120 protein-coding genes, 7 pseudogenes and 1 other annotated feature (2 of these 128 running past the window's edge) are annotated in these 115,343 nt (G+C 39.0%); of the genes and pseudogenes, 95 read left to right on the forward strand and 32 right to left on the reverse strand.

Annotated elements, in window-relative coordinates:
- Positions 1 to 174 carry the final stretch of a methyl-accepting chemotaxis protein gene (locus tag H7992_RS12145; protein WP_187047718.1) on the forward strand. It extends 1,530 nt beyond the left edge of the window, so 174 of the gene's 1,704 nt are visible here — the last part of the coding sequence; its start codon lies off the left edge, out of view; its stop codon occupies positions 172 to 174.
- 140 nt (positions 175 to 314) lie between these two features.
- Here H7992_RS12145 and H7992_RS12150 read toward each other — a convergent pair whose 3' ends face one another.
- Positions 315 to 1,262 (reverse strand): urea transporter, encoded by a 948-nt coding sequence (locus H7992_RS12150; protein WP_187047719.1) that lies wholly within the window; start codon positions 1,260 to 1,262, stop codon positions 315 to 317.
- A 216-nt stretch (positions 1,263 to 1,478) separates the two neighbouring features.
- Between H7992_RS12150 and H7992_RS12155 the strand changes: the two genes are divergently transcribed.
- The 3 genes from H7992_RS12155 (at position 1,479) to H7992_RS12165 (ending at position 4,090) form a co-directional block, all read left to right on the forward strand.
- The gene (locus H7992_RS12155; RefSeq protein ID WP_187047720.1) at positions 1,479 to 2,339 is read left to right on the forward strand and encodes a transporter substrate-binding domain-containing protein; all 861 of its coding nucleotides are present in this window, start codon (positions 1,479 to 1,481) and stop codon (positions 2,337 to 2,339) included.
- A 20-nt stretch (positions 2,340 to 2,359) separates the two neighbouring features.
- Complete coding sequence (locus tag H7992_RS12160) at positions 2,360 to 3,034, forward strand: amino acid ABC transporter permease (protein ID WP_067209019.1); 675 nt, start codon at positions 2,360 to 2,362, stop codon at positions 3,032 to 3,034.
- Positions 3,035 to 3,121: 87 nt separating this feature from the next.
- Positions 3,122 to 4,090, forward strand: a complete 969-nt coding sequence (locus H7992_RS12165; protein ID WP_187047721.1) for a proline dehydrogenase family protein — start codon at positions 3,122 to 3,124, stop codon at positions 4,088 to 4,090.
- A gap of 190 nt (positions 4,091 to 4,280) precedes the next feature.
- Here H7992_RS12165 and H7992_RS12170 read toward each other — a convergent pair whose 3' ends face one another.
- From H7992_RS12170 to H7992_RS12180, 3 genes are all read right to left on the reverse strand, one after another.
- Positions 4,281 to 5,297: a DUF1646 family protein gene (locus H7992_RS12170; protein WP_187047722.1), complete on the reverse strand. Its 1,017-nt coding sequence runs from the start codon at positions 5,295 to 5,297 to the stop codon at positions 4,281 to 4,283.
- 921 nt (positions 5,298 to 6,218) lie between these two features.
- The gene (locus tag H7992_RS12175) at positions 6,219 to 6,548 is read right to left on the reverse strand and encodes a hypothetical protein (RefSeq protein ID WP_067209027.1); all 330 of its coding nucleotides are present in this window, start codon (positions 6,546 to 6,548) and stop codon (positions 6,219 to 6,221) included.
- Positions 6,549 to 6,753: 205 nt separating this feature from the next.
- A complete protein-coding gene (locus tag H7992_RS12180; RefSeq protein ID WP_067209029.1) occupies positions 6,754 to 8,244 on the reverse strand; it encodes a peptide MFS transporter in 1,491 nt (496 codons plus the stop codon).
- A 307-nt stretch (positions 8,245 to 8,551) separates the two neighbouring features.
- On the opposite strand from H7992_RS12180, the pseudogene H7992_RS12185 reads away from it, so the two are divergent.
- Positions 8,552 to 8,677, forward strand: a pseudogene (locus tag H7992_RS12185) (DUF1259 domain-containing protein); the annotation flags it as partial.
- A gap of 71 nt (positions 8,678 to 8,748) precedes the next feature.
- Positions 8,749 to 8,988 (forward strand): hypothetical protein, encoded by a 240-nt coding sequence (locus H7992_RS12190; RefSeq protein ID WP_067209032.1) that lies wholly within the window; start codon positions 8,749 to 8,751, stop codon positions 8,986 to 8,988.
- Positions 8,989 to 9,040: 52 nt separating this feature from the next.
- Here H7992_RS12190 and H7992_RS12195 read toward each other — a convergent pair whose 3' ends face one another.
- Complete coding sequence (locus tag H7992_RS12195) at positions 9,041 to 10,123, reverse strand: CdaR family transcriptional regulator (RefSeq protein ID WP_187047724.1); 1,083 nt, start codon at positions 10,121 to 10,123, stop codon at positions 9,041 to 9,043.
- 126 nt (positions 10,124 to 10,249) lie between these two features.
- Here H7992_RS12195 and H7992_RS12200 point away from each other — a divergent pair, with 126 nt between their 5' ends.
- From H7992_RS12200 to H7992_RS12210, 3 genes and pseudogenes are all read left to right on the forward strand, one after another.
- Positions 10,250 to 11,395, forward strand: coding sequence for a glycerate kinase (locus H7992_RS12200; RefSeq protein WP_187047725.1), 1,146 nt, complete (start codon positions 10,250 to 10,252; stop codon positions 11,393 to 11,395).
- Between the two features lie 2 nt (positions 11,396 to 11,397).
- Positions 11,398 to 12,743: pseudogene (locus tag H7992_RS12205) on the forward strand (GntP family permease).
- Positions 12,744 to 12,915: 172 nt separating this feature from the next.
- The gene (locus tag H7992_RS12210) at positions 12,916 to 14,508 is read left to right on the forward strand and encodes a long-chain-fatty-acid--CoA ligase (RefSeq protein WP_187047726.1); all 1,593 of its coding nucleotides are present in this window, start codon (positions 12,916 to 12,918) and stop codon (positions 14,506 to 14,508) included.
- Between the two features lie 59 nt (positions 14,509 to 14,567).
- On the opposite strand, the gene H7992_RS12215 is transcribed toward H7992_RS12210, so the two are convergent.
- From H7992_RS12215 to H7992_RS12230, 4 genes are read right to left on the reverse strand one after another with little or no spacing between them, the layout of a single operon-like run.
- On the reverse strand, positions 14,568 to 15,422 hold the full coding sequence (locus H7992_RS12215) for an ABC transporter permease (RefSeq protein WP_187047727.1): 855 nt from the start codon (positions 15,420 to 15,422) through the stop codon (positions 14,568 to 14,570).
- Positions 15,406 to 16,335 carry an ABC transporter ATP-binding protein gene (locus H7992_RS12220; protein WP_067209047.1) on the reverse strand — a complete coding sequence of 310 codons (930 nt, stop codon included), beginning with the start codon at positions 16,333 to 16,335 and terminating at the stop codon, positions 15,406 to 15,408. The genes H7992_RS12215 and H7992_RS12220 overlap by 17 nt, the downstream gene beginning before the upstream one ends.
- Positions 16,328 to 16,747, reverse strand: a complete 420-nt coding sequence (locus tag H7992_RS12225; RefSeq protein WP_187047728.1) for a hypothetical protein — start codon at positions 16,745 to 16,747, stop codon at positions 16,328 to 16,330. Before H7992_RS12225 ends, H7992_RS12220 begins: the two co-directional genes overlap by 8 nt.
- A 13-nt stretch (positions 16,748 to 16,760) precedes the next feature.
- The gene (locus H7992_RS12230; protein ID WP_187047729.1) at positions 16,761 to 17,204 is read right to left on the reverse strand and encodes a LytTR family DNA-binding domain-containing protein; all 444 of its coding nucleotides are present in this window, start codon (positions 17,202 to 17,204) and stop codon (positions 16,761 to 16,763) included.
- A 184-nt stretch (positions 17,205 to 17,388) separates the two neighbouring features.
- Between H7992_RS12230 and H7992_RS12235 the strand changes: the two genes are divergently transcribed.
- The 7 genes from H7992_RS12235 (at position 17,389) to H7992_RS12265 (ending at position 24,433) form a co-directional block, all read left to right on the forward strand.
- The gene (locus tag H7992_RS12235) at positions 17,389 to 19,269 is read left to right on the forward strand and encodes an ABC-F family ATP-binding cassette domain-containing protein (protein ID WP_187047730.1); all 1,881 of its coding nucleotides are present in this window, start codon (positions 17,389 to 17,391) and stop codon (positions 19,267 to 19,269) included.
- An 18-nt stretch (positions 19,270 to 19,287) separates the two neighbouring features.
- Positions 19,288 to 20,418 (forward strand): conserved virulence factor C family protein, encoded by a 1,131-nt coding sequence (locus tag H7992_RS12240; RefSeq protein ID WP_067209062.1) that lies wholly within the window; start codon positions 19,288 to 19,290, stop codon positions 20,416 to 20,418.
- 179 nt (positions 20,419 to 20,597) lie between these two features.
- Positions 20,598 to 21,023 (forward strand): hypothetical protein, encoded by a 426-nt coding sequence (locus H7992_RS12245; RefSeq protein ID WP_187047731.1) that lies wholly within the window; start codon positions 20,598 to 20,600, stop codon positions 21,021 to 21,023.
- 161 nt (positions 21,024 to 21,184) lie between these two features.
- Positions 21,185 to 22,384: a Bcr/CflA family multidrug efflux MFS transporter gene (locus tag H7992_RS12250; RefSeq protein WP_067209068.1), complete on the forward strand. Its 1,200-nt coding sequence runs from the start codon at positions 21,185 to 21,187 to the stop codon at positions 22,382 to 22,384.
- Between the two features lie 126 nt (positions 22,385 to 22,510).
- Complete coding sequence (locus H7992_RS12255; RefSeq protein WP_067209070.1) at positions 22,511 to 22,951, forward strand: hypothetical protein; 441 nt, start codon at positions 22,511 to 22,513, stop codon at positions 22,949 to 22,951.
- Positions 22,952 to 23,268: 317 nt separating this feature from the next.
- A complete protein-coding gene (locus H7992_RS12260) occupies positions 23,269 to 24,078 on the forward strand; it encodes an N-acetylmuramoyl-L-alanine amidase family protein (RefSeq protein ID WP_067209073.1) in 810 nt (269 codons plus the stop codon).
- A 145-nt stretch (positions 24,079 to 24,223) separates the two neighbouring features.
- On the forward strand, positions 24,224 to 24,433 hold the full coding sequence (locus H7992_RS12265; protein ID WP_067209075.1) for a helix-hairpin-helix domain-containing protein: 210 nt from the start codon (positions 24,224 to 24,226) through the stop codon (positions 24,431 to 24,433).
- Between the two features lie 82 nt (positions 24,434 to 24,515).
- On the opposite strand, the gene H7992_RS12270 is transcribed toward H7992_RS12265, so the two are convergent.
- Positions 24,516 to 25,772, reverse strand: a complete 1,257-nt coding sequence (locus tag H7992_RS12270; RefSeq protein WP_067209078.1) for a TolB domain-containing protein — start codon at positions 25,770 to 25,772, stop codon at positions 24,516 to 24,518.
- Between the two features lie 237 nt (positions 25,773 to 26,009).
- Here H7992_RS12270 and H7992_RS12275 point away from each other — a divergent pair, with 237 nt between their 5' ends.
- The 3 genes from H7992_RS12275 to H7992_RS12285 all read left to right on the forward strand — a co-directional run bounded on the left by H7992_RS12275 (position 26,010) and on the right by H7992_RS12285 (position 28,090).
- Positions 26,010 to 26,444 (forward strand): BrxA/BrxB family bacilliredoxin, encoded by a 435-nt coding sequence (locus H7992_RS12275; protein WP_067209080.1) that lies wholly within the window; start codon positions 26,010 to 26,012, stop codon positions 26,442 to 26,444.
- Positions 26,444 to 27,223: a class I SAM-dependent methyltransferase gene (locus H7992_RS12280; RefSeq protein WP_067209082.1), complete on the forward strand. Its 780-nt coding sequence runs from the start codon at positions 26,444 to 26,446 to the stop codon at positions 27,221 to 27,223. Before H7992_RS12275 ends, H7992_RS12280 begins: the two co-directional genes overlap by 1 nt.
- Positions 27,224 to 27,490: 267 nt before the next feature.
- On the forward strand, positions 27,491 to 28,090 hold the full coding sequence (locus tag H7992_RS12285) for a YpjP family protein (RefSeq protein WP_067209085.1): 600 nt from the start codon (positions 27,491 to 27,493) through the stop codon (positions 28,088 to 28,090).
- 142 nt (positions 28,091 to 28,232) lie between these two features.
- Here the strand turns inward: H7992_RS12285 and H7992_RS12290 are convergent, their stop codons facing one another.
- Positions 28,233 to 28,487: a tyrosine-type recombinase/integrase gene (locus tag H7992_RS12290; protein WP_067209088.1), complete on the reverse strand. Its 255-nt coding sequence runs from the start codon at positions 28,485 to 28,487 to the stop codon at positions 28,233 to 28,235.
- Positions 28,488 to 28,804: 317 nt separating this feature from the next.
- Between H7992_RS12290 and H7992_RS12295 the strand changes: the two genes are divergently transcribed.
- Positions 28,805 to 28,954 carry a hypothetical protein gene (locus H7992_RS12295; RefSeq protein WP_156476014.1) on the forward strand — a complete coding sequence of 50 codons (150 nt, stop codon included), beginning with the start codon at positions 28,805 to 28,807 and terminating at the stop codon, positions 28,952 to 28,954.
- Between the two features lie 250 nt (positions 28,955 to 29,204).
- Here H7992_RS12295 and H7992_RS12300 read toward each other — a convergent pair whose 3' ends face one another.
- The 3 genes from H7992_RS12300 to H7992_RS12310 all read right to left on the reverse strand — a co-directional run bounded on the left by H7992_RS12300 (position 29,205) and on the right by H7992_RS12310 (position 30,637).
- A complete protein-coding gene (locus tag H7992_RS12300; protein WP_067209091.1) occupies positions 29,205 to 29,564 on the reverse strand; it encodes an MmcQ/YjbR family DNA-binding protein in 360 nt (119 codons plus the stop codon).
- Between the two features lie 297 nt (positions 29,565 to 29,861).
- On the reverse strand, positions 29,862 to 30,287 hold the full coding sequence (locus tag H7992_RS12305; RefSeq protein WP_187047732.1) for a ferritin family protein: 426 nt from the start codon (positions 30,285 to 30,287) through the stop codon (positions 29,862 to 29,864).
- 116 nt (positions 30,288 to 30,403) lie between these two features.
- Positions 30,404 to 30,637, reverse strand: coding sequence for a hypothetical protein (locus H7992_RS12310; RefSeq protein WP_067209100.1), 234 nt, complete (start codon positions 30,635 to 30,637; stop codon positions 30,404 to 30,406).
- A 142-nt stretch (positions 30,638 to 30,779) separates the two neighbouring features.
- Between H7992_RS12310 and H7992_RS12315 the strand changes: the two genes are divergently transcribed.
- Positions 30,780 to 31,019 (forward strand): hypothetical protein, encoded by a 240-nt coding sequence (locus H7992_RS12315; RefSeq protein ID WP_067209103.1) that lies wholly within the window; start codon positions 30,780 to 30,782, stop codon positions 31,017 to 31,019.
- Between the two features lies 1 nt (position 31,020).
- Here H7992_RS12315 and H7992_RS12320 read toward each other — a convergent pair whose 3' ends face one another.
- Positions 31,021 to 31,191 carry an aspartyl-phosphate phosphatase Spo0E family protein gene (locus H7992_RS12320; protein WP_187047733.1) on the reverse strand — a complete coding sequence of 57 codons (171 nt, stop codon included), beginning with the start codon at positions 31,189 to 31,191 and terminating at the stop codon, positions 31,021 to 31,023.
- Between the two features lie 204 nt (positions 31,192 to 31,395).
- On the opposite strand from H7992_RS12320, the gene H7992_RS12325 reads away from it, so the two are divergent.
- From H7992_RS12325 to H7992_RS12360, 8 genes are all read left to right on the forward strand, one after another.
- Positions 31,396 to 31,683 carry a hypothetical protein gene (locus H7992_RS12325; protein WP_067209106.1) on the forward strand — a complete coding sequence of 96 codons (288 nt, stop codon included), beginning with the start codon at positions 31,396 to 31,398 and terminating at the stop codon, positions 31,681 to 31,683.
- A 170-nt stretch (positions 31,684 to 31,853) separates the two neighbouring features.
- Positions 31,854 to 32,432, forward strand: coding sequence for a DNA-3-methyladenine glycosylase I (locus H7992_RS12330; RefSeq protein ID WP_187047734.1), 579 nt, complete (start codon positions 31,854 to 31,856; stop codon positions 32,430 to 32,432).
- A gap of 200 nt (positions 32,433 to 32,632) precedes the next feature.
- On the forward strand, positions 32,633 to 33,343 hold the full coding sequence (locus H7992_RS12335; RefSeq protein WP_222618016.1) for a terminase small subunit: 711 nt from the start codon (positions 32,633 to 32,635) through the stop codon (positions 33,341 to 33,343).
- Positions 33,344 to 33,474: 131 nt separating this feature from the next.
- A complete protein-coding gene (locus H7992_RS12340) occupies positions 33,475 to 34,155 on the forward strand; it encodes a DUF6710 family protein (protein WP_187047735.1) in 681 nt (226 codons plus the stop codon).
- Between the two features lie 59 nt (positions 34,156 to 34,214).
- Positions 34,215 to 34,427, forward strand: coding sequence for a hypothetical protein (locus tag H7992_RS12345; protein ID WP_187047736.1), 213 nt, complete (start codon positions 34,215 to 34,217; stop codon positions 34,425 to 34,427).
- A gap of 320 nt (positions 34,428 to 34,747) precedes the next feature.
- The gene (locus H7992_RS12350; protein WP_187047737.1) at positions 34,748 to 34,993 is read left to right on the forward strand and encodes a hypothetical protein; all 246 of its coding nucleotides are present in this window, start codon (positions 34,748 to 34,750) and stop codon (positions 34,991 to 34,993) included.
- 113 nt (positions 34,994 to 35,106) lie between these two features.
- Positions 35,107 to 35,595 carry a hypothetical protein gene (locus H7992_RS12355; protein WP_187047738.1) on the forward strand — a complete coding sequence of 163 codons (489 nt, stop codon included), beginning with the start codon at positions 35,107 to 35,109 and terminating at the stop codon, positions 35,593 to 35,595.
- A gap of 463 nt (positions 35,596 to 36,058) precedes the next feature.
- Positions 36,059 to 37,069 (forward strand): DUF418 domain-containing protein, encoded by a 1,011-nt coding sequence (locus H7992_RS12360; RefSeq protein ID WP_187047739.1) that lies wholly within the window; start codon positions 36,059 to 36,061, stop codon positions 37,067 to 37,069.
- A 207-nt stretch (positions 37,070 to 37,276) separates the two neighbouring features.
- Here the strand turns inward: H7992_RS12360 and H7992_RS12365 are convergent, their stop codons facing one another.
- Both H7992_RS12365 and H7992_RS12370 read right to left on the reverse strand, forming a co-directional pair.
- Complete coding sequence (locus H7992_RS12365; RefSeq protein WP_255428417.1) at positions 37,277 to 37,420, reverse strand: hypothetical protein; 144 nt, start codon at positions 37,418 to 37,420, stop codon at positions 37,277 to 37,279.
- 214 nt (positions 37,421 to 37,634) lie between these two features.
- The gene (locus H7992_RS12370; RefSeq protein WP_187044798.1) at positions 37,635 to 37,892 is read right to left on the reverse strand and encodes a DUF3949 domain-containing protein; all 258 of its coding nucleotides are present in this window, start codon (positions 37,890 to 37,892) and stop codon (positions 37,635 to 37,637) included.
- A 163-nt stretch (positions 37,893 to 38,055) separates the two neighbouring features.
- Here H7992_RS12370 and H7992_RS12375 point away from each other — a divergent pair, with 163 nt between their 5' ends.
- Positions 38,056 to 38,496: a BrxA/BrxB family bacilliredoxin gene (locus H7992_RS12375; RefSeq protein ID WP_067209130.1), complete on the forward strand. Its 441-nt coding sequence runs from the start codon at positions 38,056 to 38,058 to the stop codon at positions 38,494 to 38,496.
- Positions 38,497 to 38,594: 98 nt separating this feature from the next.
- On the opposite strand, the gene prli42 is transcribed toward H7992_RS12375, so the two are convergent.
- On the reverse strand, positions 38,595 to 38,690 hold the full coding sequence (gene prli42 / locus H7992_RS12380; protein WP_156476017.1) for a stressosome-associated protein Prli42: 96 nt from the start codon (positions 38,688 to 38,690) through the stop codon (positions 38,595 to 38,597).
- 111 nt (positions 38,691 to 38,801) lie between these two features.
- Here prli42 and mce point away from each other — a divergent pair, with 111 nt between their 5' ends.
- The 6 genes from mce to rnz all read left to right on the forward strand — a co-directional run bounded on the left by mce (position 38,802) and on the right by rnz (position 44,771).
- Entirely contained in the window at positions 38,802 to 39,212 is a 411-nt protein-coding gene (mce, locus tag H7992_RS12385; RefSeq protein WP_187044799.1) for a methylmalonyl-CoA epimerase, read from the forward strand.
- A 4-nt stretch (positions 39,213 to 39,216) separates the two neighbouring features.
- Entirely contained in the window at positions 39,217 to 40,764 is a 1,548-nt protein-coding gene (locus H7992_RS12390; RefSeq protein ID WP_187044800.1) for an acyl-CoA carboxylase subunit beta, read from the forward strand.
- A 17-nt stretch (positions 40,765 to 40,781) separates the two neighbouring features.
- A complete protein-coding gene (locus H7992_RS12395) occupies positions 40,782 to 41,903 on the forward strand; it encodes a M20/M25/M40 family metallo-hydrolase (protein WP_187044801.1) in 1,122 nt (373 codons plus the stop codon).
- Positions 41,904 to 41,917: 14 nt separating this feature from the next.
- Positions 41,918 to 42,394, forward strand: coding sequence for a chemotaxis protein CheW (locus H7992_RS12400; RefSeq protein ID WP_067209139.1), 477 nt, complete (start codon positions 41,918 to 41,920; stop codon positions 42,392 to 42,394).
- A 237-nt stretch (positions 42,395 to 42,631) separates the two neighbouring features.
- Positions 42,632 to 43,816, forward strand: coding sequence for a DNA polymerase IV (locus tag H7992_RS12405; protein ID WP_187044802.1), 1,185 nt, complete (start codon positions 42,632 to 42,634; stop codon positions 43,814 to 43,816).
- Between the two features lie 16 nt (positions 43,817 to 43,832).
- Positions 43,833 to 44,771, forward strand: a complete 939-nt coding sequence (rnz, locus tag H7992_RS12410; RefSeq protein ID WP_187044803.1) for a ribonuclease Z — start codon at positions 43,833 to 43,835, stop codon at positions 44,769 to 44,771.
- A gap of 139 nt (positions 44,772 to 44,910) precedes the next feature.
- Here rnz and H7992_RS12415 read toward each other — a convergent pair whose 3' ends face one another.
- Complete coding sequence (locus H7992_RS12415; protein WP_187044804.1) at positions 44,911 to 45,387, reverse strand: YbaK/EbsC family protein; 477 nt, start codon at positions 45,385 to 45,387, stop codon at positions 44,911 to 44,913.
- Between the two features lie 351 nt (positions 45,388 to 45,738).
- Complete coding sequence (namA, locus tag H7992_RS12420) at positions 45,739 to 46,758, reverse strand: NADPH dehydrogenase NamA (protein WP_187044805.1); 1,020 nt, start codon at positions 46,756 to 46,758, stop codon at positions 45,739 to 45,741.
- 443 nt (positions 46,759 to 47,201) lie between these two features.
- On the opposite strand from namA, the gene H7992_RS12425 reads away from it, so the two are divergent.
- The 16 genes and pseudogenes from H7992_RS12425 (at position 47,202) to H7992_RS12500 (ending at position 62,540) form a co-directional block, all read left to right on the forward strand.
- Entirely contained in the window at positions 47,202 to 48,236 is a 1,035-nt protein-coding gene (locus H7992_RS12425; protein WP_187044806.1) for a serine hydrolase domain-containing protein, read from the forward strand.
- 54 nt (positions 48,237 to 48,290) lie between these two features.
- A complete protein-coding gene (locus tag H7992_RS12430; RefSeq protein ID WP_187047881.1) occupies positions 48,291 to 48,851 on the forward strand; it encodes a GNAT family N-acetyltransferase in 561 nt (186 codons plus the stop codon).
- A 123-nt stretch (positions 48,852 to 48,974) separates the two neighbouring features.
- A complete protein-coding gene (locus H7992_RS12435) occupies positions 48,975 to 49,463 on the forward strand; it encodes a hypothetical protein (protein ID WP_067209151.1) in 489 nt (162 codons plus the stop codon).
- A 278-nt stretch (positions 49,464 to 49,741) separates the two neighbouring features.
- Positions 49,742 to 50,010, forward strand: a binding site (T-box leader).
- 51 nt (positions 50,011 to 50,061) lie between these two features.
- Positions 50,062 to 51,693: pseudogene (gene metG, locus H7992_RS12440) on the forward strand (methionine--tRNA ligase).
- Between the two features lie 231 nt (positions 51,694 to 51,924).
- Positions 51,925 to 53,229: a serine hydrolase domain-containing protein gene (locus H7992_RS12445; RefSeq protein WP_255428418.1), complete on the forward strand. Its 1,305-nt coding sequence runs from the start codon at positions 51,925 to 51,927 to the stop codon at positions 53,227 to 53,229.
- A 250-nt stretch (positions 53,230 to 53,479) separates the two neighbouring features.
- Positions 53,480 to 53,797, forward strand: coding sequence for a GNAT family N-acetyltransferase (locus tag H7992_RS12450; RefSeq protein WP_255428419.1), 318 nt, complete (start codon positions 53,480 to 53,482; stop codon positions 53,795 to 53,797).
- A gap of 351 nt (positions 53,798 to 54,148) precedes the next feature.
- Positions 54,149 to 54,808, forward strand: a complete 660-nt coding sequence (locus tag H7992_RS12455) for a GntR family transcriptional regulator (protein ID WP_187044807.1) — start codon at positions 54,149 to 54,151, stop codon at positions 54,806 to 54,808.
- Between the two features lie 88 nt (positions 54,809 to 54,896).
- Positions 54,897 to 56,195, forward strand: a complete 1,299-nt coding sequence (locus H7992_RS12460) for an MFS transporter (protein WP_187044808.1) — start codon at positions 54,897 to 54,899, stop codon at positions 56,193 to 56,195.
- 55 nt (positions 56,196 to 56,250) lie between these two features.
- Positions 56,251 to 57,036 carry a carbon-nitrogen family hydrolase gene (locus H7992_RS12465; protein ID WP_187044809.1) on the forward strand — a complete coding sequence of 262 codons (786 nt, stop codon included), beginning with the start codon at positions 56,251 to 56,253 and terminating at the stop codon, positions 57,034 to 57,036.
- A 23-nt stretch (positions 57,037 to 57,059) separates the two neighbouring features.
- The gene (locus H7992_RS12470) at positions 57,060 to 57,749 is read left to right on the forward strand and encodes a DUF2848 family protein (RefSeq protein WP_255428420.1); all 690 of its coding nucleotides are present in this window, start codon (positions 57,060 to 57,062) and stop codon (positions 57,747 to 57,749) included.
- A 387-nt stretch (positions 57,750 to 58,136) separates the two neighbouring features.
- Entirely contained in the window at positions 58,137 to 58,763 is a 627-nt protein-coding gene (locus H7992_RS12475; RefSeq protein ID WP_187044810.1) for a class I SAM-dependent methyltransferase, read from the forward strand.
- A gap of 248 nt (positions 58,764 to 59,011) precedes the next feature.
- Positions 59,012 to 59,947 carry an aminoglycoside phosphotransferase family protein gene (locus H7992_RS12480; RefSeq protein WP_187044811.1) on the forward strand — a complete coding sequence of 312 codons (936 nt, stop codon included), beginning with the start codon at positions 59,012 to 59,014 and terminating at the stop codon, positions 59,945 to 59,947.
- Positions 59,948 to 60,088: 141 nt separating this feature from the next.
- The gene (locus H7992_RS12485) at positions 60,089 to 60,370 is read left to right on the forward strand and encodes a hypothetical protein (RefSeq protein WP_187044812.1); all 282 of its coding nucleotides are present in this window, start codon (positions 60,089 to 60,091) and stop codon (positions 60,368 to 60,370) included.
- A gap of 51 nt (positions 60,371 to 60,421) precedes the next feature.
- Positions 60,422 to 61,243, forward strand: coding sequence for an aminoglycoside adenylyltransferase domain-containing protein (locus tag H7992_RS12490; protein WP_187044813.1), 822 nt, complete (start codon positions 60,422 to 60,424; stop codon positions 61,241 to 61,243).
- A gap of 52 nt (positions 61,244 to 61,295) precedes the next feature.
- Entirely contained in the window at positions 61,296 to 62,069 is a 774-nt protein-coding gene (locus H7992_RS12495; protein WP_187044814.1) for a Cof-type HAD-IIB family hydrolase, read from the forward strand.
- A 9-nt stretch (positions 62,070 to 62,078) separates the two neighbouring features.
- Positions 62,079 to 62,540 carry a DinB family protein gene (locus H7992_RS12500; protein WP_255428692.1) on the forward strand — a complete coding sequence of 154 codons (462 nt, stop codon included), beginning with the start codon at positions 62,079 to 62,081 and terminating at the stop codon, positions 62,538 to 62,540.
- Between the two features lie 110 nt (positions 62,541 to 62,650).
- Here H7992_RS12500 and ccsB read toward each other — a convergent pair whose 3' ends face one another.
- Complete coding sequence (ccsB, locus tag H7992_RS12505) at positions 62,651 to 63,850, reverse strand: c-type cytochrome biogenesis protein CcsB (protein WP_187044816.1); 1,200 nt, start codon at positions 63,848 to 63,850, stop codon at positions 62,651 to 62,653.
- A 532-nt stretch (positions 63,851 to 64,382) separates the two neighbouring features.
- Here ccsB and H7992_RS12510 point away from each other — a divergent pair.
- From H7992_RS12510 to H7992_RS12580, 15 genes and pseudogenes are all read left to right on the forward strand, one after another.
- Positions 64,383 to 64,559, forward strand: coding sequence for a cation transporter (locus H7992_RS12510; RefSeq protein WP_082786565.1), 177 nt, complete (start codon positions 64,383 to 64,385; stop codon positions 64,557 to 64,559).
- 206 nt (positions 64,560 to 64,765) lie between these two features.
- On the forward strand, positions 64,766 to 65,674 hold the full coding sequence (locus H7992_RS12515) for a cation diffusion facilitator family transporter (RefSeq protein WP_187044817.1): 909 nt from the start codon (positions 64,766 to 64,768) through the stop codon (positions 65,672 to 65,674).
- Positions 65,675 to 65,787: 113 nt separating this feature from the next.
- Positions 65,788 to 66,003, forward strand: a complete 216-nt coding sequence (locus H7992_RS12520; protein WP_255428421.1) for a hypothetical protein — start codon at positions 65,788 to 65,790, stop codon at positions 66,001 to 66,003.
- Positions 66,004 to 66,047: 44 nt separating this feature from the next.
- Positions 66,048 to 66,335, forward strand: coding sequence for a metal-sensitive transcriptional regulator (locus H7992_RS12525; protein WP_067209184.1), 288 nt, complete (start codon positions 66,048 to 66,050; stop codon positions 66,333 to 66,335).
- A gap of 75 nt (positions 66,336 to 66,410) precedes the next feature.
- Positions 66,411 to 66,611 carry a copper chaperone CopZ gene (gene copZ, locus H7992_RS12530; RefSeq protein WP_082786566.1) on the forward strand — a complete coding sequence of 67 codons (201 nt, stop codon included), beginning with the start codon at positions 66,411 to 66,413 and terminating at the stop codon, positions 66,609 to 66,611.
- Positions 66,612 to 66,730: 119 nt separating this feature from the next.
- Entirely contained in the window at positions 66,731 to 69,142 is a 2,412-nt protein-coding gene (locus H7992_RS12535; RefSeq protein WP_067209187.1) for a heavy metal translocating P-type ATPase, read from the forward strand.
- Between the two features lie 263 nt (positions 69,143 to 69,405).
- Complete coding sequence (locus H7992_RS12540) at positions 69,406 to 70,437, forward strand: S66 family peptidase (RefSeq protein WP_067209189.1); 1,032 nt, start codon at positions 69,406 to 69,408, stop codon at positions 70,435 to 70,437.
- A gap of 316 nt (positions 70,438 to 70,753) precedes the next feature.
- Positions 70,754 to 71,410: an HAD family hydrolase gene (locus H7992_RS12545; RefSeq protein WP_187047884.1), complete on the forward strand. Its 657-nt coding sequence runs from the start codon at positions 70,754 to 70,756 to the stop codon at positions 71,408 to 71,410.
- On the forward strand, positions 71,400 to 72,017 hold the full coding sequence (locus tag H7992_RS12550; protein ID WP_067209191.1) for an NUDIX hydrolase: 618 nt from the start codon (positions 71,400 to 71,402) through the stop codon (positions 72,015 to 72,017). Before H7992_RS12545 ends, H7992_RS12550 begins: the two co-directional genes overlap by 11 nt.
- Positions 72,018 to 72,372: 355 nt before the next feature.
- Positions 72,373 to 72,882, forward strand: a pseudogene (locus tag H7992_RS12555) (GrpB family protein).
- A 50-nt stretch (positions 72,883 to 72,932) separates the two neighbouring features.
- Positions 72,933 to 73,376: a hypothetical protein gene (locus H7992_RS12560; RefSeq protein ID WP_067209197.1), complete on the forward strand. Its 444-nt coding sequence runs from the start codon at positions 72,933 to 72,935 to the stop codon at positions 73,374 to 73,376.
- Positions 73,377 to 73,557: 181 nt separating this feature from the next.
- Positions 73,558 to 74,103: a GNAT family N-acetyltransferase gene (locus H7992_RS12565; RefSeq protein WP_187047885.1), complete on the forward strand. Its 546-nt coding sequence runs from the start codon at positions 73,558 to 73,560 to the stop codon at positions 74,101 to 74,103.
- A gap of 180 nt (positions 74,104 to 74,283) precedes the next feature.
- Positions 74,284 to 74,817, forward strand: a pseudogene (locus tag H7992_RS12570) (sigma-70 family RNA polymerase sigma factor).
- Positions 74,818 to 74,820: 3 nt separating this feature from the next.
- Entirely contained in the window at positions 74,821 to 75,228 is a 408-nt protein-coding gene (locus tag H7992_RS12575) for a PadR family transcriptional regulator (protein WP_187044818.1), read from the forward strand.
- A gap of 7 nt (positions 75,229 to 75,235) precedes the next feature.
- Positions 75,236 to 76,519 (forward strand): FtsW/RodA/SpoVE family cell cycle protein, encoded by a 1,284-nt coding sequence (locus H7992_RS12580; protein WP_187044819.1) that lies wholly within the window; start codon positions 75,236 to 75,238, stop codon positions 76,517 to 76,519.
- A gap of 137 nt (positions 76,520 to 76,656) precedes the next feature.
- On the opposite strand, the gene proC is transcribed toward H7992_RS12580, so the two are convergent.
- The 3 genes from proC to H7992_RS12595 all read right to left on the reverse strand — a co-directional run bounded on the left by proC (position 76,657) and on the right by H7992_RS12595 (position 80,131).
- The gene (proC, locus tag H7992_RS12585) at positions 76,657 to 77,466 is read right to left on the reverse strand and encodes a pyrroline-5-carboxylate reductase (RefSeq protein ID WP_067209208.1); all 810 of its coding nucleotides are present in this window, start codon (positions 77,464 to 77,466) and stop codon (positions 76,657 to 76,659) included.
- A gap of 375 nt (positions 77,467 to 77,841) precedes the next feature.
- Complete coding sequence (locus H7992_RS12590; protein WP_067209211.1) at positions 77,842 to 78,963, reverse strand: Lar family restriction alleviation protein; 1,122 nt, start codon at positions 78,961 to 78,963, stop codon at positions 77,842 to 77,844.
- 19 nt (positions 78,964 to 78,982) lie between these two features.
- Positions 78,983 to 80,131 carry an SPFH domain-containing protein gene (locus H7992_RS12595; RefSeq protein WP_187044820.1) on the reverse strand — a complete coding sequence of 383 codons (1,149 nt, stop codon included), beginning with the start codon at positions 80,129 to 80,131 and terminating at the stop codon, positions 78,983 to 78,985.
- Positions 80,132 to 80,304: 173 nt separating this feature from the next.
- Here H7992_RS12595 and H7992_RS12600 point away from each other — a divergent pair, with 173 nt between their 5' ends.
- The 9 genes and pseudogenes from H7992_RS12600 to H7992_RS12635 all read left to right on the forward strand — a co-directional run bounded on the left by H7992_RS12600 (position 80,305) and on the right by H7992_RS12635 (position 89,746).
- On the forward strand, positions 80,305 to 81,249 hold the full coding sequence (locus H7992_RS12600) for an MBL fold metallo-hydrolase (protein WP_067209216.1): 945 nt from the start codon (positions 80,305 to 80,307) through the stop codon (positions 81,247 to 81,249).
- Entirely contained in the window at positions 81,236 to 81,988 is a 753-nt protein-coding gene (locus H7992_RS12605; RefSeq protein WP_187044821.1) for an SDR family NAD(P)-dependent oxidoreductase, read from the forward strand. Before H7992_RS12600 ends, H7992_RS12605 begins: the two co-directional genes overlap by 14 nt.
- 54 nt (positions 81,989 to 82,042) lie before the next feature.
- Positions 82,043 to 82,271 (forward strand): annotated as a pseudogene (locus tag H7992_RS24715) (recombinase family protein); the annotation flags it as partial.
- Between the two features lie 158 nt (positions 82,272 to 82,429).
- Complete coding sequence (locus H7992_RS12610) at positions 82,430 to 82,756, forward strand: ArsR/SmtB family transcription factor (RefSeq protein WP_067209217.1); 327 nt, start codon at positions 82,430 to 82,432, stop codon at positions 82,754 to 82,756.
- On the forward strand, positions 82,753 to 83,169 hold the full coding sequence (locus tag H7992_RS12615; RefSeq protein WP_067209220.1) for an SRPBCC family protein: 417 nt from the start codon (positions 82,753 to 82,755) through the stop codon (positions 83,167 to 83,169). The genes H7992_RS12610 and H7992_RS12615 overlap by 4 nt, the downstream gene beginning before the upstream one ends.
- A gap of 210 nt (positions 83,170 to 83,379) precedes the next feature.
- Positions 83,380 to 86,541, forward strand: a complete 3,162-nt coding sequence (locus H7992_RS12620; protein ID WP_187044822.1) for an ATP-binding cassette domain-containing protein — start codon at positions 83,380 to 83,382, stop codon at positions 86,539 to 86,541.
- 408 nt (positions 86,542 to 86,949) lie between these two features.
- Positions 86,950 to 87,681, forward strand: coding sequence for a helix-turn-helix transcriptional regulator (locus H7992_RS12625; protein WP_187044823.1), 732 nt, complete (start codon positions 86,950 to 86,952; stop codon positions 87,679 to 87,681).
- Between the two features lie 113 nt (positions 87,682 to 87,794).
- Positions 87,795 to 89,144 (forward strand): 3-phosphoshikimate 1-carboxyvinyltransferase, encoded by a 1,350-nt coding sequence (aroA, locus tag H7992_RS12630; RefSeq protein WP_187044824.1) that lies wholly within the window; start codon positions 87,795 to 87,797, stop codon positions 89,142 to 89,144.
- A gap of 110 nt (positions 89,145 to 89,254) precedes the next feature.
- Positions 89,255 to 89,746 (forward strand): VOC family protein, encoded by a 492-nt coding sequence (locus H7992_RS12635; protein ID WP_187044825.1) that lies wholly within the window; start codon positions 89,255 to 89,257, stop codon positions 89,744 to 89,746.
- Positions 89,747 to 89,860: 114 nt separating this feature from the next.
- Here the strand turns inward: H7992_RS12635 and H7992_RS24720 are convergent.
- Positions 89,861 to 90,040, reverse strand: a pseudogene (locus tag H7992_RS24720) (cysteine hydrolase); the annotation flags it as partial.
- A gap of 42 nt (positions 90,041 to 90,082) precedes the next feature.
- On the opposite strand from H7992_RS24720, the gene H7992_RS12640 reads away from it, so the two are divergent.
- Genes H7992_RS12640 through H7992_RS24725 form a run of 3 tightly spaced genes read left to right on the forward strand, consistent with a single transcriptional unit; the run spans position 90,083 to position 92,301 of the window.
- Positions 90,083 to 91,135, forward strand: a complete 1,053-nt coding sequence (locus H7992_RS12640) for a DUF1835 domain-containing protein (protein WP_255428422.1) — start codon at positions 90,083 to 90,085, stop codon at positions 91,133 to 91,135.
- Positions 91,125 to 92,117 (forward strand): zinc-dependent alcohol dehydrogenase family protein, encoded by a 993-nt coding sequence (locus H7992_RS12645; protein ID WP_187044827.1) that lies wholly within the window; start codon positions 91,125 to 91,127, stop codon positions 92,115 to 92,117. The genes H7992_RS12640 and H7992_RS12645 overlap by 11 nt, the downstream gene beginning before the upstream one ends.
- Positions 92,118 to 92,172: 55 nt before the next feature.
- On the forward strand, positions 92,173 to 92,301 hold the full coding sequence (locus H7992_RS24725) for a hypothetical protein (RefSeq protein ID WP_255428423.1): 129 nt from the start codon (positions 92,173 to 92,175) through the stop codon (positions 92,299 to 92,301).
- A gap of 80 nt (positions 92,302 to 92,381) precedes the next feature.
- Here H7992_RS24725 and H7992_RS12650 read toward each other — a convergent pair whose 3' ends face one another.
- Positions 92,382 to 93,455 carry a tyrosine-type recombinase/integrase gene (locus H7992_RS12650; RefSeq protein WP_255428424.1) on the reverse strand — a complete coding sequence of 358 codons (1,074 nt, stop codon included), beginning with the start codon at positions 93,453 to 93,455 and terminating at the stop codon, positions 92,382 to 92,384.
- A 654-nt stretch (positions 93,456 to 94,109) separates the two neighbouring features.
- Here H7992_RS12650 and H7992_RS12655 point away from each other — a divergent pair.
- The 3 genes from H7992_RS12655 (at position 94,110) to H7992_RS12665 (ending at position 96,423) form a co-directional block, all read left to right on the forward strand.
- On the forward strand, positions 94,110 to 95,093 hold the full coding sequence (locus H7992_RS12655; protein WP_187044828.1) for a helix-turn-helix domain-containing protein: 984 nt from the start codon (positions 94,110 to 94,112) through the stop codon (positions 95,091 to 95,093).
- Positions 95,094 to 95,386: 293 nt separating this feature from the next.
- Complete coding sequence (locus H7992_RS12660) at positions 95,387 to 95,824, forward strand: GNAT family N-acetyltransferase (RefSeq protein WP_187044829.1); 438 nt, start codon at positions 95,387 to 95,389, stop codon at positions 95,822 to 95,824.
- A gap of 116 nt (positions 95,825 to 95,940) precedes the next feature.
- Positions 95,941 to 96,423: a methylated-DNA--[protein]-cysteine S-methyltransferase gene (locus H7992_RS12665; protein WP_067209264.1), complete on the forward strand. Its 483-nt coding sequence runs from the start codon at positions 95,941 to 95,943 to the stop codon at positions 96,421 to 96,423.
- 394 nt (positions 96,424 to 96,817) lie between these two features.
- On the opposite strand, the gene H7992_RS12670 is transcribed toward H7992_RS12665, so the two are convergent.
- Complete coding sequence (locus tag H7992_RS12670) at positions 96,818 to 97,267, reverse strand: DUF4362 domain-containing protein (RefSeq protein ID WP_187044830.1); 450 nt, start codon at positions 97,265 to 97,267, stop codon at positions 96,818 to 96,820.
- A 189-nt stretch (positions 97,268 to 97,456) separates the two neighbouring features.
- Here H7992_RS12670 and H7992_RS12675 point away from each other — a divergent pair, with 189 nt between their 5' ends.
- The 5 genes from H7992_RS12675 to H7992_RS12695 all read left to right on the forward strand — a co-directional run bounded on the left by H7992_RS12675 (position 97,457) and on the right by H7992_RS12695 (position 102,867).
- On the forward strand, positions 97,457 to 99,211 hold the full coding sequence (locus tag H7992_RS12675; RefSeq protein ID WP_187044831.1) for an ABC transporter transmembrane domain-containing protein: 1,755 nt from the start codon (positions 97,457 to 97,459) through the stop codon (positions 99,209 to 99,211).
- A complete protein-coding gene (locus H7992_RS12680) occupies positions 99,211 to 100,998 on the forward strand; it encodes an ABC transporter ATP-binding protein (protein WP_067209270.1) in 1,788 nt (595 codons plus the stop codon). The genes H7992_RS12675 and H7992_RS12680 overlap by 1 nt, the downstream gene beginning before the upstream one ends.
- 308 nt (positions 100,999 to 101,306) lie before the next feature.
- Positions 101,307 to 102,017, forward strand: a complete 711-nt coding sequence (locus tag H7992_RS12685) for a cytochrome c biogenesis CcdA family protein (protein WP_067209272.1) — start codon at positions 101,307 to 101,309, stop codon at positions 102,015 to 102,017.
- Positions 102,018 to 102,037: 20 nt separating this feature from the next.
- On the forward strand, positions 102,038 to 102,346 hold the full coding sequence (locus tag H7992_RS12690; RefSeq protein ID WP_187044832.1) for a thioredoxin family protein: 309 nt from the start codon (positions 102,038 to 102,040) through the stop codon (positions 102,344 to 102,346).
- Positions 102,343 to 102,867 carry a CcdC family protein gene (locus H7992_RS12695; RefSeq protein ID WP_187044833.1) on the forward strand — a complete coding sequence of 175 codons (525 nt, stop codon included), beginning with the start codon at positions 102,343 to 102,345 and terminating at the stop codon, positions 102,865 to 102,867. Before H7992_RS12690 ends, H7992_RS12695 begins: the two co-directional genes overlap by 4 nt.
- 104 nt (positions 102,868 to 102,971) lie before the next feature.
- On the opposite strand, the gene H7992_RS12700 is transcribed toward H7992_RS12695, so the two are convergent.
- Positions 102,972 to 103,379 (reverse strand): DUF2621 domain-containing protein, encoded by a 408-nt coding sequence (locus H7992_RS12700; RefSeq protein ID WP_156476164.1) that lies wholly within the window; start codon positions 103,377 to 103,379, stop codon positions 102,972 to 102,974.
- 503 nt (positions 103,380 to 103,882) lie between these two features.
- Between H7992_RS12700 and H7992_RS12705 the strand changes: the two genes are divergently transcribed.
- The gene (locus H7992_RS12705; RefSeq protein WP_187044834.1) at positions 103,883 to 104,476 is read left to right on the forward strand and encodes an SCO family protein; all 594 of its coding nucleotides are present in this window, start codon (positions 103,883 to 103,885) and stop codon (positions 104,474 to 104,476) included.
- 38 nt (positions 104,477 to 104,514) lie between these two features.
- Positions 104,515 to 105,189, forward strand: coding sequence for a lytic transglycosylase domain-containing protein (locus tag H7992_RS12710; protein WP_067209284.1), 675 nt, complete (start codon positions 104,515 to 104,517; stop codon positions 105,187 to 105,189).
- 154 nt (positions 105,190 to 105,343) lie between these two features.
- Here H7992_RS12710 and H7992_RS12715 read toward each other — a convergent pair whose 3' ends face one another.
- Positions 105,344 to 105,598 (reverse strand): GlsB/YeaQ/YmgE family stress response membrane protein, encoded by a 255-nt coding sequence (locus tag H7992_RS12715; RefSeq protein WP_067209287.1) that lies wholly within the window; start codon positions 105,596 to 105,598, stop codon positions 105,344 to 105,346.
- A 112-nt stretch (positions 105,599 to 105,710) separates the two neighbouring features.
- The gene (locus H7992_RS12720; protein WP_187044835.1) at positions 105,711 to 106,256 is read right to left on the reverse strand and encodes a cysteine hydrolase family protein; all 546 of its coding nucleotides are present in this window, start codon (positions 106,254 to 106,256) and stop codon (positions 105,711 to 105,713) included.
- A gap of 180 nt (positions 106,257 to 106,436) precedes the next feature.
- Here H7992_RS12720 and H7992_RS25075 point away from each other — a divergent pair, with 180 nt between their 5' ends.
- From H7992_RS25075 to H7992_RS12740, 4 genes are all read left to right on the forward strand, one after another.
- Positions 106,437 to 106,601, forward strand: a complete 165-nt coding sequence (locus H7992_RS25075; protein ID WP_354313179.1) for a D-arabinono-1,4-lactone oxidase — start codon at positions 106,437 to 106,439, stop codon at positions 106,599 to 106,601.
- Between the two features lie 354 nt (positions 106,602 to 106,955).
- Positions 106,956 to 109,670, forward strand: a complete 2,715-nt coding sequence (acnA, locus tag H7992_RS12730; protein ID WP_067209291.1) for an aconitate hydratase AcnA — start codon at positions 106,956 to 106,958, stop codon at positions 109,668 to 109,670.
- Positions 109,671 to 109,778: 108 nt separating this feature from the next.
- Positions 109,779 to 110,204, forward strand: coding sequence for an acyl-CoA thioesterase (locus H7992_RS12735; RefSeq protein ID WP_067209295.1), 426 nt, complete (start codon positions 109,779 to 109,781; stop codon positions 110,202 to 110,204).
- The gene (locus tag H7992_RS12740; protein WP_187044836.1) at positions 110,204 to 110,506 is read left to right on the forward strand and encodes a hypothetical protein; all 303 of its coding nucleotides are present in this window, start codon (positions 110,204 to 110,206) and stop codon (positions 110,504 to 110,506) included. The genes H7992_RS12735 and H7992_RS12740 overlap by 1 nt, the downstream gene beginning before the upstream one ends.
- Before the next feature lie 110 nt (positions 110,507 to 110,616).
- Here H7992_RS12740 and H7992_RS12745 read toward each other — a convergent pair whose 3' ends face one another.
- Together H7992_RS12745 and plsY are read right to left on the reverse strand one after the other, a co-directional pair.
- Positions 110,617 to 110,910 carry a HesB/YadR/YfhF family protein gene (locus H7992_RS12745; protein WP_067213944.1) on the reverse strand — a complete coding sequence of 98 codons (294 nt, stop codon included), beginning with the start codon at positions 110,908 to 110,910 and terminating at the stop codon, positions 110,617 to 110,619.
- 37 nt (positions 110,911 to 110,947) lie between these two features.
- Complete coding sequence (gene plsY / locus H7992_RS12750; RefSeq protein WP_067209301.1) at positions 110,948 to 111,550, reverse strand: glycerol-3-phosphate 1-O-acyltransferase PlsY; 603 nt, start codon at positions 111,548 to 111,550, stop codon at positions 110,948 to 110,950.
- 300 nt (positions 111,551 to 111,850) lie between these two features.
- On the opposite strand from plsY, the gene parE reads away from it, so the two are divergent.
- Together parE and parC are read left to right on the forward strand one after the other, a co-directional pair.
- Positions 111,851 to 113,827 carry a DNA topoisomerase IV subunit B gene (gene parE, locus H7992_RS12755; protein WP_067209303.1) on the forward strand — a complete coding sequence of 659 codons (1,977 nt, stop codon included), beginning with the start codon at positions 111,851 to 111,853 and terminating at the stop codon, positions 113,825 to 113,827.
- Positions 113,824 to 115,343 carry the 5' portion of a DNA topoisomerase IV subunit A gene (gene parC, locus H7992_RS12760; RefSeq protein ID WP_187044837.1) on the forward strand. The gene runs 910 nt beyond the window's last position, so the window shows 1,520 of its 2,430 coding nt (coding positions 1–1,520); it begins with the start codon at positions 113,824 to 113,826; its stop codon lies off the right edge, out of view. The genes parE and parC overlap by 4 nt, the downstream gene beginning before the upstream one ends.

A 115,343-nucleotide genomic window follows, 5' to 3' on the forward strand; every position in this document is an offset into this window, starting at 1 on the left:
CTCATCAATGACTTGACGCAATCGATTCATTCAATTGAAGATATGTCTAACAATATCTCGGCTGCAACAGAGCAGACATCAGCTTCAATTGAAGAAGTTGCAACACGTTCTACTGAAATGAGTCATATGGCACAAGATCTGGAGAAACTTGTCGGGCAGTTCAGATTGGAATAATTAAGAAAAGCGAAAGCGCCTGGAGCTAGACACTATTCTAAGTCAAAAAACTAATATTTTCTTATTCTTATTAAAAAAAGACCCGCAAAAAGCTAATTGCTTTTGCGGGTCTTTACACATTTTAATTATGTATTTTCTTGCTACTTTTCTGTGATTTGTGGCTCAAATATGGGTATCGTTCTCCTCATCGCTAAAAATAGCCATGTACTAATGATAAAGGGAGATGTTAATACGGGAAGCCCTTTCGGATAAAGAATTAAATCCATACCTGCTGCAATTGGGACTGTCATTGCAGCTGCAAATATACCCATTAGGGGGAAATTACTTTTTTCATCGAACATTAGACCCACGGCAATCATTGCTAACACGGCATTATAATTATAGAGACCTAAATCTAGCAATTCAACATCGACCCCTAGCGAGTATGCAGTTAGCCAAGACACAAATGTCCCAATAATCGCATAGACACCAAATCTCCATCCAGCCACGAAGAGAGCAATTAGAATAAGCGAACCTGCCCATAGAGAGTCAATAATGAATACTTCACCTACACCTTTTATTAAACCGAGAAAGAAATTGGGTTTACCTTCAACTGGAAGATTCCAGTTAGCAGGAGATGATGTGACAAATGACGGGTTTACATGCATTACGCTAAAACGATATGCCGCAAAAAGGCTAACCCATGTTACAAAAAGAAATGGAAAAGTGAGCAAGGGAATATTCCACTTGGCTAAAAACTTCGATAAGATAGCCATAAGCAAAGCAGCTGCTATTGCAGCAAATAGTGCAATAACCCAGTTCCAATCATTTTGTAAAAATAACATTACCGCGATACCGGAAAGGATGGCGTTAAATCCATATATTCCATGGCTAACTGCAATTTGGTATCCTCCACAATATTTTCCCGTCACCGTACCAATCATGGAAGACAGTAGTGCCATTAATCCAAGAAGGGGAGAGTGTAGCATTATCCCTAAAAGAATTAACCCTCCTAAGATTGCATTGTCGATTAACATTACTTGAGAAAACCCTTTAAGTGAAATACGTATCAGGTCTTTAATGCTATCCAACTTGAAAGATCCCCACATTTGGGAACATCTCCTTTTACTTTGAATATAAAACTAATTGTTTATGAATATACCATAATCCCATCACTATTTTTCATTTTTCTCTAATAACCCCCCAATTCTAAACTATCTGTATTCCTAATTTAGAATCATAAGGGTTACATCTTAACTAAGAATGTATTATAATTTTCAGTGGACAATTATTTGTAAAATACTATTTTCAAAAGGAGAATCTCGATGACAAAAGAAAAACATCTTAGTAAAATCTTCCTGTCTTTATTACTATTTTCAATGATGGTTGTTTTAGCTGCTTGTGGTGCTAGTGGCGATACAAATAAGGAGAGTGGTTCTAAAACTTCCACTTGGGAGAACATTCAAGAAAAAGGTGAAATTGTTGTCGCAACGTCAGGAACTCTTTATCCAGCATCATACCATGACGGCGAAAGCAAGGAACTAACGGGGTACGAAGTTGAAATAATGAACGAGCTAGGAAAGCGTCTGAAGCTGGAGATCAAATACGTTGAAATGGGTCTAGACGGAATGCTTACTTCTTTGAATAGTGGGCAAGCTGATCTAGCAGTGAATGATATTGAAATCACACCCGAACGGGAAGAGAAATTCACTTTTTCTGAGCCTTATAAGTATTCATTCGGTACTGCTATCGTACGGAAATCGGATCATTCAGGTATTGAGTCTCTTGAAGATTTGAAAGGAAAAAAAGCGGCTGGGGCTGCAACTTCCGTTTATATGCAAGTTGGACGCGACCACGGTGCTGAAGAGGTGATTTATGATAACGTCACAAATGATGTGTATTTGCGTGATGTTTCTATAGGCCGTACGGATGTCATCTTGAATGATTACTACTTACAAAAATTGGCACTTGCTGCATTTCCGGAGTTTGAAATCATGATCCATCCGGATATCAAATATCATCCGAATGTCCAAGCAATCATCATGAAAAAAGACAATGATGAACTACTAAAGCAAGTGAACTCCGTACTTGTCGAAATGCACGCGGATGGAACAATTTCTGAATTGTCGAAGCAATTCTTTGGTGGGGAAGATGTATCAGTTGAACAAGACTATGATTTTGAATAATCGAAAAGGCGGCTTGTAATGTGAGTGGAATTGAATGGCAACACATTTTCGATTTGCAGCTTGCCATCGAGTCATTTCCGTATATTTTGCAGGGGGTTGGTTACACCATACTCATTTCCTTTGGGGGCATGGTGTGCGGGCTGATATTGGGCTTCTTCCTGGCGCTAGGCAGAACGTCTAAATTAGTACTATTTAGGTGGCCAGCACGTATCTTCATATCCTATATGCGGGGTACACCGATGCTTGTATTCCTATTTTTACTCTATTTTGGTTTGCCTAATATCGGAATTCAATTTTCAGCTGTCACTGCCGCTTTAATAGGCTTCAGCCTTCACTCTTCAGCTTATATGGCTGAGATTATCCGATCGTCGCTTAACTCAATTGATAAGGGACAATGGGAAGCTGCCACTGCATTAGGGATGTCCTATTGGCAATCATTGCTTTTTGTAATTTTACCACAAGCAACACGAATCGCAATTCCGCCATTGTCTAATGTTCTACTAGATTTGATCAAAGCATCTTCATTGGCTGCGATGATTACTGTGCCCGATCTGTTTCAACGCGCAAAAATCGTTGGGGGCAGGGAATTCGACTATATGACGGTTTATATTTTGGTAGGTCTAATCTATTGGGGCATTTGCTTACTTGTCGAAGTGTGGCAAAATTATCTAGAAAAAAGTTCTTTGAACAACTAATGATTCTGTAACCAGTTATCATTTCAGCAAAAGCACGGTCGTGTGATATAATTAAAAAATAAAAAACAATATTGAGGAGCATATAACATGTTAAAAGACTTCTTTATCGGATTGTCCCAAAACCAGCTTTTGAATAGCGCGGCAAAAAAATACGGCTTAAAAATGGGAGCACAAAATGTTGTAGCAGGAACTAATGTAGCTGAAACTATCCAAAGTATTAAAGAACTGAATGCACATGGGATTTCTTGTACGGTAGATAACCTTGGGGAATTCGTCTTTGAAAAAGAGGAAGCATTAGCTGCGAAAAAACAAATTTTGGAAGTCATCGAAGCTATTCACGAACACGGGGTCGATGCTCATATTTCTCTAAAACCATCTCAATTAGGTTTAGATATAGATATTGATTTCTGTTTGGGAAATCTAAAAGAAATTGCAGCTAAAGCAAAAAGTTATGAAATTTTCATTAACTTTGATATGGAAGATCATGCTCGTTTGCAACCATCATTTGATCTCCTTGATGAGTTGTCTAAGGACTATGACAATATCGGAACGGTAATTCAAGCTTATTTCTTCCGCGCGGTAGAAGATATTCAAAATTACAAAAATTTCCGTTTGCGTATTGTAAAAGGTGCTTATAAAGAGACTGAAGAATATGCTTATCAAGATAAAAAAGAAATCGATGAAAACTATATTCAATTGATCGAATGGCATTTGTTAAATGGTAAATTCACGTCAATTGCAACACATGATCATCATGTCATTAATCATGTAAAACAATTTGTTAAAGAAAATGACATCCCGAATGATAAATTCGAGTTCCAAATGCTATACGGTTTTAGAAAGGACATGCAATTGCAATTGGCTAGCGAAGGGTATAATTTCTGTACATACGTTCCTTTTGGGAATGACTGGTACGGCTATTTCATGCGTCGCCTTGCTGAAAGACCACAAAACTTGAATCTTGTTGTTAAACAAGTGTTCAATAAGAAAACAAATACAATTCTTGGCTTGGCTGTCGGAGCTTTCGCTCTTGGAAGAGTTACCAAGAAGAAATAAGTATAAAAAACAAAAGCGCAAGTGCAAGTGCAAGTGCAAGTGCAAGTGCAAGTGCCTGTTCGGAGGCTTAGGAGTCTGGACGTGAAATCTCTATGTGGTAACTTATCCATAGTACGAGTTTTTAAAATATCCTAAGAAACGGAAAAGGATGTAAAATGGGGAACCCCTCAATTTACATCCTTTTTTCAATTCATCCGACAGTCACGATCACTATGAAATAAATAACCATTGCAATCAAGCCAATCGGAACACCAAAACGAGCCCACTCACTGCTTTTAATATTAAGTTTTCCGGCAGCTATGATATTTGGGATGTTTCCGGGTATTAACATACCTCCGCTGATTAACAGTCCAAGTAAAAGGGCTTTAATTGTCGAATCATTCATAACAGGGCTGATTTCTGCTGCAGCTAATGTAGCATTATCAAGCACTGCTGAAATCATGTTAATCCAATATAATACAAGAGGGTTTAAATCTAATAGGTATCTTTCGATAAATGGTTCAAAACTTGCACCAAGCAGTGTAAGGGCCATTACGAACAGATATACTTTAATCCCACGAATAATAATATCCATATACGATTCGGTTCCTTGATTAACTTTTAAACTGTTCAACTTGTTTGAAGGCTTGATTATGATTGCGGCCAGTATTCCAAAAGCAATGACGCCTGGAATGATATCAGGACCGATTAATCGTAGTAAATAGAAAAAGTCTGCATCCAATTTGCTTGTTGCGATTGTTGATAGAGGTTCCCCGATTGGTGTAAGAACAGCACCAAGCCCAATTGAATAACAAGCAATGATGACAAGACGGATTTCTGATTTACGGTCAAGGCGCAAAACGCCTACTATTGCGACCAGGACAATTGCTGCAATAATTGCTGTAATGACACTAGAAAGGATTCCTAAAACGATAACGATAAGTGCTAAGAATAAGCGAAATGGAATTGCTTTGCTCATGCCTCGTATACTTTTTTCGAAAGGTTTTTGTAACCAGCGGAATACTAATCCAGCGATAATAACGGCTAGGGTTATATGTATCGGATCCTCCAGGGCTTTAACGATCAAAGTTGAGTCAAGTACTTGACTGACAAGGACCGCGGAAATCCCCATAATGAATAAAAACACTTCTAAGTTCCGTTCAACTATTTTTACAGTGAACGGCAAAAATAAAACTAGTATTAAAATAATAGACAAGCCAACAATCATAATTATCCTCCTTTTCATTCTAATCTAAAAATAGGGTCAAATTCATCTTATCATTGAAATAGTAATAGAAAAACAATTTATTATAAAAATGAATTCAACAGGATAATTAATTTCTTCTATTCTGAAATTAAAAAAGTATGATTGAGTTGAGATTCCAAATTCTCTATTTGAATGAAGCAAAAAAACAGAAGAAATCGTACTTTTTCAGAAGTTAAATAAACAAAAAAACCACCTAGATTCACTAAGTGGTTTAATTTCTCGCTAAATCTAAAAAAAAATTTGTGTATAGTGCAAAAGATATGTTGAAATTAAGAACCCATTGAATTATCTAGGGGGAGGTGATGCCTACTTTCCTTCGTTAGGCGACTTCGCTCTCTATTTGTTCAATATAAATAAGTACTTTTTTATTCCTTCGAATGTTTCGCCCTTAACAGTTCAAATAGTAGGGGCGAAGTTATCGCTATTTTGTCGCTTGAATTTTTATCAGTCGTAATAGATGCTTGAAACGTAACAGGTTCTTAAAAGTTAAGGTCTTAATCAAGAAACTCGAAATATAATAATTCACCTTTTGTCACATTAGAGTTATCAGCATTCAAAAAGTCTTGTATATTGATTGTTCTGCGTTGAAAAGACTGCGATTTGTTATTTACTAAGCTATTTAGTTGTTTTGTCCGCCTCAAGGGAATTCATTACGCTTGTGACCGTGGTTTTGTAATTCATATGGAGAATAGAGGGACATGGTAGAATCGGTGGTTATTGCGAACTGGCGATGATTTAATCTTAATCAGTACAATTTGTTATCATAATCATAATATTGGAAAGTAGATGACGAATAATTTAGTGAAGCTTGTAAACGAATTAAAAACTGATATTTTCAAGTGAGTTTGAATCTTGCGATTTTACTCCACTCAATTTGCGTATTTAATTTTCTTTTGTATCGTCTTCCTTTTCTAAGCGTTTAACAATTATCTCCAAAAACTTATTAAGTTTCTCAATATCAGTACTCTGCGAGTTATTCTGTACTTGATCATTTTTTAATTCGTCAATTTGATTCTGTAATTTATCAAGTTCTTGTTGCTGTTGGATGTCAGAAATCCTACTTTCTTCGATTGAAATAGCGGCCCCTAGGGTTTGTAGGGCATCCCCTAAGGTAGAAATTGCTGAACCCCATAATGAAATTTTAGCACCAGTATCCGTTGAACTATCGTTATTTTGTAATCCCGTATTGAATACTGAGTCGCTTCTTCTCAAAGTTATCACTCCTTGACCATATTAACTAACGTATTATTTCATTCTATTAGATACTATATGTTCATCCAATAGAACGGGGAACTTACTGTAAACTATCCTATGTTTAGTTTACTCGAGGTTGTTAAATGCAAGATTTAAGACTTATGTTGAAACAAAACAAGCAGCCCTGTAAACTCACAGGGCTGCTTGTTTTGTTTCAATTGTATTAGCGTACGCCTTTCATAAATCGTTGGATAACCGGCGACATTGCGAATAAGAGGAAACTTAATAGAATCGCTGTTCCACCGATGATTCCAAAATACATCATTTCAGTTTCAGGTTTATATAATTTAACGATCTGTGCGTTAAGCGCTTGTGCAGCAGCATTCGATAGGAACCACAGACTCATCGTCTGCGCAGAGAACGCTACCGGCGCCAGTTTAGTCGTAGCTGACAATCCTACCGGAGATAAGCACAGTTCCCCTAAGACGACGACAAAGATGCTTAGGATGAGCCATAGTGGGTTCACGAGAGCATCTGTCCCACCTAAATAGCCGGGCACTAAAATAATGATGAATGATAAACCGGCAAACAGAAGACCTAACGAGAACTTCTGCGGAATATTCGGTTGCCGATCACCAAGTTTCATCCATAGCCATGCAAAGACAGGAGCCATTGTAATGATAAACAATGGGTTAAATGATTGGAAAAAGGCTGGTGAAATTTGATAGCCAAAAATATTAAGGTTTGTTCGTGTATCTGCATAAACTGCAAGAATTGTTGAACCTTGCTCGGCAATTGCCCAAAATACGACAGCTGATAAGAAGAGCGGGATGAACGCAATTATTCGGGACCGTTCCACATCATTTGTTTTTGGACTCCTATACATAACAATAAAATAAACCGTTGGGATAAGGAAGCCGAGAATACCGACAATTATAATGAATGATTCAAAAGTCAGCCAACCTCGAGGGATGGCAATTGCAACAAGAATCCCAATCACTACAGCCGCAATTGCGAAAATTGAGAATACTTTTCTTTTCTCGGACGGTTGTAATGGATTCGCTACTTGTGTACCCGCTAAGCCGAGACTTTTCTTTTTTGTCAAAACGAACATTAATAAACCGAAAAACATTCCAATAGCAGCAACACCGAATCCTAGATGGAAACTTGTTTTCATTAAACTACCAACGATAAGTGGTGAGATGAATGCACCTAAGTTAATACCCATATAGAAGATGCTGAATCCTGAATCACGACGGTTGTCGTTTTCAGGGTAAATATCACCAACTACACTGGAGACGTTTGGTTTTAGTAACCCTGTACCAATTACGATAAGAATCATCGAAACGAAGAACAGTGAAATGTTACCGGGAATTGCAAGCGCGATATGACCAAGCATAATGAATATTCCACCATAAAAAATTGCTTTTGAGGTACCGAATACCCGGTCAGCTAACCAGCCGCCAATAATACCTGACATGTAGACCAGCGAACCATAGATTGACACGATGGACAAGGCGATAGTTTTATCTAATCCAAGTCCGCCATTTGATACTTCGTAGTACATATAGTACACGAGTATTGCTCTCATACCATAATACGAGAACCGTTCCCAGAATTCCGTGAAGAATAATGTGAACAAACCTTTCGGGTGCCCGAAGAAGCCTTTTTGCGGAACACTCTCCACGATCTGTTTCTTAGTTAGCTGTGACATGATGATGCCTCCTTCATATTTCACTATAATACAATTAAACGTTTTCAATTGTCAAAAATAATTATTGGAAACGCTGTTATTTCAATTAACGTTTATATTACAACGTTTCGATATAGTGATAATTTTCTAAATCTAATAAATAGATATTTTATGATAATAAATTAATTATATAGTAAAAGTCTGGGAGATTAATACACATGTATCCATGTCACTTTTCATAGATTGTAGGAGATGTAGATGCTAAATTCGATGAATATCCTTAAAAGGTGCAGCTCAAAGTGTGCAATGCACGTCAGTTGTCATAGTATTCATGCACTCTATTTCCCGGCAAAGGCTGATTGTTAGTTCATTACATAACCATTGGCTCTATATGCAACCAACAATTCTGTACATTCACATCCAATCCGTTGAACCTCCACTGGATTTCACATGAAAATTTACGTATTCATTTACTTTATTGAGCAGTTATCCGATTGTAGACTAATTATTCGAGGAGGAGAAACGTTGGAAATCTATGATGTCGTTTTAATTCCGCTAATCATCGGAATCGTGGAATTATTGAAGATGTATGGGATGCCAAGGCGGCTACTGCCGTTCATATCACTACTCTTCGGTGTTGTAGGGGGCATTATTTATATTTATCCAGAAGACATTAAGGCAGGTATACTTGTGGGTTTGATGATGGGCTTATCCGCAAGTGGGTTGTATGCGGGAGGGAGAACGGTAATCGAGAAAACTGAATAGAGAAAATGTGGAAAACCCCTTAGGCAATGGATAGCTTAAGGGGGATCGATACCTATTTTTCATCTAGTAAAAGAGCGATTTTCAATAAAACTGCATCATGAAAGAGTGTTGGGTTATAGCCGCTTATTTCTTCTATTTTTCGAAGCCGGTACGTTAATGTGTGGCGGTGAACTTCTAAGGTTGCAGCAGCTATAGTGTTGTTCTGATTACAAGAAAAATAGATGGAGAGTGAACGTTTCATTTGTTCATTCAATCCCTTTAACACTCTACTTGAAAATCTGAACGTCTCACTCGATGAGGCGTTTTTTTTCAGTAGGGCCAATAACCCGACATCCTCAAAGTATATGAGATGTTGTGTTGGTTGTGCAAATTGCAATGCATTTTTGGCGGTAGTATAGGAGTAGCGAATTTCATCTAAAGAATTGACGGGATAGCCAACGCCAATTCTGACAAGGGAGTCTTTCTGCAAAGTAAGTAGTAAAATAGAAAGTTTTCTCTTCAAAGTAGTTTCAGTCATTCCGCTAATTAAAATGAATACCTCATTCAATTGTGAATGTCCAATGAGAACAGAGTTTTTTTCAAATTGATCCTCCAATTTTTCAATGATTCTTTGAGAGGAAGGTAGGAAGCTCTTAAATTCGATTAAAAGTGTTGTGTATGGATTTATTGTGCTAAATCCCAAAAGAGAAAGTCTCTCCTTAACAATCAACGAAAGCGGCTCACCGCTAATTAACTCTTCAAAAATCAGTTCTTTCATCTTCCGTTTCCATTCCGCCCGCGAGGTAATGAGTGACTGGTGAACCATCATTTCAGTTGTTAATTGTACAAGTGTTGCGATTTCTCGGAGATCTGCAGGATTACCGGTTATTCCAATGACACCAACTAATTGTTGCTGAAAATGAATCGGCATATTGACGCCTGGTTTTGTGCCATGCCAATTTACCATGTTTTCTTCTGTAATCCATAATATTTCCTTCGTTTTTGCGACGTATGCTGCACCTTCATGTATTTTGTTGATGCGCTGTTCTTCACCTGAAGCCAAAATCATTCCATTCGTATCCATGACATTCAAATTACGGTTTAACCGGACCATCGTTTGTTCAACAATTTCATCTGCAAGTTGCTTTGTCAGCATTATTCTATCCCCCATGTATAACTTTTCCGGAAATATTACGGGTAATTCTATACAATTAGCATAACGTATTATCTGAATAGCTCAACTATACTATTAGTAAGCGCTTTAGTTAAGGGGGAAGTATTTTTGAAAGTAGTTGTGGCACCAGATTCATTTAAAGGTAGTTTAACGGCCGTTGAAGCAGCTGAAGCGATGGTGGCAGGCATTTATGATGCTGACCCCTCTATCGAGACAGTTATGCTTCCTGCAGCTGATGGCGGGGAAGGAACGATGAGCAGTTTGGTTGGCGCTACGGGGGGAGAAATCGTATCCGTCGTCGTACAAGATCCGCTTGGCCGAGAAGTCGGGGCGGCTTATGGCGTTCTTGGAGATAGGAAAACGTCTGTCATTGAAATCGCGGAAGCATCTGGATTGATGCTGTTGCACGAAGAGGAAAGAAATCCACTTGTTACATCGACTTATGGCACGGGCGAATTAATTGTTCATGCACTTGACGCGGGCTTACGCAATTTTATTATTGGGCTTGGGGGAAGTGCGACAAACGACGGTGGTGTAGGAATGTTACAGGCACTTGGAATGCGTTTTCTGGGTGGAAACGGAGTGGAATTGTCAAGGGGGGGAGGTTCACTTGGTAACCTTCAAGCAATCGATATGCATGATTTTGATAAACGAATTTCAGAAAGCACTTTCCTAATTGCGTGTGATGTCAGTAACCCATTTGTCGGGCCAACTGGTGCTTCCGCTGTTTTCGGTCCACAAAAAGGGGCTTGTCCTGCGATGGTAAATAGACTTGACGAAAACTTGATGAGGTTAGCCCATGTAATTGAACAACTAACCGGCATTTCTCTTCACGGGAAAAAAGGAGCAGGTGCGGCAGGGGGAGCCGGAGGTGCTTTTCAAGCTTTTTTTCCTGGGGAAATGGAACAGGGTATCGACGTTGTGTTGAATGCGATTTCATTCGACAAACAAATTACTGACGCAGATTTAATTATTACAGGTGAAGGCAAAACTGATAGTCAGACATTATCGGGTAAAACACCATTTGGAGTTGCGAAAGTGGCCTATAAAGAGGGAAAGCCAATCATTCTTATTTCAGGTGTGATAGATCAAGAGAGCCGGGATCTATTGGCGCCCATATTCAACGAATTACATGCGATTACAGACGGAACGGTTTCATCACAAGAGTCGATTGCGCATCCAAGTCATTATTTAAGAGCGAAAACAAAGTTGGTAATGGAGAATTATTTAACTAACTATACAAAAGGGGTGTAGAGATGTTATTTGCAGTTATTGCACTTAGTGTTGTGCTCGTTGTTGTGTTGACAGCTGTTTTTAAAGTTCATCCGTTTTTATCTTTACTGCTCGGCGCATTTTTCGTCGGTATTGCTTCAGGCATGCCGTTGCTCACAGTAGTGGAAAATGTCAATGAAGGATTCGGCGGATTAATGAAATCGATTGGATTGTCATTGTCGCGGGGACTATTATTGGAGTCATTCTAGAAAAGTCGGGTGCGGCATATAGAATGGCGGAAGTCGTTTTACGAGTAATCGGTGAAAAGCGCCCTCAGTTGGCAATGTCAATCATCGGTTATATCGTATCAATCCCTGTTTTTTGTGATTCTGGCTTCATTATATTAGCAAGTTTGAAAAAGGCATTGGCGAAACGTTCAAAAGTGGCGATTGCATCCATGTCAGTTGCACTTGCAACCGGATTGTATGCGACACACACGTTAGTTCCGCCAACACCGGGACCAATTGCTGCAGCTGGTAATATCGGCGCGGAAAATTATCTAGGGACTATTATTTTAATTGGACTTTTCGTTGCGATTCCAGCAGTTATTGTTGGTTATTTCTGGGCAGTAAAAGTAGCCTCAAAAATCGAAGTACCGGAAGATACTGAGGAAGGCGGACTGAATTACGAAGAGATTGTTGAATCGTTCGGGAAAATGCCTTCCACGTTCAAAGCATTCTTGCCAATTGTACTGCCAATAGTATTGATTGGAATCGGTTCTGTGGCAGCACTTACTGGCGAAGACACTGCTTTTATCAACTTCCTACGATTTTTAGGAGCACCATCCGTCGCGCTTCTATTCGGTGTGCTGGCATCGTTTTTGTTACTTCCTAAATTTAATGAGGAAACGCTTTCAGGTTGGATTGGCGATGCATTGAAGGAAGCTGCTCCTATTCTTCTTATTACTGGGGCAGGAGGAGCATTCGGGAAAGTTATTTCAAATTCAGGTATTGCAGACCTTATCGCAAACATGAATATGGAGGCGTTAGCGGGTGGTGCTCTGTTCCTCCTTATTCCATTTATTATCGCAGCCGCATTGAAAACAGCCCAAGGATCTTCGACTGCTTCACTTGTCATCACCTCAACATTAATAGCACCACTATTGCCTTCAATGGGAATTGAAGGAGCGATTCCACTTGCGCTTGTAGTAATGGCGATTGGTGCCGGAGCAATGACTGTTAGCCATGTGAATGACAGCTTCTTCTGGGTTGTTACACAATTTAGTGGCATGACAGTGACGGATGCGTATAAGGCACAAACGATGGCAACGCTGTTACAAGGCGTAACAACAATTATAGTTACGATGCTACTTTGGACCGTTCTAGTGTAAAGCATGAGATAAGGAAGTCTGATCTGTTAGTGAGCTTTCTAGCTAACAGATCAGACTTTTTCCATTCTATTAATAAATCATATCCATATTAATTACTCACTAAGTTGCACAATTGCTAATGACAGAAAATTCAAGGTGTTATATACTATATCAAAATGGTGAGGTGATCTATATGAATATGCCACTAGTATTACCGCAATTTCTCGATCGAGCAGTTGCTTTGTATGGAGAAAAGGATGCGGTACATTGTGAAGAACGTGTTTTTACATACCGACAACTGAATAATAGAGTAAACCAACTTTCTAGAGGGCTACGCGAGTTAGGGATTGGAAAAGAGGACAGGGTCGCTTATTTAGCAGGGAATTCTCTTGAAATGTTGGAAGGGTTTTATGGCGTTTTTCAAATTGGTGCAGTAATGGTTCCGCTCAATATTCGTTTAAAGCCGGAAGATTACGTATTCATCTTAAATCATAGTGAAGCCAAAGTTCTTTTTGTCGACCAAGATCTCTATGGCTTAATTAAACCAGTGATCGATCAATTTGAAACGGTAAAGCATATTATTGTTCACTACAAAGATCAAGAAACACTAGAAACGGGCTATGACGACTGGCTTGCTACTTACTCATCTGATGCATTTGACCGTGCAGAACTGGATGAAAATGATGTCTGTAGCTTACTGTATACGAGTGGAACAACGGGAGATCCAAAAGGGGTCATGTTGACGCATCGTAATAATTATCTACATGCGCTTAGTACGATGCATCATTTGAGGGTCACTGACTCGGACGTCTATTTGCACGTTCTTCCAATGTTCCATGTCAATGGCTGGGGCTCTCCTTTTTACTACACGGCAAATGGGGCTACACATATATGTTCAAGAAAATCGACGCCTGAATCCATATTTAAAGCACTTCAAGAACATAAAGTATCCATCTTGCATATGGCACCAACCGTATTAAATGCGTTGCTGCTGTATCATGAACAGCATCATCCGGTCATCAATCAAGACATTCGCGTGGTGATTGCAGGATCTGCACCACCTCCTGCCTTCATCGTCAGGGTCGAAGAAGAGCTGGGTTGGGAGTTCATCCAAGTATATGGTATGACGGAATCCTCTCCGCTTAGCCTCATTTCAACGATCCACTCGCATTTGACCGGGTTGTCAAAAAATGAACAGACTGAATTGAAAGCGAAGGCTGGATTCTCGATGATTGGTAGCGATGTTAGGATTGTCGATGAAAATGGAGTGGAAGTTGCCCATGACGGGAAACAAGTCGGGGAAGTGGCAGTGCGGAGTCATGGTGTTATGAAAGGCTATTGGAAAAACGATCATGCAACGGAACAAGCGTTGCAAAATGGCCGGCTTTTAACAGGGGACATGGGGACTATTGATGAAAATGGTTATATCAACATCGTAGACCGAAAGAAAGATGTCATCATTAGTGGCGGAGAGAATATATCATCGATTGAAGTAGAAGGTGTCCTATACGAACACCCTGCGGTACTGGAAGCTGCTGTCATTGCGGTTCCACATGAGAAGTGGGGAGAGACACCTCACGCATATATTGTATTACGCGAGCATAGAAACGCAACCGAACAGGAAATTATTGCTTTCTGCAAAGAAAAGTTAGCCCATTTCAAAGTAGTTACAGGCATAACTTTCGTCAATGAACTTCCAAAAACAGCATCTGGCAAAATTCAAAAAGTCCAAATTCGCGATGCTTACTGGGAAGCGCAAGGAATAACGGGACGTTTGGTGAATTAATGAATGACATAAAAGCTTGCACGTGCATTGAGGAACACCCTCTATGTGCACGTGTAAGCTTATTTATTTTTCCTTCGCATAACAAGTAACGATAGTCCGAAAAAAAGCAATGTTGTACCACAGAGATACATAATACTAAATAACTGGGTAGTTTTTTTACCATTGATGTCGTATAACATGCCCATATCAATTTCGAATGCTTGCTTCATGGCAACTGGCGCGGTAGAGAAGGCCTCTAGAAGGGGTGCCTCCATTATTAATTGCCGAAACAGTGCGGCTGAATGGGAAACCGGGAACAGCTTGACAACTGATTGGATGTAATCAGGCAGTCCACCAATCGGAATATAGATGCCAGCTAAAAAACCAAGAAGTGTTCCGATAACCGTGCTTGCTGCGGCAAATGCATTTGACGTTTTGAAAAAGGAAACCAACAGAAGCACCATTGATCCGCTAGCTAATACGGATAAGATAATTACACCGCTTGCCGCCATCATTTTACCGAACGACGGCACCACTTCTCCGGAAACGAAGAGAAATAGATTTGAAACAAGAAGCGTAATTATACACATGATAAAACCTATAACCAATGCGCTGATGATATAGCCACCCACCAACTTTGTTCTTGAAATAGGGGAAGAGTAAAAATCCATGTATGTTTTATTTGCGCGATCTTCTACCAGGATGCCAAATGAGCCGAGTGTCGTTGTCATAGAGGTTACCGCTAGGATCCCTGCAATGAACCAGGTAGTGAGCACTGCCTTTTTTGCAGGGAAGTCCGGAAGCCCTTTGGCGGTCATATCCCCTAAGAATAAAACGTACAATGCGATTAAAATAATGACGGCTAGAAGTGAGAAAAAGACAGTGACTTTATCCCGAAAATACAATAAGATATTCCGTTTAGCAAATGCGATCATCCGGATTCCCAACCTTTCCATTGATGGCGATAAAAACATCATCCAAACTGGATTTCTTCACTTCAAAAGATGAGATGAAAGAAGTGAATTTCACCAAAATTGGTATCGCTTCCGTCGTATGATTAAGGCGGATAGTAAACAGCGACTTTTCGTCATCGAAATCCAATCCATCTAACATGAGCAAGCTTCGCAGCTCATCTGCTCGCTCCGTAGAAATTGTCAGTAAATCTGTTGAATAGTTATTTTTCAACTGTTCAGGAGTTCCTTTTGCCACGATGCTGCCTTTTTTCATAACGACAACATAATCCGAGTTTGCTGCTTCTTCAATGTAATGTGTCGTTAGAAAAACAGTCATACCTGTTTCTTTTTGAAGTTGCAGTATGGTAGCCCATATGTTTTTTCGACTTTCTGGATCAAGCCCTGTTGTCGGTTCGTCTAAAATTAAGATGTTCGGTTTATGAATAAGGGCGCGCGCAATATCCACTCGTCGTCGTTGTCCACCTGATAATTTCCCATAAGGTCGATTCGAAATAGACTGTATATCCACGATATCCATAACTCGAGTAATCGCAACGTTACGTTCTTGCCGCGGCATCCCATAAAAAGATCCCCGAATCGCTAAATTCTCTTTGACGGTCAATAAAGGATCAAGTAAGCTCTCTTGAAATACGACGCCGATTTCCTGGCGAATGGCTTGGTCGTGCTTGCCAACAGTATAACCATTTACATAGACATGACCACTGTCTAGCTGGAGGAGCGTCAAGAGAATTGAAATAGTCGTCGATTTCCCAGCACCATTCGTACCTAAAAAAGAAAAGAGGGCGCCTTTTTCTACATAGAAACTGATGTCGTTTACAGCTTTTATTTTTCCGAATGATTTCGACAATCCAATTACCTCAATTATGTTAGTCAATAGGGACTCCCCTTTTTTTACCTGCAATGGCGGCGTTAATTTGCGTAGCGCTCATTTGATTACCCATAAACGTAACGATAATGACTACGATATAAGTCAATATTCCAGTAGTGATAATGAACGGTGTATCATACCAAGTGAATGGGAAAACTTTGAAAACTGCACCTGCAACAAGAAGTACAATGATGACATCTAGTAATTCAATGAACCTTAAAATGAGCGGATTTTGAATGGGTAACTGATGCGTAATAAAAATCAAACAGATGATGCAAATTGAAATAATCAGCATATGAACAATCATTGCTTCATCCATAGGTGGGAAAACTTTTAACCAACTAAAAAAAAGATAAAATAGACTACTAAATGTGAATGAAATACAACTTGCTGAAATGTAGTGCTTAACTAGGTCCATAATGATCTCCTCCTCACGTTAAAAATTTTTCTTTGAAAGATTTGAAGTAATGTCTATTGACGATGACTTTTTCACTGTTCATCAAAGACGCTTCAAACTTCCCATTAAATAAGGCTCGCACACTGTCAATTAGAGCTGTATTGACAATTAAGTTTTTACTAATGCGGATGAAATGTGTGCTTGCCAGCAACTTCTCAATCTCGTATAGCTTCAAGTCACTTTCGTAGATATCTTTTTCATTGTAAAGAAACGAACGGTTATCAATCGATTCAATATAATACACGTTATCGACGAGAAGGGAATATGTCCGCCCATCTTTTGTTCCAGTTAAGGTTATATGTAGTTGGTTAATCTGTTTGATTAATCGTTCAAGTTCATTGTCAATTTGTGGACAGTTGATAGTGATTTCAACCTCGTTATAGGTATTGGATTCATTAACTGTCAAACGAATGATCATCACATCCTTTCGCGGAAATCTTATGGATAGAATCGTACCATTTTGTGGAATTTGGAACAATACTTCTCGGGTAACATGCATTTTTCAACTAATAAGATGCATGCGATAGTACAATACTCTTTTAAAAAGCAAGGTAAATCGGCTATGATAGGATGAGGTACATATTAGAAATGGAAGTGTTGTTATGAGTCAATTGATAATCGAAAACCTCACGAAGACTGTTGGGGAGAAAACATTGTTTAAAAATATAGCGTTTACGGTCATAAGCGGAGAAAAAGTAGGCCTACTCGGAATCAATGGAACAGGCAAATCGACGTTATTGTCAATCATTGCTGGAGTCGAACAAGCTGATTCGATTTCGGCCGAACATCCGAATAGATACCGTATTGTTTATTTACCACAAGAGCCAGAAATTGACCCGGACCTTACAGTGATGGAAACGGTGTTCAAGAGTGACGCACCGATTATCAAGGTCAACTTAGAGTATGAGTACGCACTTCAAGCACTTTCTTCGGATCCGGAATCTACACTAAACCAGGAACAATATTCAAAGTTTCAAATCGAGATGGACGATCTATCTGGTTGGGATATAAACTCAAAAGCACGGACGATTTTGTCGAAACTTGGTATTGAAACGTTCGATAAGAAGATGGGCGAGCTTTCAGGCGGACAGAAAAAACGGGTAACACTTGCAAAAGTATTGATTGAGCCTGCCGATCTCTTGTTACTCGATGAACCGACAAACCATCTCGACGTCGATTCAATTATGTGGCTGTCAGATTACTTGAAAAATGAACAAGGAGCTGTCATCTTTGTTACCCATGACCGCTACTTTTTGGACGAGTTATCCACCAATATTTATGAACTTGCAGATAAAACGTTATATGCACATACAGGTAACTACGGGAATTATCTTGAATCGAAAGCCATTCGTGCGGAGATGGCTGCATCGACGGACGATAAACTCCGAAATCGCTACCGTTCAGAACTGAAATGGATTAGACGAGGTGCGAAAGCGAGATCGACAAAGCAAAAAGCACGAATTGACCGCTTCGATGACCTATCGGAGAAAGTCAAAAAAGAAGATACGGGTGGAGAAATGGAAGTCGCGCTTAAGTCGACACGTCTTGGTAAGAAAGTGATTGAAGCGGTCGGCATCTCGAAGTCGTTCGGCGGAAGAAAAATCATTGATAATTTCTCTAGTATCCTTCAATCAGGTGATCGTATCGCTGTTGTCGGACCTAACGGGGCAGGGAAAACGACGTTATTGAATATGTTTTCTGGAGAAAGTCAACCGGACAGTGGAATCATCGACAAAGGAACGACAGTGAAAATTGCTCATTTCCAACAACACACGCCAATTATGGATGAGAAAAAGCGAATTATCGAATACATTCGTGATACGTCAAATGATATTGAGGGTGCTGATGGAGTACGAATTTCAGCTTCGCAAATGCTAGAACGGTTTTTATTCCCCACACAAGCACACGGGACACCCATCGGTAAATTATCAGGTGGCGAACGAAAAAGACTCTATTTGTTGAAACTGTTAATGGAACAACCGAACGTCATGCTCTTGGATGAACCGACAAATGACCTCGATCTTGAGACTCTTTCAGTACTGGAAACGTTCATCGATACATTCCCAGGCGTTGTCATCACCATTTCACATGATCGATTCTTCCTAGATCGAACATCAACAAAGCTATGGGTAATGGATGGATCAGGGGATGTCGACACATGGTTTGGTATCTATTCTGACTTCCTTGAAACCTATGTACCTAAAGAAAAAGTGGCACATGAGCCAATCGTTGAGGTAGAGATACCGGTTCAGCAGGAAACCAAAAAGAAAATGTCGTACGCTGAAAAGAAAGAGTACGAAACAATTGAATCAGCTATTGAAAATGTAGAGAAGTCAATCGAAGCTACGGAGGCAGAAATGGCATCCACTGGCTCCGATTACGATAAGCTAAGAGAACTGACGGCAACACTTGACGAATTGAACGGCAAATATGAAACACTCATTGAACGTTGGTCTTTTTTACAAGAATTGAATAAATCCTAACGAAAGGGGCAAATACAAATGAAAATCGTAACAATCGAACCAACACCAAGTCCCAATTCCATGAAAATCGTGCTCGATACAGAGTTACCAAAAGGGACGAGTCATAATTATAAAAAAAGTGATGCTGAAACAGCATCCTATCCAGCTTCAGCATTATTGAACATTCATGGCGTAAAAGGAATCTATCATGTCATGAACTTCATGGCCGTCGAGCGAATTGGTAATGTCGCATGGGAATCAATTCTTGCAGACGTTCAGGCTGTTTTCAATGAAGAGAAAAGTGATCAGACTGAATCTATGGAAGAGATTGACGACAACTACGGAGAAGTATACGTACACGTTCAGACCTACAAAGATATTCCCCTTCAAGTGAAAGTATTCGATAGCGAATCTGAGGAACGTTTTGGACTAAGTGAACGTTTTGTGCAAGCTATGGAAAAGGTTCATGGACGTGAAGTGGAAAACTATATATTATTGCGTAAATGGGCAGATTACGGAATCCGTTACGGAGAAAAAGCTGAAATTGGTGAAACGGTGATCCAAGAAATAGAGGCGGCGTATCCAGAAGAACGTTTGCTAGCGATTATCCGTATGGCAAATGAAGGACAAAGTGAAAATATCCAGCGCGGAAGAAAAATTTCACTGGAGGAGTTCTCAGTGGATCAATGGGAGACTAGATTCCAACTGCTGGATCAAATCCCTGACCCCGACATGTCGGATGCACCACTTCTCGAACGAGCACTGGACGATGAAAAGATGTCAATCAGACGCCTTGCAACGGTCTATCTTGGTATGATTGAAGACGACGCTGTCATTCCATATGTAGAAAAAGCGCTTAAAGATAAAAGTTGGGCAGTGCGTCGAACGGCTGGAGACTGCATGAGCGACCTTGGATTTGAAGGGTTCGAACAGGCGGCAATCGAAACATTGAATGATAAAAACAAACTGGTTCGTTGGCGTGCGGCTATGTTTTTATATGAAACAGGAACTGACAAGGCGTTGCCTGCTTTGAAAGAGGCTGAAAACGATTTAGAGTTTGAAGTGAAACTCCAAATCCGGATGGCCATTGCACGAATTGCTGAAGGTGAAGATGCTAAAGGTTCTGTTTGGAAGCAAATGACAGAGGCGCGTACGGCTTCAAAAGAGTAATGTAACGACTACAATTATCAATATGTTAAACGTTAGTGGATGTGAAAAATTACATTCTGCTAACGTTTTTTCTAAAGAACAAAAACGCTGGAGTCTAGAAATGAAATCTCTATGTTGCAGCTTATCCACGCTATGAGATTTTATAGTTTCCTAATCTATTGAAAATGGGAGGAAGACATATGAAACTGTTGAAGATCCTTCTCCTCATCGTATTAATTATTGGTGGAGCTGGGTATGGAATCTATTATGTTGGAACTAATCTTGCATCCGACAAAGTAATGAACGTTGTAACTGCTGAATTAGAAAATAGCGGACAGTTAAACGAAATTAAACAAATGGTAGCAAATGACCCTGAATTAATGCGTTTCATTGAAGAAGGTGCAAATGTTGAAAGTAGTAATCTTCCTTTCACAACAAAAGAGCAGGCAACAAGAGTATTAATCAAAAAAATTGGGTTTAGTGAACTCCAAGCTATTCAATCCAACGCCCAAAAGGGAATGTCGAATGAGGAAATACAAGAGCTGTTAAAAGATATTGAAGGAAAGTTAACGGAGGAAGAAATTCTAGCATTAAAGGTTATCGTTTATAAAGAATTCCTTAAATAATGCTGATTTCATTGATAAAGTAGGGGGGATGGTTTGAAACTAAATCATCCTTCTTTAATGTATGGCATTTTGGTGATATAGTAGGATACTTGTGATTCTTCTTTAGAGATTTCATCACATACATAGGAAGTTTTTAAATTATAGAAAGGTCGTTAGTAATCATGGGACCACTTAAAGGAAATAAACGAATACGATTTGCATTACTTCTCGGAACACTAGCAGCGATGGGTCCGTTAACAATTGATATGTATCTACCCTCATTCCCGACAATCGTAAGTGCTTTTGACACTACGGCTACCTATGTACAGGTAAGCCTAACCGCCTGCCTACTAGGTATCGGGTTAGGTCAACTTATTCTCGGCCCAATGAGTGATGTCCATGGACGGAAAAAGCCGTTGCTTATTGCACTTATTGTCTATTTTGTAGCTTCAGTTTTATGTGTATTTTCCCCGAATATCGGGTTCTTCATTGCAGCACGTTTCTTGCAAGGCTTTGCTGCGGCTGCGGGTATCGTCATTTCAAGGGCTGTCGTCAGAGATTTATATAGCGGACGAGAATTGACGAAGTTTTTCGCTTTACTCATGCTAATTAATAACTTGGCGCCAATCCTCGCACCAGTTCTTGGAGGGGGCATCCTTGCGTTTACTGAGTGGACTGGTGTATTTGCGGTTTTAAGCGCAATCGGCTTTTTACTATTTGTCATTGTTCTATGGAGAATGGATGAAACATTGCCAGAAGAAATGCGCGTACCAAGTAATCTATCTCATACATTAAAAAACTTTCTGTCTCTGTTAAAAAACAGACAGTTCATGGGGTATGCACTTGCACAAGGTTTCATCATGGCCGGCATTTTTGCATATGTCGCTGGGACACCGTTTGTTTATCAAAATATATACGGAGTCTCACCACAGACATTCAGCATATTATTCGGTATGAACGGATTTGGACTAATCATCGGGACCCAGGTAGTAGGACGCTTAACGGGTGTGGTCTCAGAAAAACGATTTTTAGAATCGGGTTTATTCATCTCTATCACTTCAGGTACATTGCTATTGATAGCCGTGTTAATGAATGGTCCACTTTTCACAATCGTTGTGCCTATCTTCTTTTTCGTCGCTTCGATTGGTGTTATTTCGACATCATCCTTTTCACTCGCAATGGAAAAGCAAGGGCATATTGCGGGTAGTGCATCCGCATTACTTGGTTTACTGCCATTCATTTTAGGCGCAATTACGGCACCACTTGTCGGAATAGCAGGGGAAGAAACCGCAATTCCGATGGGAGCCATTATCTTCGCTTCAAGTTTAATTGCAGTCCTCGCGTATTTCGGACTTTCAAGAGAAAAAGTCGAACAAAACTAACAGAGTTTAAAAGCAGCCACTTACTCATTTGAGTAGGTGGCTGCTTGTTATTGTCTGATAATGTAGACACTGTCTTTCGTGACCTGAATATAATGACTATATCGGCTAAATAAAGGAGAGAAGGCAGTGAAAGAAGTCATCATCGCGTTAGTCAGTTCTTCAATTACAATCATCATCACAAGTTTTTTTAACTATCATTTTCAACTAATGAAAGAGATTCGAAACGAAGCGGTTAAATATAAAACAGAAATCTTGAAAAACGTTTACACTCCAGTATTAAAGTTACTAGTTGCGGCAATTGTGCCAGGCGACGGATATGACGGGATTACAAAAGAGTCTTTTTTTGAAATTGAAGACGTTATTAAAAGAAACTATGAGCTAGTTGATCCTGATTTAGATTCGATTATTTGGTCCATTAAAAAGGAAATCCGATGGGAACACTACGAAGATAGTTTAAAGTTATTTGATAAAAATAAGCGTTTATTGCACCACGTCGAACTGAATTTCAATTTTTATAGGAAACAATTAGGATTGCCGTTTAACAAAACTAAACTCAAAAAGTCTTGAGAATCAACTAAATATATTTGTTGAAATAAAGAAGTCTAGTTCCGGTACAAGGGGATATCGCCGGTCTTAGGGCTCCGGCTACTTTTTGAAAAGCGCCTTCGCTTTGTTTATATAATTATTCATTTGTTCAATATAATTGAGACATCTGAAAACGTTAAGTTTTGGCATGTCCTCTACATATTTGTTTAAAATCGGACAAGTGCCGCCATTCAAAAACGCTTTGTGAATAGTATAGATAGAAAAGTATCTTTGGATTGCTGTGGCAATTTAAAAAAACAAATACTTTTTAATAGGGCACAAAAAGGAGGTGTCACAAAATGGTTAAAATCGTAATCGATGCTGGGCACGGATTCAATACACCAGGTAAACGTTCACCGGATGACGAACGGGAGTGGTCGTTTAACAATAAAGTAGCCAAATACGCTATTGCTAAACTAAAGACATACAAAAATGTGGAAATTCTACGTGTGGATGATCCGACCGGTCAGACAGATGTTCCGCTTGCTAAACGCACTACTCTAGCGAACGAATGGCAAGCCGATGTATATGCTTCTATCCATCATAATACCCTTACGGATAAGTGGGGCAGCCATAGCGGTATTGAAACATATACAATGGACAACCCAACAGCGAATCCAAAATCAAAGGAAATTGCTGGTGCTATTCATCCTAGGATTGTTATGGCCATGGGGTTGAGTGATCGTGGTATGAAGCGTGCCAACTTCCACGTTCTTCGGGAATCTGCTATGCCAGCATTCTTAAGTGAGGGAGGCTTTATGGATTCAACAGTTGACATACTAAAGTTACGGGATGATCACTATTTGCAAGCCCAAGGTGAGGCAATCGCAGAAGGATTGGCTATATACTTTAAATTGCAACTGCTAACTGCTTCCGTAGGCAATCAGATACTTTCACCAAAGGAAGGAACAAATAAGTTGTATACACCATCATCGCAATCACTTATCAATTCGACAAGCGCCGTTTTAAAACGACTTGAAAAGATGCCAGATGGCCCGTTATCAGCAACTTGGCATGAAAAGTTATTGAAGGGAACATTGACGGACTCGGATGCAATTGGGCTCTTGTATGTAGCGATTGAGCGTGGCCTTTTGGTAGATGGTAAGTAAGTGCGTGTCATTTATTTTGAGGAGTGTGAAATAAGAACCATCAGCTACAATAGCGATTATGGTGAGTTTGAAATAGCATAAAGAGCGAGCTTAGAAAATAATAGCTGTTACTATTTCATCTTCATCGAATAAGGGGGAAATTATTGTGCCGCACAACGACAATGCCATCGAAAGGGATTTGCCAAACGAATTATCAAAACCGGCAACACGAGCGCTTTCAGGTACCGGTTACTGGCGGCATGAACAGTTCGCTAAACCTCAGGGAAGCTATTTACATGGTACGGGTCCAAAAGCCATGGATCTTATCAGTGATACTCTTGCCACCAAAGGGCTGTCGTTCGCCAAGGGTTCTTGAAAGATCCTAATTTTATGGTGTAAAACGAAACAAGCCATCTTTTCCTAATAAGGGAAGATGGTTTGTTTTAATTTTCATCAGATTACTCCGAGGGGAAAAAGGTGTACAACCCTATATCACGTATCCATAAATTTGCATTGCCACCATCAATATCAGCCACCCATAAATCACCTTTAGCAGAAACGAAATCGCTTTTTCGTAACCAAGTTATTTTATCGATTGAAGGTAAATATTCGGGCTTATAATCACCTTTATTTTTTGGTGGTGTCGTTATTTTTAGTTGTTTTTGACCAGCTAGCGTTAAAAAGTATAAGGAAGCTTTAGGGCGTTTCTCAGCGTCATTTGACCACTCACTTTCCTTTACCCTTGAAACAATAAGCGAACTATCATTAACCCATGAAAAATCCATCTCCGCATAGTTTTTTGGCGTTAGGTTTATAGAATGATAAGTGGAAATTTCCGTTACCTTTAGATTTTTATTTTTAAAACCAAAAACAATTCTTCCGCCGCCGGCAATATAACCGAGTAAGTTTTCGCTATATGCCCATTTTGGAGTGAATGCCCAGATAACTTCATCTAATACTTCAAATTCTTTTCCGTCTACAGAAATCACACATAGCATATCACTATCCATCGCCCATGAAGCTGTTGGAGTCACAAAGAAGGATATCCATTGTTTATCTGAAGAATAAGCAAATGATTCCGCGTTTATCGAAGGAACTTTCACGTCGTCTTTCACTACTTCTTTTGGAATCACGAAGAATTCTGTCGCGTTTTTCGTTAAATTTCCGATGTTTTGATAACCATTCGCTATAGAAATCGTATACAGGACAGGATTGGTCCATCCATCCGGCCGAAGAGAAGCACTAGAGGAGGCAATAAAACCCTTCCCATCAGGCTGCCATTCGTAATCGTTTACTCCTAAAGCAATATTATAGAATTTCTTAAAATCCGATACATTCAATACGCCACCATCACTAAAAGCAACAATATTTTCAGTTGGAGACCATTTTGGATTTCGTCCATCATAAAAGATTTTACTGTGCTTTTTTGTTTTCATATCATATACCCACAATTGATTTGAGGTCTGTTTATGTTCATTTACTAATTCCTCGACTTCTTTTTGATAAAGAAGCAAGTTCCCATCGAAGGACCATTGTGGAGGATAAGGGTATGTTGCTTTTTCAACAGTCAGTACTTCTTCTTTATCATCAATTTTCACCCACAAATAGCCATCCCTAATAAACGCTACTTTTGCATCTGAAGCATTTGTTTCCGAATAAATAATGGATGGAAAAATCAAGCATAAAATAACAAGGATATGAAATAACTTTGCCATAAAATCACCTCTTACGACGTATGTTCTCCCAATAATGAATAATTAGGTATGTAAAATAATGTTTAGTATTTGGGGTAGAATTTTCATTGCAATCCTCGAACTAATCGAAAAGTTGAAATTAAGTTAGCTATATAGTCGCTATTTAGTGAAAAAATACGTAGGACAAGGTAATATGAAAGATGGAAAAACCATTAACAACAAGCACTATTTAAATAGATTGAAAGGGGATTATTAAATATGAACGCTTACGATGATTACATGAAGGGCATCGTTAAACCGATGCGTGAAGAACTTGCACAAAATGGATTTACGGAACTGACGACGGCTGAGGCTGTTGAAGAAACAATGAAGACACTTGAGGGGACAGCTCTTGTCGTTATCAACTCGGTTTGTGGATGTGCCGCAGGTCTTGCACGTCCAGCAGTAAGGGAAGCATTACAGGAAGCTGAACATAAACCAAATCACTTGTTCACAGTATTTGCAGGACAAGATAAAGAAGCTACAGCTATGATGCGGGAATATTTCCCTGAAGTACCTCCTAGCTCACCTTCTATCGCACTTTGGAAAGATGGGGCACTTGCGTACTTTATTCCAAGGGAACAAATTGAGAATTTTGAGATGGGGCAAATTAAAGACCATCTATCGGAAGTACTCGATCAAGTTTGTAAATAATGAGTACAGTCATCACGACCGCTGGCAGGCCTGATGATCAATCGCTGCAGCTAGCACTAGAAGCGTCTGAAACTCTAGGCTATCCTATTGTCGAACGTAAAAAGCAAGCGGTTTCCCGAATACAAAACACGCACAGTTCGGATGTTATTGTAGCGGGAAAAAACCGCTATGATTTGTATCGTATTGGAATGGATGAACCGTTTTTCTTTCATCCCAATTCTGCAGCGTTTAGATTGAAAAGGCTATTGAATGGTGAAATGGATCCGTTAATTGAGATAGCTCAATTACAAGAAGATGATTCGTTTCTCGATTGTACACTTGGGCTTGGATCCGACAGTATCATTGCTTCTTTCGTTACAGGTGAAAGCGGCAAAGTGTTGGGCGTCGAAGCAGACCCAGCTGTCGCGTTCATAACCAGACGAGGACTGCGCTCGTTCCCATCTGAGTCGGAGCAACTAGTTCAGGCCATGACTCGAATTGAGGTCGTCCAGTCGGAAGCGATTGAGTTTTTGAGCCATCAAGCTGATTCATCGTGGGATATTGTCTATATGGATCCGATGTTTCATGCACCTATTACGGAATCGTCTAATTTTACGCCGCTGCGTCAAGCTGGGGTACATAGTGTGCTGACAGATGACTGGATCAAGCAAGCACTTCGTGTATGTAAACGACGTGTTGTTGTGAAAGACCGGTTTGATTCACCCGTATTCGAGCAATTCAATATGCAGCGAAAAATCAGACCGAATACGAAGTTTCATTTCGCTTTTATCGAAAAATGAAAAACGCCGTCCTCCTCAAAATAGAGGGTGACGGCGTTTATTGATATTAGTGGGTGAAATTCAATGAGCTTAGATACACAAGCAATGCCAGCATTCCGATACCGATAAACAGATTCACATCCATCAGTGATACCCTCCTTCAAAAAAACATACAATTATCTTCATTTTTATTGTACAATGAAAATAAGAAAGAAGAAACCTTTTCAATACTTTTTCGTCAAATAAACTATTGTAAACAAAAATAAAAACAATTGCAGGTGAGATGTTATGAAAAAGTGGTTACAAAAAACGCTCATTGTTGCCGTAGCATTATTGACATTCGGTGCGATTTCACCGAATCATGAAATTTGGACAAACTTGCAAGACAAAGATGTTTCGAAGCACGCAGTAGGACCATCACGAAGTAATGATTATTCGATTGGATTAGAAGACTCGTTAGTCGATGATAGTTTAGAAGATAATTCGGATTCAATAGAAGATTTATTTATCACGTCTGCGAAGAAGCTATCATACATGAAATTTGGAACAAAAGTCGGCCCGGTAATCGCCGATGAGTTTGACAGTGTTATTTTCCCGAAAATTGAGGAAGCCATCCAATCGACACTTGCAAGTTCAGGAGACGTACATAAACGCCGACTTGCTATCAGTGAAAAACCTGCCGGAGACTACTCAGAGAAAATTTTCAATGTATACGACCTAGAAGACAGAAAAGATCTTATCCGTTTCCACGTACGTACTGAAAAAAGGCCAAAAGACGGCTACTACTACAATTTTCACTATCATATTGCCGCTGATGAATTTACAGCTCATTATTCAATCGGTGATATCTATTGGGCAAAAGACACACCACCGAAATGGTTATCCTAAAATTGTTGAAACGCCCGTTGAAATTACGAGCGTTTTTTATTTTGTAAACATTGATATATCAACGTTTGTGGAGTTCCAGCGAGATACATACATCAAGTGATTTTGTTAATGATAAATGAGCAAAAAACCATGTACCCCAATTTCACTCTTTATCTTTTTCGAAAGAATCTAAACTGACGATTTCATCCATTAAATTAGATGCCTGAATTTCATCTTTCTCAAACGAGTGAGCATATGTTTTATAAATCGTTTCGGGGGTATCTCCCACTAGTGCTGCAACAGTGGAAATCGGTATGTTATTTGATAACTGGATCGTAACGAATGTATGCCTAAAATAATGGGGTGTGAAGTGGGTAATTTTTTCTTTTTCGCATATCAAGTCGATCACACGCTTCATGTACCGTTCTCCAAGGGGTTCTCCGGCGTAAGTAATGAAAATACATAGCCAAGCGGGTTCCGGGACTGGTAAGGCGCCATAGACTGCTCATGCCACTCTTTGTAAACAAGTAAAAGATTATTGATATTTTCACTCATGGGAAACTCTCGGTAACTGTTCTTAGTATTCGGGCTCCTTGTCCCGAAGCGATTTACGCAGGAAATGGTCGAAGAGAAATTCGGCTACAACGCTGAATCCTTTACTGAGTATGACTAGTCACCGGAAGGAGCTGTGCAATTGCTCCTTTCGGAACTTGGCGAAGAGGAGGCGATGACGGCATGAAGCAAATGCAGTGGGAGGCTATGCGAGTCGAGAATGGCCGTAACGGGGAACTGTTGTCTGAAATCGGTCGGTCGAAGGCTGCTTTTGATAAACGAGAGAAAAATGTAATGTATTATGTGGTTATGCGGCGGAGGAATACGTTATAAACGGAGTGTGGGGTTGTTGTATCAGTGGGAGGGATGGAAGTTATGACGACAATGATTACTGCGTTTGAAGGCCGGGCATTTATTATTTCTGCCTTGTTACTCGCGTTAGGGATTTATTATATTGGTCGGATGCACGGTCGGGCAAATTAACGGGCTGGGTTCAAAATCCGATATAAATTAAAAAAAGAAAGAGTAAGTTACTCTTTCAATTGGAAAACAAAAATAATAGCACTAAAGATGTTGTTAAAAACTACTTCGAAATAATTTGGTTTTGGACTTTTTTAGTTAGTTTTTGAAAAACTAAATTATAGGAATGAAGAATTAGATTTTCTAATAGATCGTTGGATAGATTTGAATCAAAATAAATAGAGTTCCAGTGTGTTTTATTCATATAATGCCCAGGAATAATACCTTGATATGTTTCTCTCAACTCTTCAGCACGAGTAGGTTCGCACTTTAAAGTGATAATTGGCTTTCTTTGAGAGTCTCCTCCCATCATAGCAAACATCTTCCCGCCAACATGATAACGATCTGCTTGCCAGTCTACTTGGTAATCATGTGTCGTTCCGGGTAGTGTCTGACAAAATAATTGAAGTCTAGCTTTATCCATTTTTAAGTCTCCTTTTATAAAACGGTCACTAAATACACACGTTCGATTACATTTATTATAATCAATAACCTATGTATTTCAATAACATTATTGTAAATGCGGCTTTACTTGTAATAAAACATGAAAAAATTATGCGTAGTTCAAACAAAAAGCGAAGGAATAAAAAGACCACTGATTAAAAATAATCAGTGGTCTTTATCACAGTCATCTTGTGATATAGCAACAGTATTGGTGAACAAGAAAAACATTAAACGTAGAAGTTTTTGGCAATAGACATAATGATCGATTTTGGCTTTGTTAATAATTATTCATAAAATATAAAAACCAAACGGCATGATTTTGTTCGTCAGCTGAGGCCCGTGTAAAAGCGTCTCTAATAACTGGGTTATCGGTATTACTTGAAATATCGTGATAGAAGTCAACGGTTTCCTGTTCATCTATAAATGCAGCGAGTACCCCACTTCTATAATCGGCAGGACATTGTTTTGTGATTTGAGGAGAAGTTTTTTTTCCTGTTAAAGAAATATAAAGATGCCAAAAGGTTTCGTAGTGTCTGATTTCATCACTACTAATTTCAAGAATGCGTTTTTTTATTTCGTTGTTTGGAGCCTGGTTCGCTAATAGTTCATAGCAGTAAATTGCTGTGTACTCACCATTAATTGCTTTCGAAATATCATTTAGAACTTCTTTATTTGGGGAAGATTGCATGGAACTTTGATTCATTTTGTAATCAGCTCATTTACTCAGTGTATGAGTAAGACTAAAAATATGGACCTTGTCTTATGGGAGTGAAAGATTTATTCATAGATGAACAAAGTGATTATTGATTGCTCAAAAAATCAGGATTTAATTTTTGATAATTCACTTGTCAAGACGTCAATTTGTTTTTGCATCTTTTGGAATTTCTGATCTTGTTCTTTTTGATCTTGTTGTTGCTGGACATCATCGAGTATTGATTCTTCTAATGACATAATTGCTGCAATGGTTGAAATAGCATCACCAATTGTGGAAATCGCTGATCCCACAACGGCGAGTTTATCACTAAGATGATCTTCAAGATTATTTGGATTCAATTTTTTCGCCTCCATAACTTAGTCATTTTAAAAGAGCTTCATTGTAATTTAATGCATTAAATTACCTTTGGTGCGGATTTAAAACGAAAGTAAAATAATCAGCAGTATGGTATGCCAAACATTTTGTGAAGGAGGGATAGTAGTGGTGCAGAAACTCACTATTTTTGATACGGTGCCAACAATAGCGTTTGGGCTTGGTGACATGGTTGAACTCGTCGTCAATGTGGAGAAGAAAGAGGTTGAGGATTATTACTATCTCAAATCGCATGAGGGACGGGTTATAAAGGTTTTGCCCAGACAGCCGTACGAGGTTTGGTTTACGAAGTCTAATCGGATTGGGATATTTCGGCATGGTGAATTGAAGAGGAGGAATTATGGATGATTCATAAATCTTTATTTTTCAACCGTTCGTATTCATTTAATAATAAATCAAGCAATTGGCTTGTTTCAACGACTTTTGGGTCAGATAGAGCTTTCTCCTTAGCTAGTTTGTTGAGTTGCTTTCTTACTGTTTCAATTTGATTGTCCATATCTTCAAGTTTTTTATTGGTCATGTTTGTACCTCCCGATTTTATCTTAGTATCTATAACGAAGGTAGAAAATATACATGTCAATAAAATTTCAAAAGTGCTTTATTTTCATATTAATTTAGATTTTTACCAATAATAAAATAAAAATCAGGTGTAATTGATGACTACTTCTAAATTATTATTGGATCAAAATTCATTTGTCATATGACTCAGAAAGAGTGGAGAAGGATGAACAACGACCATGAACGTGAAAAGTTTAAAAGATTGATGGAGAGCTTTTCGATCGCTGAGTGTGCGAATGCTTTAGGGGAAATGGGGAAAATCAACTCTCGAAAACTTATGGCTGAGATGTCGGAAGGATCCAAGATATTCCGTCAATATTTGGAACATCATCCGAGTATTGAAACGGATATCACGGACGAGGACATGTTGTTGTTACAGACTGATATGGCGCTTGATGCGGGGGATATGGAGCATTTAAGGGGTGCGTGCGAGCGATATAACCTCTCTTACTAGCCCCGATACATACGAGAGATAAATAGAGGGTTTCCCCTTTTTATGACGAATGATGTCATGTGGAGGGGTTATATATTGAGGGAATAAATAGCTGTTTATTCCAAGTGTTAGTAATGCATGTTAATAAATTTTTGGACAAATATAATTAAATGAGTAAGGTTGTGATTCTAATGAGTAATGAAATTCCGTTTAGTAGATGTAGTTGGGCTGAAACGAATACAACTGAAAGAGAATATCATGATAATGAGTGGGGGGTTCCCGTTCATGACGAAAATAAACTGTTTGAGCTACTTATTTTAGAAGGTAAACAGGCGGGCTTAAGCTGGATAACGATTCTGAAAAAACGGGAAACTATAAATGAGGCATTTGATTTTTTTGATCCTAAGATAATCGTGAAGTATGATCAAGACAAGATAGATGAACTTTTGAGTAATACAGGTATTATCAGGAATAAGTTAAAGGTTAATGCTGTCATTACAAATGCTAATGCGTATTTATCATTAATTGATGAATATGGGAGCTTAGATTCTTTTCTATGGAAGTACGTGAATCATGAGCCGATTAAAAATAAATGGACTAAAATATCGGATGTTCCTGCGTCAACGGGATTATCAGATCTGATCAGCAAGGACTTAAAAAAACTAGGATTCAAATTTGTAGGCTCTACAACCATTTATGCATACATGCAGGCAATAGGAATGGTTAATGATCATCTTGTAGAATGTTATCGACACTCGATGTTGAACTAATCCATCTACTTTCGCACCCGTCGTGGTGCTTTTTCTATGCCAAAAATAACGGAGGTGGACGGTGATGTGCCAAACTGGGAAGAGATACAGAAAGAGTGGGAAACAAGTGAAATATAATTCAATGATTTAGCGGAAAGCATGGCGTGAAAGATTCCACCATTCGCAGTAGAAAGAATCGAGAAAAATAGTCAAGAGGAAACGTGAAGCGCGACGCAACGAAAAAGGTAGCAAAAGAAGTCTTTGTCGAGACGGATGATTTAACCGATAAGCAGAGGCTTTTTTGTATTTACTACATTAAGAGCTTTAACGCGACAATGGCAGCTATCAAGGGTGGGTATGCAAGAAATAGTGCTCACGTCGATGGAAGTCGGTTGCTTAGAAATGTTAAGGTGGCAGTCGAAGTCAGAAGACTGAAAGGTGAAATGCACCAGGAAGTCTTCATTACCGCGATGGATGTGTTGAATAAGTACATTCAAATAGCCTTTGCAGACATAACAGACTTTGTTGAGTTCGGAAGTATCGAGATGGAACAACGGCATCCGAAAACGGGCAAGGTTATGTTGGATGCTAATTTCAAACCGATCACCTATAAGATGAGTCATCTTGATTTCAAGAATGACGATGAAGTGGATGGAACTATAATCAGTGAAGTTAAGCAAGGTAAGGATGGAGTATCTATCAAGCTCGCTAGTCGAGAAAAAGCAATGGACTTCCTATCCAAACATTTCGATATGCTACCAGACCACTTCAAACGTCAACTTGAACAAGAAAAATTGAAAATAGCTCATGCAAAAGCATTCGGTAACGAGGATCCTGAACAGTACGAAGATGATGGATTTAACGAAGCACTAGATGCGACAAGGTTGGAGGTGTGGAGCGATGTCGAAAACCCAACCGAAAGCGACGATTAAGTATTTCGCGTTCCTCACGGAGATTTATCAGGTTCCGGTGGCTGAATATTTGGCCGGGCAGGTTGAAGCAGGGAAGTAAATGAAGGATTATTCCTCCTTTTGTAGAATTGTGGGTTAAAGGGGGGATTTATATGTTTTGGAAAAGTAAAAATAAAAAAGAGGAACGCATAATAAATATAAAATTCGAGAATAGCATGTTGATGGCTAAAAATATAATAAACGAAAATACAAATATATCGTTAGATGACTCCGAGCATCCCATTTACCGTGCAATTCATATTTTTGCTTTTTCAATACAGTCTAGATTGTTGCAACCTATTATGACAACTGTAGAGTATCATATTCCTAAAATAGATAATCTTTTTTATCCACCTTATCATGTTTTAAAAGAGAATAACATTCCATTAGAAATTTACGAAGATAGTCAAAATACAACTTCTGTAATGCTTGATTTTAGTAAGGATGTTGTGTTTAGTATTCCGTGGTCTCCGAGAAGATTCATTGGAGCTATTTCTAATATTAGTAGGGAAGAATGGTTATATCATGAATTAAATCATAGAGCAGTATTTATAGAGCCGTTTAAAATAGGATTGATTGAGAATGGATTTCACTCTGGAAGCGTAGGTATACTTAACAGAAAAGGAGTATTACCTGCTGAAAAGTTGAAAATGCATTGTCTGTATGATTGGATTGAAACTGACGGAGTGTATTTTTACAAAAAAGACTCTAGAAAAAAACTATGTGAGGTACAGTCCTTCGAAGAGGCTGTAATATTTGAGATTGGTAGATTGATTATTAATCATACAAGATGAATTCCGCATGTTTCTGTTATTCACTTTCGGACCATTATGCGTCGTAGTGAAATAGACAGGTGAATATAAAAGTACCATACGCCATGAAACCAGAGTATGTGACCATCCACAATACGTACAATGATGCGACGGCAGCTAATGAGATTGCTTACATGACAAGGAATGCAACCGTTGTAGGTTATCGCGTCGCAATCGATGACAAGCACGTTGTACAAGCTATCCCATTTACACGCTACTATCTATCATGCAGGGGATGGACAAGACAAAGGTAATCGAGCATCTATCGGTATTGAAATCTGTTACTCACAATCAGCCGGTCCAAAGTATGTTTATGCGGAAGCGAATGCCGTCGACTATAATCTTAAATTAAAAGCGGTACTTCCACAGATTAGATTATGGATGAGCAGCTTTTTTTATTTGTCAAATTCCAGAGGTATTCAAATGAATAAGAACGAATAGAGAATAATGCACTGTTTTTGTTTAACCAACACAGCAGTTAAGTGGAAGAAGAAAAGCTATACATAGTCAATTAGTTAAACAGAGGGCGGATTTTGGATATTATCGAAGCTTAGAAAAGGGAGGATATCGTAAATTGGTCAAAAGACGTGGTAATTATGAAATAAGGATTGTAGGTAAACAGCTAAGCTGTACCCACTGTGAAGGTGTCATTTTTAGTCATCGGGAAGTATATGTTGATGTAGTACCGTTTGTTGATGAAGAGCAAAAGCAGCAATTAACACTGCAGTCTTTAACTTGCAAAGACTGTGGTAATATTCAGCAGTTCCAACAACTAGCGAAAGGGATGGAAACGAATATCGTTTACAAACAGGTAGATTAGATATGGTAGAAGATTTAAGCTGTGAGGAAAGTCGAATTACTATTTTGAACCGACCGCTTATTTGTCTTTTCTGCGCACATGATGTATTTATTCCGTATAGGACGTACAGAAATGTGGAAAAGCCAGGGATTGATGTGTTTTATGTAAACTATACGGCAGTTTGTACGCATTGTGGTGGTGTGATACAGTTTGGAGATCCGAGCTACTTTAATAATCGAGAGGGTGTTTACGTCTGGGCTTTTGATCAAACTCTCCTTCATGCACGTCCCCCAGAGCCACCTATTATCCGCATAGTAGATGAGGTAAAATTGCAGGCACAAAAAAAATGCTTACATTTAGCACTTCGGCTACTCGTGCAAGAGAAAAATGTAGTTGATACAGTGCTTTCCTTAGCCAAGGAGGAACAGTATTGTAAAGTAATAGCATTATTGGAGTCAAAAACGTGTAAGTTAGTTGAAGAAATCAATGCTGAAAAATGTTTAGCGTCAGCCCTACATCAGTTAATGACGCACTGTATCGTCGACAGTAATCAATTGCTCTCCATCGTAATAAATGAAAGCTATCCAGGAATTGAGCCATTTTTAAAGCAGTATATGAAATGAAAAAGCCTACAGTTGTGGTGCTTTAGTTCAACAAGAGGAGATCGTCAATTGACGGTCTTTTTTATTGGTCCAGTTTTCTGTGGAAAGGTTAAACAAGACCAAATAAAAAGCGGCCCCTCTACAGAATTAATTGTGGTTGGCCGCTTTTTATTGAGTAATGAAGTTAAATACTTCCTCATTCGGGTGTTATGTCTATTAGAAGTAAATGTACATACATCACCGTTTGGGTCAGATTATGCATCAAATTTCTGTCTCGCTGTTCAATTACATCTATTAAACATTGGAGAAAAGTGCCCAGCTGTTCGTTCAACTCCTTCATTCGTAATCCAACTTTCATCTAATAGCCGATCTAGCAGGAATTATTAGATGTTGCAAAACTGTAAGGTAAACGTCACCCGAACCGATGGATAGGTATTGGGATTTATCCTACAATGAAATCAGAAATGGAGTGGAGAAATATAGAATGAATAAACGAATTGAGGAATTGGATTATATACGTGGATTCGCCTTGTTGGGAATCATTCTGGTAAATATATTGGCTTTGCTTCAAATAGGTATTCCTGAGCCGCATACAATAGATGCAAGTTATCAACGATTTTTATTTTTATTTGTAGAAGGTCGTTTTTACTCCATTTTTTCATTTTTGTTTGGAGTGGGATTTTATATCTTTCTTACGCGGGCACGAAGTAAAAAACAAAATGGATATGTATTGTTTTTACGTAGAATAGTAATTCTATTTGTATTTGGGATGGTTCATATGTTTTTTCAACCGGGAGAAGCATTAGCAGTTTATGCTGTATGCGGATTACTTGTATTACCGTTCTTTAAAGTAAACAAGCATGTGAACCTTGCTATAGGCATGATGTTGCTTGTCGTGTTTGCAGTTATGGGAGAGAAACTACTCTTAACATTTCCATTGATTTTATTGGGCTTGGTTTGTGGCCAATATCGTATTTTTGAAAACCTTGGTGAAAAAAGACGTCTCTTTATCTTTACAGCAAGCGCGTTAATCTTCAGTGGATTCGCCTTATATGCACAGTATCAATTAGTACCTTACGAACCGTTTTTCAGTATGATAGTTATAGATGAAGAAGGGCCAATTGACGCGGTAAGTAAATTTTTGAGAGCCGGTATAATGGTCGGCCCAGTACTGTCAGCATTTTATGTAGGATTGTTGCTTCTTTTATTACAATCAAAAGTAATAAAACTTGTTCTTTCACCGCTAAAGCATTATGGTCGGATGGCCTTGACCAATTATGTAGGACAAACTGCACTTATTCTACTTGCTGGTAGAGTTTTTAATCTATCAGCAAACCTTTCGTATATGGGAACCTTATATATATGCATAGTAATTTGTGCCATTCAGATGGTGTTCAGTATGATTTGGCTACAATATTTTAAAATGGGCCCACTTGATTGGATCTGGAGAGTTATTACGTATTGGACAATCATTCCTTTGGTTAAAGAAAAATAATGTACCGGCACAACAGAAATATGTTGGATTTTTTATCGTGCGCCCTGCATGGGAGTAGTCTATAGGGTGCAAGTCCCGAACTTTGAAGGCAGAAGTAACAGTTAGCCTAACGCAAGGGTGTCCATGGGGACGTGGAATCCGAAAGAAAGAAGGGTTTGCAAAAAAAACAACGACCAATCAGATTAGGGAAAGTTCGTTATATTTGTTTTATTGAACTTCTAATATAATCTCGTCAATTACTTCCTCTAACTCTTTCCTAAAAATCGGACCCGTACATTCAAGTTCAAAGGTATCTTCAGTGATAAGGTCCTCTAGCGTGTGAATGTCATTCTTTTTAAGTATCTTAGTCAACCGTACACTTAGTTCCAGTATTTCAATTGGTTCTTTCAAATATTTTTTTTGTCAAAGTGGATATCTTAACCGTGTGGGGGGGGTTCTATTAACATGGTGTACGAACTGACAAATTTAAGTATAAACATACAGTAAAAAAGGTAATCCAACCTCGATAAGATTGAGGTAGGATTACCTTTTTGAAAATTACATTGACTTTTCCAACAGCCTTCATCTATTTAACCTTTTTGTTGCCTCGATGGCGCATGAAATAAATATACTGTGCCATTAATGTCGCGGGTAAATTAAAGAGATTACCTTGTAGATTAAGTTGTAACTGTTGCTGCTCAAAACTCATTACTTCATATGTATCGTTATGCGTTAAACCAGATTCTTCAAGCTCTTTTTTTGTAGCTACAATATTGCTATATTGAACTGGAATCATAACAAGAAAGTACATCACGAAAACCGAACCGATGATCCAGAATTCCATTACTTCGTTCTCCTCCTTGTCGAATAATTAGTAGTTAGTAGTTTTACGAAAGAAACTGGAAAAGGTTTCATTTTGGGTTATTAATTATTTCGAAATCGATTTTTTGCAGGAAACTCCCTGTCCTGCTATGATAAAGAAGTAAATAGAGAGGGGTTTGATTAACATGAATATGAATTTTGATCTTTATATGAATGATATCCTTAGACAAGCACGTTCAGAGATGGAAGCTAGCGGTTATGAGCAGCTGACAACGCCTGAGCTTGTTGAAGATGCGTTTAAACGTTCTGGCACAACACTTGTAATGGTGAACTCGGTTTGCGGTTGTGCAGGTGGTATCGCACGTCCAGCAGCTGCACACGCAGTGCATTATGACAAACGTCCGGATCACTTAGTAACTGTGTTTGCAGGACAAGACAAAGAAGCGACTGCACAAGCACGTATGCTTTTCGGAGAAGATCACCTGCCTTCATCACCATCATTCGTACTTCTGAAAGACGGCAAGCTTGTCGCTGAAGTTGGACGTTATGAAATCGAAGGACATGATCCAATGTCTGTTGTGACAAATCTACAAAGTCAATTTGAGGAATATTGCGAAGAACTATAAGAAAAGTGCTGGGCGTCTGAAAATGAACTTAGGCTAGACATATAATGCAAAAAACAGTCCGTATGTGCTAGATTGCACATACGGACTGTTTTTTGCTTTTACATGATCATGCTAAGACCGAACATAACACTTGAAGCAAGCATTGCTCCAACCATTACCAAAACAACGACTTTCTGTACTTTACGATTGCTCATTAGTCAAAAACTCCTTAAGCTTTATAATTCTATTTTAACAGAATTTATGAATATCACAACATCTAGCCGTTTAATGAGGTAAAATGTACAATAGGGGGAGGGGGAATTGTTATGCAAAAAGTAGACCACGTTGGAATCGCTGTCAAAAGTATCGATGTATCAATAGACTATTACATACATACGCTCGGGCTTAGGCTTTTAGCAGTTGAAGAGGTCCCTAGTCAGAACGTGCGCGTAGCTTTCATTGACGCTGGGAATATTAAGCTTGAGTTATTGGAACCACTGGGGGAAGATGGAGCAATTGCGAAATTCATCGAAAAACGTGGTGAAGGGGTTCATCATATCGCATTCGGTGTGACGGATATTCGTTCAAGGATGGCTGAACTGCGGGAAAAAGGCGTTCAGTTACTGCAAGAAGAACCGAAACCGGGTGCTGGTGGAGCGGATGTGGCGTTCCTCCATCCAAAATCATCATTCGGCGTATTGTATGAGCTATGCGATAAAAGCGGCAAAGGGGACTGACAAAATGGATATCTATGATAAAATCAATGAATTGTATGATAGAAAAAGAGTGATTGAACTTGGTGGCGGAGACGAGCGAATTGCTAAACAGCATGAAAAAGGGAAGTTGACCGCAAGAGAACGAATTGACTTGCTGCTAGATCCGAATTCATTTGTTGAATTAAATCCGTTTGTTATCCACCGTACGCGTGACTTTGGGATGGACAAGCAAGTCGGCCCAGGCGATGGCGTGGTAACTGGCTACGGGAAAGTTAACGGTAGACCAATATATTTATTTTCACAGGACTTTACTGTTTTTGGAGGAGCGCTAGGGGAAATGCATGCCATGAAAATCGCCAATGTCATGGATCTCGCTGCTAAAAATGGTGCACCATTCATCGGACTGAATGATTCGGGTGGAGCCCGCATTCAAGAAGGTGTCGTCTCGCTTGACGGTTATGGTGAAATTTTCTACCGTAATGCTATCTACTCGGGTGTTATTCCACAAATATCAGTCATTCTTGGGCCTTGTGCAGGCGGCGCAGTTTATTCGCCAGCCATCACGGACTTTGTATTCATGACGGATGAAACAAGCCAGATGTTCATCACAGGACCGAAAGTAATTGAGACGGTTACTGGGGAGAAGATTTCGTCTGAAGACCTCGGCGGTTCAAAAGTACATAACTCAATCAGCGGGAATGCCCATTTCCGTGGTAAAGATGAGAAGACTGTTCTCGAAAATGTCCGCAAATTACTTGCTTATTTACCACAAAACAATACAGAAAAACCGCCAGTCGCAGCTTATGACGAAGCAGATGATTACCGTGCAAATCTGGCTGATGTTGTGCCCTATGAAACCATTCGTCCATATGACATTCGGAAGGTTATCGAACAAGTCGTTGATACGGATTCCTTCATGGAAGTTCAAGCGGAATTTGCAAGAAATGCTGTCGTCGGATTGGCCCGTATGAAAGGGGAACCGGTCGGACTCGTTTGTAATCAGCCGAAAGTAATGGCGGGTGGCCTTGATATTGATTCATCCGATAAAATTGCACGTTTCATCCGATTCTGTGACTCTTTCAATATTCCAATCATTACTTTTGAAGATGTAACTGGATTCTTCCCGGGCATTAAACAGGAGCATGGTGGTATAATTCGCCACGGTGCAAAAATTTTGTACGCTTATTCGGAAGCAACTGTGCCAAAAATAACGGTTATCCTACGCAAGGCATTTGGCGGTGCTTATGTAGCACTGAACTCTAAATCAATCGGAGCAGATATTGTCTATGCTTGGCCAAATGCTGAAATTGCAGTTATGGGTGCGCAAGGCGCTGCGAATATCATCTTTGCCAGAGAAATTGCCAATAGCGACGATCCGGAAGCAATGCGCGCAGAAAAAATCGAGGAATACCGAGAGAAATTCTCAAATCCTTACGTTGCGGCATCACACGGCATGGTCGATGACGTTATTGATCCGCGTGAAACACGCATTAAACTATTGCAAGCACTTGACATGATGCGCAACAAGCAAGAGACTAGACCGAAGAAGAAACACGGTAATATACCGTTATAATTAAGGGGATGCTTTAAATGAATAAACAAAGATTACTAGAAGAATTTTTGGAACTCGTACAAATTGATTCTGAAACGAAAAACGAACGGGCGATTGCTGATGTTTTAACACTAAAAATGGAAGCACTCGGTTTTGATGTTGAGGAAGATGATTCTGACGATCGCACTGGACATGGCGCAGGTAACCTTATTGCGACGTTGAAAGGGACTACTGAAGCCATCGATCCAATTTATTTCACATGTCATATGGATACTGTCGTTCCTGGTCAAAGTATTAAACCGGAATTGCGTGATGACGGTTATGTCTATTCTGACGGTACGACAATTCTTGGCGCAGATGATAAAGCAGGAATTGCGGCTCTATTTGAAATGGCACGTACATTGAAAGAAAGTGGTAAACCACACGGCGATATTCAGTTCATTATAACAGCAGGTGAAGAAAGTGGACTAGTCGGGGCGAAAGAGATGGATGCGTCATTGATTACGGCGAAATACGGCTATGCTGTCGACAGTGACCAAAAAGTTGGCGGAATTGTAACTGCTGCACCTTTCCAAGCAAAATTATGGACGACAATCCATGGCAAAACAGCACATGCTGGCGTTGCACCTGAAAAAGGAGTTTCTGCCATCAATATCGCGGCTAAATCGATTTCTGCAATGTCCCTGGGTCGCATTGACTCAGAAACAACTGCTAATATCGGACGCTTTGAAGGTGGACAAGCAACGAATATTGTCTGTGATGAAGTTCGTATTTTAGCGGAAGCAAGATCTATCAATCAAGAAAAGCTGAATGAACAGATAGAACATATGATTCGTACATTTGAGCGGACTGCTGAACTAATGGGCGGAACAGCTGAAACAGAAGTTCAGCTGATGTATCCAGGATTTAGTTTTGAAGAAGACGCAGAAGTCGTGCAAACGGCGATGAAGGCCATTACGAATATCGGACTAACGCCACAGTTAATGACTAGCGGCGGTGGAAGTGACGGTAATGTATTCAATGGCGCAGGTATTCCAACAGTTACACTAGCTGTTGGTTACGAAGAAATTCACACGAAAAATGAGCGGATGCCTGTTGATGAGTTGAACAAGCTGACAGAACTCTTGCTTGAAATCATCCATGTAACAGCGAATAAGTAAAAGGGGGTAAAAGGATGAGTGATTTAAAAGCAGTTATTGTCCAATGTGGTAACGAGGAATACGCGATTGCTGTTGATACTGTCGTGTCAATTGAGCGTCTTGAACAAATAAACCCGATTCCACATCTTCCTGAATATATGCTCGGACTTATGCGGATTCGTGGGGAACTTGTTCCGATTCTGGATTTTGAACAGATTCTCTATGGTAAAACTGCACAAGGATATGAAGATGCACGTGTTGTTGTAGTTCAAACTGGCAGTTTATACATTGGTTTACTTGTACTGAATGCGAAAGAAATTCTTGATATTCCAGAAAGTGCTTTAACTTCCTCGGGACTTATTGCGTACTCAAGAACACCTTATTTCACAACAGTTGCAAATTTAGAAAACCGAATGATTACCGTTGTCGATCCTGAGATTTTATCCCAAACGCTTGCTGGGATGGATAAAATCGGCGAGTATGTGGAAGCACAACTAGCACAAGAAAAGTAATCTGTAAGCCGGGCAGTGGCATCTGTCCGGTTTTTGCATGTTATAATTAAATATATTAAACAAATGGATACCTAAAAAACTAAGTGAAGGCGCCCTAAATGGGGTAGTCAAAGCCCTAAGAATGGTGGCTAAGTTTCTTGGCTTAGGGCGGGAGATATCCCCCTTGCACCTGAGCGAATTCAATGGCATTCTTTATTTCTACATAAGTAGTATTAAAGTGAAGGAGGGGAATATGTCTTGACGACGGTTAGTGATTCACAAGCAAAGGTCATTCTTCATCTGGATATGAATAGTTTTTTTGCATCCGTTGAACAAGCGCATGACCCTTCCTTGAAAGGTATCGCAATGGCGGTTGCCGGTAATCCAAAAGCACGAAAAGGCATTCTTGTGACATGTTCGTATGAAGCAAGATCGTTTGGCATTTACACGACGATGACTGTCGGTGAGGCGAAACGGCTATGTCCAGATCTGGTAATTGTCCCGCCAGATTTCGAAAAATATCGAATCGCTTCGTCTGCTGTTTTCGACTTGTTACGAACCTTTACTGACCTTGTAGAACCGGTGTCAATTGATGAGGCGTATATCGATATTACTGCGATTGGTGGATTGACCAATGCTGTGAATATTGCATCTGCTATGCAACAACGTCTTTTGCAGGAGCTTGACCTGCCGTGTTCGATTGGTATCGCGCCGAATAAGTTTCTTGCGAAGACTGCATCAGATATGAAAAAACCGATGGGTATTACGATTTTACGAAAGAGGGAAATTGAATCTATCTTGTGGCCACTTCCGGTTATTGAAATGCATGGAATTGGGAAGAGTACAGAGAAAAAGATGAATGAGTTGGGCCTTTTCACAATCGGGGATTTGGCAAAAACAGATGAGATCACCATAAAATCGTCTTTTGGGAAACACGGCATCCGACTACATGAACGTGCAAATGGTATTGACCACCGTCTTGTAGACCCTGAAGCTGCTGAAGAACGTAAAAGTTTTGGCAGCTCAACGACATTACCGGTAGATGAAACTGATTTGGATGAATGCCTGAAGGTTTTCAAATGGTTGGCGTCCAAAGTAGCGGCCCGTCTTGATACTAAACAATTAGCCGGCACAGTCGTCATGATCCAAATACGTACAGCAGACTGGCGTAATCATTCTCGAAGCAGGACGGTCCTTAATCCACTTTATAAAGAACAAGATATTTATAAAGAAGCTGCTGATTTATTTACAAGGCATTGGGATGGCGAACCAATTCGTCTTCTTGGTATTACCGTATCAAATGTGGTTATGATGAATGAACTGCATGAACAGCTATCAATTTATAACTTTGAAAAACATGCGAAAGAAGAGACAATGGATACTTTGCTTTCGCAGTTGGAACAAAAATTCGGTCCTGGAACAGTGAAGCGGGGCATGAAATGAAAGGTGGATATCCGTTATGGAACTACAATTTTTAGGAACTGGGGCGGGTATGCCGTCCAAAATGCGTAATACGTCAGCTGTCGTTTTGAATTTATCGGCCGAAGGGGACGGTTATTGGCTATTCGATTGTGGGGAAGCGACGCAACACCAGATATTACATACATCGCTAAAACCACGGAAAATCGGCAAGATATTTATCACGCATTTGCACGGCGATCATATTTTCGGATTACCCGGATTGATTGGCTCGCGCTCATTCCTTGGTGGCGAGGAGCAACTTGACATTTATGGGCCAACTGGGTTGAATGAATGGATTAAGACAACGTTGCGCGTAACCAATACGCATTTAAACTATGAGCTAATTGTTCATGAAATCGGGGAAGGCGTTGTTTTTGAAGATGCCGATTACCGTGTAACTGCGAAAAGTTTACAGCATATTATCCCGTGTTTAGGTTATCGGATTGAGCAAAAGCCTCTTCCAGGAAAGTTACTCATCACCAAAGCGAAAGAAGCGGGTGTACCAAACGGTCCGCTACTGAAACAGTTGAAGAGCGGAGAAGATGTGATATTGGAGGACGGGCGAGTTGTTGCCAGTTCGGACGTCACCGGGGAACCGCAAGAAGGATTTATAGTTGCCATTCTTGGTGATACAAATTATTGTAGTGCCGCTGTTGAACTGGCGCAAGACACGGACATTCTTGTTCACGAGGCTACGTTCGATATAGATACGGGAAATCTGGCGAAAGAATATGGCCATTCAACAATCGGGGATGCAGCACGGGTAGCGCAAGAAGCAGGAGCTAAAACGCTTATTGCAAATCATATTAGTGCCCGATTCATGCCTAGCGACGTGGCGCAATTGCAAAAACAAGGGGAAGCCATTTTCCCAGCACTCCATATTGCGGAAGACTTCTCACGGTTCGAATGGAAAAACGGTGAAGTTATTCGGGACTAAACATGAATTCAGAGTGATATAGGTGCTTTTCAGCCGTTACATCTACTTGAACATAGCAATATCTTATGTGAAAATATGTAAGCTGAAACCCGATTTTTCCTATTGCAGGAAGAATCGGGTTTAGTGTATGTATCAAACATTATTTTACAGAAATAACTTGTCCATTTGTCATTTTCTCGAGTTCATCTGGTGTTAATTGAAATACTGCTTTCGGATGTCCAGCAGCAGCCCAGATCGTTTCATACTTGAAAAGGTCTTCGTCAATTAAGGTTAGTACAGAGTTTTTATGCCCTAATGGGGGAACCCCGCCAATAACAAATCCTGTGGATTCACGGACAAAATCAGCGTCTGCTTTACCTAGTTTGTCATTTAGCGTTTGAGCAACTAGCTTCTCATCAATGCGATTGATTCCACTCGCAACAACTAATAGCGGCTCATTTGTACTTTTTAGTTTGAATATAATCGATTTAGCAATCTGCGCGACCTCACACCCTAAGGCATCTGCCGCTTCTTGAGCAGTTCGAGCGCTGTCTGTCAATTTGACGACCTCGTTTGGATGTCCTAATTCCAATAGTTTCTCTTGTACTTGTTTAACACTAGTCGTTAACTTCTGCATTTATCTCAATCCCTTCAAACATTTTCGTTTAATAGACAATATTCTACAAAGTTATAACCTTTACCTTTATTTTTGGTGAACACTCAGAAAGGTTATATAACTCCATTAGGAGATATTTGGAACTACTACGTAGAATTGAATGAGTTAGACAAATACTTTATCTGGTTCGTGAAGTTTCCACGAATTTTATATCTCGAGTAGGTGAATAAATTATATTTACTATTGGTAGATACCTAAGAGGATACTCTACAGGCATATCACTAAAAAAGTAGTAGTGCGAACCCGTGCCAGGGTTTGCACTACTACTTTTTTATTTATAAATTACTGTCCAATATTGGCAGGATAACTTATTTAAAACATCCAGCCTCGCTCATACTGTTTCGGCGACTGGATCTCAACACGAAGGTCTTTTGCAGCTGTATATGCCCAGTACGGGTCGCGCAATAGTTCGCGTGCCAGCAAAATCATATCGGCACGGCCGTTTTTCAAGATTTCTTCTGCTTGGATACCAGTTGTGATCAGGCCAACTGCGCCCGTTAATATATCGGCACCATCTTTAATTGTTTCCGAAAATTTCACTTGATAGCCAGGAAATGAATCAATTGCGGCTGGGACGACCGCTCCGGAACTAACATCAATTAGATCGACGCCTTGCTCTTTCATCCACTTCGCCATTTCAATGTACGCAATGGACGTCATGCCTCCGTCAGTATAATCATGTGCAGATATTCGGACGAACAAGGGACCTTGCCAAACAGTGCGAACTACTTCGATAATTTCACGTAACAAGCGATAGCGGTTTACTGCAGAGCCGCCGTAATCATCCGTCCGTTTATTCGATAAAGGCGACAGGAATTCATTAATAAGATAGCCATGTGCACCATGGAGTTCAATGACGTCAAACCCGGCTTTCTTCGCACGAATTGCACCTTCCTTGAATGCTTGTACAGTCGTTTTTATATCGTCTATAGTCATTTCAACAGGCGATTTATACTTTTCATTGAATGCAATTGCGGACGGTGCATAAATATCGCCGTCGACTGTCGCTTTACGTCCAGCATGTGCGAGCTGGATGCCCGTTTTCGCGCCCTGCTGTTGCATGAGATGGACCACTTCTGTTAATCCCGCAATATGGTCGTCGCTCCAGATGCCAAGATCTTGTGAGGAAATTCGTCCCGCAGGTTGTACTGCTGTAGCCTCAACAATGATAAGGCCAACTTGACCGACAGCACGTGTGGCGTAATGTGTCTTATGCCAATCCTCAATCATTCCGTCTTCGTTATGGCTCGAATACATACACATCGGTGACATAACGATGCGGTTTTTAAATTCAACATCGCGTATTGTAAATGGTTCAAATAACTTTGCCATGTTTTTAACCCCCTAAATGATTAATACGATTAGTATAACAAATGCGGGAATATAAGGCGGGGGTCCCGACTTGGAAAGATGATTGGCATTAACACGATTTTTCAAAAAAAGTGTCAGAGAACGACCCCCTAAATAGCAGGAGAAGTTATCACCATTCTAGAAGAGTTATCTATCAAAGGAAAAGTTGGTGGGAAAATGGAGGCTTTTTTAGTTATAGATGTGCAAAATGGAATAGTGAATTTCGGTAATTTTCAAGAGAGCTGTCAATAATCAAGATTGTTATTAAGGATTTCAAGGCTAATGGAAAACCTGTTATTTTCATTAGGCATTGGTCAGATGCAATTGAAGTATTGGATTACGAGGAATTTGTCAAAGAGTATAAACTATCTAACTTACGTTGAAGCAAAGATATGACTTAAAACAGATACATTGGGGGAATAAAAGTGAACATAAAAATTACAGAGCAGATTGCAAAAATTCAAAGTAGTAATCATTTCTCAGGTACTGTATTTGTTAAAGATGGGGAAAGGATTTTGGCAGATGTAAGCTATGGTTATGCCAATCGTTCTGAACAATTAAAAAATCAAAGAACATCTCGATATGGAATAGCGTCTGGATGTAAGCTTTTCACCTCAATTGCAATTTGTCAGCTTGTAGAAGAAGGAAAACTATCTTTTGATACGACTATAGGAGAATGTCTTGATTTAGATTTTCCGTATTTAGACGAAAAGATAACCATCCACCATTTACTGACGCATACTACAGGAATGCCAGATTATTTCGATGAAGAAGTCATGGATGACTTTGAGGAACTGTGGGTCAAAAATCCGATGTATCACTTAAGACGTTTGAGCGACTTTTTGCCACTTTTTCAAAATGAGCACATGAAATCTCCGATAGTAGGGCGGTTTCACTACAATAATGCAGGTTATATTTTGCTAGGTTTGATAGTTGAACAAGTAAGTGGACTTGTCTTTACTGACTACGTTGAAGAACGTATTTTTAAAGAAGTCGGCATGTTAGAATCAGGATACTTTGCGTTTGATGCTCTTCCGCAAGGGACTGCTTTAGGGTATATAGATAATTCAGACGGAACATGGAAAACGAATATTTATTCACTACCAGTAAAAGGCGGTTCGGATGGCGGAGCATATGTAACAGCAAAAGATATGGTTAGGCTATGGGAAGCCTTGATGAACCATCGACTTCTAAATGAGGTACTAACCAATCAGTTACTCACGGCTCATACTCAAGTCGATGAAGATAGCTTTTATGGATATGGCATATGGATTAAGAAAAATGAAAAAGGTGTATTTAAGTATCATGTAATGGGCTATGATCCTGGAGTTAGCTTTCACTCCGCTTATTTTCCCAATTCATCTCAAATAGTTGTTGTATGCTCAAACAAGTCAACAGGAGCATTTGACATTATGAATGGAATTGAAGAGGAACTGACAAGGTTCCAAGCCTTTAAATAAAAAATGACTTGAACCTTATTAAAATTGACGAAGAGGAGAGTGGGAAAGTTAGATATGGGGATTTTTTTGATTGGGGAATATCTTAAAAGTGAAAGAGTAATAATGCGAGAAATTGAAGAGAAAGATTGGGTAGATGTTCATAAATATGCATCGCAACAACTAGTGTGTCAGTACCAACCGTGGGGACCAAACTCTGAGGAGGAATCTGAAGAGTTTGTAAAACAAGTTATTGTAGATGCCAAAAAGAAACCAAGAAGTCGATTTGTATTTGCCATAATTTTAAGGGGAAACGGAAACATGATTGGGGCAGCTGAGTTAAATATCCAAGATTATAGCAATAAAATCGGAGAAATTGGCTACATTATAAATCCAGATTTTTGGGGAATGGGATATGCAACAGAGGCAGCGAAATTGGTAATTGAATTCAGTTTTAAAAATTTTAATCTCCATCGTATTTATGCGACATGCGACCCAAGAAATGTTGCTTCATCAAAGGTGCTAGAGAAAATAGGCATGACAAAAGAAGGTAGAATACGTGAGGATTTACTACTAAAAGATGGATGGCGTGATTCCCTTTTATACAGTATTTTAGTTCATGAGTGGAGTGGAAAATAGAGTGCTAAATTTTCACCAAAAGATGATAAATAACTTTAATACCGAATCGATTTCTGTGCAAAAAAAACGAGTGAAAGATACTACTATATATAAATATAGTTTTGACTGATAGAAGGGGAAATTATGAATAGAGAACATTATTTATATGAAGAATTTATATGTATTTCTGGATTATTAAACCAACAGTTAGACATTGTACCTGTCTTATATGGTTCATTAGGTCTTGGAAAAGTAACAAATATCGACTTTTCTCCTCAAGATATTGATATACTTGTGCCCTTAACTTATTTAGAAGAAAAATGGAAATTTCTCCAACATACCATGGAACAGCTAGGCTATAGAATGGTTAACTTACAGGAACATGAATTTATTAAAAATGATATTAAAATTGGGTTTGCTTTTACGGAAGATTTATTGGAATTTGCGGATGTAGATTATACAAGTTTAAACCTATTTGAAGATGCTGGTTCAGAATACTATTTACCTACGATTTTGGATTTCGTTAAAGTCTATAATAAATCGCTAGAAGATGGCTATAGAAGAACAAAAAATAACAATAAGGACTTGGATAAATTAGAGATTTTAAATATAATTATACAGAATACATTATAATTACAATGAATATAAGTTCTCAAAATGGCATAGTCTAAATAAGGAAATAACTTACATAAAAGTAACTGGATTAAGTTTTACAATCGAAATAATTTTTGGGGCAACTCATTATTCACAAATCCCATATGTAATGCATGGTGACTCCTTTACTTGTAATAATCCACTGTAGTGTATCGCTGACGTTGTGATACAAGTATGGTTAACATGACCAGGAAATACGTTTATTTATTATTTGCATTTACACACACACTTCTCTATAATCAATTCAAACCTTATATCAAACGGCAATGACGAGGAAAAGTAATGAGACGATGTTATATAGAGAGCTTCTGTTGGTGGAAATGAAGCAAACTAGTCTGATGAACATGATCTCCGAGCTTTGCACTGAAAATCCGCGGATGAGTAGGCTGCAACAAGATTTGGCACTTGTTACAAATGTCAAAGTATACTCGCAGGATTTGTAGCGACGTACTTACTAAGACAAGTGGCGTGAGCTATTTGTGAACTAAGGTGGTACCACGAGTGAAATATTAACCTCGTCCTTATCGATACGATAAGTGGCGGGGTTTTTTGTATGCCCTAAAAAGGAGGAATTCGTTTGAGCATTTTAATTGGGGGTGCGTGGCCATATGCCAATGGGTCATTGCATTTAGGCCATATCGCAGCGTTGTTACCGGGGGATATTTTAGCGAGGTATTACCGACTAAAGGGTGAATCCGTCTTATATGTGTCAGGTAGCGATTGTAATGGTACACCTATTTCGATTAGGGCCAATCAAGAAGGGCTAGCGATTCAAGATATCGCAGATCGCTATCATCAAGAATTTATAGAAAGCTTTGCGATACTGGGATTTAGTTATGATTTTTATTCCAGAACGGATAGTCAACAACATCATGAAGTTGTCCAGCGGATTTTCTTGCAGCTACTTGAGAATGGATATATTTATAAAAAAGAGATTGAACAAACGTATTGTGAGTTTGACCACCAATTTTTACCGGATCGGTATGTGGAGGGTGTTTGTCCGAACTGTGGACATCCATCTCGTGGGGATCAATGTGATAATTGTTCAACCATCCTTGATCCGCTTGATTTAATTGACCGTAAATGCAAAATTTGTGGCAATGAACCAACCACAAAGGCAACGGAACACTTCTACTTTTCATTAAGTTCATTTCAACATGAGCTAGAAGAGCAAGTTAAGAAGGTTCGGGCAAACAAAGCGTGGAGAGAAAATGCCATCCATTTATCAGAAAGATATTTGACAGAAGGTTTACATGACCGCGCTGTGTCCAGAGATTTACAAAATGGAGTTAGTGTCCCAGTACAAGGTTATGAGGATAAAAAAGTATACGTTTGGATTGAAGTAGTATCAGGTTATTATTCGGCCAGTCAACAATGGGCGATTGACACTAATCAAAGTGATGAAGCTTTTTGGAATGAAGAGACCGTATCTTACTATGTACATGGGAAAGACAACATTCCCTTCCACTCGATTATTTGGCCATCTATTTTATCGGGTATTGGAAAGGACGCTTTTCCAACACATATCGTTTCAAACGAGTACTTAACATTAGAAAAAATGAAACTATCAACGAGCAAAAACTGGGCTGTGTGGGTTCCCGCCATTTTGGAAAGTTATGATCCTGACTCCATTCGATACTTTCTAACTGCAAATGCACCTGAAAATAGAGACGCTGATTTTTCGTGGCGTGAATTCATTTTCAGTCATAATTCTGAGCTTCTTGGTGCTTACGGTAACCTCGTAAATCGGACGTTGAAGTTTATTGACAAATCATTTGAAGGGGCTGTTACTGGTAACCTGGATTTAGATATTGTAGAAATGACTCAATCTAGATATGGTGAGATTGGTCACTTGATTGAACAAGGTCATTTCAAACAAGCGATTGAAACGATTTTTGAAACCATTCGCTTCGGAAATAAATACTTTGATACAAAACAACCTTGGAAAGAAATCCATGAGAACAGGGAAGAGTGCAAGAATATTTTACTTACATGTGTGCATATTATTGCAAATTGTGCTTAGTTATTATCGCCATTCCTACCTTTTTCAAGTGATAAAGTGAAAGTAATGTTGAATTTAGCACCATTTACTTGGGAACCCATAGAAAAATCAATATATCAAACCTTTCAAGTAAGTCCTTTATTTGAACGAATCGATTTAAATCAGATAGAGATCGAATTAGAAAAGTTAAAATTGAATGCAATATAAGTATAGACCAGAGAAAAATTACTAGACTAAACTGCGGGCATATTCAAAGTTAAACCGCTATTCCACTTTAAATAATCAGACAACAATGGCAGCATAAGTGTTTTCAAACATCTAAAATAAGGGGGATGTTCAATATGTATTCCTTGTTCTGAATAAAATTAATCAAGATTAAATTGTTACTATAATAAATATACGGACCAAGAGTGGCGTTATTATAGGGGGGGAATTCACATGATAGTAGAGGACCGGATAGCTAACTGGATTGAATCTTACGATCGAAATGGTTATTTGAATGGCTCCATACTAATTGCTTCTAACGAAAACATTCTTTTTAACAAAGGCTTTGGTATGGCTAATTGGGAACATAAAGTGCCAAATACGCCTACTACTAAATTTCGCATAGGTTCCCTTACTAAGGCTTTTACAGCAATGGGCATATTTCAATTACATGAAAAGCAGAAATTGAACATAAACGATTATGTTGGTAAGTATCTTCATGATTATCCTAATGGTGATCGAATCACGATTCTCCATTGCTTAACGAATAGCTCAGGCATTCCCAATTATACAAGTTTTGCGGATTTTTGGTCTAGTACTATGAGACTTCCTTCGACTTTAAATCAGCTTATTGACTCATTTAAAGACAGGGATTTGGACTTTGAACCTGGAAGGAGTTTTGGCTACTCAAACTCGGGCTACACGTTGCTAACGGCTATTATGGAAATAGTTTCAGGCATATCATATGCAGATTATATACAGGAGCAAATATGCCATCCATTGGGCATGTATAATACAGGCTGCGATGATGGAATAAGGGTCGTTCCTAGTTTGGCTTCTGGTTATTCATTCTGGGAAGAACCGATTCACCCAGCATATGCTGACTTGTCATTTCCATTAGGATCCTATGGTCTATATTCTACAACGGAGGATCTATTTATTTGGGATAAGGCATTAAAATCATTCAAAATACTTAACAAGGAACTAACAGAGAAAATGTTTACTCCAAATCTCAGTTCATATGCATATGGTTGGATGAAATCCAAAATTTTCGGAAAAAACTGTGTGCATCATTCTGGAGATATCAGCGGTTTTTGTAGCGATTTTCTCAGATTTGTTGATGATCAAGTTACTATTATCTTTTTGAGTAATATGAATGTTACGCCTGTAAAACATTTAAGTCTGGAAATTGCGAAGACTATTTTTGAGGAAAAGACATCTTTACCGCTTCCTGCTGTACCAATTCCGTACACAAACGTAGAACCTATAGTAGGTAAGTATCTATTTGGAAATGAGGACAACAAAGTCCTAGATATATCTGTTGAGAAGGGAGAACTCTTTTTAGCTGTCCCTAAAACGTACGGAGCGATTTATAAATTCAAACTGGTAGCAGTTAGCCACGACTCCACCAAAACAACTTTTTTAACTGAGATGATTAATGAGCAACTTGTATTTTATAATTCAATGTCAGGTGAAATAGGGAGTGTGCAATATATGGATTGTACTGGGAAAAATCAAATGTTGAATAAGGCTGAGTAGTTTGTAGGTAAACATTAAAGGTTAATGTAAAGAACTCAGATTCTACTCGCGGCAGCAGGGTGCAATCTAAGTGCATATCATTGACTAGTTATTCCGTAAACAATTTTCCTGAAAGCAAATAATCTTCCGAAACACAAATGTGAATTTAGAATATTCATAGCAATAAATGGACTTGCAATGCAGATATGATTTCAAAATAAATCCGAGAAGTCGATTTGTCTTTGCAATACTTTTAAAGTAATACGGAAAGATGATTGGCGCAGCTGAGTTTAATATTCGAGATTGTGGAAATAAAACCGGAGAAATTGGTTATATTGTGAATCCAAATTATTTGGGAATAGGATATGCAACAGAAGTAGCGAAATTATTAATTGGATTTGGTTTTAAAGAATTCAATTTCCACCGTATTTATGCGACCTGTGATCCAAGAAATGTTGCTTCTTCGAAGGTGTTGGAGAAAATAGGAATGATTAAAGAAGATAGAATGCGTGAGGATTTAGTAATGAAAGATGGATGGAGTGATTCTCTTTTAGATAGTATTTTAGTGCCCGAATGGGACGGGAAATAAATAAATAAATAAATAAATAACAGTTCATCAGTACTTCAATAGTGATGCTGCTTTTTTAAAATTGAGGGGATAGCAGAGCGGATCTATAGTTTCAACAGTGAAGCATCGTTAGAATGTACTGTGGTTGTATTCGGTCGGTATATTTTTTGCATACCTACTTTGTAAAGTCTTTATTGAAAAATAATCGTCAACTAATTCCCACCTTGATTGAAAGGAAGGTAATAGTTGGCTTTTTCTACTATCGCATTAATTACTATCAAATTTTTTAGTATTGACAAAATGAATGAGACTGTTTAGACTGAAAATTAAGATTCAACTGGCATACCACATACCAGTGGGAGGAGATGGAGAATGAGCCTATTCATAGTACAGCAGTCCCTTTCTCTTAAGCAACAAGCATATGAAGGGATTAAAAATGCAATTGTTTTACACGAAATCCTTCCCGGCAGTGCATTGTTCGAAAGAGACTTGAGCGAAAATTTGGAAATTAGTAGAACACCTGTAAGGGAGGCAATTCTATTATTAGAGATGGAAGGGTGGGTGAAGTCGATACCAAGAAAGGGGACTTTTGTAAGTAAAATAACGGCCTGGGATGTCGAAGAAGTGATTCAAATTAGGAAAGCGCTTGAAATTCTTGTTATAGAACTACTTATCTCCAAGATTACGGAGAAAGATATCGAACAGCTCAATCATATTTATGTGAAACAGCTTGAGCATGTAAAAGATAGTGGACAATTCATATCGGTGGATAAGGACTTTCATATCTATTTGGCTGAATTGAGTGGAAATCATCGCCTGGTAAATTTAATGAGCACAATTAGTGATCAAATAAGGTGGTTTGGTGTTAGTGCGTTGAATTTACCGAATCGAAAAGAACAGACTTTAAAGGAGCATGCCTGGATAATTGAGTGTTTGAGAAATAAAGAAGTTGAAAAAACAAAAGAGGCCGTGTTAGAGCATATCGAGCACACTCGGGTTGCTATTCTATCTAGTGTTAGTTTAAGTGATTAAGTAATGATTTGTATTCCTATTACTATAGGATATAGGATTAAGATTTGAATAGTATGTAAGCACTTACATTAGGGGTGGAGGGGAATGTATGTCGAAAATTTCAGCAAATTTAACAGAAGATGGGGAGAGTAAAGAAATTGAAAAACCATCGCGTGTACGATGGTGGTTGGCTTTTATGTTTTTCCTTATTGGATTGATTGCTTATATGGATCGATCAAACATCGCAATTATTGCAAAGCCAATGATGGAAGATTTGAATATGAGCAAAGTTCAATTCGGTATGTTAGCATCATTATTCTCCTTAGGCTATGCACTCTCTCAAATTCCTGCTGGAATAATTGCGGAGCGTATTGGGGCAAGAAAGATTGTTATGATTGCCTTGATTTGGTGGTCAGTATTTACTGGGTTAACGGCGATTGTTAAATCTCATGGGTTATTAGCGCTCGTACGTTTTATGTTTGGGGTTGGGGAAGGTCCGATGTATCCGGGAAATGTAGTCTTTAATACGCATTGGTTTGCACAACAGGAAAAAGGGCGGGCTGCAAGTGCGCTGTTAGCGGGATCTTATTTTGGTCCAGTGATTGCACCCGTGATAACCGTGGCTATTTTTCAAGCATGGGGATGGCAAGCGGTTTTTTATATCTTTGGAGCGTTGGGCATTCTGGTCGCATTAATCTGGTATATAGTTGGTCGGGATAGACCGGAGGATCATCCTTTCGTGAACAAACAAGAATTGAAACAGATCATGGAGAATAGAACAGTTATGGGGGATAAAAAGACTCTTGCTCCTTGGAAAAAGTTCTTGAAAAATGGACGTTTCTGGGCGCTAGGTCTTCAATATTTTATTGTTTTGTATATTATTACTTTCTTCCTAGTCTGGTTGCCAACTTATTTGATGGAAGCTAGAAATTTTTCGCTAGGCGAAATGGGATTCGCAGCTAGTTTCCCTTGGTTAGGTATATTTATCACAGTTATGACGGGTGGCGCAATTTCGGATTTGTTAGTGAAGAAAGGGAAGTCAAAAATGATTGCAAGAGGTTCGCTTGCGATAGCTGGGTTAATCGTTTTTGCTGGATCAATGTATTTAGCAGCTTATGCTACTGTTCCGTGGATGAATGTATTATGGCTGACAATCTCTTTGGGAGCTTTAGGATTTCCAGTAATCGCTTCTTGGTCAGCAGTAATGGACTTGGGGAATGAATTTTCTGGTTCCGTGTCAGGTTGGATGAATCTTTGGGGAAATCTTGGCGCTTTTGCATCTCCCGTACTATGTGGCTGGCTTGCACAAAACATCGGTTGGGAGGCCACTTTGCTAGTGAGTATTGTACCTGTATTTTTTGCTATTCTACTTTGGTTTGGTATTCGTCCAGATCATTCGTTAACTTAATTATTTGCTATCTGTGGCATGCCACATACCACAGACTTAAAAGGAGGAAATAAAATTGAAGTATGCAATTTATCAAATGGAAATTGTAGCCGGAAAACCGTCTGAAAACAGAAGAAAAGTAATGGAATGGGTGGAAAAAACAATGGAATCCACATCCCCGGATATCCTCGTTCTTCCGGAGATGTGGACTACGGGTTATACCTTATCTATTTTGGATGAAGTGGCAGAGGAAACGGGGCAGGATACAATTCCCTTCTTAACAGAGATTTCGAAGCGTTTCAATGTGAATATTATTGGTGGTTCAGTTGCGAATAAAAAGAATGGTTGTATTTACAATTCTTCTTTTGTCGTAAATCGACTAGGGGAACTAGTCTATGAATATGACAAAATTCATCTTGTCCCTATGTTGGATGAACATCTTTACTTAGAAGGAGGAAAGAAAAAAGTAAGCATCTTTGAATTGGACGGCATTAAGATGGGGCTCATTATATGTTACGATTTACGTTTTCCAGAACTCTCTAGAGAACTTGCGCTTAAAGGAGCTGAAGTACTTCACGTTGTAGCGGAGTGGCCAACAGTCAGAAAAGAACACTGGCATACCTTGCAAAAAGCGAGAGCAATTGAAAATCAAATGTTTGTCGTTTCATGTAATTGTGTTGGTACGTATAACAATGTTGAATATGCTGGGATGTCCATGATTATAGATCCCTGGGGAAGTGAACTTTCCATAGGGCAAGAACAAAGCGAGGAAACGATAGTAAATGATTTAGCTTTAGAACTTACCGCAAAAGTACGAAAAAATGTACCGGTATTTTCAAGCAGGGTCCCAGAACTATACTAAAGAAGAAAAGGACGTGACGAAAGATGGAAAATAAATTAATAATGAGCATTCAAGGTAGTGAGGAAAAATTAGAGATTTATGTAGAAAATATATTTAATGCAGGATATGCAGGAGTGGATCAGGAGAAAGTACAAGAACATATCGATGAATTGTCGAAGTTAGGCGTCGCAACCCCTACCACCATTCCTACATTGTATCCAGTATCAAATCAGCTGGCTACGTATGCAGACACATTCCAAGTTCAACATCATGAAACAAGCGGAGAAATTGAGTATGTATTAATCTGGTCTAATGATGGAATGTATGTCACGGTAGGGAGCGATCATACTGATCGTAAACTAGAAACTTTCAGCGTTCCGATGTCTAAGCAAGCGTGTCCAAATATTTTAGCGCAGGATGTTTGGAAATTTGAAGATGTAGCAGATCATTGGAGCCAAATTGAGTTAACATGTTGGATAAAATCCGATGGCAAAGAAGAGCTATACCAAAAAGGTACTTGTGGTGATCTAATGTCACCACAAGCGTTAATTGAGAACTTTAAACAAATGAACATTGACCAAAATGGAAACATCTTTTATTCAGGAACAATCGGAACAGTTGGAAGTTCGTTAGCATATGGAGATGAATATGTAATCGAAATGAAAGATCCTGTACTTGATAGGGTGATAACACACCACTATCGGTTGAAGTATTTACTAGAAGAGATTGGATAAAACGGTGGAGCCCGAGAAATGGGCTCTTCTTTTTTTATATCCATTAAAGCTTTGTGAAGCGAATTTAACTTTACAGAAACCGTATGTTGAATAGGATTGCAAATCATACGGTACAAAAGGGGTAGGTTAAATTGGAAGGGGATTATTTCCGCGGCAGTTGTTCCAAAATACAAAAGGTTATGATAATATCTATGTATCTATGTATCTATGTATCTATGTATCTATGAAAGGTGGAGTTTATTATGAAAAAAACTACTATTATCTTTGGATTCAACGTCTTAAGGGAAATGATCGGCGACTAATCGGGTAAATCAAATTGTTTAAAAAGACTATTTTTAAATAAAAAGGAATGCTCGATTGCTCGTTCGAATTATAGGGGGAGCATTCATGTTAAATCAGCAAGGATTTAATTTATGGGCGAATGACTATGATCAAACAGTACAAGTGTGTGAAGAAAATAATTTGTATCCGTTTGCTGGATACAAAAAAATATTGAATACTATTTTTAATGAGGTCATGCAAAAGCAACAATCAACCATTTTAGATATAGGGTTTGGCACAGCGGTTTTAACGAGTCGACTTTATGAAAATGGGCATCGCATAGATGGTTTAGATTTTTCTACTCAGATGATTGCGGTAGCTCAGTCTAAAATGCCAATGGCAAATTTGGTGGAGTGTGATATTACCAAGGGCTTTCCTGATTCTTTTGAAGTCAATAAGTATGACTTTATTATAAGCACATATGCGCTGCATCATATTGCGGATGAAGAGAAAATCACCTTTATCAAGAGTTTGCTACCTCTACTTTCAGCGAATGGGAAAATATTCATTGGGGATATTGCATTTCATACACGTAAGGAGCTTGATATTTGTAGACATAATAGCATTGAATATTGGGATGAGGATGAGTTTTATTTAGTCTCCAATGAAATCAAATACTCGTTAAAAAACGTTTGTAAATGTGAATTTCATCGCGTATCGCATTGTGGCGGTGTATTCATGGTTACGAGGTAAATATAAAATTTATAGTCGAAATGATAAATTGAGTTGTTTCGGCAACTCATTTTTTCTGTAATTAATGAAGGTGGTTATTAACTTTGAACTCGTGTAAGAGTCAGTGGCATTTAATGGTTAATTTCGATTTTTCTACACTATAAAATAAGGAGGTTACACTACGTGAATATTTAAAAAGCGACTTTCAATTTAAAAGTATTCTAGGCGATAAATCTATCAATAAAGTATATTAATATGGGGGAAACATAATGAATGGACTAGCAGTATTAAAAAGATTCGGCTTTCAAACTCAAGAAGAACCGAAAAGTATCTATCCTTTCTCCCCGGTATATCGAGTTAACAGTGAAATGAATGATTTTATTGTTAAGAAAACACAGAGACCAATTGAGCGTGCACAAAGACTGATGAGGTATACGACCAACTTAAAAGAAAATGGAGTAAATGTGGTAACACCAGTTAGTTTAAGTGTGGAAAACCCTCAATCAATCGGAGAGGATACATATGTAGTTTATCCATTTATTAAGGGAGCGCAGTATTCCGGTAAAGATGACGAAATCATAGCAGCAGGCAAACTATTGGGGGAAATACACAGCCTTTCGCCCATGGAAAATACGTTTGAATTAGAAGAATATGATGTTTTTGATTTTAATGTGGACGAAGTGGCAGAGAGTGTTCAAAAGATAGAAAAATACGCTGCACGTTATGATTTTAAAATTGAAGGTATTCAACTGAAAAAGAAATTAGTAGAAGTAGTTAATCAGCAAGAAGAATTGAAAAATAGCGGTTTGCAATTTGTACTCACTCCACATGACTTCAAAGCGAATAACTTAATCTATACACCAGATCCTTATTTAATAGATCCTGATAATGCCAGTTGGATTCCATGTATTTTTGATGTAGCATTAGCCCTACTTTTATTTCATAATGAATTATCAACCGCTCCAGACAAACCATTTACGCCTGAACAATGGCAATTATTCCTGCAAGGCTATAAAAAATATAGTAGTCTTACCGATCTAGATTACGTTTATTGGGAAAAAGCAGTAGAGCATGTTTTTCTAGATGAGGTTATGTGGTTAATGGCCGATGTAGAGGATGATTGGGCTAATCTATCCCAGAGACACCTTTTTGAAGGGCTTATCAAGATTGTATACGATCCTTCAAGCTATAGTCTAAATTGTTAGGTTAAGTCTGAATTTATTATGCGTATTTCAATGTTGCGGGAATTCTCGTTTGTGGAAAAGTAATTTTGAAGGTTGCTTTCCTATTGCTACACCATTGGAATATGCAATTGTGGAGGGAAGAATGTATGAGTAGAAATGTATTTGAAGAAAAATTTGAGAAATATGCTGATTCTGAAATGTATGACCACTTATAAGTGGGGGAATATCAGTGAAAAAGTCAGTGAGGGCATGAATCAAATCGTTTTCATGAAAGACGGAAAAGTGGTTTGTTATCTATATGGTTATCCTGAGAGTAATAAGTTTGGGATATTCTTTGAAGGTACAGATTCTGTAGACAACGTGAAAATTTTATATTCAGAAGATAACGAAGTTTTTGATGTGACGAAAAATGGAGATATTGTTTATTTAAAACACAGTAAATAGGATTCATTGTACTAGTGGAGAATTATGCATTTTTATTAAGGGGAGAACTTGATGCAGCAATTACCAGTTGTTGTACAGACCATTCTAAAGGACTACATCGCCTTGTTTCATGAGCGTTTACCAAACACACTCGAAGGATTTTATATCCAAGGATCAATTGCACTGAATGCCTATGTGAATGATTCAAGTGATATTGATTTTATTGCAATAATAAATCGCCGTTTGTCAGGAGAAGAAGTGGAAGTATTAGCCGAAATTCATAGTATTATTGCCAGTAACTATCAAAAACCAGAAATGGATGGAGTCTATGTTCTTTGGGAGGATATTGGTAAACTAGAAGCTGATGATAATATTTATCCTTTCTATAACGATGGTGAATTGAGTTATGGTGCTTATTTTAACTCTATCACTTGGTGGATACTGAAAACGAATGGAATTAGCATTTTAGGTCCAGAACCAACTGCGCTAAGATTTGAAGTTGATCCACAGCTCTTAGTTTCTTATGTACATGAAAATATGAATACGTATTGGGCACAACGGATCCAAAGAATTGAGAGTTCATTGGGACAGTTACTTCATCTATCAGCTGAAGCGATTGATTTTGAAATTGAATGGTCGATTCTCGGATTGTTACGCCAATATTATACCTTAAAAGAACATAACGTACTATCAAAACTTGGTGCTGGCGAGTATGGATTGCTTCATCTACCAGAGGAATGGCATCAGATAATTAAGGAAGCAATAAATGTTCGTAAAGGTGCTGGGATCGAGTTTTTCACTTCTGATGAGCAGAGAATTGAAATGGCTTTAAGATTTTCGAAGTATATCATTAGTTACTGCAACAGCAGCTTAATCCAAAAACGTATAGTATGATTTAATGTCAATTTTCTCGCTTTTCAACTTACTGCTACTGAAGGGGATTTTTATGGCTTACAAAATTGTGTTTTTCGATGTTGATGGAACAATAACGCACCATGAAGATGGGAGTATTTCAATTAATACTAAAGAAGCAGTCAAAGCATTAGTGAACAAAGGAATAAGGGTAGTAGCGGCAACAGGAAGACCATTATCTATGTGCGAAGAAATAAAAGCACTAGGAATAGATACGTTCATCACTGCGAATGGAGCGTATGTCAAACACAATCACCAGGTTATTCATAAAGTGCCGATGGATAAAAATGTGATTCAAGATGTCGTTGAATTTTCCTACACAGAGAATCAAGGTCTTTCATTCTTCACTGAAGATTTTAGCATGAATGGTGTAAAAGATACTGAAATAGTAAAAGCGTTGAAGGAAACTCTATCATTGAATAACTATCCTACAATAAATAGACTGATTTATAATCAAGAGGTTTACTTAATGTGTTTGTATGCAACTGACGAAATGGTTGAGAAATATATTCAAAATTTTCCGTATCTAACATTTAAGAGATGGCATCCTTATGTATTGAATGTACTACAAGAAGAAGTATCTAAATCATTAGCCATTATAAAAGTTTTAAAGTATTTCGACATTGATAAATCAGAGGCTATTGCGTTTGGTGATGGAGAGAATGACATAGACATGTTGGAATTAGTAGGACTTGGTATAGCTATGGGGAATGGGAATGAAAAAATAAAAACAATTGCAGATTTCGTAACTAAAAAGTCAAGTGAAGACGGAATTGAGTTCGCGTTGAAAAAGTTTGGAGTGATTTAATTGATAAATATGTTTCAGTATAATTGGCAAATCAGAGAAGACTGGTTTAAGTGGTGTGAAACCATTCCATACGAAGAACTCACTAAAAAACGTATGGGGGGTATGCAGAGCATAATACATAATCTATTTCATGTAATTGACTGCGAACAAATATGGGTTAATCAAATGCAAGGTACATCAGTCATCATTAAAGATATAAATAGAATATCAAGCCTTAATGATGTTAAGTCATTTTCTAATCTAACCAAACCAGGAACAGAGAGCTTCATAAAATCACATACGTCTGAATCTGAAGATAGAACTTTGGTAGTAAAGAGTAGAAATGGTACTACTAATTCATTCTCGTTTGATAAAATAATTACACATATACTATCACATGAAATTCATCATATTGGACAATTATCTGTTTGGTCTAGAGAAATAGGATTGAAACCTGTATCGTCTGATTTACTATTTAGAGATTTAATTTAGTTAACAATTAAATTCAACAAACTGTTAAAAAAAACGATTCCACCATGTTGAAATGGGGAATCGTTTTTTCGTTTAGTGAGTAACATAACTCGATCTATCAATATTTTTTATTAAGCATATGAATGCAGCCCAGCAATTACAAGGTTCACGAAGACTTGATTGAAAATAATTATTCCAAAACCAATGACTGCCATCCAAGCAGTTCTTTCTCCTTCCCATCCTTTCCCTACCCTTAAATGTAGCATTGTGGCATAAAATAAGAAGGTGATTAAAGCCCAAATTTCTTTCGGGTCCCACCCCCAGAAACGGCTCCAAGCAAATTGGGCCCAAATCATAGCGAATATCAGTCCACCAAGTGTGAACAAAGGAAAACCAATGATGACTGCTCGGTAAGTAATTTCATCCATAGAGTTCGCATTTACTTTATGAGTAAGTGGTTTGAGTAGAGAAATGATTTTTCGCTTCGTGAAAAGACGAATCACTGTGTAGAGCACAGTCCCTACAAGGAATGACCATATTATTGTATTCAATTTTAATGCATCAATCGAGTTTGGAATCTCTATAATACCGTTTTTTTGATCGACAGCCTCATAAGAATTCGCATCCACTGATTGGACAACCACTGAGTTTTTAGGAACGGTAATGGCTGGTAATTTATAGTTATAAACGTCCACCTCAGATTTATGATTTTCGAATTGAAGATTTTTAGTATAACCGACTGCATTAAATGTGCTAGTCATTAGAATGAAGCCCAATACAACTACCATAAAATACATGACGAGCTCCAAACAGAATGTATTCTTGCTTTTTTCAGTTGGATTAACTATTTTTAAAAGGTAGATAATACCTGTAACAAAAGATATGGACAATACCGCACTAGAAAAGGCTACTGTTAGTACGTGTATTGTTAACCAATTACTTTGCAAAGCGGGAATAAGGGGCGTTATATCTTTCGAAAATGCATTTGCATAGCCCAGAATTAGCAGTGCTATCGGAAGAGCAAAGAGTCCAATTACACTTTGGCGATATAAATAATACATAATCAGGAAACTTCCAACGAGCATAATGCCAAAGAAAGTCATGAATTCATAAAGGTTGCTAACTGGTGCATGTCCGGCAACAGACCATCTAGTTATAAAATAAACAATCTGTAAAATGAAACCTACCCAAGTCAGTGTTATTCCAAGTATTGAAAATATCTTTCTTTTCGACCTAACTGCTAGTCCTAAAGGAATAATTGCTAGTAAGTAGATAAAAAAGGATATATAAAGTGCTGTACTGCTTAAACTGATTAATGAACTTGTAGACAAGATGGAACGCCTCCTCTTACATGTTTTTAAGATCTCTTTAAACTACAACCTGAGTAGAATGACTGATGTTTATGCATAAGTCTGATTTTCAATACCGATAGTAACCTCCAACTCACTGTTAATATTGTTTATCTGATTTACTCAGATAAACCAATTTAATCCAGTGTAGCATTCGCAAATTCGAAATGGAGGAAGAGTTCCGACAATTTCATGACTTGAAGTCATCGTATGAATTAGGTTTTACCATTCGAGATGTATTATTGTTAATTTCGGCCCGAAAACCGGCTGATTATGTAGGTTCCTTGATTGCTAGATAGTCGACTTATCAAATTTTTAAACAACCGTATGATTTCATCGCCCCAATACAGTTTTAGAGCTATTCTATATAACGGTTGAAAAACAAGATATTGTATTAGAAGACTAATAGTAAGCCTTTTCGAAATAATGAGGGATGGACTTTTTATTCTTTGATTTACATACTGCATGGGGGTATGGTAAATTGAAAACATTAATAAAACAGGAGGTGTTCAAAATGAGGGGTCTAATGCAAGTACAAGGGATGTCTTGCACTAGTTGTGTCAATTCAATTGAGGGTGGTGTTGGCAAACTTATCGGTGTGTCTTCTGTCAAAGTCGATGTATGTGGTGATGAGGTTGTGGTGGAGTTTGATAATGCTCAAAGAACTGAAGAAGGCTATAACGTCATCTAATTTCAACATAAGTAAATCAACAGTTGCAGCCTTCATGTACGGGTAGAAAGTAGTTTAGGGGATTATGCCTTTAGGTATAATCATTCTTTTTAAATAAATTATACCCCCATTATGTATATGGGTAATCTACATAATTATAGCCAAACATAAATGAGTAGCTCGACAGTTATACTGGAGAACGACTAAAAGATAAGGAGTGATTTATCATGCATGATCACGACCACGGACATCATCACAGTCACGCTAGAGAAGGAAATAAAAAAGGACTTGCGATAGCATTTATAATTACTGCCGGGATTATGCTGTTAGAGTTTTTTGGAGGTTTGCTGACGAACAGTTTGGCTTTACTGGCCGATTCGGGGCATATGTTGAGCGACGCGGGGTCATTGGCGCTAAGTTTAGTGGCAATTTGGTTTGCTGCGCGGGCGGCTTCACCTAAAAAAACATACGGTTATTATCGATTTGAGATTTTAGCGGCATTATTTAACGGGGGAACGTTGTTTGTCATCGCAGGAATGATTGTTTATCATGCGTATGGACGTTTCTTTGAGCCACAGACTGTTGCGAGTGGTTCGATGATTATCATTGCGTTCATTGGGTTAGCGGCCAATCTACTTAGTGCTTGGTTTTTAATTAGCAAAGGCGATGTGAAGGATAATGTAAATTTACGCAGTGCCTATCTGCATGTCCTTGGCGATGCACTTGGTTCTGTCGGAGCAATTATTGCCGGGATTGTTATGTACTTCTTTGACTGGTATGTTGCAGACCCAATTATCAGTGTTGTCGTGGCGTTGTTAATCCTAAAAGGTGCATGGGGGATTATTAAACAGACGATTCATATTCTAATGGAAGGGACACCGATTACAATTGATCAGCAAGAGGTCAAGCAGACATTAGAAGCGATCGAAGGAGTTATCAATGTACATGATTTTCATGTATGGACAATTACATCCGGATTGGATTCACTTACTTGCCACCTGCTAATAGAGGATAATCAAGATGAACAGCGCATACTTCAACAAGCGATTCAACAAATCGAGAAGCAGTTTAAAATCATGCATACAACGATTCAAATTGAAAAGTCTGATTTGCAACATGCAACACCTATCGTGTAACTAAAGAGATGAAGGAGGATTTAGTTTAGAGAAAATGGTTAAACTAGCAGGGAATGGTGGAATCGCATTTGGATCAATATTAAATTCCGAGCAACTAGCGGTAATGGAAGATTATGGGGGAAGGCGATGAACTGGAGTTGACGACGTCACAGCAACTGTACATTGAGGTAGTGGAAAGAAAAGTTGCAGGGATGACGGATCGATTTAAGGCAGCCGAAAAATATAGTGAACATGGCAAAAGAAGGGAATCTTTTTTCAAATTCGTGCATTATTTTGAGGAAAATAACCTAAAAAGCGAACTCGTTGACCCACACCAAGTAAAATGCTAATATAGGGGTACGGGGTATGCGCACCTGCTTAAGGAGGCAAAATCATGGAGGAATCAACCAAAACAACAGTCCAACCAAATAAACAACAGCTTCTTAACCGGTTAAAACGTGTAGAAGGACAAGTAAGAGGCGTTCATCAAATGGTCGAGAATGATCGCTATTGTGTCGATATTTTGCATCAGATTAGCGCGATTCAATCAGCCATGAACAAGGTTTCTTTAGCCTTGTTAGAAGATCATACACATCACTGTGTAGTCAATGCCATTAAAGGTCAGAATGGTGATGCGGCTATTAAAGAATTGATGGACGTTATGAAAACAATGACGAAGTAAAAATGCTCCTCGCTTGACATACCTAACAGGGGTATAGTAAGTTTAGGGTAATAACAAAAACAGGAGGTTTTTAATTTGAAAGAAACGTTAAAAGTAGAAGGCATGTCATGTAATCATTGTGTTAATTCAATCGAAACGAGCGTTGGGGAACTTACGGGTGTTTCAACAGTCAAAGTAGATCTTGGCAATAATGAAGTATCAGTAGAATTTGACAATGCAACTACATTTGCGCAAATCAAGGAAACGATTGAAGAGCAAGGCTACGAACTCGTTTAACGAATAGACTGTCAGCTTACACACATGGGGGTATATAGTAGTAGAAACGATTATACTTTTTGGTATGATCCTTCTTTTTGAAATAAATATACCCCTACCGAGTATTGGAGGAGAGACAAATGGCTACTTCTGAAAAAACGTTACAAATTACTGGAATGACTTGTGCAGCATGTGCGAATCGCATTGAAAAAGGGCTCTCAAAAATAGAGGGTGTTGAGAAAGCAAACGTTAACTTTGCATTGGAAAGTTCAACAATCGTCTACGATCCAGCTAAAACGAATGTCAATGAGTTTAAGGCGAGAGTTGAAAAACTTGGATTTAACGTCGTTCAAGAAAAAGTAGCTTTTGACATTTCAGGTATGACTTGTGCGGCATGTGCGACGAAAATCGAAAAACGTATTGGCAAGATGGATGGTGTTTCCAACGCAAGTGTTAACTTTGCGCTAGAAACAATTGCAGTCGAATATGATAGTAAACAAGTTGAAACAACAGAGATGATTACGGCCGTTAAGAAAATGGGCTATGAATTAATTCCAAAACAAGATAGCAAAGACAAAATGGATCACAAGGAACAAGAAATCAAAAAGCAAGAGAAAAAGTTCATTATTTCACTGATTTTAACGATTCCATTACTATGGACAATGGTGGCGCATTTTGAGTTTTTATCATTTATTTATATGCCCCATATTCTAATGAATCCGTGGCTTCAGCTTGCATTTGCGACGCCTGTTCAATTTATCATTGGCGCTCAATTTTATAAAGGTGCTTTTAATTCACTACGGAATAAAAGTGCCAACATGGACGTATTGGTTGCTCTGGGTACGAGTGCGGCATACTTCTATAGCCTTTATTTATCGATTGAATGGATGAATAATGGCAAAGTTGGAAGTCCCGAGCTATATTTTGAAGCGTCCGCTGTCATCATTACATTAATCGTACTTGGTAAATTATTTGAAGTTCGTGCAAAAGGTAAAACGAGTCAGGCGATTCAAAAGTTGCTAGGTTTACAAGCTAAAACAGCGAGAGTCCTAAGAGGTAGCGTTGAAATGGAACTGCCGATTGAAGAAGTTATCGTGGGAGACACAATTCTTGTGAAGCCAGGTGAAAGAATTCCGGTGGATGGCGAAATTATTGAAGGACGTTCAGCCATCGATGAATCGATGATTACAGGTGAAAGTATCCCAGTTGATAAAGTTGCAGGTGATAAAGTCATTGGTGCGACAATCAATAAGAATGGTTCATTGCAAATCACAGCAACAAAAGTTGGAAAAGATACAGCATTGGCACAAATTGTAAAAGTAGTGGAAGAAGCACAAGGTTCGAAAGCTGAAATCCAACGTTTAGCAGACAAAATTTCAGGTATCTTTGTACCGGTTGTTGTCGTTATCGCAGTTGCAACGTTCCTAATCTGGTTTTTCATTGTAACACCAGGCGATTTCCGTTCGGCATTGATACCAACAATCTCGATTCTAGTTATTGCTTGTCCATGTGCGTTAGGTTTGGCAACGCCGACATCGATTATGGCAGGGTCAGGTAGGGCAGCTGAAATGGGCTTACTCTTTAAAGGCGGAGAACATTTGGAAAATACCCGTTCAATTGACACTGTCGTGTTGGATAAAACAGGTACAGTGACAAAAGGTCAACCTGCGTTAACAGATATTACAGTGACAGCAGGCTTTACAGAAGATGAAGTGCTGCAATTAGTTGCAACAGCTGAAAATCAGTCCGAGCATCCTTTAGCACAAGCCATTGTTTTAGGCGTCAAAGAAAAAGGGTTATCACTACTTGATGTGTCTGATTTTGAAGCGTTACCGGGCTATGGTATCCGGGCAAATGTTAGTGGTAAAGAAGTATTAGTCGGTACTAGAAAATTGATGAACGACTATAAAATCGCTATTTCAGACTCGAATGCTGCTATGGAAAAGTTTGAAAGTGAAGGGAAAACAGCGATGCTGATTGCTGTGAATCATAAACTTGCAGGTATTGTGGCAGTCGCGGATACAGTGAAGGAAACATCGAAAGAAGCCATTGCTAGAATGCAGGCATTGGGTCTTGAAGTAATCATGCTGACAGGCGATAACCAACGAACTGCGGAAGCAATAGCTCGTCAAGTTGGGCTATCTCATGTCATTGCAGAAGTGTTACCAGAACAAAAAAGTGATGAAATTAAAAAATTGCAAGACCAAGGTAAGAAAGTTGCGATGGTTGGGGACGGTATCAATGATGCGCCAGCACTTGCGATGGCGAATATCGGAATGGCTGTCGGAACAGGTACAGACATTGCGATAGAGGCAGCAGATATTACACTGATGCGTGGAGACCTTAATAGTGTAGCTGATGCGATTATTATGAGTCGCAAAACGATGCGCAATATTAAGCAAAACCTATTCTTTGCATTCTTCTACAACACAATCGGAATTCCTATTGCGGCAATTGGTTTATTAGCCCCTTGGGTTGCGGGGGCAGCGATGGCATTCAGTTCGGTGTCCGTTGTATTGAATGCATTGCGCTTGCAAAAAGTGAAATTGTAAAAGGAATGAAGCCATGCGGAAATTCTGCATGGCTTTTTTTAGTTTAGAGGGGGATTTAAGTGTAAAAATAGGTAACTGAAATTGTACACTAGACCTATGTGTTCAGATTGCCAAGATGCAAAATCTTATCTAGCTAAGCAAAAAAAGGATGTAATAATATGGGTAATGAGTTACGATAGGCCTTAAGATTATTCAATGATTGAAGCTGATAATGAGCAATATTTTGCATAGACTGATAACAACAGGGGAAAGTGGGGATTAGTTTGCTAAAAAAACCAAAGAAACTGCAACCAGGAGATAAAATTGCAACAGTAAGTCCTTCTTGGGGAGGGGCAGGTGATTCAGAACTTAGATGGCGTTATGACCAAGGGGTTAAAAGAGTAGAAAGTATTTTTGGCCTTGAGGTCCTCCCGATGCCGAATAGTTTGAAAGGTTCAGAGTACCTTTATGAACATCCACAGGCTCGTGCAGAAGATCTAATGACGGCATTTAAGGATAAGAGCATTAAAGGAATCTTTGCGAATATTGGTGGGGAAGAAAGTATTCGTTTACTTCCATATATTGATTTCAACATAATACGAAAAAACCCGAAAATATTCATGGGTTATTCTGATGTGACGATTACTCATCTGTTTTGCCATAAAGCAGGTATATCTTCTTTTTATGGTCCGGCGATTTTAACTGATTTCGCTGAAAACGTTGAGATGGATTCCTATACAATTGATATGTTGAAGCGGATACTTTTTTCTGATGATGTTATCGGTAAAATTAAACCAGCTCTAAAATGGACGAGTGAGCGTTTGGAATGGCATGAAAGGAATAAGAATAGACGCCGGAAAATGCTACCAAATCATGGATATGAAGTGCTTCAAGGGTCGGGAGTTGTACAAGGAAGATTGATTGGTGGGTGTATCGAAGTACTAGAATTCGCGAAGGGTACAGAGATTTGGCCCGAACAGAAGCATTGGAAGGACAGCATTCTGTTCTTCGAAACATCGGAGGAAAAGCCCGAACCTAGTTTTATAAAATACTGGTTGCGTAATTATGCTGCACAAGGTATTCTTCAAATGGCAAATGGTATCGTTTTTGGGAAACCACAGGACGAAAAATATTATGAATCCTATAAAGAAGTTATTCTTCAGGTCATGAAAGAGTATGGCTTAGAGTATTTACCGATTCTCTATAATTTGAATTTCGGCCACACAGAACCAAAAATTGTTTTGCCCTACGGTGTGATGGCAAAGATCAATTGCGATAAGGGGACTTTTTCGATTTTGGAGAGCGGGGTAGAATGAGGTAAGTGGTACTATCATTGTTGGATAAAAGAGTTGCTGATCAATTTAATTTGATCGGTAACTCTTTTTTCATTAAAAGAGTTCGTTTCACTGTATTAATTCCAACAATTCATTCAATTAGGGTACAATAGTAAATAAGAGTTTGACTTTACGAGGATGAATTAGTGTGGGGACAGAGTATCTAATCTGGATTGGTAGTCTAGCCTTATATTTCGTGAAGATAAAAGAGGAATCCACGATATTATAGGTGGTACGTATGTTGCCACCGTTAAACAGGGCGAATAGTGGTGTGAAAATCGAATTGAAGGACGTGTTGATTATCAAAGCGATTATATTTGATTTTGATGGGACTTTAGCGAATACCTTACCCATTTGTTATTATGCTTTTCAGTGTGTCTTCAATGAGTTTGATAGTAGAGATATTTCCATAGAAGAAATAAAGGCAATGTTTGGCCCGTCAGAAACTGGGATTATTCGAGAGAACCTATCCAATAGTAATAAAGACGAAGCTATTGAGTTGTACTATGCAAAGTACTCTGAACGCCATAACCAATTAGTTACACCACATAAGGAAATTGTTGATCTAGTAAAGCACTTAAAAGAAGTAGGACTCAAAATTGGGATCTTTACTGGAAAGGAAAAAAGAAGTTTAGATATATCTTTGAAAGCTTTACAGATGGAGGGGCTGTTTGAAGTCATCATAACAGGGGATGATGTGAACAAACCAAAACCTGATCCAGAAGGGTTATTAAAAGCTTTATCTCTTTTAGGTGTCGAAAGCAGTGAGGCACTATTTATCGGAGATAGTGATGCAGACATAGATGCTGGCGTTCAAGCGAATGTACATACTGTAGGCGTCCAATGGTTACCTGATTATCATTCAATGGAATTTACGATTGAACCTGATGCTATCTTTAAAAGTGTAACAGAATTCATTGATTCTATGAAAATTGGTGTCACTAATGAGTACTAAATGGTTGGAATGGGCGAAGAGAATACAAGCAATATCTCAATCAGGATTAACCTTTTCAAAAGACATGTATGATATCGAGCGTTATGAAGAATTACGCATGATTAGTGCAGAAATCATGGAAGAACACACAGGGGTAGAAATGCAAAAAATCAAGGATTTATTTATGAATGAAACAGGTTATCAAACCCCTAAAGTCGATGTTCGTGGAGTAGTTTTTAAAGATAATACGATATTAATGGTAAAAGAAAATATGGATAATAGATGGTCTTTACCTGGTGGTTTTTGCGATATAGGGTTGTCGCCGTCTGAAAATATTATAAAGGAAATAAAAGAAGAATCTGGCTATGTTGTAGTTCCTACGAAACTGCTTGCTTTGTTCGATAAAAATAAACATCCGCATCCTCCTCAACCGTATCATTATTATAAAGTTTTTATTCAGTGTGAAATTGTTGGAGGCATTCCAGCTACCGGAATCGAAACGAGTGGTATACAGTTTTTCTCTGAAAACAATATACCAGATCTTTCTGAAGATAGAGTGATAGAGTCACAAATAAAAACACTTTTTGAATTTTCAAGGGCCCCTGATAAAGAGACGTTGTTTGATTAAATAGGGGGATGGGTAGGCTTGAAAATCAATAAAAAAAGAGTTAGTAAACTTTTAGAGATATCTTTTTTCACTGTCAGTGGAGTCTATTTACTAGTAGCAGGGATAGGATTAATTATCATGATATTATTTACTATTTCTTATTTTTCACAATGAAGATGTAATTTATGCGGCTATTATTCTAATATTTTTTAGGAGAAAGAAAGAACCCTCTTTCGTTAACGGGGACTATAATTTAATAAATGAACAGATGAGCCTCTGTTATTATAATTCTTATACTGTTCATCAGAATAAACATCATCGTTTAATAAAGCCATAAGAAAAAATGATTTATTGAACGACGGAAAGTGAGATTTAAATGAGAATAGTTGAAGTTAAACCTTATGATGAACAATGGGTTTCAAACTTTGAAGAAGAGTCCCATAAATTGCATGACATTTTCGGTTCTGAAATTATCGATGTGCACCATATCGGCAGCACGTCTGTAATTGGACTGCTGGCAAAGCCCATTATAGATATAATGCCGGTAGTGAGGGACATTAATCGAATTGATGAATTTTACAAGGCAATGGTTGCCATTGGCTATGATCCAAAGGGGGAAAATGGTATACCCGAACGTCGATACTTCTAAAAAGGAGGAGACAATCGAACTCATCATGTTCATATTTATGAATGGGGGAATTCTGAAATTGAACGTCATCTTGCATTTCGGGATTACTTACGGGCACACCCAGATGTTGCTCAAAATTATGGCGATTTAAAAGAGAAGCTGTCTCAACGTTTTCCTTATGATATTGAATCATACATTAAAGGAAAAGAACAACTAGCATTGGAGATTGATAGAAAAGCGCTAGCTTGGTATAGTTGATTATTTCACTTTGTTAATAATGGTGCAGCATAAAGGTAGGCATGAAAATAATGAATTCCTCAGTAAAATATAAAATCAGAACGCTTTTAGGCTTCACTCTATTCATTATCATAGTGGGCTCTCTGTCATATCTTGCTGTCTACAAGCTTTCATTTTTACCAAATGGTTATGATATTGTTTCACAGCAAAAAGACAGTGTAATCGTAAAAAAATTTAATATAATTGGGCTAGAAAAGGATATCATTACCTTATCATTTTCTGAAAATAATTTGTGGAAAATTGAAGAATTGAACTATGGAATAAAGCGGCAGAAAGATTTTTGTTGGTTTCTATTTACTGCAAGTAGCATTTCGATTCTTATTCTTATTTTAAAATTGCGTAAGGGAGAGAAGTTTTGGAATGCAGTCTGGGGAAGTCGTATTTTTTTCGCTACACTGTTTCCGTTACTTATCCTCATGAACTCTTTGAATAGAATACAGGATTTTATTTCCTAAAGTCTCAGCTACTTACTATTTGAAAAAGCCAAATAAATTTATTTGGCTTTTTGTGAAGAACAACGATTTTCGAAGCTTTAATTACAATAAAATCGTTTATAACGATAATGATAATATGTAGACGAAAACAGAGCAGATTATTGATATGGATGAACAAATAAATGGTGAAGGGGAATACGCGATGAAAATTAACAAGCAAGAAATTAATGTTAACGGGGCGACCTATATAATTAGGTCTGCAATACATAAAGATGCTCGGGCTTTGTCTGAAATTAGATTACAGATTGATGAAGAAACTCAAAACCTTGACAGAGAAAAAGGTGAGGATTTCATAGATGTACAAGGTTTTGAACAATTAATCAAAGCAGACATAGAAAATAAAAGGAACCTTTTTTTAGTTGCTGTAGTTCATGATAGGATTGTCGGTTTTTCAAGATGTGAAGGAAATCAATTGAAACGTTTTGCTCATAAAGTAGAATTTGGTGTCTGTGTTTTAAAAGATTATTGGGGCTATGGCATTGGCAAAAATCTTTTAAAAGAGTCCATCGCTTGGACTGACTCAAATGGAATTAAAAAAATAACCTTAAATGTTCTTGAAACAAATGAAAAAGCGATAAACCTTTATAAACAGTTTGATTTTAAAACCGAAGGCATTCTAGAAAATGACAAAGTCCTTTCCGACGGCCTATACTACAATACCTTAGTTATGGGAAGATTTAACGTATGATGACTTGTGCACAGTTCGTGTTTTAAAGTGAAAAATAGAATGAAACAACTTTACTGTTCAGGTGCACTAGTGAAAAAACGGTATGGCAACTGCCTGCCGTTTTTTTATGGAATTATTCAAAGCTTTTTAAAAACCTTCTAATAGGGCATCTCGTCTATTAATTAGGGAGGAGGGCTGAATATGGAAGAATTGATCGTTGGAGCGTTTGAAATAGAAGACAAGGTAGTACTAATGGATGAAATTATGAATCGGCATGGACAGGATATATTAAGGCTTGTTTATTCTTATGTCAGTAATAAAGAGGTAGCAGAGGATTTAACGCAGGATATCTTTATAAAATGTTATAAATCTCTTCATACATACAGTGGCAAATCAACGTTAAGAACATAGTTGTGGCGAATTGCTATTAATCATTGTAAGGACTTCCTAAAAAGCTGGTATAACAGGAATGTCATTATTACCGAAGATGAACCAACACATAATAGGACTACAAAAGAAATGATTGAAGAGGTCGTGATCCAGCAGGAAGAGGATGACCAATTAATCTCTGCAATCATGACACTGCCCATTAAATACCGAGAAGTGATTTATCTTTATTATTACGAGGAATTGCTAATCAAAGAAATCGCCTTGGTCACTGAAGTGGGCGGAAATACTGTTAAAACTAGACTTAGACGTGCTAAGGAGCTTTTAAAAGAACGATTGGAGGAATAAGTAATGGATGATCGTTTAAAAGGGCTGAAAAAATCAATGGATGCTAGTACATTTAGCCAACTCAATTTTACCGAGCAACATCGCAAGGGAATTCGGGACAAAATCAGCAAAAGTGATGACAGTGAAGAAGACATCTTATTAGCCGTTATGCAACTGCTAGTTTATGAAAAAACGGGCTATGAATTGGTGAATTTCTTGCGCGGACGGGGAATTCGTAAATTTGAGGATAATGAAGGAAGCTTATATGCCTTGTTGCACAAGCTAGAACAGGATGGCAGTTTACAATCCGGCTGGAATGAGTCGACTATTAAATATTATCAATTAAACAATAAAGGTAGGAAGTTATTACGAAAAACAGAGAAACAGTCTACAACTAAACGGTTTAATCGGAAAGGATTAGTGGAGGGGTGACAAACGAGTGGGAAAAAGAAGACTATCATTTTTAAACGAAGTTAGGGATCAAATTAAATCCAGAGAGGCAAAGGATTTTGTAGAGATAGAATTAGATTATCACATAAAAGAAGCGAAGAGTCACTTGTTAACGAAAGGGATAGATGAGACAGAGGCAGAAGAAAAAGCTGTCGGGCAAATGGGAAGTCCGGTAATGCTTGGTCAACAGCTGAACAAGCTTCATCGGCCAAAGGTGGATTGGCTGACAGTCGTTTTATTGATAACCACTATGGGGATAGGGTTTTTGCCACTGTTTTCTCTTGGTTATATGAATAATGGACATTTTGCAATTTATAAGATCATCTTTGTCCTTCTCGGTGCTGGGGTAGCTTTAGGGTTAATGTTGATTAACTATAGGGAATTGGAAAAGTTAGGATGGTTGTTTTACACAATAGGAGTGCTTGTCCTCATAATGATAAAAGCTCTTTCTAAAGGCTTTGTATTTGGGACATCTGTAGTAGAGATTGGTCCAGTAACAATTGAAAGCGTAATGTCTATTCCGTTCTTTTTCCTTGCATGGGCATCCTTTATCAATAACAAAAGGTTGAAAATTTGGCATTTGGGCATGTTGTTTGTCCTTTCTTTTTATTTACTCTTTACGATACCTAGTACTTCAACTGCCTATATATACACTGTCATGGTGTTTGCGATGGTTTGGTGGAGCAAATATAGTAGGAAAACTATTCTCGTAATTACGATACTAACGTCTAGTTCATTCATTATTTTTGGCTTAATCCTTTGGCCGTTATTAGCATTTTATCAGAAACTAAGGTTACTGGAATTTATCAATCCAGAAAAATATCCAACTGCTACGACATTGTACATTAAAGAGCGAATGTCCCAAGCAGGATGGTTTGGTAATTCAATGAATAAAGAGACCATAGTAGATGCTCACACCAATTTTGTTTTTGTGAGTTTTACTTATCATTATGGTTGGCTTTTTGGCATTGCACTTGTTGTACTTCTTTCGCTGTTTGCAAGTAGGATAGTGGTTGTCTTGCGTAAAATCAAGGATCCATATGGGAAACTTCTACTGATTGGTGCGATTGCTCTTTATACAATCCAGTTTGTTAGCAATATTGGAATGTCACTCGGATACTTTCCGATGATCTCTATGTCATTGCCATTCATCAGTTATGGATTAATGCCAATTCTATTGAATGCCTTTTTAATTGGGGTCGTATTAAGTGTCTATCGAAGGAAAGATTTGACGTCGAGTCGTTTTAGTCATATTGAAAGTGGGGAAATTTAGTTATATGTAAACTAGTTCGATAAGATAAAAGGCAAGCTTCTAAAACTTGAACGATAGCTCGAATAGTAGACACGTTTTATAAAAGTGACCTATTATTCGAGTTTTGCGTTCCACTATTTAGTGCAAAATGAATAGCTTTAAGACTGCGCCCCTAACTCACGAGAACGCGCCTCCGCTTTTCCGATACATTGCGCAATCGTTTCTTTGAACATTCCGTTCTCCAACGCATTCAATCCAGCTTCCGTAGTTCCACCTGGGCTCGTCACGTTTTTCCGTAATTCCGCGGGCTCCGTACCTGTTTCTTTCAACATTGCCGCTGCGCCTTCAAGCGTTTGGATGATAAGCGCGCGCGCAATGTCTTTTGAAAGACCTTTACCGATCGCTGCTTCCTCAAGTGCTTCTGCTAAATAATAGACATATGCAGGGCCGCTACCGGAAAGAGCAGTGACGGCATGTAAGTCATCTTCTTCTACTTCTTTCACCATTCCGATTGACTCTAAGAGACCGAGGATATGTTTTTTCAACTCCTCGCTAATCGCATGATTCCACGCGATACCACTGGCAGATTTTCCGATTGTAGCGGAGGTATTTGGCATGGAGCGTGCGATAGGTCTTGCACCAAGACCATTTTCGATTGTCTGAATTGAAACGCCTGCAATAACCGACAAAACCGCTGTTTTATCATCCAAATAAGGAAGTGCATCCGCCATCGCCTGATGGATATCTTTTGGTTTCGTCGCAAGAACGACGAGATCTGCATTTTTCAGCGCCTCTTTTTCCTTGCAGACAATGGATACACCATATTTATTGTGTAATGAAAGTAGCCTTTCATCATCAGATCTATTCATAACAAAAACATTATGAGGTACCACTGCACCTTGTTCCACAATTCCTGCAATAACAGCTTCTGCCATAGAACCGGCACCTATAAATACAATCGTTTTCATTCAAATTACCCCTTTCATTCCATTAATAAAAACGTACGCACCTAGGCGCTGAAATCTGGACAATAAAAAAATGCGCTCTCGTCCCTACTAAATAAGGACGAAAACACATGCTTCCGCGGTACCACCTAAATTTACCGGCATAACACCGATACATCTCGTTCTTTCTTAACGCGAAAGGCACGCCTGTGTTTCCACAGCAGCTCAGAAGGAGGTTCGAAGCGGGAGAGGGGATGTGGCTTTCAGCCGGTGACCACATTTTCTGTTCTCCATTGCCGCAACTACTTGTCTTCGTCAACGCCTATATGTACTTGAATTAGACCGATTATTGCACGTCGTCTAAAAAAAGTCAACTATCTAATTTTTATCGAGTTATCGTTAGGTCATTTTCAAGATAAAGTAAATCGCAATCATAATCGCAATAACTATCCCTACGGCAATCGATACTTTCACGGCACTCACAGGGGATTTCCCGCTTACTTTGCCAGTTTGTCCATTGACGAGGAAGCGATAGACCTTATTGTTGAACTGGAATGATGAAATCCATAAAGGCAATAGAATGTGTTTGTAGGTAATGCTGTCATAGTCGGTGGAGACACTGACTATATTAACAACATCGCCATGAACTCTGCCGTGTATACCACTTGTAATTCCATCGTCTATGACAACTTTGGCATCATTCCATCCATCCTTCAATGGAATTGAATACTTTTCTGCCAAAAATCCAGATAAATAGTCCATTTTATAATCAACAAGTCCATTTAGATGAAAAGGTTCCACTTTATCAATCAATCCACTGGCCACATTACGTGAAGCTTTCACCAATACATCATCGAAGAACTTGCTATAATGACCATGTTCTGTACGCCACCTGATTTTTCTCACTTGTTCTGTTACTTGTTTGGGTTTGCCATCTTCAATTACAGTCCGTGTTTTTGTAACATAATAATACGTACCAATTTGTACGACGTAGGATGAATTCGTCTGAGAATCGAACGTCCAGTAAGGAATATAAGCACCAGCCAAATGGTCTAATTTATACGATTGGATCAGCTTGGAAGGAGCAAAATATTTCTTTTTCATCCACACCTTGAATTTTTCGACCGCTACGTCTTTTGTAATTTGAAAGGGGAGGACCAAAGCTGGTTTGATACCTGCGTGGTTTTCCGTTACCGCAATATGCGACGATCCACAAAACGAGCAAAAATCTGCTACCTTATCTTTATCTAAAAGGGTTTCGGCACCACAATTTCCACATTTGAAAACTCGCTTTTCATCATCCCAACTGTGGTCTTCTTTTTCTAGTGCCTGTAAGAAATCAAGTTCAATCGTGTTTTCTCGCGATGTCGTGATTTCTTTTTCACTCCCACAAAATGGGCATTTAAGTGTTCCACTTGAAGGGTCAAAAACTGTATTACCACCGCAGGAAGAGCATTTATTCACTTCCGTTTGTTCAACTATCATCGCTTCCACACGCTCATTGTTTTCTAAACTGGACACTCGAACACCTCTCTATCCATCACTGTTGCAGATTGTCGCCACAGTCCCCACAAAACTTTGTATTCGGGGCATTTACCTTGCCACATTTCGCACATGTTTTTTCGGTCACTTTTTTTGCGCCACATTCCCCGCAGAATTTTGCATCTTCATTTATTGCCGCCTGACAGCTAATGCATGGCACTTTTTGCTTTTGTACAGTTTCCCCACATTCGCCGCAAAACTTTGCGTTCGTATTAATGAGTGCCTGACAATGAGGGCAAGTCATTTTTTCTGGTTTCGGTTCTGAAGGCGAATTAGTTTGTTGATGGTTGCCTTGGAGAGCGTTTGCCATCACACTGCCAATCGCAGCCCCTGCACCAATGCCTGCACCTGCACCTGCTAATCCGCCGCCTTCATTTTGCGCCGCATCTCTAATTGCTTCTGCCGCCTGGTATTGCTGATACTGATTCATGTTACCAATAACACCCATTGCAGTTTTTCGATCCAATACTTTTTCCACTTCTTCAGGGAGTGATAAGTTTTCAATATACAACGAAGTGATTTCAAATCCGAATGTACTGAATCGTTGCTTCATCTTCTCTTTGCCTTTTTCACTTAATTCGTCGTAGTTCATCGCTAGATCTAGAGCAGCAATATTCGATTCAGCAAACAGATCTGTAAGTCCCGACAGCACCATTTTTTTCAACTGACCCTCAATGCTGCTGGTGTCATAGGATGCGCTCGTGCCAAACAGTTCTTTTAAGAAAACAACAGGTTCGGATACGCGATATGAGTATATGCCATAGCCACGTAATCGAATGACGCCAAATTCCGAATCGCGCATCATGATTGGATTCGAAGTGCCCCATTTCTGGTTGATGAACTGCTTCGTATTCACAAAATAGACTTCCGCTTTGAAAGGGGAGTCGAATCCAAACTTCCACGACTTTAATTTCGTTAAGATGGGCATGTTTTGTGTGTATAATAGATGACGTCCTGGCCCAAATACATCCGCAATTTCACCTTCATTGACGAAAATGGCAACTTGTGACTCCCTAACGGTTAATTCTGCACCCATTTTTATTTCGTTGTTTTGGACGGGGAAGCGGTAAACCATTGTACTTGCGTTTTGGTCCGTCCATTCAATGACTTCAATAAATTGACTTTTGAAAAATCCGAATAATCCCATGCTTAAGCCCTCCTAGTAATTCTATATCGTCGTAAATAACTGTTAAAATAGATACTTTGATTATACCATTTTAAAACTTCATGGTAGAGAATTGATTCAAAAGATGACGCTTGCTACTAAAAAAGGTACAATGGACTGAATACTCATTCATATTAATAAAGGGGATTTTACATATGATACAGAAAATTGTTATACCAACACCATTCGCAGTTGGCGATGTAAATGCATTTCTGATAAAAGGAGATACATTGTCACTCGTTGATGCGGGGCCGAAAACCCCTGAAGCATTTGAAGCATTGCAACAGGGCATCAAGGAAGCTGGGTATGCATTCAACGATATTGAACAAGTCATTTTGACACACCATCATCCTGATCATGCTGGCTGGATTGACGCGTTTGATAACGCTAAAGTTCTTGGTCATGTGTATAACGATTTATGGCTCAAACGGGATGAAGCTTTTTTCCGCTATCATGATGCGTTTTATCTCGATTGTCTTATCGAAGAAGGAGTGCCTGAGCAGTACCTTGGTTGGGTTAAGAAGATGAAACGATCCACTGCACTTATGGGGGAACGTCCACTGGACAGTATGCTTGCCGAGGGTGATGCGCTTCCGGGGCATCCTGGCTGGACAGTTATGGAAACACCTGGCCACGCTCAAAGCCACATCGTCTTATGGGATGAAGAGAATAGAACAATGATTGGTGGAGACTTAGTGCTTGAAAAAGTGTCTTCAAACCCGCTTATTGAACCACCACTTAATCCTGCACAGGGACGGCCGCATTCTCTATTGCAATATAACGAATCGTTGAAACGTATACTGACATTGCCTGTAGACATTATTTATACTGGGCATGGCAATGAAGTACGGAATGCTCACGAACTTATTGAAAGTCGACTAGTGAAACAGCGCGAACGTGCGTTAAAGGTACTTGCTATGATGAACGATGGCTCAAGGACAATTTTCGAATTAACCCGAGAACTGTTCCCGGCTGTCTATGAAAAAGAACTGGGTCTTACACTCTCTGAAACGATTGGGCAAACTGATTACCTTGTCAATGAAGGGCTAGCTCGCGAAACAAGGGATGAAGGCGGCGTCCTGCATTATGAACAAGCATAAATCGATACTCATAACAGGTGCGACTAGCGGGGTTGGATACGCACTGACTAAACGGCTGTTGGCAGTAGGTTACGAGGTGTGGGCGACAGGTAGGGCACTTGCCGTTTTAGAGGAGTTGCAACGTGAAGGTGCACATACGATACCTGCGGATTTTTCGAAAAAAGAAGATGTTGAGCAATTGATGGCAAAAATTGGTTCACCCGATGTCGTCATCTTTTCGGCGGGCGTTGGTTCATTCGATTTCGCTCACGAAACGTCTAATGAAGCAATTCAAAGCATGATGACAGTCAACGTAATCGCAACCATGCAGCTGACTAAACTTCTGTTGCCGAGCATGATGGAACGCCGCAGCGGACATTTGATTTTTCTAGGTTCACAAGCCGGAAAAGTGGCAACACCCAAGGCTTCTATTTATGCTGCGTCTAAGCATGCGATTATCGGCTATACGAACGCGCTTCGTATGGAAGTGGCTCCATTCGATATCCATGTGACGACTATTAACCCAGGTCCGATTGACACACCCTTTCTGGATCTCGCGGATGAAACAGGTACTTATCGCACATCACTTGGCAGGCATTTATTGACTGTGGAAACCGTGGTCGATGCGGTGTTTAAAACAGTAGGGAAACCAGTTCGCGATGTGAATTTACCTTGGTATATGGGTGTCACGAGTAAACTCCACGCAGTCGCTCCGACGCTTGTCGAACGGTTGGGGCGGAAGTATTTTATGAAGAAATAATAGGAATAAGCATTTTGCGAAAGCCGGCGTAATTGCCGGCTTTTTACCTTGAAAAACATATTTTTTGAAGAAAAATTTTCTGAAGCAACAAAGGATCGTGAACAACTTTAGAAGTTGTTAGAGTATCTACGAGGAAATTACATTATTTACGTTATAGACTTAATTCGGATCACTCGAAGTACGCAGAATTTATTTGAATTGATTGATTTAATACGAGGGAAAATGCAAGATTAAATCACTCAAGGATACAGGGCTAAATTTATTAGAAAATAATCCATACAGCCCAATTCCATTAAAGAACCAGATAATAGAATAGCAAGGGAATTTGACATGTCACCTTTAGGTGTCCTATAATAAATAAGACAACAAAAGGTGTCGTAATTATTATGAAGTTTAATCAGTGACGTTACAGGAAATATTAATGAAAAGGCGGGGCTGATTTTGAACGAAAAAAGTCAAGTGAGGGATGTTTATGACGCTGTTGCCGATCCAACAAGGCGAAAGTTAATTCAAATGTTGGCGGATGTTGAAGAATTACCCCTACATGAGATAACCGTTCATTTTCAAATGGGGCGTACAGCAGTATCTAAGCATTTATCGATCCTTAAAGAGGCGAATCTAGTAATTGCTCGAAAGGTCGGTAGGGAAACAAGATATCGGCTGAATGCAACCCCGTTGAAAGAAGTTCAAGATTGGGTATCCTTTTACGAAGGATTCTGGAATGAAAGAATTGCTAAATTAAATCTTTTATTGGAGGAGAAAAAATGAAATCAGATGTATCATTAGATTATCAATTTACAAGTTCTATCGAGCAGGTGTGGAATGCTTTAACGGATTCGGACACACTTGCGAAATGGATATGGGATAATGATTTTAAACCAGTCGTTGGACATAAATTCCAGTTTCGGACAGAGCCGAACGAATGGTGGGATGGCATTGTAGATAGCGAGGTGCTCGAAGTGGACGAGCCTCATAAATTATCTTACACTTGGCTAAGTGCCGGAGAAAGCACTACTGTTACATGGACTTTGAAAGAAGGTTCAGATGGAACTGTCCATCTACATTTCGATCAAACTGGATTTAGTGAAGCAACAAAAGCACAACCAGGAGCCATCGAGGGAGCTACATATGCTTGGACGCAAATGGGTGAGCAACTCGAAAAAGTATTAGCAGAACTGTAAAAATGATTTCTTCATCCTTTATGATGTCTGCTTTTCAGGACTAACTTTATTATAAAAATAATCCATTCTTCAACAATATGGCGCTTTTCCGGAACATGGAAAGCGTCATTTTTAATGGAAGTAAGGATTAAGTAATCTAACAATTTTTGTTTGAATTATAATTTAGCAAACGTGGCAAGACTAAATTTAGAGAATGGAGAGGACAATACTGTGAAAATAAATCAATTAATTGCGAACAATATTAACAACTTAGATGCAACACTACCAGTAGATAAATCGTTAGGAATTGCTGGTTTGTCTGGATCTGGTAAAACAACTTTTTGTCAAACAATTGGTGAAGAATCCAAGAAGCGTCTCGTTTCCTTATTGCCAAAGTCTGAATATCAGTATTTATTTCCCCGTATTATGGAAACCAATTTCAGTGCCATCAAGATGGAAGAAATGCCTTTAGTCCTTTTTCTCGGAAAATCAGCGATTTCTTCCAATCCACGTTCTACAATAGGCACTCATACAGGCGTATTTAAAGACATTCGTGTTACCCTTGCTGAAAAATTTGAACTGTCTCCAGAAGTTTTTTCATTTAATAATGAGCTAGGCTGGTGTCCAGGTTGTAAAGGTCGCGGAACTACTAAAAATGTCGAATGTAAAAAGTGTGAGGGCAAGCGCTATAATCCTGAAGTGGAGCAAAAAAGAATAGATTTATTGGATCAACCGCATAGTATTTCTGATATCAACAACTTAAGCATTGAATCAATTCTTTCTCTCGGAGAAGAATTACATATTAGTGAAGCGAAACAACATATTCTTAAAAATATTATCAATATGAATATTGGTTACTTAACTTTAAATCGCATTATGGGTACATTGTCAGGTGGAGAATTAACACGACTTTACTTGGCAGAATTCATGGCAACAAGTGAAAATACGGTAATTATAATTGATGAAATCTCCGTAGGTCTTGATCACCAAACACTATTGAAAATTTTAGCAGAGATTAAGCAATTGGGGTATAAGAATCAAATTTGGCTCATTGACCATTCTGACACGGTGCTCGATACAACGGATCAGCAATTGTTCTTTGGGCCTGGTAGTGGTAAATATGGCGGGAAAATTGTTGAAGAATCCCCACGTCCAAAACCAATCTCTTCGGAACGAAATCAGTCAATGCCGACGGAGTACTTCCAGTTTCATGATCTTTACTGTCGTAATATTCAAATGGCTGAAATTCAGATTCCCCAAAATAGACTTATAACTTTTACGGGTGAGTCTGGATGTGGTAAATCTACACTTGTCAATGAGTGTATGGCCAAAGATTTTCTGAAGCGATATCCAAAAGATAAATTGGTAATGGTGGGGCAAAATCGCAACCAATCGATTACCAGTCGGTCAACAGTTGCGACTTTTCTTGATATTAAAAGGAAACTCAAAAAATATAGTGAAGAAATTGATGATATTTTTCAGCGCTCGATTGAAGACATTATTGATGAACTGCCGAATGAAGACATCGCTTATAAACGCCTGAGCCTATTAATTAAACTTGGACTTGGTTATTTGACGTTGGAAAGAAAAACACAGTCTTTATCGAATGGTGAATTTCAATGTGTCCATTTAGTTTCTGAGCTGTTTGCCAACTCGAGAAACCCCCATACGCTTTTTATTTTCGACGAGCCTTCAAAAGGGTTATCACAAAATATTTTAAATCAATTCATTGATAGTATTAGGGTCATTCTGCAGGATGAATCTGTCTCAATAATTATGATTGAACATAACTCTTATATGATGGAAAGCTCTGATTTTATCGTTGATTTTGGTAAAAGACAGCTTGCACCTGTTCAACACCTTGATATTGTGAGTCATGATGATTATTATCGTCAACAAAACAGGACGGATAGAGTTACTCCGTTGCAAATTTCTTCAACCATCCATCAACAAAATGGCGTAAACTACTTAAAAGAAAATCAAATTGCCTATTTTAAAAATGCAGAAAACGTCTATAAGGGCGGTATCTTAAAAAGCTTATCATCAATGGCACGGTTGATTTATGGTGAATACGAATCCGAAACAATTGCACCCGTAATCGCCATTGATTTGGAACGACATTTGTATAGTCAATATAGTTTTCTCTATGAAATGGGTGGATTGATCAACCATATTGTAGCAGCTCATCCGACCAATAAAAATACGCAGCGCTTCGATTTCTATAATCAAGACAATCATTGTCCAAGTTGCTCGGGCCGCCGAGTGATTGAAAAGTTTGATATAGATGTTGTGATTCAAGACAAAAACGCTCCGTTCTGGGATGGCCTATTGCATCCAGATGTGATGGAGGTATTAAAACATTATCAATATTCAAGATTGGAATTCATTTTTGATGAAATTAAGAATGAACTCGGTCACGATATGAGTAAAAGTTATAATGAAATGACAAAAGAAGAAAAGCATACCTTTTTATATGGGTATTTAGAAAAGTCGTTTTATGATAAAGCAGCTAAGGCACAGAGAACATGGCAAGGCTTCAATAGTATAATTGGGATGTATATGTTTATTTCGAAATCGATTATTAAAGAGCATATGAAAGCATCCAAAGAGATAATATCATGTCCGATTTGCGAAGGGTCTGTGTTAAACCATCATAATCAACTCAAGTTTGGAAATACGGATATTCGTGAGATTATAAACCAGCCGATTGATCAAGCATTTAAAACGGTAGGAGCGTTACCTGAACTGATAAAATTGAAATCTATTGTCGGCGGAGATATGACTTTGACTGAAGATGTCTCTTTACTGCCTAGGGAAACACAAGTCGCGCTGAAAGTATTTGAATTGGAAATGGCAAGCTTTGCTGGTTATGAAGTGGTGTTACAAAATGCCTTACCATTCTGGGATAAAATTAGCAGCAATATCGAATCCATCAGCACGAATAACCAGGTTACGATCTGCGATTTTGATAAGATCACTGAGACCAGAGAAACGATCATTGATAAGTATTTCACCAATGGAAAATATAAAAAGCTTGTCTATGTCTATGAAGCCTTTGGATATAAAAAAATTGTAACCCAAATTAATAAAATTAAAAAAAGTCATCCATGTCCATTCTGTAAAGGAAAGAAAGTCATTACAGAAGATAATCTCCATGATGGCGTATATAAATTAACGATCCCATGTGTGAGTTGTAATGAAAGTGGCATCACTGAAGAATTACTTCAGGAAGTTGTCGAAGGTATAGCAGTTGAAACATGGCTTACTGGTAAAGTAAGTGATGTTGTTGAGAAAAACCTATATACTGAGGCCGTTGCAGATATTCCAATCTTCAATCGTATACGTGAGTTAAATAAACGTGATTTGATGGCGGTTTATCAATGCTTGGCTTAAAAGAATATTAAAAGTTTCAATCTAGATAGATGAAAGAACTTCATTAAAGCCCAATTTCTCTATTTTAATTTCCAGAGAAATTGGGCTTTTTAATTTAGAATTTCCTTAACGTTGAAAATCCATATTTTACTGCCAGAACCTCTAAAAATATAATTAAAGGTTACTTTATATTATTTCGAATAGTGTATATATTCCCGATAAACGAAACCTCGCTAGTGCATATAAAAATACAACGCTCGCTACTAGTTTGTTCTCCACTTATAAAACACTCCCGTATAAAGTATTACTGACATCTACTAAGGAGGAGGGATAGCTTGAAATGAGGAAAAAACATCGCAACCGATAATAATATTGATATATGTACTAGCGAGGTGTATGATTATTAAAAATATTAGGGGTTGTCTAATTATGAAGTTACCTTCGTTTCAGCAAGCTGTTGGATTTAGTGTTGGTGATGCCCTATCCTTGTTCTTGTTAAGAACTATTCTTGAACGAGAAAATTATTCAAAAGCACTCTATGAACACTTCAACTTGGATTTCCCAGGACGTTCCGTTTCCTATGAATATGTCGCACGTACTACCAACGCTTTAGAAAATAATGGTTTTCTTTTTTCCCGAACAGAAGGCCGCAAAAAGGTCTTTCAAATTACTGAAAAAGGAAAAGCTCGTCTTCTGGAATACGAAACTATTTATGCACTTCGCTTTAGTGAAGTTTCGATTGTTATAGATAGGTTCTATTACTTTTTAACTAAAAATGGATCGCTACCACAAGCCTCGATTGAGCCACTACACGAAGACTTTAGATTATTTATATCAAAATTGCTATCTGTAAAGGATGTTGTACGATTTATGGCTCTGCGACTTAGCTTAAATCGTCAATCTTTTCATATGGCCGAAGTTCAGGAGCAATTGAATAGTTTGTTTGGTTGGTCTCCATCTAATGGCTATTTGTACAATATAGCGCGTGAAATGGAAGAAACAAATTTATTGGTTGGTTTCTGGCCAGATGAAAGAAGAACTATTCGTAAATTATATAAAACGGATGAAAGTGAACAATTCTACATAATCGTATCAGCTTCATTGACTGAACGAATCATCCAAGTTCGTAGATACTTACATTACGTTTTAAAAACGGTATGAATTACACATCTATTTAGCATATTTGTAATTGAAATAAACACAAGTAGTGTAGTTTTATGATAAAGTACTAGTAAGATATATCGGAAAATTCAATCTCGGGAAGGGTGTTTAATTTGAGTAATGTAGATTTGAAAGCACGGTCACCGTGGTCAACCTTAAATCAAGTTCAAAGTGTAAGTCTATCTCCACCTGAAGTGAAATCCATTAACGGTGAAATAAGCATACCAGGGAGTAAAAGTCTCACGAATCGAGCATTAATACTGGCTGCTTTAGCTAACGGAACTTCAACATTATCCGGAATCTTAAAAAGTGATGATTCATATTGGTGTATCGATGTACTCAATAGCCTTGGCATCAAGACCGAACTAGAAGGGGATACGATTACCGTTCATGGCAATAATGCAGTTTGGCCAAATGAAAATGCAGACTTATACATTGGGGCTGCAGGCACGATTGCTCGTTTTCTTCCTGGTGCATTAGCAGTTGCGAAAAACGGAAATTGGGTTATTGAGGCAAGTAACAGTATGAGTGAACGGCCAGTAAAACCTTTAATAGACGCACTTACCGAAATGGGAGCAAAGATCGACTATCTGGATAAAGACGGTTATTTCCCTCTCCGTATAACAGCCAATGAACTCACGGGAGGTTCAGTTAGTATTTCTGGAAAAGTTTCAAGTCAATTTATAAGTGGCGTGCTACTGGCAAGTCCGTATGCAAAAAAAGCTGTAACTGTAACGATCCCCGATCACATTGTTCAGCCAGACTACGTCGAAATAACATTAAATCTAATGGAGAAATTCGGAGTGAAAACACAATTTACTGAAGATCTTAGGGAAATTGTTATTCCTCAATCAGAATACAAGAGCTGTGATCTCGAGTTAGAAGCAGATGCTTCAACTGCAAGTTATTTTTTAGCCTTAGCAGCTATTACGAATGGTCGCATTAAGATTACCAATCTTTCACCCGAAAACAGTCAACCTGATATTAATATGATTAATGTCTATGAAAAAATGGGGTGCACTGTTACTAGAGGAGAAGGCTTTATTGAGTTAGTTGGAACACCTACGTTGAAGGGCGGGTTTGAGATTAGCATGCTCGATATGTCAGATCAGACGTTGACATTAGCCGCAATCGCTCCATTTGCAACGGGTCCGATTACAATCAGAGATGTTGAACATATTCGCTATCATGAATCCGACCGAATTAGCGCTATTTGTACAGAATTACAAAAGTTAGGCATTAAAGTCGAAGAGTATAAAGACGGGTTAACCGTTTACCCAGGAACACCACATGCTGCAACATTGGATTCCTATGACGATCATCGAGTGGCAATGTCATTAGCATTGATTGGCGCAAAGGTTCCAGGGGTGGTCATTAATGATCCAGGGTGTGTGTCAAAGACTTGTCCAACTTTTTTTGACTTACTGCAGCAATTAGGTGTGAATGTTGAGTATTCAAATTGATTGGTTGAATAAGGGCTTTTGATCAAGAGAGTATTCATGCAATCGAGAAAAGCATTGCTACGAACAGGGAATTAACCAGTTGAAAACAAATAGGAGATAATGAAAATAATATGATTAAAGGATTATACGAAGCCCATTTACCCGTAAGTGACCTAGAACGCTCAATTAAATTTTATGAAAGTTTAGGATTAGAATTTGACCATAGAATAGAGGCTCGAGTAGCATTCCTTTGGATAGAAAAAGACAAAAGTTGGTTAGGTTTATGGCAAACAGACAAAGTAAATCTCGACTATCACCCATCAATCCGACATATTGCTTTCCATGTAGAACTAGAAGATTTACGGAATTCGCGAAAATGGCTTGCAGAAAGAAACATCGAGGCTAGAAAAGCGTTTGGTTTTGAACCAATCGAACCATTCGTTATGCCTAATGAGGGCTATGGTCATGCCAAAATACATTTTAATGATCCAGATGGAAACAGTTTAGAATTTATCTGTAAAGTGGAGAAAAACGATCCTAACTTAACCAGTAATATGTATTTGAGTGATTGGGAGAAAGCTAATTTCACTCCTAAAGGGGTAGCGTTAGCAAATCCGAAATAATAATCCGGATTTCTTAGTGTTGTCACCAAGAAATTAAGCTTTATTTACTTCATAAAAGCATCAGATTCTTGTTGAATAGAACCCGCATATTTTAGTATAGCTTTTAGTTAAATTCTACCTATATGAGTTATGGATTGGACGAAATAAGTCTTCATCTACATTTCTGTCAACTGAAAAGTGTTCGACATTGTAATGTACTAGTATGATTTGCTCCGCATTTAAAACCTTATTGTCCGTTGTTGAATGCCCACCGCCAACTAATGTTATATCTAAACAGCCCATAACGACAACATGTTAATTTAGTTGAGATCATAAATGATAAAGGAGTGGACATTATTGGACAATACCAACCAGCTCAAACAGGCGATAACCAAATTAAGCGATATAGACGCCAAGTCGTTGCTTTTTCAACTGTTTTTACAAGCTGAAACGAATGAGCCGGGACAATTTGTCAAAAAATTACGCGAAATAAAACAATCGCTAATGATTGCACAACCAGCTGGTCATCCACAAACAGTACATATTGTTTTTGGTGATTCGACAGCTGGTAGCTTACAAGTTGCATTTCATGGCACTGCTTATGAAGAAACTGAAGAGGTCCTTGTATTACCTGATATTTTATCGGTTGGTCCTGTGAAAGGCTTGCATACAAAAGAAGGGATTCAAGCGCGCTTTCAGTGGTTGAAAGATCGATACCAAGATGCAATCAATGAGCGGGATGCATATATGCATGGGATGACAGAAGCCATTGATAGAATCAAAGCAATTCCATCCTATCAAGATATTGTGATCTGGACAGGCAATAACGCCCATGAACAATCTGGATTACGTATTGTCCTTGCATTGCTGAAAGACAAATGGAATACCGTTTCTATCCTCAATACCTTTACTGCTTTCCATGAGCTCTATACATATCCTGCGCTAGCAGAAGAGAACTATCCGCAAACGTCAAATGGGCAGGATTTATTATTATTTTACGAGCAATTCGACATGCGGCCTGTACGGCCGGAAAAGCGAGAAGCCTTATGCAAGGAAGGCTGGAACATGTTGCTTGAAGAAGGCCATAGTATGCTGTCCAATGAACCATATCTTATTCGTACATGGGGGGACAATGAGCTCTGGCATAATACGAATATAGATTGTGATGATGACTTCATCATTACTTGTGCCAAAAGGATGCATGCAGAAGAGGAAACGTTCGATTTTATCAAAGCCGCGCGTGTTGTTGGTGAAGTATGTGGCCATATGGAACAATACAGGGGGATTGAATGGATCGAGTACCGGCTTCGTTGTTTAATCGAGCAGGGGATCTTTGAGTATGAAGGGGACTTGAAGGCGATGCGGTTATATCAAGTTAAGTTAAAGATGGTTGATTCATTTGTTGGCTAAATGCATAACATTTCACGAATTTGGAAATCCAGAAGAGGTTTTAAAATTCGAGGACAAAAACATTCAACCTCCTTTGAAAGGCGAGTTCCTTGTGAGAATGAAGATACGCCCTATCAATCCTTCTGATTTAATTCCTATTAAGGGTGCGTATTCACATCGTATTTCTTTGCCAGGCATTCCTGGTTACGAAGGTGTTGGTATTGTAGAAGAGGTAGGACCTGAGGTTTCCCAACAATTTATAGGCAGGCGTGTTCTGCCATTGCGAGGGGAAGGGACATGGCAGGAATATGTTAGAACAGCAGCAGATTTGGCCGTACCTTTACCAAATACAATAGACGATTTTACAGCTGCGCAATTATATATCAATCCCTTAACCGCATGGATCATATGTACAGAGGAACTAAAGTTAAAACAGGGGGATACTTTACTCGTCAATGCTTGCGGTTCTGCGATTGGGCGCATATATGCTCAGTTATCCAAAATTATAGGTTTTCGACTGATTGCTGTCACAAGAAATAATGCCTATACAGAGGAGTTACTTCAACTGGGAGCTGACCATGTCATAAACACTTCAGAAACTTCATTACATCTCATAGTTATGGAGCTTACAAATGGCTATGGTGCAACGGCTGCCATCGATTCGATTGGCGGATTTGAAGGTACGGAGTTAGCATTTTGTGTTAAATCCAATGGGGTATTAGTTACGATTGGTCTTTTGTCAGGAGAACCTATAGACTGGGCAGCCATTTCGAATAAGTCAAAGGTACATATTAAATTATTCCATCTACGACATTGGAATCAACGGGTTTCAGTACAGACATGGCATGAAACATTTAACCACATAATCGAATTGATACAGAACAAAAGGTTAAGACTGATGAAACCGGAATTTCAATTTGATCTACTGGATGTACAGGAAGCCATTCGTATCGCGGAATCCTCGAAAAGTAATAGAGGGAAGGTCTTTTTAACGAGTATTTAAGTTGGAAGACGTCTAAAGAACGTATATATGGTGTAATTGAATAGGTAGCTCAAGGGTGGTCGGCACACTCCCAGAAAAGAGGATTCTTCCTCAACGTGCATACGAAAAAACGCTAGCAGCACAAATTGCAGAATTGACCGTGATTGAACTGGATGAAGTATTAAGAATTATTGGAACATCATAATTAATACCTACTCATTCAATTCAAGTAAAAAGGTAGCACCTCCGTCATTCTAAAGACGGAGGTGCTACCTTTTTTCGCCCCTAAATATACTCCCCAAAACCTTCCGATTTCCACGAATGAATTGCATGACGTTCCTTCTCGAAGACCTTTTCCAAGTAAATCATTGTCGTTTCAATCTTCTCGTGTCCAAGGGATCGCATGATGTCGTAAATATCTACGCCATTTAGCTTTGAGATGATTGCGAAGGCATGGCGGAATACGTGTGGGGTGATCTTCATCGTTTGATCCGATAACTTCAGCTGTTCTAAGCTTGTAATCTCCTTTTTCACATACTGCGATAAATACGAGGGGGAATATGCTCGTCCTGTATTCGTTGTAAAAAGCGGATCATCCAGATGCGCTCGTTCGATCGGCAATAGGCCCCGTGCATTGCGAAAACTACGAATGCTATGGACCACTTTCTCTTTCAACGGAACATGCCGTCTCTTATTCCCTTTCCCCAACACATCCAAATAATAGCCGCCTTGAATAGAATCCACTTTTAAGTCTTTCAACTGTAATGTACAAAATTCTTCATTCCGAATCCCGGTTGTTGTTAAGACGTGAATAATCGTAAACATGATTGGGTGCTGCATGTCTCTAAATGTGTTCAGTAGCATTACGACATCGACTGGTCCTAAATCCCGATTAGGTCGATCATCTTTTCGAACGGTCGCAATCCGTAATCCCTGGTGAATCGGTTCCTGAATATAGCCCACACGATGCAGAAATGCAAAAAATGCTTTGAGTATCGTTGTTTTCCGTTCTAGCGTTGTAGGGGAGTATGGCCCTTTGCTCACCACATACGGACTTTCAGTTGCTAACCACTCTTGATACCTTCTTAAATGACGTGATTGAAGTGATTTAAACAGAGAACCTTCTATTATATAGGCGACATCTACATCAATTTCTGTACTGTATGTTAAGAGCTGTTCGATGAAGAGCAAAAGTTCACGCTCATACTCTCTAACTGTCCTCTCCGTCCGATCATTTTTTTGGTTCAAGTGGCGGCGTTCGTAAAGAAACCATTTCATCATGTCTGGATCCGTAAAATCATGAAAAGCCTTTTGTCCATCTTTCTCTGCTTCATCTAAACGATTTTGAAGAGCCGGCAAAGTTGATAGATCCTGTAGCTCCTTTTTTAAAAAACTTATTTGCAACTGTTTAGTTACACTCACTGAAAATACGATAGACTTAACACCCCTTTATTCAATTCATCAAAATACGCATTATGTCTCTTTAGAATACAATCATTATTTTTATCACTAATTCCACTTTTTAAGTCAAACTATTTATAATAAAACGAAAAGTCAGTGTGTCCTGTAAATAATTCGAAAATAGTCAGTTACAACTATTATATTTACCTTTAAAATAGTAAAGATTTAACACTCTTTATTCTAAATCTATATAGTTCTAACAAGTCCCTATAGAAATACATTCAACATTTAATTAGATACTTTAATTTTCAATCAACCTATCTATTTTAACACAACTTTAATATAACATAAAAAAACAGTTCCTTTGTTTATGTATAATATTTTATTGATTAAATTCTATTGTATTTCGATATGATATTAAGTTGCTATTAAAGTTGAGTTATTTTATAGTATATAAGAATTGAATTTATTATTAATCGAATTATTTCACTGACTTTATCATTGTGAAATTATTTGAATTACTAAATAGAATTTAGGCTATGTCAAATAAAGTAGTAACGCTCATTTAATTTTATTTATGAAGTTCATACACTTAAGACAGGAGAGATTAAATTGAATGATTGGTACACAAGACAAGAGGTAGCGGATATACTTGGTATATCGAAGGCTACTGTCTACCACTATGCGAAACAAAAGAAAATCATTAAAATAGAAGACCCACATCGCCTGATACGAGAAGTGAGGTACAAACGGGAAGAAGTCGACACACTTGCTGCAGAACGACAACGCAATCAACCGATGGGGCTTCGGCCTTCTGAACTCGCTAAACAATTGGGCGTGACAACGCAGCGCATTTATGCCTTAATTCGAGAAACTGATTTACCCGTGGATGAATTGCCTGTTGGAGATGAACGCACAATCTATTCCATTCCAGATGAAACGGCGGTATGGATCACACAAGAAATCGAACGGACAGCGTCTGTGCGGGGGACACGGGTTGAATTTTATGATGCTAAATTTGATATCGTACTATACCAGCTTTTCCGTACACAACAGGGACAAGATATGCGTGTATTGCGCAACGACAACCAGGAATGGGGCTTCTATTCGCAATCGCGGACATGGATTCCTTTTGCGAATGGTATCCATATTTATCAGTATGAAGCGGTGTATCCGATTCATCGTCCGAATAGTAGAGTAAAAGGGTATACAGACTTTTCACTACCAAAAGACTTACAGGAATCGTTTGATTTCCTTGATTTCGTCTATCAAATATGGGGGATTGAAAACATTCGCATCCGTGAGCACGACACACATATTGATTTGTCGATAAAAAGCGGAGAAATTGAGCTATCTATACCTGTTCCGGAGATACTTACAGAAAGTATTATAAAGAGATTTCTCGTATTAGGCGATGTTGTAATTAAAGAAGGCGAGTGGACGCTTATTAGCGGATACAGGCGCACGACATTTGATTTACCAAACAATCTGCTGGATAAATTGCAGGAGATTGCCAAAGAAAAAGACCTGTCAATGAGTGAATATGTAGAAGAGGCAGTGCGGGAGAAATTTGAAAGGGAAGAGAAAATGGAATGATAAATATCTTTAGTAACCAAAAAACGAGCTGATATTTAGCTCGTTTTTTGGTTATGAGGATTATATAAGGAACAAAGTGTCAAGTTAAGTGGGATAGAAAGCTAAACAAATCCAAGTTACATAATATTATTATGTAAACTAATAATTATTTTCAACCTCGGATAACAGTTCAAAGAAAACAAGTCAAACTATTAGCTGGACAAAAAGAAAGGCTGGTTCGAGGACAATTACAAATCAATTTATGGTAAAGTTGATTAATTCAGAAATATAATAATTATAAGGGGGATTCACGTATGAGCATTCTAAAAGCAACAGGAAATGACCTTGATTCATTAGCAGAACTATTGGACTTATACAGAGTATTTTATCAACAAAAATCAAATATTAATGGTGCAAAAAAGTTTATTAAAGACAGATTAAGCAACGAGGAATCTGTTATTTTTATAGCCTTTGATGAAAATAATCCTATTGGCTTTGTTCAATTATACCCTTCTTTTTCGTCTGTTAGTCTGAAGCGGACATGGATCTTAAACGATTTGTATGTAATGGAAAGTGTTCGTGGCAAAGGGTTTGGCGAAAAGTTAATTAAAAAAGCCATTTCATTTGCAGCGGACACACGTGCAAAAGGAATATTACTTGAGACCAATGTAGAAAATATAACAGCACAAAAGCTTTATGAAAAAATCGGTTTCACGAAAGAAAAAAACTACTTCTATTTCTTTTCAATTTGAGAAAATACTAGTACCCATTAAATATCTAACACAGAAAATCAAAAGAAGTTTTAGGAGGGACTTAATACAATCCGAAAGTCTTCATTATCAGCATCCTTATCTACGGAGGTTCTTACATGAGTAAACTACATAAACTAGATTATGAATCACCGATTGGAGTAATTGAAATAATAGGTACAGATGAGGCTATATATTCAATAATGTTTTCTGAAGAGGATAGTGTGACAAATAGGATGCAAGCAGAAACTCCCGCGTCTTTAGTGGATTGCTATGATCAAATTGAGCAATATTTTAAAGGTGAGCGTCACGAATTTACATTTCCTTACAACTTTGAAGGAACAGACTTTCAAAAATCAGTTTGGAGCGCTTTGACAAAAGTATCCTGCGCCGAAACGGTATCCTACAAAGATATTGCTGTTTCAATTGGGAATGAAAAAGCCGTCAGGGCAGTAGGAACTGCAAACGGAAAAAACAAGCTAAGTATCGTGATTCCTTGTCATCGAATTATCGGTTCTAATGGGAAATTAACAGGTTATGCAGGTGGTTTGTGGAGAAAGGAATGGTTACTTCAGCATGAGAGGACCTTTTACAAGGCATAACCCACATCCTCTAGGACAGTGTTGTTCGTGAACTCTTTCAAGCAATCGTCCTTATGATCGCTTCGCTATTCAAATCGCATTAGTACAAATGAAATAATCCGCCCTTGAGTCTCCAAGAAAATGAGCGGATTATTCTGTAGAGTTTGCTAATCGCCTTTGGAGCGATATTATATTATTAAAGATCGTTTGGTAGTTGCACATCAAACGGTCTTTTTTACTGTGTATTACTTTACCAATGATATCCGTCGTACTCTTCGCATTTTGGTAAAAGAACTCTTAATCTGTTTTCTTTTGTTTCAGAATCAATACCAGAAGGAAGGGAGTACCAGATGTGGATGCCACTACAAGAAGTGTTGGAAAATCAGTCATTGTATAAAGTATCCATCAGCCATACCTAATGCACGTGTTCGTCCACATGCTCTTTCGACACGCTTAGAATCGTAAAGCTTTCAGCGGATGAATCACATCCTTTAAGTGTGTAGATAAATAATTGTTGCCCTTCCTCTTCTAGGAGATCCGTACATGTCATATTCGTTTTGACGGGATCCTTGCCTCTATTTTTATTTTTTGAACGATCTATCTCCAAGTGGATCGTGGAGTCTTGGAAAGAAAGATTATATAATGTTGGATCTCCTTCAAGCGTGTAATTCGCAATACGGACTGTAGCTGCTTCCTCCATCTCCATACTTTCCAAGAACGATTCAAACGCCGGATAGTTATAGACAGGCCCGTGCATATTGACGATATCACCGTTTAGAACAGCTTTTTCACTAGTATACGAACAAGCTGAACTGACTATCATGGCTATTAGTACAAGTAAATATAAGTGTATTTTGTTCCTCATATTTATTACCTCCTTACGATCCGCTAGCGTTTCACCTCAATTATATGAAGAAGCAGCATACATTATCCCATTTTGAAAACTAAAACTACTTCTGAATCCGAATTATTTGAATCTCGGACCTTTTATATTGTTCAGACTTTTGCTAAACTAATCAAAGGTCTAATTTTAATGAAAAGTAGGGGGAGTAGCGTGAAGGTTTTATTACAACTTGGCTGGTTTTTTAAACAGCGCAAGAAGCAGTATCTTTTCGGGATTGCGATGCTTGTTTTCGTTTCCGTATTGCAATTGTTGCCTCCGAAAATTATCGGAATTATCGTCGATGATATTACAAAGGGTTCTTTAACAGCTGAAGGGCTCACAAAATGGCTTATTATCCTAGCTGTAGCAGGTATCCTCATGTACATTGCGCGCTATTATTGGCGTGTTATGATTTTTGGTTCAGCCGTTTTGTTATCCAGAACAATGCGTGAAAAGTTATTCAATCATTTCACGAGAATGTCGCCATCTTTCTACCAAAAAAGACGTGTAGGAGATTTAATGGCTCATGCAACAAACGATATAAATGCTGTGCAGCAAACAGCCGGTATGGGGATTTTGACACTGGTCGATTCCATCTCAACAGGTGGATTTGTCATTTTGACGATGGCCATCACCATCAATTGGAAATTGACATTAATAGCACTTATTCCACTGCCATTCATGATTTTCCTGACAAGCTATTATGGAAAACTATTGCGCAAGCGATTCCGGTTTGCCCAAGAAGCATTCTCGAATTTGAATGACAAAACGCAGGAAAGTATATCTGGCATTAAGGTCATCAAAACATTCGGTCAGAAAAACGAAGATATTGAAGATTTTACAAGCCTGTCTACAGATGTCGTTGGTAAAAATATGCGTGTCGCCAAAGTAGATGCATTATTTGATCCGACGATTACAGGGATATTTGCAATTTCATACATTTTGACTTTCTATTTTGGAACGAAGTTTATTATTGCAGGCGACATGTCAATTGGAGACATGGTAGCGTTCAGTACATACCTTGGACTTCTTGTCTGGCCAATGCTTGCATTCGGCTTCCTATTTAATATTGTAGAGCGTGGAAATGCATCTTACAGCCGGATTACAGAATTGTTGTCCGTTGCACCAGAAATTAAAGACGTAACGGGTGCGATTGATAGAAGACCAGAAGGCGATTTACACTTCGATATAGACGAGTTTAAATTCCCAGGTGATGAACGCGCTGCATTGCACAATGTTCACTTCACGTTAAAACGAGGAGAAACAATGGGCGTTGTGGGTAAAACAGGATCAGGTAAAACAGCGATTTTAAAACTATTGCTTAGAGAGTTTGAAGGATACAAAGGAAGTATCGTCTATGGAGACAAACCTATCAATCAATATAAGCAGCAACGTTTAAGAGAGTCGATCGGTTATGTACCACAAGATCACTTCCTATTTTCAACGACACTTGCTGAAAATATAGCCTTTACAAACCCTAGAATTGGAACAGAGAAAATTCATGAAGCTGCACGGCTTGCGCATATCCATGAAGACATTTTAGGATTTACGGAAGGATATGGCACTATTGTTGGAGAACGTGGTGTATCGTTATCTGGTGGTCAGAAACAGCGAATTTCCATTGCCCGTGCATTAATTATGGAACCCGAATTACTGCTTTTGGATGATTCCTTATCGGCTGTCGACGCCAAAACGGAAGAAGCGATTTTACAATCACTCAAACAAACACGTACAGGCGAGACGACAATTATTACCTCTCACCGATTAAGTGCCCTCCAACATGCACATAAAATCATCATTCTGCATGAAGGTACGATTGTCGAAACTGGAACGCATGAAGAACTACTCGAAATGAATGGAAGATATAAAGAAATGTATGACCTGCAGCAACTCGAAGTGCTTGTCGAACAAGGAGGCGAGGAATAATGTCAGCAGAAAAACAACCAAAATTAACAGCGAAAGATCAATGGGTTGTCTTAATAAGATTGTTGCGTTATATCATCCCTCATAAAAAGAGCGTAATTATTGCGCTTGTCCTGCTTGTTTTGACGGTCGCGGGCAGTATCGTAGGACCCTTAATTATTCAACAATTCATTGATAACCATCTAGCTACCATGAGTTTTCAAAGGAGTCTCATCACGAATATCGCAATTGTCTATATAGCTATTCAGATATTCATGGTTATCGTCTCTTATTTTCAGTTGATACGTTTCCAAGATATTGCACTGAAAATCATTCAGCAAATGCGCATCGACGTGTTTTCAAAGGTACAAGGGCTCGGCATGCGTTATTTTGATAAAACACCTGCTGGAAGTATCGTGTCACGTGTGACGAATGATACGGAAGCAATCAAAGAAATGTTCGTCAGTGTCATTGTCACGTTTTTACAAGCTATATTTGTAATTATTGGCGTTTATATTGCATTATTTTCACTTAATGCAAAGTTGGCGTTTATTTCCTTGTTATTATTGCCTTTGTTTTTAGCCGTTATTGTCGTCTACAGACGCTATAGTGCTGATTTTTATCAAGATATTCGTGAGCGATTAAGTCAGCTCAACGCTAAAATAGCTGAATCATTATCCGGAATGGGGATGATTCAAGCCTTTAGACAGGAAGATCGGTTAGAGGCAGAATTTGATGATATTAATGAAAAACATTTCCGTGCGGGAATGCGTAACATCAAATTTGACAGTGTCCTGCTGGGTCCAGCAATCGATTTACTGTACGCTGGAGCAATCATTTTTGTACTCGGATACTTCGGATTTTTATCTCTTGCCAGTCCTGTGGAAGTGGGGATACTCTATGTATTTACAACTTTGATTGGCCGTTTATTCCAACCTGTTCAACAAGTAATGCAACGATTATCTATTTTCCAACAAGCGATGGTTGCAGCATCGCGAGTCTTTAAGTTAATGGATGATCCTGATATGGAACCGGAGCAACAAGATAATAAACAAGCCGAAATTCAAAATGGTAAAATCGAATTCCGTGATGTATCGTTTTCCTATGACGGACAAGCCGACGTACTGAAAAATATTTCATTCACCGCGAATGCAGGTGAGACTGTTGCCCTCGTCGGTCATACCGGTAGCGGTAAAAGCTCCATCATCAACTTGCTAATGCGTTTCTATGAATATGAGCGTGGTGGTATTTATATCGATGATGTTTCGCTGAAAGAATACCCGAAAGAAGAATTGCGGAAGAAGACAGGACTTGTCTTGCAAGACCCGTTTCTATTCTACGGGGACATCGAAAGCAACATTCGTTTACATGATAAGGAAATGACGTCTGGGGAAGTAAGAGCAGCAGCTGAGTTCGTCCAAGCAAATGAATTCATCGAAAAACTACCAGACAAATATGCTCAAAAAGTAACAGAACGTGGCTCCACATTCTCAAGTGGGCAGCGCCAGCTAGTTGCATTTGCACGTACAATCGCGACGAATCCTAAAATTCTCGTTCTCGATGAAGCAACTGCCAATATCGATACAGAAACAGAAGTGGCAATTCAATCGAGCCTTGAAAAAATGAGAAAAGGGCGCACAACAATCGCAATTGCTCATAGGCTCAGCACAATTCAAGACGCAGAACTAATTCTCGTCCTGCACAAAGGCGAAATCGTCGAACGTGGAACACACCAGGAATTATTACTGAAAAAAGGGCTCTACCATAAGATGTATCTCCTTCAAAACAATATTTTGGAAGATGTTATCTGATAAATGACTTGAGCTGCAGTGGGTGGCCCATGCAATGAGGAAGGGTTGAACTACCTCCTTCTATGCACCCGTAGCACGTGGCGAATTTAGATTGCCTTCATATTGTCACGAACTAAAACCGCCTGCCCATATTGGGTAGGCGGTTTTTAAGCCGACAGTATATAGGTTTTAAGCAGTCATTGCAGCGAGAGACAGAGACCTGTGACTATGTTCCGCGGAATTGTCATAAACTGTTCACAGACATATTAGACGTAATTTGACGCTTCTTTTGATACGATTGAGGAAGAAAAATTGAAGGGGAGAGAATAATGGCAACAGACTTAAATCTATTTCTCGCTTTCGGTGCCGGTTTCTTAAGTTTCATCTCTCCGTGTACATTGCCGCTGTACCCAGCATTCATTTCGTATATTACGGGCATGTCACTGGATGATCTAAAATCGGATTCGAAACGCATGAGCAGAAGCGGTACACTACATACACTGTTCTTTTTAATCGGATTTTCAATTATTTTTGTCGTACTTGGTTTCGCTACGTCGTTGGTAGGGACATTTTTTGTAGAAAATCAAGAAATACTAAGACAACTCGGGGCAGTCTTTATGGTGTTATTTGGCCTTATGATTGCAGGTGTATACACACCTAAGTTTCTTATGGGCGAAAAGAAACTACAGTTTAAAAACCGTCCTTCTGGTTATTTTGGGAGTGTATTAATTGGGCTTGCATTCGCCGCAGGTTGGACACCGTGCTCAGGACCGATAATCGGGGTAATCATGGGACTCTCTGCGACAAACCCAGGATCAGGAGTTATCTATATGCTGATGTATGTCTTCGGTTTTGCGATTCCATTCTTTGTTCTGTCGTTCTTTATAACGCGTCTCGGTTGGATTCGGAAAAATAGTGGCTTGATAATGAAAATTGGGGGCGCCGTCATGATTGCATTCGGAATTTTGCTGTTCTTCGATGGATTGACGTATTTAACAAGTTTGCTCAGCCCAATTTTCGGAGATTTCCAAGGTTTTTGAGTTGAATGGGAGGGATTCCGATGAAGCAAATCGGATCATTCGGTGAATGGATGGAATACGTTGAAAGAGAAAGCGCGTTACTCCTTTTCGTGAAAACCGATAACTGTTCAGTCTGTGAAGGACTATACCCACAAGTGAAAGCACTTAAAGTAGACTTTCCAATTCCATTTTATACAGTGAATGTGGCAGAAGTGCCAGAAATAGCGGGACAACTTTCGGTATTTACAGCGCCAGTTGTCCTCCTGTTCAATGAAGGGAAAGAGTATGCGCGATTTGCACGTTTTATTCGAATAGAAGAATTGAAGTATCGCTTGGGGGAAATAATATGAACGAACTAATTGAAACAGTTTTCACAAAGGTGCCCCCGGTTTACCTCATTATCGGTTCAACCGTACTTGCGCTAGTTATGGGATTGATTGCGCTGATTGTTAGGACGAAAGCGGCGAAGAGACCTGTTACCCCACTGAAGATCATCTTGCCGCCCCTCTTTATGTCGACGGGTGCGCTGATGTTCATATTCGAAGAATTTCGGGTGCCGCTGTCCCAGGTGCTAGAAGCCCTCCTTGTTGGGATACTGTTCTCAATTATCTTGATAAAAACGACAAATTTCGAACGTAAAGATGACGATATCTATATGAAACGGTCAAAAGCATTCCTATTTATTCTACTTGGGCTTCTTATTGTTCGGCTCGTCGGGAAACTGCTTCTAAGTAATACAATAGATGTAGGGGAACTGGGCGGCATGTTCTGGATTCTTGCATTTGGCATGATTATCCCTTGGCGGATTGGTATGCTTATCAAGTACAATAAAATAAAAGAAGGTAAACAAGTAAAAGGTGTCCGCAATTAAATGCGGACACCTTTTACTTGTTCCTTAGAAAATAATGAAATCTCGCACAGGGAATAATTTAAAACTCAAAGATTTTAGAAGCCCTTTGAGCCACTTTTGTTCAATCAAAATAAATGTTCATATGGTGTTAGATCAATCTTCATTTCGGCCATTTTCTTGCGCAAAAATTTATGGTCCCGTTTTGGCGTTGCTTGTATATATCCGCGGACAATAAGATCGGAATCAATTTTCTTCGCATTTTCCTCAAGTGCTATCTCGCCAATCTTACCCGCGATTTTTTGCTTCGCTACGGGGCGGAATAATTCCGGTACTGGGACAACTAGCTCATTCAACAAAAGTTTCGCCTCGTCATTCCAAAGGTGCAGAGAGCTCTCCACATAATGCTCTTCCCAGTCAAGTGTAGATTTTCCGTCCGCTTTTGGGAACACTTTCAAAAATTTCCGGAACATGAAAAAGCCGCCGATGCCGAATAGCCCTATGAGGACAACGCACCAGAAAATGATGAACCACATAAATAGATCTTGCTGCAACAGTCTTCACCTCTTCCATTCTATTCACCATTATAAGAGCTTTTGTAAAAAAACACACGGACAATGTATTCCTTTCTTTAATTTCAGACTATATAAGGACACAAAGAAGGTGATAGTCATGGCAACCCGCAAATTTAAGAATGCGGTTGGAGGAATTTATTCTGATGCTTTCGAGGTAAATGACTCTCCACTTTTTTTCATTTTATCCCGCATTAAAGGGCAGTAAGACCCCCATTTCAAGTCTTCAAGGACACAAGAAGAATAAGTGGGGGATGAAGCCCCCCCTCTGATTGAAGATTAACTTTATCTCTTGCACCGAATCGAAACGAAACTTGTCGATATATACTATGTACTCTTTTCCTTAAAGATGAAGTGAACTTCACAAATAAGTCACGGATTCGTCATGGAAGCAATCAGCTCCTCGCTTGTTTGAAGCCATTACTTCCGATATGATGAACGTATCAATTGATAGTGGAGGAAGACAAATGAGAAAAAAACTTTTACTACCTTATGTATTACTTGTAGTGCTTATTTTAAGTGCGTGTTCTACTGGTGGGTTCAAAGCGGAGCATAATTATAAAATTGAACCGTTTGAATTTACAAACCAGCACAATGAAAAGGTTTCATTGGATGATATGAAAGGGAAAGTATGGCTGGCACAATTTGTTTTCACTGTTTGTACAAGTGCATGTCCGCCGATGATGATGAACATGGCAGACCTTGACAAAAAACTTATTGATGAAGGCATTGAAGATTACAAAATCGTATCATTCAGTATTGATCCCGATGTGGATACACCGGAAGCGATGCAAGATTACCTTGACTTGTATGACGTCCTGGATCAAAGCAGATGGGAAATGCTGACTGGGTATACACAAGAGAAAATTACTGACTTCGCTGCGAAGTCCTTCAAGACGCTTGTTGCTGATATACCTGATTCGGATCAGGTAATGCACGCAACTTACTTTTCTCTTGTCAATCAAAAAGGGGAAGTCGTCAAAACCTATGACGGTATGACAGATGTACCATTTGATGAAATCGTCAAGGATATGAAAGCACTTAGTAAAGAAGGTGCGTAACTAAACAAAAGCAATACTGGATCTAACGGGGTGGAAAGATGAAAAAACAAAAACGTAAAGGCTTATCTATAAAAATGAAAGCAATGCTTATCATCCTGCTTATCCCGATTACTGTTACTATCTTCATATTAACAGCTATTATTTGGACAGGTTTGAACAATCCAGAACTAATTCGGAAATCTGCAAGTGCATTGCTCGACATAGGGGAACGTCACACTGCAACGTCAATTCCGGAAGAGTACATTCCTATCTATAAAGAGGCGGCGGAGGTTTATGGTATCCCGTGGACACTCCTTGCAGCACATCACCGCATTGAAACGCGGTTTTCAACGATGGATCCGCTTCTTTCACCCGTGGGTGCAGAAGGACATATGCAGTTCATGCCTTGCACATTTGTCGGCTGGACTTACCCGGGATGTAGCGGTCTTGGAAAAGGCGAAATTCCTGAAAAAGACAAGACAAATCCCGCTATCATCAAAGAATACGGCGGATACGGTGTCGATGGGAATGGTGACGGCATAGCCGATCCATATGATATCGAAGACGCAATTTTTAGTGCCGCCAACTATCTTTCAAAAAGTGGCGCAGCAGATGGAGACTTGGAAAAGGCTATTTTCAATTATAACCGCAGTGAAAAGTACGTACAGGACGTATTGCGATTTTTCAATGAATTCGAAGTCCAACGAGTTGACATGGAAGCAGCCAATAAATAAATTTAAAAAGATGGACCGCCAGTATATTGGGGTCCATCTTTTTATTGCTTTGTAAATTATAAAATTCTTGGCCTAGGGATCACCTATGAAAGGCGATATTTCACGTCTAGACGTGGCAGGCGTTTCCGCTTTTGTACTTCGTTATTAATTGGAATTATGAAGCTTTACGCATTGATTTCATAATAAAGCTCACAATGAACACGAGGATAATCGCTCCAATGAAAGCAGGGAAAATATAGAAGTCAGAAATTTTCGGACCCCATTGCCCAAGTAGCATTCCACCAATCCATGCACCAATAATACCAGCGATAATGTTACCAATAATTCCACCTGGGATATCTCTTCCCAAAATCATTCCTGCAAGCCAACCGATAATCCCGCCAATAATCAAAAACCAAATGAAACTCATACTGTCCATCTCCTTTTTAGTAATTTAAAATTTCCTCTATAGTCTTTGCAATAACCTTTATTACATGCCTTTAAACATCTTGAAGGAAAAAATTACCGAAACTTCAAGAGTGTTAGCGGACAACAGTAACACCTAGCGTATTTTCAAAATGACGAAGTGCCCATGCATGACCTGCAGGATCGAAGCTCGCAACACCTTTTTCGTGGACGACAATATCAAATCCGCGGTTGTATGCATCGACAGCTGTATGAAGGATGCAAATATCCGTACAGACACCAACCAGATGCAATTCGGTAATTCTGCGTGCTCGAAGAAGCAACTCCAAATCTGTGCCCGCAAATGCACTGAAACGTGTTTTGTCCATCCAATGGATTTCTTCTTTGCGCTCATCATACAATTGTTGAAGGGAACCATACAGATTCCTGCCGGTAGTCCCACGTATATTATGTGGAGGAAATTGTTTTGTTTCAGGATGGTACAAATCGTCTAAATCATGCACATCAACTGGCATCACAACGAAATGATTGTCGTCTAAAAATTTCCCCGTTAACTCGGTGATATATTTTTCCAAGTGAATTCCTGGTTCTCCGCATGTAAGTGCACCATCTTCAGCCACGAAATCCATTGTATAATCAATAACTAACAACGCTTTCTTCACTTTATAACACCCCTTTTCATTCCATCATGCCATAATTTAGTGACTACTTCATTAATTTCTGCTAAAAGTGTTCCAAACGCTCCAAAAAGGGGTATGTATTATTAAGTGCTCCCTTCACCGCAGCTCGTCAAATTCACAGAGACGAAATATGCGATTCCCTAGCGTACTTTTGAAGCTTGCATCGAAGAAATTCATGACTTCATGCATGCACATCCATTTTGCGTTCATCCCCCAATTGAATGCATAGTCGCTACTGATGATGATGTTCTTCTCAGTCCCACGCAAGAAGAGGAAACGGAGTTCATCGCGTTTCTTATGTACAAAGAATTGGACGCTTGCCTCTAAATTTAATGGGTATACATGCTAATCGAGATATACAACGGGCGGCCACATTTCGAAAAAGTGAACGATTTGAAGAATGAACAAATGCGGAAACTGTCACCAAATCTCAAATGGTTCATGAACATATCCGACAGCAATATGATCCTTGTCGCGTTTTTATGACAAATTACTTGCAAACTATCTTACGTATTATGAAGAGTTCTTAAGAGGGAGGGGAGTCATAACATTAACTTATGATAGACTATAAAGTTAATGTATTTTACTTATGTGGGTTGATATTATATGATGAAGTAGAGAAAAGACGCTTATTTATAGCCTTTTCAGTAGTTTTCAGCAGATAGAAGGAGGAATTCAATAATGGCAAAAAGCAATTTGCACAACAGCCGTACGTCATTCGATCTGAACGGTAAGACATATAACTATTATCGTCTTGCCGCACTCGAAGAAGCCGGTATCGCTAAAGTTTCCAATCTACCTTACTCGATTAAAGTGCTACTTGAATCCGTCCTACGTCAACACGACGGCTATGTCATCAAAGACAATCATGTCGAAAACTTGGCGAAATGGGGGAAAGATGCGGACGCGGATGCAGAAGTACCATTCAAACCGTCACGCGTTATCCTTCAAGACTTCACGGGTGTACCTGTTGTTGTTGACCTTGCATCACTTCGTTCAGCAATGGCAGCAATGGGCGGCGACCCTAATAAAATCAATCCTGAAATTCCAGTTGATCTTGTAATTGACCACTCTGTACAAGTTGACCGTTATGGTTCGGCAGAAGCGCTTAACCTGAACATGGAACTTGAGTTCGAGCGTAACGCAGAACGTTACCAATTCCTAAGCTGGGCACAAAAAGCTTATGACAACTACCGTGCAGTACCACCTGCAACAGGAATCGTTCACCAAGTTAACCTTGAGTACTTGGCAAATGTTGTCCATGCAGTTGAAAACGAAGATGGCACATTCGAAACATACCCGGATACACTTGTAGGAACTGACTCCCACACGACGATGATCAACGGTATCGGTGTTCTTGGATGGGGTGTTGGTGGTATTGAAGCTGAAGCGGGAATGCTCGGACAACCTTCATACTTCCCGATTCCAGAAGTTATCGGTGTAAAACTTGTTGGTCAGCTTCCAAACGGAACGACAGCAACTGACCTAGCGCTGAAAGTGACACAAACACTTCGTGCACATGGCGTTGTTGGTAAATTCGTTGAGTTCTTCGGACCAGGTGTTGCACACTTACCACTTGCAGACCGTGCAACAATTGCGAACATGGCGCCTGAATACGGTGCAACATGCGGATTCTTCCCAGTAGATGAAGAAGCACTTGATTACATGCGTTTAACTGGCCGTGAAGATAGCGATATTGCAGTAGTTAAACAATACCTAGTTGAGAACGATATGTTCTTCACTGTAGAAAACGAAGAACCAACATACACTGATGTTGTCGAAATCGACCTTACTGGTATTGTAGCGAACCTTGCTGGACCGAAACGTCCACAAGATTTGATTCCTCTTACAGAAATGCAAAGCTCATTCAACGAAGCAGTTGTTGCACCTGAAGGGAACCAAGGTTTCGGATTCTCTCCTAAAGAGCTAACGAAAAAAGCTACAATCGAATTCGAAGACGGACGTTCTGTCGAAATTAAAACAGGTGACCTTGCAATCGCTGCAATCACTTCATGTACAAACACATCTAACCCATATGTTATGTTGGGTGCTGGACTTGTTGCGAAAAAAGCGGTTGAAAAAGGACTTACACCACCAGCTTACGTGAAAACATCACTTGCACCAGGTTCAAAAGTCGTTACAGGGTACCTGGAAGATTCAGGACTTAATGTGTTCTTGGATCAAATCGGATTCAACACAGTTGGATACGGCTGTACTACATGTATCGGTAACTCTGGACCGCTACTTCCTGAAATTGAAAAAGCAATCATGGGCAACGATATGCTAATGTCTTCAGTTCTTTCTGGTAACCGTAACTTTGAAGGACGTATTCACCCACTTGTGAAAGCAAACTACTTGGCTTCACCGCCACTTGTTGTTGCTTATGCACTTGCTGGAACAGTCGATATCGACTTCGAAAAAGATCCAATTGGTAAAGACAAAGAAGGCTTTGATGTCTTCTTCAAAGATATTTGGCCTACTACGGAAGAAATTCAAGCAGTTGTTAAATCAACAGTTACTCCTGAGTTATTCCGTAAAGAATATGCACGGGTATTCACTGAGAACGAAGCATGGAATGCAATTGAAACTACAGACGATTCATTGTATGATTTCGATGAAAACTCAACGTATATTCAAAACCCACCATTCTTCGAAGGACTTGCAAAAGAACCGGCTGACATTCAAGCACTTTCAGGGCTTCGTGTCATTGGTAAATTTGGCGATTCAATCACAACGGACCATATTTCACCTGCAGGCGCAATCGGTAAAGATACACCGGCTGGTAAATACTTGATCGACAATGGCGTAAGCCCTCGTTTCTTCAACTCGTACGGTTCACGCCGTGGTAACCATGAAGTAATGATGCGCGGTACATTCGCTAATATCCGTATTCGTAACCAAATTGCGAAAGGCACAGAAGGCGGATTCACGACTTACTGGCCAACAAAAGAGATTATGCCAATTTATGATGCTGCTATGAAGTATCAAGAAGAAGGCACGGGTCTTGCAATCATCACTGGTAAAGACTACGGAATGGGTTCTTCACGTGACTGGGCTGCGAAAGGTACATCACTTCTCGGTATCAGAACAGTTATCGCTGAAAGCTACGAGCGTATTCACCGTTCAAACCTTGTTATGATGGGCGTACTTCCACTTCAATTCATGAAAGGCGATAGTGCTGAAACACTTGGCCTTACTGGTGAAGAAGAAATCAACGTTAATATCGCAGAAGGCGTTAAACCACGCGACATTCTGAAAGTAACAGCAACTGCGAAAAACGGTTCTGTCAAAGAATTCGACGTACTAGCACGCTTTGACTCAGAAGTTGAAGTTGACTACTACCGTCACGGCGGAATCCTGCAAATGGTTCTTCGTGATAAAATGAAAACGAACTAATTTTAATAGGTAGAGGTGTCCGATTTAATCGGGCACCTTTTTTCTGCTTAGACTTCAGTTCAGCTTTTTCAGCATGGCTTTTGTATAATGGGTAGTGAGGTGATGGTAGTGTTTATCAGTGAAAAAGAAATTGAAATCAGATATGCAGAGACAGATCAGATGGGAATCGTCTATCACGCGAATTATTTAGTATGGATGGAGATCGGACGTACGAAGTTGATTGAGGACTTAGGCTATACATACGCGCAACTGGAGGCAGATGGCTTCTTGTCGCCGGTGACGGACTTATCTATTCAATATAAGGCAGCGATGAAATACGGACAGAAAGCGACTGTACGGACGTGGGTAGAGTCACACGGAAGGCTACGTACAACTTATGGCTATGAAATCCTCCATGAGGACGGCACAATTTCAGCAACAGCAAAATCGGAACATGTCGTCGTGAGAAAAGGCTCATTTCGTCCCGTTTCCCTAAAGAAAATCGCGCCAGATTGGGATGCTAAATATACAGAAGTGAAGCGATGTAAAGACTAATGGCATTTGGGATACAGCGTGTAGAACTGCGAGCTTGGAAAAAAGCAGTTAGTGAAGGGGAAATGGCATTTTTAACTCATTACTGGCTTGATGAACGCTTTCCAGGATACAATACAGTAACCAAAGCAGGTTGCGCAGATATCAGCAAACTTGTTGAATGGGGCAAGCAATATGGATTGAAGCGGGAGTGGATCGATATGAGGGAAGATTATCCTCATTTTGATTTGTTTGGTAAACACGAACGAGACATTTTACTTAAAGAAGGACTCCATAATCAATTAAAACGGTTCAATCTACTTTAATGAGTGTGTAGTATAACAGTTTCAAGTTTTTTGGAGTTAATAATTGTCTATTGTCAGCAAAGCCTTACCTACTCATAAATAAATGAAGAAAAGCGTGAGGCATATGGCCATCACGCTTTTTCGTATGAATAAATAAGTTCATGCAGTTTAGGATCCACATTGACATGTAGGTCATGACCAAGGAAATACCATTTGTCTCGGCTTTCGATATAATAACGAACACTATTATGCTCTGTTTCAATGGCTACTTCATCCGGTTGCTCTTTCGTTACACCAAGTGAAAAGCCTGCCTGAATCGAACTGGATCCACCGTATCTTGCAAAAAAGCGGATAGCATCACCAGGTTCAGCTTCCATCTCCTCTTTAAACCACAAAAGCGCTTCTTTCGACAAAATAATCTTCATTGGAAACACCAGCCTTTCCGTTGCTACATCCATTGTATTATAACCACTTCACTTTTGGCTCGGTTCCTGCTTTGATCCGACCGATATTCTCCCGGTGACGATAGAAGATAAAGGCACCGAAAAGACCAATCATCACCATCAAATAAATATCGCCTGTTCGGAGGTAAAAATAGATACTGTATACAAATCCAACGACAGATACGATCATTGATGATAAGCTCACCATTTTCGTTACTTTTAAAGCGATGAAAAATGTTGCGAGCACAATGATGAAAACAGGCCATTCATAGGCAAGCAACACACCGCCGGATGTCGCTACAGCTTTGCCACCTTTGAAATGGGCGAAGACGGGATACATATGTCCGACGACTGCAAGAAGTCCTGGAATAAGAGGGTGGACGCTAACACTGTCGAAAATAGGCAAGAGCGGCAATAATGCAGCTGCAGTACCTTTTAAAATATCCAGAATAGTTACGGTAAGTCCCGCTGTTTTGCCGAGTACACGGAAGGTATTCGTACCACCTAGGTTGCCGCTACCATGTTGTCGGATGTCGGTCTTGTAAAAAAGTTTCCCAACCCAGAGTGCAGAAGGAATTGAGCCAATTAAATAAGCAAGTAGTAAAAGTATGATAAGTTCCATTGACGTACTCCTTTTTTAGTTTGTCTATGTATAGACCTAGTTTAGCAGAACCGTGAAGTTGCGACAATGGGCTTCATGTGAAGAATGAGCGAACCAAGTTAAGCAGTTATAGCCTGATTTCTGATTTTTGTACCCCTAACAGCTGATTTGAGAGACGAACAATTTCCTGTCTTCGTTGCAATAAAAGTCTATCTTCTATACAATTAATTGAGCAAGCTTCCGAAAACGTTGATTTGACAAGCTTTAAAGGAAGCAGTACGATTATATAATAGAGAACATTTGTTTGATGGAGGTTGCACTTTGACGAAAAACGTAGATAATTATACGTATGATGATGATTCGATACAAATACTTGAAGGCCTCGATGCAGTACGAAAAAGACCAGGTATGTACATTGGGTCAACTGATTCCCGTGGACTTCACCACCTTGTCTATGAGATTGTAGATAATGCGGTAGATGAGGCGCTAGCGGGATTTGGTAATGAGGTAGACGTTACACTTCATAAAGACGGAAGCGTCAGTGTGCGGGACTACGGGCGGGGGATGCCAACAGGAATTCACCAGTCGGGTAAACCAACGACAGAGGTAATCCTGACCGTTCTCCACGCAGGCGGCAAGTTCGGACAAGGCGGATACAAAACAAGCGGTGGACTTCATGGCGTTGGCGCATCAGTCGTAAACGCATTGTCAGAAAAACTCGAAGTCACGATTTTTCGTGACGGCAAAAAGTTCTGTCAACGCTTCGAAAAAGGTGGTAAGCCAGCCACTACACTTGAACAAATTGGAACAACACGTGAAAAAGGGACGCTCATTCATTTCAAACCGGATGCGACGATCTTCTCTACGTTAAAATATCATTATGAAACGATTAGTGAACGCTTACGGGAGTCTGCATTCCTGTTAAAAGGCTTGAAAATCGAGCTAAAAGAAGAAGGAACGGACAAGCATGAAATCTTTCAATACGAAACTGGCATTGAAGCTTTCATCTCTTATCTGAATGAAGAGAAGGACGTTTTGCATGAGGTAGCTTACTTGGAAGGCGAATCAGAAGGCATAGAGGTCGAATTTGCGTTCCAATTTAGTGATGGTTACTCAGAAACGATTTTATCATTTGTGAATAACGTTCGAACAAAAGACGGTGGAACACATGAAACCGGTGCCAAAACCGGTATGACACGTGTATTTAATGAATATGCAAGAAAAGCGGGTTTATTAAAAGAAAAAGACAAAAACCTTGAAGGTGCGGATATCCGTGAAGGTATTGCGGCAATCGTATCAGTCCGTATACCGGAAGAAATTTTGCAGTTTGAGGGACAGACGAAAGGCAAACTCGGGACAAGTGAAGCAAGAGGCGTAACCGATTCAATCGTTTCGCAAAAACTTCTGTATTTCCTTGAAGAGAATGCAGATTTAAGTGCGTCCCTCGTACGTAAAGCAATTCGGGCGCATCAAGCACGTGAGGCGGCGCGAAAAGCGCGCGAAGATGCGCGTTCAGGTAAAAAGAGAAAAAGATCAGATACACTACTATCGGGTAAATTAACACCTGCGCAATCCAGGAATGCTGCGAAAAACGAACTCTACCTGGTCGAAGGTGACTCTGCCGGCGGCTCTGCAAAACAAGGACGGGACCGTGTATTCCAGGCAATCCTTCCATTACGAGGGAAAGTACTTAATACTGAAAAAGCAAAACTCGAGGATATCATGAAAAACGAAGAAATCAATATGATTATCCATGCAATCGGGGGCGGCGTAGGATCAGACTTCCAAGTTGCAGACATCGCTTATGATAAAGTAATCATAATGACGGATGCGGATACGGACGGTGCACATATTCAAGTGCTGTTGTTGACGTTCTTCTACCGTTACATGAAACCGCTAATTGAAGCAGGAAAAGTATATATTGCATTGCCTCCTCTTTACAAAGTTTTCAAAGGGACAGGGAAGAGCGAAAAATTTGCATATGCATGGACTGAAGGCACAGAACTTAATAAAGCGATAGAGAAAGTCGGCAAAGGATATATGCTCCAACGCTACAAAGGTCTTGGGGAAATGAATGCCGATCAGTTATGGGAAACGACTATGGATCCTGAAACACGTACATTGATCCGTGTAACGATTGAAGACAGCGCTACAGTTGAACGTCGAGTAACGACACTAATGGGCGATAAAGTAGAGCCAAGACGACGCTGGATTGAAGAGAACGTCGATTTCGGTACACAGGAAGAGCACAATATTTTAGACAACGAATTTTTGCACGTTGAGGGGGATTTTGAATGACACCATCAGAAAGCTACCAAGACCTTCCCCTGGAAGAAGTGATCGGTGACCGGTTTGGACGATATAGTAAGTACATCATCCAGGACCGGGCATTGCCTGACGCACGCGATGGCTTAAAACCCGTTCAGCGGCGTATTTTGTATGCGATGTTCCACGAAGGTAATACACATGAGAAAGCATTCCGGAAATCCGCAAAAACAGTCGGGAATGTCATCGGGAACTATCATCCACACGGTGACACATCCGTCTACGAAGCAATGGTACGGATGAGCCAAGATTGGAAACTGCGTCATATGTTAGTGGAAATGCAAGGAAATAACGGTTCAGTCGATGGAGATTCGGCTGCTGCAATGCGGTATACAGAAGCACGCCTTTCCACAATAGCAGGGCAAATGCTACGTGACCTGGGTAAAAATACTGTCGATTTCATACCAAACTTCGATGATACTGAACCTGAACCAACTGTTTTACCCGCAAGATATCCAAACTTGCTCGTCAACGGTTCAACAGGTATTTCTGCAGGATATGCGACGGATATCCCGCCACATGCGCTTCATGAAGTACTTGATGCGGTCCTTATGCGGATGGACAAACCGGATGTTACGGTCGATGAATTGATGACAGTTATCAAAGGACCTGATTTTCCAACTGGCGGTACTATCCAAGGAACAAACGGTATTAAAACAGCCTACGAGACCGGAAAAGGACGCTTTATCATCAGATCGAAGTCGTTCATCGAACCCTTAAAAGGCGGTAAATCGCAAATCGTTGTGACGGAAATCCCATATGACGTTAACAAGGCAAATATGGTGAGGAAGATGGATGAGCTTCGTCATGATCGAAAACTAGATGGTATCGCAGATGTCAGGGACGAATCGGACCGGACTGGCCTCCGTGTTGTCATAGAGCTAAAAAAAGACGTCGACGGAAATGCGATCTTGCAATATCTTCTTAAAAATACAGACCTGCAAGTGACGTATAACTTCAACATGATTGCCATCTCTGGGCGCAGACCGAAATTAATGTCACTGCCGATGTTGCTTGATGCCTATATTGGCCATCAAAAAGAAGTTGTCACACGTAGATCCCAATATGATATCCAAAAAGCGCAAGACCGACTCCATATCGTCGAAGGGCTTATGAAAGCTTTATCGATTTTGGATGAAGTAATCAAAGCGATTCGCGCATCAAAAGACAAACGTGATGCTAAAAATAATATCATCTCGAAATTCGAATTCTCCGAAATACAAGCTGAAGCAATCGTTTCGCTACAGCTTTATAGACTGACGAACACGGATATTACTGAACTTCAGCAGGAAGATGCTGAACTCCGAAAACTGATTGAACAGCTTGATGCAATTTTGAAAAGTGATAAAAAACTTTCTGCAGTCATCAAAAAAGAGCTCCTTGACATCCGTAAACAATTTGCAGAACCAAGACGCTCTGTTATCGAGGAAAAAATCGAAGAAATTAAAGTCGATCTTGATATCCTTGTTCCAAGTGAAGAAGTTATTGT

It is taken from the genome of Sporosarcina sp. resist (genome assembly GCF_014302295.1).
GTDB classification, from domain to species: domain Bacteria; phylum Bacillota; class Bacilli; order Bacillales_A; family Planococcaceae; genus Sporosarcina; species Sporosarcina psychrophila.

What these genes read in the sequence shown, in the direction of transcription:
- H7992_RS12230 (WP_187047729.1), bottom strand. Translation starts at nt 17,204, where the DNA reads ATGATCATTCGTTTGACAGTTAATGAATCCAATACCTATAACGAGGTT.
- H7992_RS12510 (WP_082786565.1), top strand. Translation starts at nt 64,383, where the DNA reads ATGAGGGGTCTAATGCAAGTACAAGGGATGTCTTGCACTAGTTGTGTC.
- rnz (WP_187044803.1), top strand. Translation starts at nt 43,833, where the DNA reads ATGGAACTACAATTTTTAGGAACTGGGGCGGGTATGCCGTCCAAAATG.
- H7992_RS12690 (WP_187044832.1), top strand. Translation starts at nt 102,038, where the DNA reads ATGAAGCAAATCGGATCATTCGGTGAATGGATGGAATACGTTGAAAGA.
- namA (WP_187044805.1), bottom strand. Translation starts at nt 46,758, where the DNA reads ATGGCAAAGTTATTTGAACCATTTACAATACGCGATGTTGAATTTAAA.
- H7992_RS12415 (WP_187044804.1), bottom strand. Translation starts at nt 45,387, where the DNA reads ATGCAGAAGTTAACGACTAGTGTTAAACAAGTACAAGAGAAACTATTG.
- H7992_RS12235 (WP_187047730.1), top strand. Translation starts at nt 17,389, where the DNA reads ATGAGTCAATTGATAATCGAAAACCTCACGAAGACTGTTGGGGAGAAA.
- H7992_RS12170 (WP_187047722.1), bottom strand. Translation starts at nt 5,297, where the DNA reads ATGATTGTTGGCTTGTCTATTATTTTAATACTAGTTTTATTTTTGCCG.
- H7992_RS12320 (WP_187047733.1), bottom strand. Translation starts at nt 31,191, where the DNA reads ATGACCAATAAAAAACTTGAAGATATGGACAATCAAATTGAAACAGTA.
- H7992_RS12400 (WP_067209139.1), top strand. Translation starts at nt 41,918, where the DNA reads ATGAGTGATTTAAAAGCAGTTATTGTCCAATGTGGTAACGAGGAATAC.
- H7992_RS12290 (WP_067209088.1), bottom strand. Translation starts at nt 28,487, where the DNA reads ATGAAGCGTGTGATCGACTTGATATGCGAAAAAGAAAAAATTACCCAC.
- H7992_RS12280 (WP_067209082.1), top strand. Translation starts at nt 26,444, where the DNA reads ATGAGTACAGTCATCACGACCGCTGGCAGGCCTGATGATCAATCGCTG.
- H7992_RS12480 (WP_187044811.1), top strand. Translation starts at nt 59,012, where the DNA reads ATGAATGGACTAGCAGTATTAAAAAGATTCGGCTTTCAAACTCAAGAA.
- H7992_RS12285 (WP_067209085.1), top strand. Translation starts at nt 27,491, where the DNA reads ATGAAAAAGTGGTTACAAAAAACGCTCATTGTTGCCGTAGCATTATTG.
- H7992_RS12710 (WP_067209284.1), top strand. Translation starts at nt 104,515, where the DNA reads ATGAAAAAACAAAAACGTAAAGGCTTATCTATAAAAATGAAAGCAATG.
- H7992_RS12660 (WP_187044829.1), top strand. Translation starts at nt 95,387, where the DNA reads ATGAGCATTCTAAAAGCAACAGGAAATGACCTTGATTCATTAGCAGAA.
- H7992_RS12525 (WP_067209184.1), top strand. Translation starts at nt 66,048, where the DNA reads ATGGAGGAATCAACCAAAACAACAGTCCAACCAAATAAACAACAGCTT.
- H7992_RS12165 (WP_187047721.1), top strand. Translation starts at nt 3,122, where the DNA reads ATGTTAAAAGACTTCTTTATCGGATTGTCCCAAAACCAGCTTTTGAAT.
- H7992_RS12260 (WP_067209073.1), top strand. Translation starts at nt 23,269, where the DNA reads ATGGTTAAAATCGTAATCGATGCTGGGCACGGATTCAATACACCAGGT.
- H7992_RS12500 (WP_255428692.1), top strand. Translation starts at nt 62,079, where the DNA reads ATGTTTCAGTATAATTGGCAAATCAGAGAAGACTGGTTTAAGTGGTGT.
- H7992_RS12495 (WP_187044814.1), top strand. Translation starts at nt 61,296, where the DNA reads ATGGCTTACAAAATTGTGTTTTTCGATGTTGATGGAACAATAACGCAC.
- H7992_RS12700 (WP_156476164.1), bottom strand. Translation starts at nt 103,379, where the DNA reads ATGTGGTTCATCATTTTCTGGTGCGTTGTCCTCATAGGGCTATTCGGC.
- H7992_RS12340 (WP_187047735.1), top strand. Translation starts at nt 33,475, where the DNA reads ATGTTTTGGAAAAGTAAAAATAAAAAAGAGGAACGCATAATAAATATA.
- H7992_RS12240 (WP_067209062.1), top strand. Translation starts at nt 19,288, where the DNA reads ATGAAAATCGTAACAATCGAACCAACACCAAGTCCCAATTCCATGAAA.
- H7992_RS12330 (WP_187047734.1), top strand. Translation starts at nt 31,854, where the DNA reads ATGAGTAATGAAATTCCGTTTAGTAGATGTAGTTGGGCTGAAACGAAT.
- H7992_RS12155 (WP_187047720.1), top strand. Translation starts at nt 1,479, where the DNA reads ATGACAAAAGAAAAACATCTTAGTAAAATCTTCCTGTCTTTATTACTA.
- H7992_RS12615 (WP_067209220.1), top strand. Translation starts at nt 82,753, where the DNA reads ATGAAATCAGATGTATCATTAGATTATCAATTTACAAGTTCTATCGAG.
- H7992_RS12180 (WP_067209029.1), bottom strand. Translation starts at nt 8,244, where the DNA reads ATGTCACAGCTAACTAAGAAACAGATCGTGGAGAGTGTTCCGCAAAAA.
- H7992_RS12445 (WP_255428418.1), top strand. Translation starts at nt 51,925, where the DNA reads ATGATAGTAGAGGACCGGATAGCTAACTGGATTGAATCTTACGATCGA.
- H7992_RS12150 (WP_187047719.1), bottom strand. Translation starts at nt 1,262, where the DNA reads ATGTGGGGATCTTTCAAGTTGGATAGCATTAAAGACCTGATACGTATT.
- H7992_RS12460 (WP_187044808.1), top strand. Translation starts at nt 54,897, where the DNA reads ATGTCGAAAATTTCAGCAAATTTAACAGAAGATGGGGAGAGTAAAGAA.
- H7992_RS12470 (WP_255428420.1), top strand. Translation starts at nt 57,060, where the DNA reads ATGGAAAATAAATTAATAATGAGCATTCAAGGTAGTGAGGAAAAATTA.
- H7992_RS12250 (WP_067209068.1), top strand. Translation starts at nt 21,185, where the DNA reads ATGGGACCACTTAAAGGAAATAAACGAATACGATTTGCATTACTTCTC.
- mce (WP_187044799.1), top strand. Translation starts at nt 38,802, where the DNA reads ATGCAAAAAGTAGACCACGTTGGAATCGCTGTCAAAAGTATCGATGTA.
- H7992_RS12430 (WP_187047881.1), top strand. Translation starts at nt 48,291, where the DNA reads ATGGGGATTTTTTTGATTGGGGAATATCTTAAAAGTGAAAGAGTAATA.
- H7992_RS12740 (WP_187044836.1), top strand. Translation starts at nt 110,204, where the DNA reads ATGGCATTTGGGATACAGCGTGTAGAACTGCGAGCTTGGAAAAAAGCA.
- H7992_RS12560 (WP_067209197.1), top strand. Translation starts at nt 72,933, where the DNA reads ATGAATTCCTCAGTAAAATATAAAATCAGAACGCTTTTAGGCTTCACT.
- prli42 (WP_156476017.1), bottom strand. Translation starts at nt 38,690, where the DNA reads ATGAGCAATCGTAAAGTACAGAAAGTCGTTGTTTTGGTAATGGTTGGA.
- H7992_RS12210 (WP_187047726.1), top strand. Translation starts at nt 12,916, where the DNA reads ATGAATATGCCACTAGTATTACCGCAATTTCTCGATCGAGCAGTTGCT.
- H7992_RS12705 (WP_187044834.1), top strand. Translation starts at nt 103,883, where the DNA reads ATGAGAAAAAAACTTTTACTACCTTATGTATTACTTGTAGTGCTTATT.
- H7992_RS12475 (WP_187044810.1), top strand. Translation starts at nt 58,137, where the DNA reads ATGTTAAATCAGCAAGGATTTAATTTATGGGCGAATGACTATGATCAA.
- proC (WP_067209208.1), bottom strand. Translation starts at nt 77,466, where the DNA reads ATGAAAACGATTGTATTTATAGGTGCCGGTTCTATGGCAGAAGCTGTT.
- H7992_RS12600 (WP_067209216.1), top strand. Translation starts at nt 80,305, where the DNA reads ATGATACAGAAAATTGTTATACCAACACCATTCGCAGTTGGCGATGTA.
- H7992_RS12325 (WP_067209106.1), top strand. Translation starts at nt 31,396, where the DNA reads ATGAACAACGACCATGAACGTGAAAAGTTTAAAAGATTGATGGAGAGC.
- H7992_RS12195 (WP_187047724.1), bottom strand. Translation starts at nt 10,123, where the DNA reads ATGCTGACAAAGCAACTTGCAGATGAAATTGTTGAACAAACGATGGTC.
- H7992_RS12300 (WP_067209091.1), bottom strand. Translation starts at nt 29,564, where the DNA reads ATGGATAAAGCTAGACTTCAATTATTTTGTCAGACACTACCCGGAACG.
- H7992_RS12575 (WP_187044818.1), top strand. Translation starts at nt 74,821, where the DNA reads ATGGATGATCGTTTAAAAGGGCTGAAAAAATCAATGGATGCTAGTACA.
- H7992_RS12565 (WP_187047885.1), top strand. Translation starts at nt 73,558, where the DNA reads ATGAAAATTAACAAGCAAGAAATTAATGTTAACGGGGCGACCTATATA.
- H7992_RS12275 (WP_067209080.1), top strand. Translation starts at nt 26,010, where the DNA reads ATGAACGCTTACGATGATTACATGAAGGGCATCGTTAAACCGATGCGT.
- H7992_RS12455 (WP_187044807.1), top strand. Translation starts at nt 54,149, where the DNA reads ATGAGCCTATTCATAGTACAGCAGTCCCTTTCTCTTAAGCAACAAGCA.
- H7992_RS12390 (WP_187044800.1), top strand. Translation starts at nt 39,217, where the DNA reads ATGGATATCTATGATAAAATCAATGAATTGTATGATAGAAAAAGAGTG.
- H7992_RS12685 (WP_067209272.1), top strand. Translation starts at nt 101,307, where the DNA reads ATGGCAACAGACTTAAATCTATTTCTCGCTTTCGGTGCCGGTTTCTTA.
- H7992_RS12270 (WP_067209078.1), bottom strand. Translation starts at nt 25,772, where the DNA reads ATGGCAAAGTTATTTCATATCCTTGTTATTTTATGCTTGATTTTTCCA.
- H7992_RS12515 (WP_187044817.1), top strand. Translation starts at nt 64,766, where the DNA reads ATGCATGATCACGACCACGGACATCATCACAGTCACGCTAGAGAAGGA.
- H7992_RS12435 (WP_067209151.1), top strand. Translation starts at nt 48,975, where the DNA reads ATGAATAGAGAACATTATTTATATGAAGAATTTATATGTATTTCTGGA.
- H7992_RS12595 (WP_187044820.1), bottom strand. Translation starts at nt 80,131, where the DNA reads ATGGGATTATTCGGATTTTTCAAAAGTCAATTTATTGAAGTCATTGAA.
- H7992_RS12665 (WP_067209264.1), top strand. Translation starts at nt 95,941, where the DNA reads ATGAGTAAACTACATAAACTAGATTATGAATCACCGATTGGAGTAATT.
- H7992_RS12625 (WP_187044823.1), top strand. Translation starts at nt 86,950, where the DNA reads ATGAAGTTACCTTCGTTTCAGCAAGCTGTTGGATTTAGTGTTGGTGAT.
- H7992_RS12395 (WP_187044801.1), top strand. Translation starts at nt 40,782, where the DNA reads ATGAATAAACAAAGATTACTAGAAGAATTTTTGGAACTCGTACAAATT.
- H7992_RS12535 (WP_067209187.1), top strand. Translation starts at nt 66,731, where the DNA reads ATGGCTACTTCTGAAAAAACGTTACAAATTACTGGAATGACTTGTGCA.
- H7992_RS12745 (WP_067213944.1), bottom strand. Translation starts at nt 110,910, where the DNA reads ATGAAGATTATTTTGTCGAAAGAAGCGCTTTTGTGGTTTAAAGAGGAG.
- H7992_RS12715 (WP_067209287.1), bottom strand. Translation starts at nt 105,598, where the DNA reads ATGAGTTTCATTTGGTTTTTGATTATTGGCGGGATTATCGGTTGGCTT.
- H7992_RS12680 (WP_067209270.1), top strand. Translation starts at nt 99,211, where the DNA reads ATGTCAGCAGAAAAACAACCAAAATTAACAGCGAAAGATCAATGGGTT.
- H7992_RS12360 (WP_187047739.1), top strand. Translation starts at nt 36,059, where the DNA reads ATGAATAAACGAATTGAGGAATTGGATTATATACGTGGATTCGCCTTG.
- H7992_RS12375 (WP_067209130.1), top strand. Translation starts at nt 38,056, where the DNA reads ATGAATATGAATTTTGATCTTTATATGAATGATATCCTTAGACAAGCA.
- H7992_RS12670 (WP_187044830.1), bottom strand. Translation starts at nt 97,267, where the DNA reads ATGAGGAACAAAATACACTTATATTTACTTGTACTAATAGCCATGATA.
- acnA (WP_067209291.1), top strand. Translation starts at nt 106,956, where the DNA reads ATGGCAAAAAGCAATTTGCACAACAGCCGTACGTCATTCGATCTGAAC.
- H7992_RS12490 (WP_187044813.1), top strand. Translation starts at nt 60,422, where the DNA reads ATGCAGCAATTACCAGTTGTTGTACAGACCATTCTAAAGGACTACATC.
- H7992_RS12370 (WP_187044798.1), bottom strand. Translation starts at nt 37,892, where the DNA reads ATGGAATTCTGGATCATCGGTTCGGTTTTCGTGATGTACTTTCTTGTT.
- H7992_RS12605 (WP_187044821.1), top strand. Translation starts at nt 81,236, where the DNA reads ATGAACAAGCATAAATCGATACTCATAACAGGTGCGACTAGCGGGGTT.
- H7992_RS12295 (WP_156476014.1), top strand. Translation starts at nt 28,805, where the DNA reads ATGAAGCAAATGCAGTGGGAGGCTATGCGAGTCGAGAATGGCCGTAAC.
- H7992_RS12225 (WP_187047728.1), bottom strand. Translation starts at nt 16,747, where the DNA reads ATGGACCTAGTTAAGCACTACATTTCAGCAAGTTGTATTTCATTCACA.
- H7992_RS12305 (WP_187047732.1), bottom strand. Translation starts at nt 30,287, where the DNA reads ATGAATCAAAGTTCCATGCAATCTTCCCCAAATAAAGAAGTTCTAAAT.
- H7992_RS12550 (WP_067209191.1), top strand. Translation starts at nt 71,400, where the DNA reads ATGAGTACTAAATGGTTGGAATGGGCGAAGAGAATACAAGCAATATCT.
- plsY (WP_067209301.1), bottom strand. Translation starts at nt 111,550, where the DNA reads ATGGAACTTATCATACTTTTACTACTTGCTTATTTAATTGGCTCAATT.
- H7992_RS12635 (WP_187044825.1), top strand. Translation starts at nt 89,255, where the DNA reads ATGATTAAAGGATTATACGAAGCCCATTTACCCGTAAGTGACCTAGAA.
- H7992_RS12215 (WP_187047727.1), bottom strand. Translation starts at nt 15,422, where the DNA reads ATGATCGCATTTGCTAAACGGAATATCTTATTGTATTTTCGGGATAAA.
- H7992_RS12450 (WP_255428419.1), top strand. Translation starts at nt 53,480, where the DNA reads ATGATTGGCGCAGCTGAGTTTAATATTCGAGATTGTGGAAATAAAACC.
- H7992_RS12695 (WP_187044833.1), top strand. Translation starts at nt 102,343, where the DNA reads ATGAACGAACTAATTGAAACAGTTTTCACAAAGGTGCCCCCGGTTTAC.
- H7992_RS12245 (WP_187047731.1), top strand. Translation starts at nt 20,598, where the DNA reads ATGAAACTGTTGAAGATCCTTCTCCTCATCGTATTAATTATTGGTGGA.
- H7992_RS12520 (WP_255428421.1), top strand. Translation starts at nt 65,788, where the DNA reads ATGGGGGAAGGCGATGAACTGGAGTTGACGACGTCACAGCAACTGTAC.